The following is a 115,343-nucleotide window of genomic DNA, read 5'->3' as shown; positions in this document are numbered from 1 at the left end:
TCATCATTGGTGGTCATTAGTTTTGCTAAATCATCATTGGTGACCACATGATCCGGAACATGAAATCCGATCCCTTTTATTGTACTTTTAATCATATAGTTTTTTCTAATTTTGGTAAAGATAAAATTATTTTATACATCATATTTCAAATTAATAGTATTTTTACTTTATGCCTATTGATACAATTTACAGAGATTCGGGATGCGAATGGATAGACGTGGAAGCGCCTACTGCAGAAGACATGAAATACCTTCATGAACGCTACGAAATCAACAATCTTCTTTTGGAAGACACCCTCGATCCGAATCACTTACCTAAATACGAAGCCGACGGAAACGTAAAATTCTTTCTTTTACGTGAAAGCACCGAGCTGGAAAGGAAAAACCTCAACACCATAAGTGACATCAGTACGAAAATCGGAATTTTTCTTCTGGAAAACACGATTATAACTGTTCACAGAATGAAAACCAAAAGTATTTCGGAGACGAAAAAACAGCTTTCGGCAGGCCAGGAAAACTGTTCTCCCGATAAAGTTGCGTTAATGATCGCTTTGATCATCATGAAAAGTTTTGATGATGAAGCCATCAGTCTTTTTGAAACGATGGATAATATCGAGAACGAAATTTTCCTTAAAAATACCAATCACACGAATCAAATCCGCAGACTGTATAAACTGAAAAGAAAATCGGGCTTGAACTCAAGAGTTTTGACGATTTCTACAGATGCTATCGATAAGTTTAAGCTACTCAATTTACAAGATTCTGAAGTGGTCGATTTAAAAGATAAACACAAAGATGTAGTTGCCGATTTTGACCATCTCAACATTCAGATTACCAACTTAATTTCGATGTTTCTGGCGCTGTCTGATCAGAAAGCCAATCAGGTGATGAAAGTTTTGGCGATTTATTCGGTTTACTTTTTACCCATTACATTTATTGCCGGTTTATATGGAATGAATTTCGATAATATGCCGGAACTGCATACCAAACAGGGATATTTTTATACTTTAGGCGTGATGGGGGGCATTGTGATCTGCACGTTTATTTATGCGAGAAGAAAGCAATGGTAAAGTTTCCCGCCGATTGAGCAAATAATGCAGATTTTCGAATTATTAATCTGCAAAATCAGCTTAATCTGCGAGAGAAAATAATATTGGCTAAACGTAAAGGCGCAAGGATTTTATCAAGATAAAAATTGATTGAAAATACTTTATGATACTGAGAGAAATCGAAGTATTTTGCGTCTTAAAAAACATAAAGCTAAAGAAAACTTTGCGCCTTTGCGATTTCCAACAAAACACAAAACACCAAAAACAAAATACCAAATCATGAAATCCGAAACCCTCCAAAAAATTCTTGATGAAAATATACTTTCTCAGGAATCCAAAGAAAAGCTGAAAGCACTGCATGAAAATATTTCAAAAAGAGAGTTCTCTGATCTTCTGGATGCCGAAGGAAACCAATATGTAGAATTTGTACAGGAAGGAGGCGGAGTTTGGGGAAGTGCTTTGGTTGGTTATTTATACGGACTTGAAATTTTCGGGATCCGTTTTCTGAAAGTTGCAGGAACCAGCGCTGGAGCCATTAATACGATGTTGATAGCAGCCTGCAAAACTAAAGAAGAAGCCAAGAGCGAAGTCATTAAAGAAATATTGTTCAACTGGAATTTTGCAGATTTTATGGATGGAAAAAGCTATGTAAAAAGCACCATTCATGCGATGCTCAACAATAAAAATTTCTTTAAAATCAATTTAATTATTACCATTATTCTGACGGTTGGATTAATCAGTTTACCGTTTATCCTTTCCTCTGAAACAACAAGAGAAGCCAAGCTGTATTTTCTGATTCCGCTTGTTCCTTTAATTATTTTACTATTAATTTTAAAAAAGCTTTATCTGAATTTTCAGAAAAGCAACAGCGGGTTGAATCCCGGAAATGTTTTTGAAGACACCATGAAAAATGTACTCAATGATTTCGGAATAAAAACAGTAGCAGAACTCAATAAAAAATTTATTCAAAAGGAACATGAGCTCAATCTCAATTACCGTTACGGCAACGGAATGGAATTTTACACCAATGCCTTGAACGGAATTGAAGAAATTAAAATGAATCATCTGGAACATATTGATGAAACGCAATACAGAATTTATTTTGAAGGCATCGAAAACAACGATTATTACAAAAACAATCCGTTCTATCAGTTGAAATCTGAATATACAGTTGTCACAACCGACATCAACGCCAAAATAAAAGTACAGCTTCCCATCATGGCCAATCTTTATTGGTCTGAAGAAGAGCTGAAACACATCAGTCCGGCAGAATTTGTGCGTGCTTCGATGTCTGTTCCTTTCTTTTTTGAACCGATGCAAAAGCTCATCAACAAAGACGACGACTCTGTAAAATACGCCTGGAAATTTTGGATGAATACTTCAAAAGAAAATATTTATCCTGTCGGAATTTTTATCGATGGCGGAAGTATTTCCAATTTTCCGATCGATCTTTTTCATGTGACCGATATTTTCTATCCAAGACTTCCACTTTTTGGAGTGCAGTTAACGAGTGACTCGGCAATCAATGAAGAGAAAGGAAAAACGAGCGAACAAATCCTTAAAACACCGCTCTCCTACGCCGGAAATATTATTGAAACTTTAAAAGGTTTTAATGATAAATCTTTTCTCACTAAATATTCATTTTACAATTTGTACAGCATAAAAACAGTGAATTGCGGAACAAGCAGCTGGCTCAATTTCTTTATGAAAAGAGAAGAAAAAGAACAGCTTTTCAATGCCGGATTTATTGCTGCTCTTGATTTCCTTAATCAATTCGACTGGGCAGAATACAAACGCGAAAGAATGATGGTTGCTATGAAAGAAAAAAAGATTTTGAAGGAGGAGGATACACCGACGGTGGGGTGATTTTGGGTTGAATTTGTTTCAGTATTAACGTAGATTTGAAATTAGCAAAGTAAATAAATAATGAAACAAGAAGTAGTAGCAATTATTATTCAATTTGAAAAAATTAGATTAGATTATAAAGAAATTTACTTCAAAAATAACTTAACTGACAAAAAATTTGATGGGCAATTTATTAATCATGTTGATAAGACAATAATATTTTTAAACCTAAATCTTCAAAACTTTGCAGATAATCTACTTAATAAACAAATATTTGATAGAATACTTCCTACAGATTCAATAAATGACTATAATTCAGTACTGCAGAATTATTATACCCAAACCAAATCCTCATTCATTTACAATTTCGTATCAATAGTTGAAAATTACTTTCGCAACATTTATAGTGTAATATTTCCTAATAATAAAACTCGCCAAATTACAGTTACTAAAATTTTAAAAGATATTTTCAATTATTTTGGAATAGCCGAAAATGATGAATGGAATGCATTATCAATACTATTAAAAATTAGAAATACAATACATAATAATGGTTATTATTGCTCAAAAAATGAAATGATTAATTATAAAAGCTATATAATAACTTTCATTAATGGTCAACCTCACACTGCTGCTCACTTTGAAATTTTAACATATATTCTTGTAGATATAAAAAATTTATTTTTAATAATCCATTCGAAAATAAAAATATAACTTATTATTAATAATTAAGATTCCTCCTTCGTCGGAATGACAGATTCGGAAACAATTGTGTTTGTCATTCAGAATGAAGCGAAGCGAAATGAAGAATCTCTACGATAAATCAAAAGAGTATCTCGAGACAAGTTTGCAATAAATAGACAATCATATCTTAAAACGATTATATAATCTATTATTTTAGTTAGATTAAGCAAAAAGAATTTTCCCTATTTTCGCTCCTATTATTCTACAGTAGATGAAAAAAAAGCACCTTTTTATTATTGGAATTGTAATGATTTTTATATTTCTGTCTGTTCCGGTTATTCATATTCTTAAAACAAAATGGAAAGAGCAGGATATTAAAGCCGAAACTCCGAAAGGTTTTACCAATGATGCAAGCCAGCTGAATCTTACGGAAATTGATACTTTAATTATCGTTCCCAACAATAAAGCCGAAATTGTCAATCAATTAAAGCAGGTTGTACAATACGCCAAAGAAAAAAATCTTAAAATTTCGATTGCAGGAGCTAAACATAGCATGGGTGGACATCCGATTTACCCCAAAGGTATTCTTCTGAATATGCTTCCGTACAAACAGATGGAACTCGACGAAAAAAATAATATTTTGACGATTGGTTCGGGAGCTTTGTGGGAAGATGCGATTAATTATTTAGACAAATACGGAAAATCTGTTGCGGTGATGCAGGCTTTCAGCTCGTTTTCCATTGGTGGTTCGATGAGTGTGAACGGACATGGTTGGCAAAAAAATCTTCCACCCGTTTCTTCGAGTGTCATTTCTTTTACTTTAATGAATGATAAAGGTGAAATCATCAATTGCAGCAGAGAAGAAAATCCTGAATTATTTAAACTGGTGATTGGCGGATATGGACTTTTCGGGATCATTCTTGATGTAAAACTAAAAGTCGTTGATAATCTTGCTTTGAAATATAAATCGGTAGCAATGAATTCTGATGAATATATTTCTTATTACAAAAAATTTATTACAGACAACCCAAATGTAAATCTCGTTTTTGGAAGACTGAGAGTTTCAGACAAAAAGTTTTTAGACGAAGCTACTATCATTTATTTTGAAAAAGCTGATAAAAAAACGCTTTCACTTGCTAATCAGAAAACAAAAAATAAAGAGATCAGACGAATTGTTTTCAGAAGTACTGTGAATAGTGAATACGGAAAAAGGCTTCGCTGGGATTTGGAAACCGGAATGAATACCGTATTAAACAACACTGTTTTTACCCGCAACGAATTATTAAACGGTCATGTTTCGCTGATAGAAAATAAAGATCCGAATTCGACCGATCTTCTGCATGAATATTTTATTCCTGAAAGAAATTTTAATCACTTTATAAAAGATATAAAACCTATTTTAAAGGATTCTGAAATAGATCTATTAAATATCACCATTCGAGCTGTAGATAAAGATGAAGACAGCTACATGAACTATGCGAGAGAACATGTTTTCGGTTTTGTTTTACTGTTTAACCAAAAGAAAACGGCAAAACAGGAAAACGAAATGAAAATAGTAACCAACAAATTAGTTGATATGACCATCAAAAACGAAGGCACTTTTTACCTTCCCTACCGTCTTCATATCGATAAAGCAAAAATGAGAAAAGTCTATCCTCAATCTGATTCTTTCTTTGCGCTTAAGAGAAAATATGATCCGCAGGAGATTTTTGAAAATAAGTTTTATCTGCATTATAAATAATTCTATTTTAGCAACTAAACTTTTAACATACTAATGAATCCACAGCTCGATAATTTTTATTTAGAATTGGTAGTCACCGCCTGTCAAATGGGAAAAGGTAGAATTTGGATGCAGGGAGATCTTGAAATTAGATTTAACAGCGAAGGAAAACCTTACGCAAACAGTGATATTATAAACATTTCTGAATTTCTCGATAGTTTAGATGCTGAAGGCGATTTTGAAATATTTTCTTGTTGTTGCGGAATTCCTGAATGTAGTGGATGGAAAAGAGGAATTCAAGTAAAACATATCAATCAACAGTATATAGAATGGACAAATCTGAACAATAACAAAACATGGCTTTTTGAAAAAGAAAGTCTGCTGAAAAATTTGGAAACAGTGAATGAGGAAGTAGAAAATTATAAAGCATTTTTTAAAGAGAAGGGAATTGACTATGTTGGTTATGGATATTGATTAAAATGTAAAACTTTACAAAAAAAAGAGATCTTCAAAATAATATTTATTAACTAATTTTTTTAATATGCGTTCAAATTATGTAATTACAATGGGTAAAATTAGTGGTGTAGAGACTTTAAATGAAATTCGAACATCTTTAAGTCATTCTCAAATTGGAAATAAGTCATTTTTATACTATTTGATGATGTACCTTATAAAGCTTTCAGCATTTCTAATACCTGCTTTTATTTCTATCAGAATTCTAGGATATCTAAATATTAGTTCTTTGTGGAATATACTAAAATTAGCATTGTGTGTTTTATTATTAAGATTTATTTATTTGAAAATTATCCAGTTACTTATTGTCTTCGTAATTAAAAATAAAAAAGAATAATTCCAACTTCTAACAAACCCTTTAACTATACAACCGACCCTTTCCTCCACATCGGATCATGCTTAAAGATCGCCTCATTCACAATGCAATCTTCTGCGTGCGCACCTTGTAGAAAACCAATGCTCATTAAAAACTCATTCACGATTTCGCCACCTGTAAATTTGAAAGTTTTTTTGAACAATTTCATCCATTCTTGTAAAGTTTTGGGATGATGATGTTCCAGCCATTTTTCAAAAGACCCGAATTCTTTTTGAAGCTCTATGATCGTTTTTGCATTTTCAATGGCAGCGTTTACTTTCAATTTATTTCTGATAATTCCGGGATCACTTAATAACCTTTCACGCTCTTCTTCACCGTAAGCGGCAACTTTTTCGATATTAAAATCATCGTAAGCTTTTCTGAAACCTTCTTCTTTTTTTAAAATAGTTTCCCAGCTCAATCCTGCCTGATTGATTTCCATGATTAACCTTCCAAACAATTCATTATCATCATGAATCGGAAATCCGTAATGATTGTCGTGATATTTTTTGTGCAACTCTTTTCTGCTTTCGGGCTGCATTCTTTCGACTGCTGAACAATAACTCATTAGAATAGTCTTTCTGTTTTGGTTAAAAATTGATCTAACGCTTCTTTAATATCAATTCCGGTGCGGTCTGCCAAAACAATGAGCCACCAGATGTTTTCACCTAATTTATGCTCAAGTTCGGTCGCAGAATTCTGTTTTGACCAGGTTTTTTCTTGTGACATCACATTTCTACCCACCAATCCGGCATCGGTAAGATATGCCAAAGCATCTTGCTCCAATGTCCATTCACTACCATTTTGCTGAACTTCCAACTCGTGATATTTTTTTCTGATTTCTAAAGAACGTTCTATGATTTTATCTAAATTATTTTGATCCATCATTTTATTTTGGAAAGTAAAGGTAATGTAAACTGCTGACAAGTGTCTGTCAGCAGCACCATTTATTTCGAGAAATATTTTACAGATGATCTATAAAATCAAGATATTGGGGAACACTTTTTTCTATCCATTCGAGAGAAGGATCATGTTCCAATCCATAATAAACAAAGGGATCTTGGTAATCTGCTTTTACATATTCAAAGCTCAGTTCAAAAGGTCTTGTTAATTCTGCCATCGTGTATTTATATTTTCCGGAAGCACTAAAGCCTTCATCATCAATTCCTGTTGAAATTGCCAAAGCGATCTTTTTTCCGCCTACTTTAAATCCGCTTTTACTTCCATAAGCCCAACCGTGCAAAAGAACTTCATCCAGCCATTTTTTTAATAAAGGCGGACTGCTAAACCAATAAAACGGAAACTGAAAAATAATTTTATCATAAGCTTCAATCAATTCCTGTTCTTTTTTAACATCGATATTTTCATCAGAATAATTTTCGTACAATTGATGAACGGTATATTTTTCGGGAAACTTCTTCAATTCTTCCACCCATCTTTTATTGATCAACGACTCTTCCATTTTTGGGTGAGTAACGATTACTAATGTTTTCATATTTTTAAATTTCTTTTACAAAAATAATAGGTGTAACTTACATTTTGTACATTAGCAACCCATTGTATGGTACTATAAAAAATGTAAGTAATGACTAAAATAAAGGAAACTTCAACCAATTTTGCGAATAAAAAAGCGCTCATCGATGAATGTCCGGAGCTTTATGCCTCAAAATTAATTGGCGGACAATGGTCACTTGCCATCTGCTGTTATCTGATCAACGGAAAACTGAGATTCGGAGAACTTAGAAAGATCCTCGGAAATATTACTGAACGTATGCTTACGCTTCAGCTTCGAAGATTGGAAGAAGATAAAATTATCACAAGAACCGTTTATGCAGAAGTTCCGCCAAGAGTGGAATATGAATTAACAGAAATTGGTTATCAGCTAAAACCCGTTATCGAAGAATTAGAAAAATGGGGAATTATGCACAAGCAAAGTATTTAAATTTTAAACTTAAAACCTTTATAGAAGTTTTAAACTTCTCGTTCCGGCTTTAAACGAAAAATTTCTTTTGCATTAAAAATAATAACGGCTAAAAATATGATCGCATAAGATAGAATCTGCAACCCTCCAAGAGCCTCGTGATAAACCGCTCCTGCTAAAACAAAGGCAATAATAGGATTGATATTGAGGATCATTCCGACTTTTGATGAGGCAATTCCTGATAATGCATATAAATTCAGCAATAATGGAACAATGGTGTACATTACTGCAATGATTTCAATATAGAAATAGAATTTAAATTCTGTAGGAACCTTTCCTGAATACGACGGAAAAAAAGGCAATAAAATCAGTGCAGCCAAAATCATGTGGAAATTAAGGATCAGAAACTTATCAAACTTAGAATTTACACTCTGAATAATTAGATAACATGCATAAGTAGAACCAATTAAACTACTGTAAACCATATCAATAAGATTAGAATACGAGAGCAAAATACATCCTACTCCACTTAAAACTACCGAAATCCACTGCAATTTTGTAAGTTTTTCACGAAGAATAAAAAACGCAAGAATCGTTGTAATTATCGGACATACAAGATACGCAACAGACGTTGCTCTCACACTGATATGATTCATCACATAAATAAATGAAAACCAATTTCCGGTAAGTAAAATACTGCTTAAAACATTTAAACCTACTATTCTATATTTACTGTTCTTTGAAATACTTTTAAAATATTTTAAATTTTCTTTAAGCTTCATTCTTCTGAAAAGTACCGTTACCACAGACATAATCAATGCACAGCTGAAAACTCTGTAAAAAAGGATGTCTAAAGAAGCATACGAATGCAGCGGTCTTAAGACCATACTGAATGTTCCCCAGGTTGCGAAAGCAAAGATGGCGGCTAAGTAATATTTGAGATTCTTCAATTGAAGTAAAGGTATTTTTATTGCTTTAAAGAGAGACAAAGATAAGAATAAGGAAGCTGAGATTAATGTTTATATGATGTTTTAAAATATTTATTTACTATTAAATTCATGTATAATGGAAATATTTGTAGCACTTTAATTTTGAAAACCGTAGTTTTGTACGAATGTCAAATATAAAACTCCATATAAAGATATACAAAGCAGTTGTAATGTTGCTTGTTGTGGTGTTTTCGTTATCTCCCTGTTCATTAAAGAGAGAGGTATTAGAGGTTTTTGACATTCATCACATCGGTACTCTCAACAAAGTAAAAACAACGGCGCCATCGTTTTCTGCTTGTGAGAGTTTTAATTCTTCTTCGAAAGTTTCCGTTTCAAAATCTGATTTTAAATTTAAAGGAATTGCATTTTCAGATTTTTTACAATCGGTCAATTTAAATTTCGAAAAGCCAGCTTTTTCAAAAAAAAAATATTCCGGAAACACTTCAGGAAACAGTCCTCCAAAGTATATATTATTTAAAAGATTGAAACTGGATATGGCTTAGGATCATTTCTAAATCATTTTTCACAATCAATTTTTAAAATAAACTTTAATGACAAAAAATATGACCAATCAGCCTACTGATATGGCTGGTTTATATACATTATCAATCCGCCTTGTAATTGGCTGGACCTACTTTTCAGCTTTCTGGCGCAGACTTATTCTCGAAAACAAACTTATTCCCGATGAAGCCGGATATATCGGCGAAAAATTCAATCATTTTTTACCTAATGCTTTAGGAATAAAACCCATTATCAAATATCTGGTTACTCATCCCGATGCGTTGCAAACCTCGATGGTCAGCTTTACCATCATTGAAGCTATTGTAGGATTATTTATTATTTTGGGACTGTTCACAAGATTGATGGCTGCAGGAGTTTTTGCTTTGGCAATGGGAATTTTATTGGGTTCCGGATGGATAGGAACGACCTGTTTAGACGAATGGCAAATAGGCGTTTTAGGAATCGCTTGCGGTTTTACCCTGTTTCTTACAGGCAGCGGAACTTATTCTTTAGACCAGTATTTTAAAAATAAAGAATACCGTTTTACTCAGAAAAAATGGTTTCATTATTTAGGTTCTGGGATTTTACCGATTAGAAACCCAAAACGTTTTGTACTTGTAGGTTCACTGCTTATTTTTGGATTGACTTTATACACCAATCAATATTTTCATGGTGGTGTTTTTGGAACTCTGCATAATAAATCGGTGAAACCAAAGGTTGAAATTTCCAATATAAAAATCAATCCGTCACAGGTTAAATTTGAAGTTTACAGAACTGAAGGTGTTGATGTTTATGGCTCCTTTCTCATCGGAATCGATTTATTAAATGAAAAAGGAGAAGTAGTCCAATCAATAAATGGAGGTGAACTTTCAAAATTTTCCAAAGAAAAAATTCACAATCATTATGTGGCGAAAGTAAAGCCCGGAAAGCACAGTTTAATTATTCCTTTAGGTTCAAAAGCTGATTTAACGATTGATTTGAAAGATAATTCTTCTTCATCCGAAAAAATTTCAGTGATAAAATTAACGGATATCAGTGGCGCAGAATGGATTGCGAAAATCAAATAATTTCACCTTAATATTTTATGATATTCATCCATATTTTGAATATCATAAAATATTAATATAAAGACAATCTTTTTATTTTGTAAATTTATATTACTAATAAATTCAAAATCATCTCATGAAAAATTCAATTCTTCTCCTTATTGTACTTACATTCTTAAGTTTCGGGAACTTTGTAAAAGCCCAGAAAATATCCGACGGCGAAACTGCAGATGTCAACGGAATGAAAGTAAGCTTCAACATCCTTAATAAAGAAAGCATACAAGTTGGTGGAAAAAACTTCGACCGCTACAAAGTATCGGCTTCGGTAAAAAATACGTCAGATAAATCTTACAATATCAGACTTACCTCTTACCCGCAAATTGTAATGGACACCGGCATTGTGGAGCTCGATTGTGTAAATGCTACAGGAGCAAAACTAACATCGAAAAAGATTCAGCTAAAAATGAAAACTCAGATGATTAATGTTTCGTATTCTGCTTACGACAAATCTGGAAAGTTTGTTACCAACATCTTGCCTGTCATCGGAAGTTATTATTTTGATACAGGAGATACAATTAATGATGATGCTATTTTTATTGTTCCACAGGGTGAAAAACCTGAGGTAAGTGTAAGAAGTTTGAGATAATTTTTCAATTATTACAGCTAAAAAAACACCTCTGAAATTCAGAGGTGTTTTTTTATAATAAATTTATATTAATTATAATTCTAGGAAACTGTGTGCTACAGCAACGTCTTTAGTTCCGCTACCTTGTACTGTATCTGTTTCTGCAACTTCACCATCGATATAGATTGTTACAATAAGTTTAGAATCAGCATTCAAAAGATTAGCATTTGCTGCAAAATTTAATTGAGACTGGCTAGAATTTACAAAAAACTCACCGCTTGTCCAAAGTAAACCAGGAGAATCAAACAATTGTTCCTGTTTTGTTCCTACCTGAGTAATAATCGTTTTGAAGGTACTTACAGGAGGAGTAGGAGCTGTACCACCGTTAACTATTTTTGCTTCAAACTGTACCAAGTGATCTTGAAACTCGTTTTCGTCGTCATCATCTTTACATGAATTAAAAACAGAAGCTACTGAAAGTAATATCACTGCTAAAAATGAAAGTCTAAGTAAATTTTTTGATTTGTAAAATTGCTTCATTTCTCCAAATAGATTTTTTAATGTTTCAAATATAGGATTTTTATCAATATAAAAATAACTTTTATGAAAATTTTCCAACAAAGATTTCCAAATAATATCAAATCAATAAAAGACTCAATATGCTTTCTATGATATAAATTCTTTTGATATTTTATTATTGACCAAAGCATTTCGTATTAAAATTATTAAATAGAAATCTCAATATTATTATCTTTGCTAAATGAATTTAGATTATATCGTAAGAGAACCCGAAAATATTAGTTCAATTACCCCCATTCTTTTCATGCTTCACGGTTATGGCAGCAATGAGCAAGATCTTTTCAGTTTCAGAGAAAGCCTTCCGGCAGATTGGATTATTGTGAGTTTCAGAGCTCCAAAACCTACTCAGTTTGAAGGATATTCTTGGTTTGATATCGACTTCAACAATCCTGAACAATTTATAGATATCGATCAGGCAAAAGAGGTTCTTGAAAGTGTTCTGCAAAATATCATGGCAATTACCAACAAATATGGCCTTACTAGAAATAAAACGCATCTTTGCGGATTCAGCCAAGGTGGAATTCTGTGTTACAGTTTAGCTTTAAAATACCCTGAGCTTTTTAATTATGTTGCCTGTTTAAGTAGTTATCCTGAAGAAAAACTGCTTACTGATATTGTGAAAGATAAAAAGAAATTAGAAAATCTACGTTTCTTTGTTTCTCATGGTACGGACGACGCAATTATTCCTATGGAATGGGGAAGAAAAGCCGCAGATCTTCTGTATGATTTGAGTTGCTATTTCACATTCAGAGAATATATGAGCGGTCATGGTGTCAACCAAAAAAATTATATTGATCTGATGGAATTTTTTTCAAAATAATACATTAAAAAATCACTGCCGATTTATAAAATATTAAACATTCATACTCATGAATGTTTTTTTTGTAACATATGATATAATTCACTAATTTCAATAAATGAAATATAGGATTTTAATATCAATTTTACTTTTAAGCATTTTTATGAATGCCCAAAATAATTTTGAGATTAAAAATGTAAATAAAATAGTGATTCCGTTTAAGCTGATTAATAATTTAATCTTCATTCCTATTAACATTAATGGTGAAGAACTCACTTTTTTACTTGATACCGGAGTAACGGAAAATACTATTTTCAGTCTTGAAGACAAAGAAATAAAGCTAAGCGCGATGGAAAAAATGAAATTTTCCGGGCTTGGTGGCAACAGAAGTATTGAAGGATTTAAATCTGACCTTAATACCGGAAAAATCGTAAAAAACTTTATCAACGATTCTCTGATGGTTTACATTATTCAGGATGAGGAATTCAATATTTCTTCACACATCGGAATTCCTGTGAACGGATTTATAGGATATCATTTCTTTAAAGACTATCCTATTATTATAGATTATATATCAAAAAAAATTACTGTTTATAAAGACCGTGCTCTTTTTGAAAAGAAGATTAAAAAATTTGATGATTTCACAATTTCTATTGAGAAAAGCAAGCCTTACATTTCTGCTGATGTAGAAATGATTAACAATAAAAAAGCTTCAAAATTACTTATCGACATTGGCAATAGCGATGCAATCTGGTTGTTCCCTACTCTGATAAAAGATTTTGTCTACAACAGACCCAATATTGATGATTTTTTAGGCAGAGGTTTTAATGGTGATATTTATGGTAAAAGAAGTAGAATACATGGGTTCTTTTTAGGAGATTTTAAATTTGAAAAACCTTTAACCGCAATGCCGGATGAATTTTCTATTCAGCATCTTAATTTAGTACAAGAAAGAAAAGGCTCTGTTGGAGGAGAAATTATGCGTCGATTTACGGTAGCTTTTGATTATCCGAACGGAAAACTATATCTTAGAAAAAATAAAAATTATGATGATCCCTTTCATTTTAATATGAGCGGGCTCGATTTTAAGCAAGATGGCCTTCAATGGGAAAAAGATTATTTAACGGTTAAAACTCAAAATGAAAAATCAACAACAGGAGAAATTCAAGCTTTCAACAGTAATTTACAATACAAATTTGTTTTAAAACCTATCTTTTCGCTTGCTGGTGTACGAAAAGATTCTCCGTCATATAAAGCAGGGCTTAAAAAAGATGATACTTTAATCACCATCAACGGAAAGAAAACTTCAGAGATGACGCTAAACAAAATCATGGAAATGATGAAATCTGAAGAAGGAAAGACAATCAATATGACTGTAAACAGAAAGGGTCAAGAACTGAAATTTTCGTTTAACTTAGAAGACCCCATTCCCTATCAAGAATAATATGGAAACAAAAGAAACCACTTTAGATAAAATAAGAACCCGCCCGAGATTTAAAATGTATACGCATCTCAGCAAAGAAACGTATGCCGAAAATCTGAAAAAATATTTAGTTGAGCATAAAGACGAATTTACCGGTAATGTAAACACAGAAGTTGCGACCATTTCTGTTTTAACGAAAGACGATAATTACTGGAAACCTTGTTTAGCACTCAGAACCGAACTTGATGAAGAAATTACGGTTATAAGAGGAGTTTTCGGACCAAGTTCCGCCGTGTGGACATTTTTTATGTTTCTCTACTTCTTGTTTACCATTTCGTGGATGACTTTTTTCACCATGTATTATGTAGAAAACCAAATCAACAGCCACGAATATCCGTGGGCTTTACACGCTTCATTTTTAATGCTCATTTTAATTGCTATCACCTACACAGCAGCAAGATTCGGACAAATAAAAGCTAAGGAGGAAATGAAAAAACTCCGCAAATTTGCGGAGGAATCTACTTTAAAATTCGAAAAAATAGTTTAGTTTTCTGAAGTTTCAGTTTCCTGAAGAGCTGCTTGTGAAGCTTTTGCTGCTTTTATAGAATCTGATATTTTCTCACGATTGGTTTGCTCAAAAACCATTTTTTCAACATTAGGCTGAATCAATTTGGTCATTTCTTCAACTGAAATATTATTGGCATTAGGATCATTCAGAAGATTTCTCCAGGGCTTTCTTTTTCCCCATCCGTAATCTCCGAAAACCATTACCGGTGTACCTTTCGCTTTTGTGGTTGCCCCACCCGGATTTAAAATCCATGTATCTGCATAATTGTATAACCAAATCGCATCTTTCATCAACAATCGCAAACAAGAGTGAGACGCAGGATAACCTGGAAGGTCATACTGATGCCATCCTATTCCGTGGGTATTGTGAATATTAAAATTATAAGGAAGTTTCCATTCGCTTTTTACCGTGGAAATTGCGAGCTTCTTTTTCCAATTTGCAAACATCAAACCTCTGTCGGTCTGAGCTGCTTTTTTTCCCATACTTGTTGGTCCCCATTTTACCAAAGCTCCGTTTGAATATACTCCGTAAGCCTGAATAGGATATGAAAATATGACAAACTTTTTCACATCGCTCAATACATCAAGCTGCATTGGGAAAGGTGAATATGCCATTAAAGTGGTGTCTATTTTTGCAGGAACCACCAATGTATCAGAATTCCATTTGCTTTTGGAATCTAATCTGTTTAATGCTAAAATTGCATATCGTTCTCTTTCTGTATATTTTTTACTAAAAATCGCATACAGAGAATCTCTCAGTTTTTTATCTTTTGGGATTGCAAAAGCATTATAAAATCCGTTCTCCTGCATCATTGGCGGCGCAGATTCTTCTACCGGTTTTGTTTTGATAGAATCAGGATTGGCGGTATTTTTTGCAATTTCTTCTGAGGTAGAAGTCTGTTGCTGATTTTGATCTACAGCCTCTTCTTTTTTACAGGAAGTAAGACATAATGCAAAAAATAAAGTGTAAAATATTGATTTTTTCAAAGTTAGGTTTTTCATAAATATAATGATTCATCTCAGTCTGGTATAGACTTACAAATATCAGACCTAAATTATAAAAACCCAGGACTTTTAATTCTACAAGTCTTGATTAAATTTACAAAAATCATTTTTCATTTAGACAATAAATTATATATTTGCTAATAATTCATCACTATTTGAATTATTAAAATATAAATATTTTTAAAACAATGAAAAAAACAACGATTTATTCGCTTACTGTAGCTTTTGCTTTAATTCTAATTCTTTCATCTTTTCAAATTTCCAGAGGAAGACATATTTACAGAAATCAATGGACAATCCCTTCACAGAAGCAACTTCAGATTAAAAATTCATCAAAAGAAAATTTAAACGTGGTTTTATATAACACTTCGAAAACAGAAGATTTAAAATATATTACCTATAAAAATCAAACAAAAGTACTTCCCAAAAACGATTCTGTAGTAACAAAAATCAATTTTACAAATGAGTTATACATCGTAAACAATTCGTCTCAACAGAATTTATTTAAAATTAAAATCATCAATAACAGCGGAAAAATAAAGGCAACTGTAAAAGATAAATCGTCTAAATAACCATTCTTTACTTTACCAAAATCAAACATTACTATCAAAAGATGGTGATGTTTTTTTTTGTGATTAATCGACAAAATTTTAGAGGGCATTCAAATGATTTTCATGTTTAAAAAAGCACTTTTTAGAAAATAGTTTTGGAAGGATTATTATAATTTTCCCCATCTTTTAGACAATAAAAAAGCCAGCAGCAATAAATTGCTACTGGCTGATCATTAAGTTATGATTGATTAATACCTAAGTATTTTATCTTTTTATAAACTTAAATGTTTTTACATCATCTTTAGTGAATACCTGAATCAAGTAAACTCCCTGAACTAATGAATGAACATTAATGCTTCTTTCATTTTTAGATAATGTTTTCTCGGTAACTTTTCTACCGTCAGCTGCATAAATCGCTAATTTTATAATTTTCTCCTCTCCACTTATGTTAAGGATATCTATTACCGGATTAGGATAAATTTGCATATCTGAGTTTGGTTTGATAGCGTTACCTACACTTAAACTCGCATTGTAAGCAAGAACAGCCAATGAAGCTGTAGACTCACAAACTCCCACTGTTTGGGTTGCATAATACGTTGTGTTATTTACAATCACTGTGGTGATTGGTAAACTTCCCGTATGATTTGCCGCATCTGTAGCAGAAGCATACCATTTGATATTCTGCCCGGTAACTACTAAAGCACTTAAAGTATTTCCTAAATTAAAGCTTTGTACTGCCGCTCCAGTAGGAGCTGCTACTGCACTTGATTGAGTTACTGTCGCACTTACTGTTCCTGTACATCCGTTTGCATCAGTAATTGTTACTGTGTAAGTTCCTGCAGCTAAACCTGTACGGTCTTCTGTAGTAATTCCTCCTCCCCAGTTGAAAGTATAAGGTGCTGTTCCTCCGGTTGGAGTTAAGTTAATAGCTCCTGTAGAACCTCCGTTACATGCAATGTTTGTAACAACCGTTGTTCCTGAAACTGCTGATGCAGGTTGAGTAATTGTTACTGTTCTTGTAATTGTACATGCATTAGCATCTGTCACTGTTACCGTGTAAGTTCCTGCGGCTAATCCTGAAGCTGTTGCTGCAGTTCCACCGCTCGGTGACCATGAGTAAGTGTAAGGTGCTGTTCCTCCCGTTACAACAATACTTGCTGTTCCGTTAGATCCTCCGTTACATGAAATGTTTGTTTGAGAAGTTGTTGCACTCATTGCTGTTGGCTGAGTGATGGTTACCGTTCTCGTAATTGTACATGCATTGGCATCCGTTACTGTTACTGTGTAAGTTCCTGCGGCTAATCCTGAAGCTGTTGCTGCAGTTCCACCGCTCGGTGACCATGAATAAGTGTAAGGTGCTGTTCCTCCCGTTACAACAATACTTGCTGTTCCGTTAGTTCCTCCGTTACATGAAATGTTTGTTTGAGAAGTTGTTGCACTCATTGCTGTTGGCTGAGTGATGGTTACCGTTCTCGTAATTGTACATGCATTGGCATCCGTTACTGTTACTGTGTAAGTTCCTGCGGCTAATCCTGAAGCTGTTGCTGCAGTTCCACCGCTTGGTGACCATGAATAAGTATAAGGTGCGGTTCCTCCCGTTACAACAATACTTGCTGTTCCGTTAGTTCCTCCGTTACAAGAAATATTTGTTTGAGAAGTCGTTGCACTCATTGCTGTAGGCTGAGTGATGGTTACCGTTCTCGTAATTGTACATGCATTGGCATCCGTTACTGTTACTGTGTAAGTTCCTGCGGCTAAACCTGAAGCTGTTGCTGCAGTTCCTCCTGTTGGTGACCATGAATAAGTGTAAGGTGCTGTTCCTCCTGTTACAACAATACTTGCTGTTCCGTTAGTTCCTCCGTTACATGAAATATTCGTTTGAGAAGTTGTTGCACTCATTGCTGTTGGCTGAGTGATTGTTACCGTTCTCGTAATTGTACATGCATTGGCATCCGTTACTGTTACTGTGTAAGTTCCTGCTGATAATCCTGAAGCTGTTGCTGCAGTTCCTCCGCTCGGTGACCATGAATAAGTGTAAGGTGCGGTTCCTCCTGTTACAACAATACTTGCTGTTCCGTTAGTTCCTCCGTTACATGAAATATTCGTTTGAGAAGTTGTTGCACTCATTGCTGTTGGCTGAGTTACAGTAGCACTAACTGTTCCAGTACATCCGTTTGCATCAGTAATGGTTACTGTATACGTTCCAGCTGATAAACCTGTACGGTCTTCTGTAGTGATTCCTCCTCCCCAGTTGAAAGTATAAGGTGCTGCTCCTCCGGTTGGAGTTAAGTTAATAGCTCCTGTAGAACCTCCGTTACATGCAATATTTGTAACTACTGTTGTGCCTGAAATTGCTGTAGGTTGAGTGATGGTTACCGTTCTCGTAATGGTACATGCATTAGCATCCGTTACTGTTACTGTATAAGCTCCTGCTGATAATCCTGAAGCTGTTGCTGCAGTTCCTCCGCTCGGTGACCATGAATAAGTATAAGGTGCGGTTCCTCCTGTTACAACAATACTTGCTGTTCCGTTAGTTCCTCCGTTACATGAAATATTCGTTTGAGAAGTTGTTGCACTCATTGCTGTTGGCTGAGTTACAGTAGCACTAACTGTTCCAGTACATCCGTTTGCATCAGTAATGGTTACTGTATACGTTCCAGCTGATAAACCTGTACGGTCTTCTGTAGTGATTCCTCCTCCCCAGTTGAAAGTATAAGGTGCTGCTCCTCCTGTTGGAGTTAAGTTAATAGCTCCTGTAGAACCTCCGTTACATGCAATATTTGTAACTACTGTTGTTCCTGAAATTGCTGTAGGTTGAGTGATGGTTACCGTTCTCGTAATGGTACATGCATTAGCATCCGTTACTGTTACTGTATAAGCTCCTGCTGATAATCCTGAAGCTGTTGCTGCAGTTCCTCCGCTCGGTGACCATGAATAAGTATAAGGTGCGGTTCCTCCTGTTACAACAATACTTGCTGTTCCGTTAGTTCCTCCGTTACATGAAATGTTCGTTTGAGAAGTTGTTGCACTCATTGCTGTTGGCTGAGTTACAGTAGCACTTACTGTTCCTGTACATCCGTTTGCATCAGTAATGGTTACTGTATACGTTCCAGCTGCTAAACCTGTACGGTCTTCTGTTGTGATTCCTCCTCCCCAGTTGAAAGTATAAGGTGCTGCTCCTCCGGTTGGAGTTAAGTTAATAGCTCCTGTAGAACCTCCGTTACATGCAATGTTTGTAACAACCGTTGTTCCTGAAACTGCTGATGCAGGTTGAGTAATTGTTACTGTTCTTGTAATTGTACATGCATTAGCATCTGTCACTGTTACCGTGTAAGTTCCTGCGGCTAATCCTGAAGCTGTTGCTGCAGTTCCACCGCTCGGTGACCATGAGTAAGTGTAAGGTGCTGTTCCTCCCGTTACAACAATACTTGCTGTTCCGTTAGATCCTCCGTTACATGAAATGTTTGTTTGAGAAGTTGTTGCACTCATTGCTGTTGGCTGAGTGATGGTTACCGTTCTCGTAATTGTACATGCATTGGCATCCGTTACTGTTACTGTGTAAGTTCCTGCGGCTAATCCTGAAGCTGTTGCTGCAGTTCCACCGCTCGGTGACCATGAATAAGTGTAAGGTGCTGTTCCTCCCGTTACAACAATACTTGCTGTTCCGTTAGTTCCTCCGTTACATGAAATATTCGTTTGAGAAGTCGTTGCACTCATTGCTGTTGGCTGAGTGATGGTTACCGTTCTCGTAACTGTACATGCATTTGCATCCGTTACTGTTACTGTATAAGTTCCCGCTGATAATCCTGTTGCTGTTGCTGCAGTTCCACCGCTTGGTGACCATGAATAAGTATAAGGTGCGGTCCCTCCCGTTACAACAATACTTGCTGTTCCGTTAGTTCCTCCGTTACAAGAAATATTTGTTTGAGAAGTCGTTGCACTCATTGCTGTAGGCTGAGTGATGGTTACCGTTCTCGTAATTGTACATGCATTGGCATCCGTTACTGTTACTGTGTAAGTTCCTGCGGCTAAACCTGAAGCTGTTGCTGCAGTTCCTCCTGTTGGTGACCATGAATAAGTGTAAGGTGCTGTTCCTCCTGTTACAACAATACTTGCTGTTCCGTTAGTTCCTCCGTTACATGAAATATTCGTTTGAGAAGTTGTTGCACTCATTGCTGTTGGCTGAGTGATTGTTACCGTTCTCGTAATTGTACATGCATTGGCATCCGTTACTGTTACTGTGTAAGTTCCTGCTGATAATCCTGAAGCTGTTGCTGCAGTTCCTCCGCTCGGTGACCATGAATAAGTGTAAGGTGCGGTTCCTCCTGTTACAACAATACTTGCTGTTCCGTTAGTTCCTCCGTTACATGAAATATTCGTTTGAGAAGTTGTTGCACTCATTGCTGTTGGCTGAGTTACAGTAGCACTAACTGTTCCAGTACATCCGTTTGCATCAGTAATGGTTACTGTATACGTTCCAGCTGATAAACCTGTACGGTCTTCTGTAGTGATTCCTCCTCCCCAGTTGAAAGTATAAGGTGCTGCTCCTCCGGTTGGAGTTAAGTTAATAGCTCCTGTAGAACCTCCGTTACATGCAATATTTGTAACTACTGTTGTGCCTGAAATTGCTGTAGGTTGAGTGATGGTTACCGTTCTCGTAATGGTACATGCATTAGCATCCGTTACTGTTACTGTATAAGCTCCTGCTGATAATCCTGAAGCTGTTGCTGCAGTTCCTCCGCTCGGTGACCATGAATAAGTATAAGGTGCGGTTCCTCCTGTTACAACAATACTTGCTGTTCCGTTAGTTCCTCCGTTACATGAAATATTCGTTTGAGAAGTTGTTGCACTCATTGCTGTTGGCTGAGTTACAGTAGCACTAACTGTTCCAGTACATCCGTTTGCATCAGTAATGGTTACTGTATACGTTCCAGCTGATAAACCTGTACGGTCTTCTGTAGTGATTCCTCCTCCCCAGTTGAAAGTATAAGGTGCTGCTCCTCCTGTTGGAGTTAAGTTAATAGCTCCTGTAGAACCTCCGTTACATGCAATATTTGTAACTACTGTTGTTCCTGAAATTGCTGTAGGTTGAGTGATGGTTACCGTTCTCGTAATGGTACATGCATTAGCATCCGTTACTGTTACTGTATAAGCTCCTGCTGATAATCCTGAAGCTGTTGCTGCAGTTCCTCCGCTCGGTGACCATGAATAAGTATAAGGTGCGGTTCCTCCTGTTACAACAATACTTGCTGTTCCGTTAGTTCCTCCGTTACATGAAATGTTCGTTTGAGAAGTTGTTGCACTCATTGCTGTTGGCTGAGTTACAGTAGCACTTACTGTTCCTGTACATCCGTTTGCATCAGTAATGGTTACTGTATACGTTCCAGCTGCTAAACCTGTACGGTCTTCTGTTGTGATTCCTCCTCCCCAGTTGAAAGTATAAGGTGCTGCTCCTCCGGTTGGAGTTAAGTTAATAGCTCCAGTAGAACCTCCGTTACATGCAATATTTGTAACTACTGTTGTGCCTGAAATTGCGGTTGGCTGAGTTATCGTAGCTGTTGCTGTAGTAAAACATCCAAGGAAATCAGTAACTGTTACTGTATAAACTCCTACACCTAATCCTGTCGCTGTTGCTGCAGTTCCACCAGAAGGTGCCCAAGAATAAGTATAAGGAGGAAATCCTCCTGATGCAGTCACCGTAGCAGTACCATTGTTACCTCCATTACATGACACGTTTGTTTTAGTGGTTGTTGCAGAAATAGATGAAACCGTCAATGTTGCACTATTTGAAGTTGCCGAACCTGAAGAATTAGTTGCAACACAACGATATTGATATCCACTCATTGTTCCTGTTGCTCCTGTTATCGTTAACGTACTTGTAGTAACTCCCGAAAACGGTGCTCCGTTAGCTAAAGCAACAAAACCACTACCTGTATTTTGTTGCCATTGATAAGAAGTAGCACCAGTTGCTGTAATAGAAAATGTTGTATTTCCACCAGAGCAAATTGTTCTGTTGGGCGGGTTTCCTGTAATTACCGGATTACTACCTATAAACTGACACCCTGAATATGCCGAACCTGTAACATTGCTAAGTGACCAGTTTCCCATCGTCATCACCGCCGTACGCACCGTCGAAGAAGTAGTCGTTGGTGTTCCAGTACAATTGAATTTTCCTGATACCGCAACAATATCTCCTGATAGCGTCCCTGTATAAAGTGCACTTGTTACTCCTAGTCCGGGAGGCATTAACGATGCATTAGGCCCTCCTGACCCTCCAAAATTCCATTGAGTTGCATTTGTTCCTGATGGGTGATAAAAGTAATTGATTCCCGCAATACAATAAGCTCCACCAGCCGTAATACTTCCATTACCTCCCTGAAATGCAATAATCTGATCTCCTGCTGTGGATAATGAAAGTCCATTTGCAGATGAACCTTCAGTAAGCGTAACAGTACCATTTGGAGTTGATGTATTGGTTATTGGGTTATAAGTAGAAGCCGTAAGCCCTACAATAGACACTTCTGTCCCCATGGCAATTGCCGTGCTACTTACCCAGGTTACAGAAGATTCTGTTCCTCCAACACCCTGCCATCCAGAGCCATTATACCCTCTATCGGTAAAACTAATAATTGTTCCTGCCGAAATATTTGTAAGTAAGACAAAAGAAAATTTATCTCCAACAGGATTCTGAGCCGTATTCGCAGACGATGAGTCATAGCTAGTAAAGGCAATATCTCCTGCTACAAGGGTCGTTTGCGCATTGACCGCAAATCCTAACAATGACGCTCCTGCAATAAGGAACGTCTGTGTCAGCGTTTTGATTTTTGAATAAAAATTTTTCATATTTAATTCATTTTTAGGTTAAAGATTCACAAACCGGCTGCCTTTTTTCATACCAAAAGCAAACAGTTTGTGACCACTCATAAATCCTTCATCTGTATAGATGATATCTAATCGAAGTTGAGTTTCATTATTACATTTTACAATGAGCCCATTGTCTTCGTCCAACGACAGAATGGTTCCGGGAATATCAGATTGATGTGAGGCTTCATTAATTACTGTAGCCTCAACAACTCTTATATTCCAACCATTCCATTGTGTGTATGCTCCTTTATTCCACGGATTGCATGCTCTTGATAAAGCTTCGATAGTTTTAGCATCATACTTTTGCCAAGAAATGCAAACATCTGCTGCTGCAGGTTTTGTGAAATATTTAGCATTGTCTTCGTTTTGTTTTGTGCCTTTAGAATCATTTTTTAATAAAATTAAAAGTTCACTCAATAAATTTGCTCCCAACCATGACAAGTTGGTACAAAGTACACCGTGTGTCATATTTATCGAAAGAGGTAAAATCTTTTTCAGAATAATTGCCCCTTTATCAATTTTATTTTCAATGGCATGAACGGTAATCCCAGTTTCTTTTGCACCACTTCTTATAGATTCAAAAACAGGATCTGCGCCTCTCATTTCAGGCAATAATCCATAGTGAAAATTGTAGAATTTACCCTGATGTTTATTTAAAACTTCTGCAGATATCTTCCAGGGAAACGTCATGGTGAAAATAAATTGAGCATTTGTTTTAGTGATCAATTCTTCTAGCTGAGCAGAAAAATTTTCTTTTTTAATGATTAATAATGGTATTCCGGATTGTTTTGAAAGCATTGAACAGAAATCAATGACATCTGTATTTGCTTCCGGCACTCCTAAAGCACAAAGTCGACCTTGCGAAGCTAAAGCCTGCAAAGCCGGAATCGCCATACGATTATTGCATAAAACTACTATTTTGGATGCTGTCATTATGATTCTAAACATGCATAAGCATTGAGCCAAGAATTAGCTTCAATACTTTGAATGTATTTAATATTATTATTTAAACTTTCACGTTCAGATTCTGTTACCGAGGCGACCTCAACGTCTTTCAGAAGGCAGCTTCCCGTAGTTTCATCTTTTGAAACGGTTGCATAATAAACCGGAGCTTCGGTAAATCTGTTTTCTGGATTCATATAAACCTTTCCGCGTGGCGCATTGATTGTAATGCCATCGAAATTTTCGTTTTCAAATGCGATAAAAAGAGCAGCTTCCCATCCCAATAAGGAGAAAAGGTTGGCTTTACCTTCTTTAATACCGTTCATTATATTTACAAAAGTTTCATTTTCGGGCATTTTTAAAGTTTTAGACCAAGCTACTGCTGAGCTCCAATCACTTCCTGGATAAGACATTTTTGAAAGCCAAGCCTCATCAGATGTGAAACCTGTTCCGTATACCGAATGATTATTCACAAGATCATTTCCTGCTCTGAAAAAATCGTCTGCCATATCGCCACAAAATGTTGCAAGAACTGCAGTTTCTTTTTGCTGCTCAAGATATTCGGTAAGTGGGGCCAGAGTAAAATCTTCACGGCGCAAAGATGTAACGTGATTAAAGCCTATTGCACCGCCTTTCTCTTCAACGGCTACTGGATAGATGTAAGACGGACGATAGCCCGCATCGTAAAAAGAACATGTAAACGCAAAATTCTTATGCCCTTCTTCAATTGCCTTATGAGTGATAACCCTTGTACACAAACCTCCCTGAAGAGATATAAAATACGCATTGGAAAGCTTTCCTTGAAAAGCAGGAAAATGATATCCACTGTCTAAAACAATTAACGTTTTGCCTGAAGATTCGAAAAGTGAGTGAACAAACTCCGCCGAAATAGGATTGATGTATCCAATAATAATATCTGCGCCTTCTAAAAGAAATTGCTCGCAACGTTCATAAATTTCTTCATGTTTTGCTGCAACCCCTATTCCTGCCGATACGATTTCGTGATGACCTTCCAAGCCGATATTTTTCAAGGCTTGTTTAAAGCCATCCATCATATCAAAAGACATTGAAGGATAGATAACAGATCGTGGTAAAAGTAAAGCTATTTTCATATTTTTTAGATAAAGCCTCTAATCGAACAAACTATTAGAGGCTTTTGTATTATTAATTATGATCTTGAAGGAAAAATTCCGCTTAAACAAATGATGTAATTCATTCCTAAAAACGGTTGCTGAATACTAATTGGCTGACTTCCTCCCGTAACGCTTAAATTAAATGCAGTTGTTATTGATCTTAATGCCGTATTTGCAGGCTTGTTCGAATATAATCCTGTTACAGAGGCAAGTCTAGCATCTGTGGGAGAACCTAAATTTCCGGTATCTGAATATGCACTAATTGAAGCTGTTTCTGTACCAGAACCATGATTGTGCATAGGTAGATTAGCAGTAAGTAATGTCACCGTTGGTGTACCAGCTACTTCTCCAAGTGTCCAGCTATCAATTCCTGCTCCACTTCCAGTCCCCATAGCAGTTCTACCTGCAAAATTAGGTAACGCAAATGTGCTAACTCCATTTCCACCGTACATCGTTCCTAAAAGTGCAAAAAGTGCTTGGTTTGTATTGATTGCTAATAATTGTCCTTGGCAAAAAGCCCACGATTTTGGAGCAAAATTTCCTGCGAACATTCTTATTTCTGACATTGTTCCATCCATGATGATTAGTTTTTTAGAATTAAAAATTTACTTAATTATGGTCTGCTTGGATAAATTCCTTCACAGCATATAATGTAATTGGCTGCTAAAACAGGCTGTAGAATTTCAAAAGGAACACCACTACCCACAGTAGATAAAGCTCCCGAAGCTGTAGCCGGAGCAATATTTGTATCTGCCGGCTGAGTAGAATACGCACCCTGCAATCCTCCTAAAATAGCTCCCGAAGGCGAAGCTGAATCTCCAGCCTCAGAAGAAGCAGGAAATGCTATCGTTGCTATTGCATTATGAGTATGCATTGGCATTTGTGAAGTAGTCATTGTTACAGTTTCCGTACCTCCTGCCTGACCCAGTGTAATATTTTGTAAACCAGCTCCTTGACCTGTCCCTACAGCAACACGGCCACGTAAATCTGGCACACCAAATGTAGTTTGCCCATTACCTCCAAAAGTAGTTCCTAAGATTGTATAAAGCACATCATAAGTTGATATATTGTATAGCGTTCCATCGCAAAACATCCATCCTCTTGGAGCGAAATTTCCCGCAAACAATCGAATTTCTCCTATATAACCTTCCATAGTATTTTAGTTTTAATTATTATAAATTTTAAAAATTAAGAAATGACTCCTTATTAGCTTCTAGATGGGAAAACTCCGTACATGCAAATAATATAATTCATTCCTAGTGAAGGCTGAGTAATATTAATTGGATTGCTTCCGCCTGTAACACTCACCTGAATGTTCAGAGGAATAGATTTAGTATTAGAATCACCTGCCTCAGATGTATACATAGCACTCTTTGAAGCCAAAATATTATTTGCCGGAGTTGCAGAGTCTCCATCATCTGAAAATGCAGGAATAACAATATTTCCTCCCGCGGTATGAGTATGTGGTGGAAGATTCAAAACAGTAAGTGTTGTTTTATTTGTACCGGTCATCTCACCTAAGTCGTAGTAAGATAATCCAGGTCCCTGTCCTGCTCCTACGGCAGATCTTCCTGAAAGATTAGGCAAACCGAAAGTGACTTTTCCGTCTCCTCCATAAGTGGTTCCCAAAATAGAGAATAAAGCGGTGTTTGCTCTGATTGCGATTAATGCACCATTACAATACGACCAATCTCTAGGTGCAAAGTTTGCGGCAAAAAGGCGGATTTCTCCTATTGTTCCTTCCATAGTTATTTGTTTTTTTAAAGTGAAACAGATAAAATTTTATCTTTTAGTAAATAGATTAGATTCTTGAGATTATAAATTAAACTCATAGAGGTATAACACCCGATCGAAAATTCATCGGGGATATATGGTACAAAACATCAATTTATCATATAATTTATATGAATAAATTAAAGCGTATGGCTACGTTGCTTCTAAATTTTAGAAATTAATAATCAACGAATCGAAAGGGGAATTTTTTGTAAGATTTGTTTCATGCTAATTTAGGTTTTCGGTTAGTTTTAGTTTTTTTTAATTATTAAATATTGATTAATAATTAATCTGTTTTATTTTCATTACAACAAAATAATAATCTTAAATGTTTGAATCTTAAATGACTTTCATCTTTTATATTATTATGTTAAATAACTATTATCAAAATTAAAAATTGTAAAACATATATATCTAAGTATTTATACTGATTTTAATATATTTCTTTTGTTAAGATTATAAATTGGATCTAAGGAATAAAACCACATTCTAATAAAGTGAATCTTTGATAACCTTTCCTTAACAGGGCAAGGATATATGATGACTTCATATTTTGATTTACTTTGGCGGGTATGAGCTTTACTATGTTATTGATGGGATTAGAATGAAGACCAAACAAAAAAAAGCTTTAAAACAAATATTTTAAAGCTTTTTACACTGTAATAATTGATTAGTTCTTAAATAAAATTAGACCAAAAGGATAATTAAATTTTGGTCTAATTTAGATAAACATTATAAGTTTATTCATTTTTCAAATTCAGATGCTTTCAATATAATGATTAGAAAATAAATGAAGTTGGTCTTGCAAACATCTTTGTATCGGGATTAAGCGCTATATCTGCTGTATATTTAATTGCTCTATCGATATCAGCTTGGACAAGACTATTAAATTTCGCAAGTTCTTTCCCTTCTAATTGTTTTCTGATTTCATTGTTTATATTAGTAAAGTATTGATTTAAGCCCAAGGCATAAACCATATGAGATCCTTCCTCTATCTGATAACCAATGATATTGACATCATTAAATTGGTAAGGTACCGTAATAGAACGTGCATACTCCTTAATAAATTCCTTAGCATCTTTATTAAATAATACGGGAAATGTTTTTCGTAAAAACAAAGCTGCATGTATGGTTAGTTCATGTGCATAAACGGAAGCACATCCACTTAAGCTTGTATGTTCATGATTAACCCACATAACGATTTTAAAGATCGTATCTGCTGTAACTTTATTATAATATCTATAGTCGAAGGGTTCCCACCTGCCATCGACTTGAATATAATAATCTGTGGCTCCTTTTCTTTTCTCGATAACACGTGTTTCGTCTTCATAAGAGAATTCTATAATCATATTCTTAGAATATTGGCCACCATTAATAAAAGGAGCTAATATTTTTTGAGCTGTGGGGGTACTTATCACTAAATCAACTGCAGCTGAACGTGCTTTCGATTTGGCATCAGTGCGCAATATTTTACTAGATTTTACAATCTTCCCAGTTTCATTTTCATTTCCGTCATTGCTGTGTACGCTTTCACCTGTATTAGGGTTTATCCACGTAAAATAAGCGGCATCTTCAGGTAGCCATTGGGTATATTCTTCACTGCCTTGCCCCCACATATTGCTTTCCCAGGGGTTTTTAAAATTATTTGCCATTGGTCTTATTTTTAATTACTTTCATATTTTGTTTTCTGTCTTAATAGTTTACGTTCTATTTTTTTAAACGTCACACCTTTATTGACATTCATTTATTGGAATCAATAGAACTAAAAGTATTTTATATATCTATATCCTGAAGGTTCTGTAACAACCTTTGCACGGGATTTTAATATTTCATCCTTTACTACTCTTCCTTTGTTGCCCGATACATCTTTAAATTCTATATACATAATAATATAATCTGGATTTGAGGTATCGTCATATTGCCATCCATAAGTCTGCCGTTCAGGAAGATTCATTTCCCTGCGCCAAGTATTCACTTCATCTTCGGTTGGACCCGGAAGAGTTCTTTGATCCGCGAGTTTAGTGTAATAATCTTTCTTATATTCACTGTGCAAAAGTTCATGCATAATACCAAAGCCCAGGTTGAAAGCATCAGGACTCATATTTACAAATTTTAACCCTTTTCTAGCTTCCAAATTAATTAAAGCAAACCCATCTTTATAATTACTTTTTATAAACCCATGATGTGGTTTACTGCTAACATGATCCGCATTAACAAACTCATTACTGTCTCTATCTTTTAAAACTATTCCAAGATTTTTGGAACCTATTAACCAGCTATTGAGTTTTTCTCGTGCTTTCGTGGAGCCAATTGCCGTATCAACATAATCTATTGATAAATACTCGTCATCTTCATCTATTTTTAATTTGATTCCTGTAACCTTCTGTAATTCATTAAATATTATTGCTAATTCTTGCTCTCTTGCATTTCTGTATTTAGATATACTTCCTTCTTGATCATATATAGTGATAGCTTTAATAGGCCTATGAATACCTCCTCTATTTAATGTTTTATCGAGTTTTGAATTCTTGCTATCTCTGTCTTTAACACTTTCACCCGTATTGGGATTAACTCCCGTAAAATAAGCGGCATCTTCAGGTAACCATCGGGTAAATTCTTCACTCCCTTGTCCCCAAGTATTGCTTTCCCAAGGGTTTTTAAAATTCTTTGCCATAGTAATGAGATTTTGAAAAATCCGTTATAGTAAAATACCATAACGGATTAATGGTTATTTATACTTTTTCTGAAGCATTAGTACAGCCGCATCCTCCACTTTGTGATACATCACAACATTCTGAGAAGATTTTTTTATAGAGTTTGGCTTTTTCTAAAGAATCTGGGATTTCTCCAAGGATTTTCATAGCCTGGCTGATACGTTCTTTTTCCTGTTCCCATTGCTGAGTTTCTATATCAAGACGAGCTTTGGATTGAATTAATGAAGTTTCTATTCCTTCATTTTGTAATTGAAGATTGATATTATTTAATGATGCTGCCTCTACAGCTGAGCCTTGTAAATTTTGATTGTAACAATCTAATGCCTCACCTTGCCCTAATAATGCATCTACCACTAGAGATGGGGTACGCATAACCCTGTGAGTTACATCCAGAATGATTCCATCAACTGTTTTTTCATTATAGGTTTGTTTAAGTCCTTTACGTTTACGTACATAGTAAGTTGTTGGAGGTACAATTTCAGGATTAATACAATTTCCAAGTTTTTCCTCTACTTTTTCAATAAAGCTTGATGCGGTACCCTGAAAATCATAGATACTACACAAATAACTATATACCTGATTTTTAATTTCATTTACAGCATTCTCATCCACCAATATTTCTCTAAGCAACTCAGGAAGCTGAGCAAGTTTTACGGTTCGTTTGCTTTCCGGAAAACCATTGTAATAAACAAATGAAACATCGTGTAGATAAGTAATACTAAAGTATTCCTGCAATAACTGACGGAAAACAAAATTCAGCACACGGCTTTTATTTATATTCTCCAATTCACGAACAATAGTTTCTTCGTTTTCGTTAATACGAAGACTACTACTTTCAGAATTAACTTCAACCTGACGCATGCTGTCTGCTTTAGAAACATGATGGCTTACAGAGCCTACCAGATTGCTCACCTGTTTTTGCACACTCGAATTAAAGGTTGATCCTTCGGTATTGCTCCCTTGGCCACCACCGCCGCCGCCAATAGATAAAAAACCAAGGTTAAGACCAATACTTCCTCCAGCGTTCCATCCTCCAGTTTTTGAAGTAGTTTCCTCTTTAGATGATCCTGTTGTAAACTGAGTTTCTTTTTCTACCGTATTTTGCAGGTCATCAGCACTCGATTCACTGTAGCTGTCAAGGACGTTTTGTGCCTGTTCTTTCTTAGTCTCGTCATGCTGATAGGAACGAACAGTGATTGTTGTCTTTTCTCCCGGCAGCAAAGAAAAAGTTTTAACTGTTTGCCCGGCTCCGTAATCTCCTAGATAAGAAGCCATTTTCAGGTGCAATACCATACTCAATGTAGGCTTGGCTTCCTTCGGTCTCGGTATATATAACACTTCCGGTTTTTTTGAAAAACGTTCAACAGCTACTGGCATTAATCCCTTGGATAGCTTTTGCGCAATGAGATCATCATCAATAAATTCTGCTTTAACTACATCTTTAATATTAACAGCGGGAAGTGTACTTTTTACTTCAGCAATTTTTGTCCCGTCATTTCTTACTGCCTGCAGTTGTATAAGTTCCGGGGAAATTGCTTTTGCCTGCTGTAGTTTGTTCAGTAATGTTGTTTTGGTAATTGAGGATAATTCCGTTGCTTGAAGTTTAATATTTTTATCGAGGACAGCAAAGTTCTGAATAAGGTTATTCTCTGTTTTGATGGCTTCCTTGATACCCTGTGTATTAAGCTGTTTTATTTCATCAATCGCTGTCCAGTATGTAGATTGTGTCTGAGTGGACTGCTCTTTTTTAAATAGTTCCTTGCGGATGTTAAGTCCAACGTAACTTACGGAATTGTAAGTGGTTTGCTGGGGCAGATTATAATTGAGTATTGAAGCCTCTCCATTATCTTCAAGTTTTACAAAAGGAGATTTTGGGTTACATGATGTTTTATCCATAAAATAATTTTTTAAAGGTTAAATAATAATTTTTAAGCGCTTTTGGTAATCTTAATCTCTTAAGTGATTAATCCAAAAATATTGCATCACAGTGACAAAACTTGACGTATTATTTTTATTTGAAAAATTATTTTATCGAAAACTCATTAAAGCAAAATAAGAACAACACATAATCTAGATATTCTCGCCAAATTGACCACTAAAAATGAAGTTTGAGCACCTTAATTGGTAACAATATAACGGCTCTTTTTATTCTTCTGAGCGATTCTCTTAAGCAATATCAACGTAAAGTATTGCAATTCAATGAAATATGTTTTGTTTTTATTTAATAAGATTCTGAATCTTGAAGTTGATTATCACTTTTTTTCATTATTTCCCATTTATAACTATCGGTTATATTTCCAAGAAAAATTAGAATTTGGAGGAAAGAGCCATCGAAGCATTAGGAATAATGTTATCGTACATAGTATTTTTCAGATTAACAATATGTTATCAAAAAAATAGGGTAAATGATACTATTAATCATTTACCCTATTATGTAGACCCACAGGGATTCGAACCCCAACTGATGGTACCAAAAACCAGAGTGCTACCGTTACACCATGGGTCTGTTTTATTTTGGTGATGCAAATTTAAAGCTTTTTTCTTTATTTGCAAATCATTTTTATTTTTTTTGATTATTTCTTTTGTCATAAGATATAAGGGGATTGAGATTTCTGTACTATTTTTTAACAAAAAAATGAATTAATGTCATAGTTTAGTACATTCTAATTGTACTTTTTTATTCTAAGATATGTTTAAAAATAATATCCATATTAAGCTTTCACCCCCATCTTATTATTAAAAATGGCAAGTTGTTTCTGCGTTGTATAATAAACCATTATTTCTATTGCCAAATTATTATATTAAGATGCAGCTGGCTACTTTAGGCAATACCATCACTTATTTATGCTTCAAGAATTAAGATTACCATATCCGATATTTACATAGATTTGTAATCTGTATTCCTATATGAGAATTCTGTGTAATTAAGCCTCCAGCTATTATAGAATCTACAGTTTATTAGTTTTAACAAATCTTTTGATGCTGAATTCTGTACGTCTGCTATAGATAATAATACGTAAATAATTTAGACATTTACCCCGTGATGTTAATTTGGCTCTTTTAATGTAAAAGAGAATGAAAAGTTTGGTATTAATAGTGCAGACTTGTAGTTAAAATTAAATTTGATTTATTTTGTCTACAAGATGTTCAAGATTTGTATCGCGTTACTGATCGCTGATTGCAGAAAAAAGGAGTCTCTTATTTCCTCAAACAAGGGGTCTATTTTTTATAGAAACTCCTCTTTTTTACGAGGACATTTTTAGAATTTAAATTCAATGAAAATTCAGATTCATAAATTTTAAAATTCGGGGTCTCTTGTTTTTTTATAATTTTTAAAAGACTCCGAATTGTCCCCTTTATATTTGTGATTATACCCCAAAATTTGAAACACAACAAAAAAAAACCCTTCAAATCATAAGATTTAAAAGGTTTTGTAATAATTTACATTTCTGCTTGCGATCCGGACGGGACTCGAACCCGCGACCTCCGCCGTGACAGGGCGGCATTCTAACCAGCTGAACTACCGGATCAATTTTTTTAAAGTTAAAATTGTAAAACTTTTGCGATCCGGACGGGACTTGTTATTTTTTCAAAAAAGCCCTATCCATAAGCTTTATATTGTTCTCTTGTTTAATAGGTCACCGAATAGGTCACTTTTATAAAACAATGTAGAGAGCGTCGTTTTTACTGGTGCAAATATAGGTCATTTTTAATAATTTCCAAATAATGGGTACATTTTTTTCGTATATGTTATGCAATCACCAGATAATCAACTATTTTAATTAGTTCCCCATCTGCTGCACATTAGACGAGGTAGAAATAATCCTTTATTTTCTAGCATTCAAAACATTGTTCGCTGAAATAATGATGACCACCATCTTGTTTATTCTGCCTTTACAATTTTCTAAAATAGCAAGTCCATTGCGGTCAGTGGAGCATAATATCCAAGAGTACGCAATCATAATGGAACGTTTCTATCGTCTCTATTTCTTCACTGAAAGTGAGTGCAAATTCACAGATTAATTTCTCCAAAAGATATTCTGCAATACTTTTTTGCTAATTCTGTCTCGTCTTCAATAATAAAGATTTTCATTTTGCTACTTTAGGGGTTCAATTTTGAAGAAATTTTGAATTTTACAATACCATTAATTCATTATAAAATTATTATAGAAAAAAGACAACCGATCCAGATATTAATTATACAAGCATACGTTATCTCCTTTTATATTTTGCTCCATAAAGGAAAAGAGGTTGCGTCCCTGCATAAAATATTGCTTATAAAAATAATACAGATATGCGTACATATCTGTATTATATTATAAAGATTCAAGATCAATCTTAATAACTATTTCAACACCACGAGCAGGTTGTTGAATTTATTTTAGTAATTAAGAGATAAGCCTACGCCCCATCCCATATCACTATCATAATGTGTACGAATGCCAACATTTTTATTGATAATATATTTTAGTTCTGTCATATATTCCATATCGGTGTTGACCATAAAAGCTGCTCTCAATCTTTTTGTAATCGGAATATCTTCACGCATTAAAGAAAGACGTACAATTCCATCGTGATAGACTTCTGCCTGAAAGTTCACTAACATTGGCAAAGTGTACATAAAACCTAAACTAATGGCTCTACGTGTATCTTTTTCATTTTTCTGTCCAAATAAATTGGTTTCGTGTTCATCCATACCCATTTTACGGTAGCGCCAGTCGAAACCGATGAATGGCATAAACCATTGCATTTTACCAATATATCTTCCTAAATGAGTTTCTATCTCATAGCCGTGCATATCATTATAACCTAAACGCCATTCTGTACCTAAGCTCCATCTTGAGTTCTGAAGCATTGCATCACCATCATTCCCATTGCTCGCAAAATCATTTTGTGCCATAAAATGAGGCATATTGCTTTCTCTTTGCAACATATTATATGCTTGTTTCTTGTCAGGCAAATTTGGATTTTGATAATCGTCAACCGCAAATACCCTGTTCATTCCTGACATCATATGATAAAGGATGTGACAGTGGAAAAACCAATCTCCTTCTTCGTTTGCTAAAAACTCAATAGTGTCAGTTTCCATTGGCATTATATCTAAAACATTTTTAAGGGGAGATTTTTCACCTTTGCCATTAATAACTCTAAAATCAAAGCCGTGCAAGTGCATCGGGTGTCGCATCATTGAGTTATTATGAATGGTAATTCGTAGAATTTCTCCTTTTTTTACAGGTATTTTATCAACTTCTGAAAGTATTTTATTATCCATACTCCACACATAACGGTTCATATTTCCTGTAAGGGTAAATTTCAATTCTTTTACTGGAGCATCTTTAGGAAGTTCCGTATTGGAAGGAGATTGTAACATTGCATAATTTAGCGTTTTGATTTCTCCCAAAGCATTTGCATTGTAACGATTGGGATCATTATCCATATTCATATTGTGCTGACTATGGTCTTCTTTTGGTTTAGCATCTCCAGTAATCTCAGGATACATTACCACATTCATATCCATTTGGTTCAGGCTCATTTTCATTCCCATATCGTCCAAATCCCCATTCATTTTCATCATATCGTTCATCATTTTCATTCCCTCAAAATATTTCAATCTTGGGAGCGGCGATATTAACTGCTTGATACCATTGCCTACAAAATAGCTAGCCGATTGTGTTCGGTCTTCGGTTGTGGCTAAAAATTCATAAGCAACACCATCTTCAGGAATTGTGACAACAATATCGTACGTTTCGGACACTGCAATAATTAATCTATCGACCTCTACTGGTTCTACATCATTACCATCATTGGCTACTACAGTAATTTTACCTCCGGCGTACCGCAACCAAAAGTAAGAAGATGCCCCCCCATTTGATATTCGCAACCGCACTTTATCGCCTGCTTTCAGTGTTTTGCCATCAACTGTTTTTAAGTCGGTAGCATTATTTCCGTTGATTAATATTTTATCGTAATACACATCGCTAACATCCATTGCCAACATACGTTTCCATTCGTTAGTTACTTTTGTTTTGAAATGACCTTCTCTGATAGCTTCTGCGTAAGATTGTGTAGCATTTTTTTTGATAGCCGCCCAATCATTGGCGTTATGTAACATCCGATTAATGTTATTGGGATTGAGGTTTGTCCACTCGCTTAAAATGATGGGTACAGTAGGCAAATCATCTATTCCTTCTCTAAAAGTTTTATCATCCTCACGCTTTTTCATTACAAAACTACCATACATACCAATCTGCTCCTGCAAACCAGAATGTGAGTGATACCAGTGCGTGCCATGTTGGATAATCGGAAAACGATAGGTATAAGTATCGCCCGCCTTAATTGGTTTTTGTGTAAGCCAAGGCACACCATCCTCTTTATTGGGTAAAAAAACACCATGCCAATGCAGTGATGTACTTTCTTTTAATTGATTATGTACGACAATTTCGGCTGTATCGCCTTCTGTAAAAGTGAGTGCAGGCATAGGTATTTGACCATTTACGGCAATAGCTCTCTTTTCTTTACCTGCGTAGTTTACTAGTGTATCTGTTACATATAATTCGTATCGAACTGTTTTTGGAGATTTTGTGTTTACAATTCTTTTTACGGGTTGAGGCTTTTCTTTTGGATTTCATACCACACTTTGGGCAGTTGCCTGGTTTTGTGGCGTGGATTTCGGGATGCATCGAGCAAGTATAAGTTGCCTGTTGAACCTGTTCTTTTTTACTCATATCCATACCTTTCATATCCTGTGATTGTGCAAAGGTGTACGTTGCAACGATGAATATTATTAATGTTATCTTTTTCATTTTATTTTTTTACTTTTAAAAAACTTGCATTGATTGCAACTACGACTGTGCTAACCGTCATTAAAACCGCACCTGCGGCTGGGCTTAACAATATGCCTTGCTTGTACAAAACACCTGCTGCCAAAGGCAATGCGATTACATTGTAACCCGTAGCCCAAATTAAATTCTGTATCATTTTACGATAGGTGGCTTTGCCAAATAAAATAAGATTTACAACATCCTTAGGGTTACTGTTCACTAAAACAATACCTGCGGTTTCGGCTGCAATATCACTACCGCTGCCAACTGCTATACCAACATCTGCAATTGCCAGTGCTGGTGAATCGTTTACGCCATCACCTGTCATAGCTACGAATTCGCCATTGCTTTGCAGGTCTTTTATCTTTTCTAATTTTTGATGTGGTAATACTTCGGCAATAAAACTATCCATACCCAAAATATCGCTTACACTTTTTGCTACTTTGTTATTATCACCGGTAAGTAAAATAGATTTGATATTATTTTCTTTCAAGGTCTTTATTGCTTCGGCAGCTTCAGGACGAATTTCATCTGACAAAGCAATATAACCTGATAACTCATTATTTACGATTACGAACACAACCGTTTCTGTATCGTTGGCATTAAAGCCTTCGGGAATTGCTAAATTATTTTCTTTTAAATATCCCGGACTGACTATCAATATTTTTTCGCCTTCAACCGTTGCTTCAACTCCTTTGCCTGTTATGGCATTAAAGTTTTCCGTTTCAGGAATGGTGATCGATAGTTCTTTTGCTTTTTGCAAAATGCCTGTTGCAATAGGATGTTCTGATTTTTGTTCTAATGCAGACGCAAGGCGAATGATTTCATTTTCATTGAACTCTTTTTGCAGCGATACAATTTTTGACACTTCAAATCTTCCTACAGTTAATGTTCCTGTCTTGTCAAAAACGATAGTGGTTATTTTTCTTGAATTTTCAAACGCTGTACGATTTTTAATAAGTAAACCATTCTTAGCTGATAATGCTGTTGATTTTGCAACAACCAATGGTACTGCCAAACCCAAAGCATGAGGGCAGCAAATAACAATTACGGTTACCATCCTTTCCATTGCAAAAGCCAATGATTGCCCTGTAAGATACCAATATAAAAATGTGGCAATGCCCGTAACCAATGCTATAATGGTAAGCCATCTTGCTGCTTTGTCTGCTAATAGTTGCGTTTGTGATTTTGATTTTTGTGCATCGTCCACCAATTTAATAACCTGTGATAAGTAAGAGTCTTTTGTGGCATGGGAAACGGTAACTTTTATAGAACCGTTGCCATTGATTGCACCTGCAATTACTTTATCGCCTTTTACTTTTTGTACTGGTTTGCTTTCACCTGTAAGCATACTTTCGTTCAGATAGCTTTCGCCTTCTAATATTATTCCATCGGCTGCCACTTTTTCGCCTGGTTTTACTAAAATAATGTCGTTCTCTTTTAGTGTATCGGTTTTTACATCATGCACCATGTTAGGCATTACCATGTGTGCATCGGCTGGCATTAACTGCACCAATAATTCTAATTCTTTTGATGCACCTGCAACAGATTTCATTTCTATCCAATGCCCCAAAAGCATGATTAGTATAAGGGTTGCCAATTCCCAAAAGAAATCCATGCCCTGTAACCCAAACACAATTGCAACGCTGTAGATGTAAGCAACTGTTATGGCGAAGCCGATTAAAAACATCATGCCGGGGTTCTTTGCTTTTACTTCGTCAACCAATCCTTTTAAAAATGGAAAGCCTCCATAAAAAAACACAACGGTTGACAATGCAAAGAGTATGTATTGCGAACCTGCAAACTGCCAATCAACTTTCATAAAATGTTGTATCATGGTTGACAGCATCATGATTGGAATGGTTAGGACAAGCACTACATAAAACCGCTTTTTAAAATCGGCAATCATCATGGCATGGTGGTTATGTCCTGCCATGCCCATTGCTGGGTTTGCTCCATGCTGCATATTGCTCATTTTATGCCCTGCATGGGTTTCTTTATTTTCTGTATGTTGATGTTCCATATAAATAATTTCATTTGCAACAATCCTTTTTATGAATAAAGATTGCTTTAAAAATGCTGATTAATATTTGTTTAATTTTTCGCATTGTATTTAATTTTCTGTTGAAAGGCTGTCTGCTGTTTTGTTCATCCAATCCACGATCAATTTTTTTTGCTCCATTGAAAGCTGTGCATTTCTGTGCATTATTTTATAAGAAGCTAAAGGCATTTGTTCGTCTTTAATTTGGTTTGCTATTCCTTTCAATTTACTTATTTGCCTTCGACTACTAATACTGCCAAACTCACTAAAGTTTAATTTTTCTTTGCCATTATCAATATGCTTCTTCATCAGCCACGCAATTGGTTGAATGTTGGAATACCAAACATTATTGGTATTGTTGCTATGACAATCGTAACAGGCATTTTTTAAGATGTTTTGCACATTTGGCGGAACTGTATAAACTTTCGAAAAATCGGTTGTGTAAACCTGCCCTTTATCTACATTAAGGGCAGGTTGATAAAATTGTATTGCAATAAAAATAAACAGCACTATTGCTAACATTATCTTTAATACTCTCTTCATTTAGAACGCTTTCTTTACAGAGCCACAAGTAAGCATCTTGCTACCGTAATAAGGATTTTTTATTGTCTTAGCTTCGCTAATCCAAACAGCACCTTTACCATCATTATACATTGGGCAGAAGTCCTGATAAACTTTTTGAGTGGTGCCAAACAATACGATAAGGTCTGAAACATCTTTACTCAACATTGCTAAATGCTCTCTTTGGTGGTCTATCTTTCCCGCGTTGTCACCAATATGCTCAGCATTTTCTTTTGCACTCTCCGCAATGTCCATAAACTCTTTATGCTTGTTTGCGGCTATTGATTTCATATCTACATTGTTTATAGTTGTAAATAATTGCTTCCCTGCGTTAGCAGCTACTTTGTCATTATCTGCAACGAGTGCATTTTTTAAAACCAGATAATCTTTTACAATTGGTTCAATAGAGAAGATTTGTGTCTGCTCTTTTGAAGCAGACTTTTCCACCTTTTGAGATAGTGTATCTCTTGGAGTAACGGCAGGCGTTGTATCATTTTGTGTTGCTGTTGACAAATCTTGGGTTCTAGTTATGGCTGTGCTATCATCAGCCTGCTGGTCGCCATTTTTATTGGAAGATTGCTTGCAGGAAATTGTTGCCGCTGCAACTGTTACTAATGTAATGATTGAGAAAATTATATTTTTCATTTTAATGCTATTTAATGTTATTAAAGAAATTTTGTTGTTTACTTGTTTTCAAATTCTTTCAGCTTTCGCTTCATGAATTCGATTTCTTTTGCTTGGGTTTCCAATATGTTCTTTTGGAGCTCAATTAATTCGGGGTCGGTAAGCTTAGCTTTTTCAGACATTAATACTGCGGCTGCGTGATGCGGTATCATTCCTTTTACAAATTCCTTATCGCCCACATTTAATTGCTCTCTAATGCCAAACCATGAAAAGATACCAATCGCAAGAGAAACCACAATGACTGCCCAATTGATCTTTTTGTTTTGATACATTCCTTTCATCATCCATAATTCAATAATCAGCATTGCTGAAACCATCAGCAGCGTCATATATAAATTGTTGATGTTCGGGATAAGGTTCTGTAAGCCATCAATCATAGCATACATAATAAAATACATAGCTATAAACATTGCAACAGCCATTAAAGCAAAACGTTTGTACATTGCTAAAGAGTGGGCAGAATTATTTTTTTCGCTCTTTTGGGTATGTTGCATACCGTGTTGATTTTTCATACTGTCCATAACAATTGTTTTTTATTTGTTATTTAACAGTTTCCTGTACACTGCCACAAGTGAGCATTTGAGAACCGTAATATGGATTTTTAATAGCTTCTTCTTTGCTTAGCCAATTTGCTCCTTTACCATTATCGTACATTGGGCAATGTTGATAATAAACAGGTGTTTCTTGTTTTGAAACCTTGGCTAATTCGTACATATTAATAGCCAGTAAAGCGAAAAATTCTCTTTGTTTGGTAACATCTTTTGCTGCAGCAATTTTTTCTGCATTAGTAGTTAAATCTTTCATTACTTTCATCCAGACGGTATGTTCTTCATTGGAAAGTTTTGTCATTTCTATAGCTTTTATTGCCTTTATTAATTCAGCAGCTTTTGCAGAAGAAGTGCCTGCATCAGTTTTTACCAAGGCATCTTTCACTGAAAAATAGTTATCGAAAATAGCTTTCAGTTGTGGTTCATTTTGGGTAGTTGCCATATCTGTGGCTGGCATTTCTTTGGTGTTGTGGTTAGCGTGATCAGCTTTCATATCCATACCTGCATCTTTAGATGTGGCAATTGGCTTTAGTTCCCTGTCATACTGGCAACAACCTGATAACTTTGCATAAACATCATCAGGTGCTAAAAATTTCTCATTGTCGTACCCTGCTAAAGCAATACGTTTGAGAATCTCATCCTGATTTGTTTTTTTACTATCGTAGTCGATTGTAGCCATCTTGGTATCTTTATTCCAATTTACTGTGGCTACATTTTTTACATTTCCTGCTTTCTCGATTGTGGTTTTACACATTTCACAGTTGCCATATATTTTCACTGTTTCTGTTTTTGCATTTTTAATTTGGGCAAAACTGTTTACGGCTGATAGTAATACGGTGATTACCATCAATATTTTTGATATTGACTTCATTTTGAATTTTTTAAATTATTAAGGGATATAGAGTTTTACGAAAACTAATATTAGCTTTCGACAAGACATAACTGTGGCATACAAGCCATCTTTTTAACCTATTTTAGGCGGTTGCCAAAAGGAATGGAAGCCCGAAGAATAATAGGCTTGTTTGAAACCGAATTTTTGCGTTTTAATTTCTGCAAACTGGTTTTCTATTTTTATATCTATTAGTACAGGTAAACTTAATGAAGATGAAGAAGTGCTACATTTGCAAGAACTGTGTTTACAATTACCGTTGCAGTCGTGACCATCTTTGCATTTTTTACAGGACTTGTCCTTGCAACTGATTTGATGTTCTGCTTTTGAAGATTGATCTTTAGAGCAACTTTTTTGTTCTGTATTAGCTGTTTTTTTTGCACAGGCATAACTTATGCTTGGAATTAGAAAAAAGCCCAAACATAGTAAGATAATAAAGCTGATATGTTTACTAAAAATTTTCAACACTACAAAATTATGAATAATTATTTAAATTGCTATATTTTATTCTATTTAAGTCGTAATCTAACAGCGGAGGCGGAATATTTAATTTAGGTGATCCTTTTCAGCCCATCTAACAATTTACTATGTCTTTTTAATTATAATCTGCTTGGACTCGTAACTTGATATACACTATGTCTTACAAAATACTTTAGAAATATTATAAGATCTCATTTACCTTTTTCTGATTACAGTTGATAGATCTTTCAAATTTGCATCTTCAATTTCGTTTATTGTTACACCGAAAGAATTTTTAGTTTTAAAATCATTAGTAGAATTAGCCTTTATTAAAACACTAAAAAGAGTTCTATTCTCATCTTCTCTTTCCCTCACGTAATCCCTTTTTTCATTCGCTTTAAGCATTTGAGCCTTTTCTATTTTATACAACGTCACTAAATTCTCCTTCATTTCCGGAAGTTCTGCCAGCTTTTTATCCAATTCTGCAATTTTATCTTCAGTACTTTTGGTTTGATGTTCAATTTGAGAAACATCGATTCCTTTCTGAGCTAGATTTTCAATAACTTCCTGTACTTGAGTTTTATGAAGGTCAATTGTTTTTTGATATGATGGTAATTGGGTTGCCCAATATTCAGAATTGCCATCGCCATTTTTTGAATAGCCTTCAATTCTATTATATGAATGCTCAGCTTTGGTTACTAACTCCTGAACTTTCAAAACATCTTCGTATTTTCTCAAGACAAAAGCACTATCTGCGAGATGCTTATTTTTCTCACTTTCAATCCTTTTTTTCATTAATTCGATTTCAATGTCGGCTCTGGTTTCGGGATTGGTAATGATGGACGTTTTAAGTTCTTGTGTACTGATGTCCGAAATATCCAAAACATCGGCTCCTTTTTTCATCGCCTCCAAATATCTTGCTTGCTTCGATTGCAGTTTTTGAAGCATAAAAACATCAATACTATCATTGGTCAACATAAAATTGATTCTCACATTCTCGTTTTTATTTCCTTGCCTCCACGCTCGTCCTTCGACCTGTCGCAAAGACGTGAAATTGTACGGTAACGTTAGCATATAAATATCTGTCGTGTTTTCCTGAAGGTTCATTCCTTCCTGAATGGCCTCACTTCCGATAACCACTTTAATTTTTCCTTCATTAAAATCATTTTGAATAGCAATTCTTTGATTTTTATTGTTAGCTCCGGTAATAATGCCGATTTCTTCGGGTTTGTAACCAATTTCTGTAATGAGATATTCTTTTAATTTCGAAAATTGAGCAACCGCCAATTCAGAATAAATAATTTGTCCCGATTCCGGAATGTCTTTTTTGTTTTGCCTAATTAAATCCATCGTCTGTTTCAGCTTCGGAGAATTTTCTATAAATTCTTTTACAGAAGGCTCTTCATCATCATAATATGTTGATAAATATGGCGAAATTGCAATCAGTCGGGCATTGAGAATATGAGTAAGAATTGCCCCCTTTTCAGTTTCGCTGAAATTTTCATTGAGCAAGTCATATTGTTCTTTTGTCAGATCATTCTGCTCAATTTTATACTCTTTGTTGATTTTGTTGGGACGAATCAATTCAGGATTGTCTTCTTCTCCTTTTATATCAATGAATTCCGAAAGTAATTGTTGAAACAGCGAATTGTTTTTAAATCTCCGTACATTGGCTTTAAACTTCACATCACCTTTTGCATCAATTTCCATATCATTATCCGCTTCCATAAAGGTCTCGAAGAATGTATTCACATTGAAATATCCCGATTCTTCTAATCTTTTATTTGCTATTAAAGAAAGAATGGAATAATATTCCAAAGGCTTGTTGGTAAAAGGCGTTGCGGAAAGCAAGGTTACATTTCTTCCGTCATTTTTGTCTTGAATGTATTGCGCAGCCATCCAGGTATTAATTCCCAATTTGGAGGTCTGTTGGTTTTGACTTCTAAAATCGGAAGCAAATCTTCGGTCTTCAATTTTTACTTTTCCTACAATGTGATTGGCGTTGTGAACTTCGTCGTAAGTCAAATGGTCGAATCCAAAATCTTCCCAATCATATATTTTTCCACGCTTCATTTTTCCCTCAATCTCCTTTTCTTTCTGCAAATCAATTTGAATATCTCTCTCGGTATTGGTAACACCTTTCATTTCGCTTGTAGAGATGTAGCTGAATTTTGACGAAAGTTCTTGGGTTATTTCTGATGAAAACCCGATATTATTGAAGCCCTCATAAGTAACGATGGTAATTTCTCCGTCTTTATTATCAAATTTTGAGAGATCATAATCTTTCCCCAAATTCCCTAAAACATTGACTTTCGCATTGGGAATCGTTTCAAAAATCGTTTCCACCCATTGTTTCAAAATACTGTCATTCGGAACTACGATGATTGGTCTTTTAGCATTTCCCCTTTCCATTGCTTCGTGCATAGAAAGGGTTCCAGATAATGTTTTGCCAAAACCCACTTCGTGCGCTAAGAGCCCTACTCCTTTTGTGGTCTGTCTTCCGATCCCTGCCTTCTGGACTTCGGTCAAACGCAATTCCTGACCTTTGAAATGCAGATAGATTCTGGAAAATAATGGGAATTTAGAATAATCCGGAACGTAGATGTTATTGTAATTTCTGTTGAATTCTTTTACAAAACGATTTCTTATATCATCCGAAAGTTCCTCCCGGACAAATTTGTAAAACAAATCTTTCGCCGCAGCTTTTCGTCTTTCTCTAACTAACGCATTTCTCTCCTTATCGCTTCCTGTAACTGTTTCGTTATCTACAAAGCTTCGCACTTCCCAAGCTGAAGAACCTGCAAAGGCTTCACTTGACAAGGTGCCTACAAAATCTTTAAATTTTTCCGCAAGATTGTAATCTACAATGACCGATTCGGTACGTTTTGTAATATGATTGTATTGATCTTTTTCTGTTTGACCTAACTCAAATTTGTGTACGAACTCGTGATTCGGACTGATATAAATCTCATCTAACGATTTCGCTTTTGGTAGAACATTTTCTAATAATGCTTTTTGTTTTTCGTATTGGTTTTCTGTTCCTCCAACTGCATTTTTATCAGAAAAATCCCGCTCCAACTGTTCAAGTTTTGCGTAAATAGTTCCTTCGGTGTAATAAAAATCGTGAACCCACTTTCCATCAATGTAGTTCGCAAATTGATAATGCTTTCCACGATTATTTAATGTGCCGTCATAAGACGTATCTCTGAATGCTTCAATCTGTTCTTTGGTAATTTCAGAACTGTTTTGTAATGAAGTATTGACAATTTTATCCTGTTTGGAGAATTGATATTTTAAAACACCTTTTTTGAGTTCAGGTTTTGACTGAATTTTATACTCATTCTGATTTTTTGTATTGTGAATAGAAATTATCCTATCACTTTTTTCAACCAATTCTTTTAATTTTTCATCAGAAAACGAAGTCGACTTTGTGATTAGATCTTCGCGCAGTTTTTGATACTTGCTAATTTCAGTCGTAATTGCGGGAGATTTAAACTTGATGTCATTAAGTTTGGAAAGCACCTGGTCAATTTTTTCTTTAGCTTCTGTTACATTTACTTCATTTTCATTTTGGTTTTCAATCCTCGCGGAATCGTCGATTATTGCATTTCCTTTGGGTACAAGAACTGTATGTTCTTCCTCTAAAAACAAATCTTCAAACAGATTTCCGATCCGCTGGGTTTCTTTCCTGTTTTTAAAATGTTCAATCTTAAATAAAGCTTCATCTAAATTACCGTGAATATATTTTTCTAATCGACCAAAACGGTTAGTTTTCTCTTGGGTTTCTCCCAAAATTCTTGTTGGATTATTTTCAAAATAATTGGAAATATCCTTTGAAATATTTTTATTATTTTTTCTTAGAATGATAATATCGGTTCCGATCTGTGTTCCTGCAAAAGCTCCGTTGGGCAAACGAAAACCTTCCAAAATATTGGCGTTTTGCAATTTTTTTTGCCTGCTCAGCCAAGATGATGGCAGTACCATCGCTAAAACGCCGTCTGATTTTAAAGAATCCAAAGACCGCTTAACGAAGTAATCTTCGTATTTAGGAATTTTGTGTTCTTCTCCCAATCCTTTGTAAAGTCCCCGATGTTCACCATAGGGAGGATTACCAATGACCAAATCATATCTTTCTGAAAAATCTTTTGAGTCTTTTTTATTACCTCTGTCATCAATAAATTCAGTTTCAAACGAACGAAGATTGATGTCAGCGTCGGGATGCAGAATCTTTGCAATTTTTGCGGTGATGTCGTTGATTTCAAATCCTGTAATTTTAGAATTTACAGATAATTCGTGAGTAGCATAAATGAAATTTCCTGTTCCGACACTGGGTTCTAAAACCGAAATTTCTTTTTGAGTTTTGAAATGGTCTTTTATTAAATTACGAACCGAATCTACAATTTTATCCTGCGTATAATATTCATCTAAAATCCCTCGTCCTTCTTTTGCGGTTCCTCCACTTTGGAATTGGTTGCAGATTTCTTTTAAATCATCAGTGATGTTAAGATTTTCCTTTAAAAAGATTTTGTGGTCGTCAGAAATAAAACAAGCTGCGGAAACCACTTCTGCAACTTGTTCATTATTCAGTTTTTGCCCTTTATATTTTGAAATAAGAGCATCTAACTCTACATTATTTGTTGAATTCTCACTTACCTCGGAAAGTCCTCCATCGGTTCTTCTTCTATCGGATACAGTTCTCCCGGGTACGATTCCGCCCACGGAACGTCCTTGAGTCTCTCCAACATTATTCTGTTGTGAGTCGTCATAGGATCCTCTTCCTCTGTCCCGGTTTCCCAAATTGCTCCGCTCTGTGCCTGCAAGTCCATTTCCAGCATTGTTGCTGCCCACTGCTTGTCCGCTTCCGTAACTTCCGTTTTGCTCGGATTGGATTTTAGGGCTAAGTTCTCCAGTGTTGTGTTCAGGTGTTCCGTTTCCCACTTGCTGAGAATCGGATATTCTTCCGGATTCAATTGCATTGCTTTCATTTTCAGAAATTTTTGGTTCAACTAAATTAGTATTTTTATCTTGAAGATTAAGTTTACTCTCTAAATATTCGGTCAGGTCTTGATTCCCATTTTCAGAAATTTCATACAACGGACGAACGTCTTTGATATTTTTGCCATTAAATTCTGTAAGAATTTTCCTAGTTATTGCATTTCCTGTTCTGTCCCCGCTCAGACATAGAAACATTTTGCCATCATAATTCTGGTATCTATTGAGGAACTTTTTGCTATTTGAACCTGAATTAAGGGTTATCAGTGTTCTATTATTGACTTTCTTGTTCAATTGAAGAAGCTCCAAGAATGAAAGCATATCCTTACTGTTTGTGAAAACAATAAGTTCCTTTTTATTTCCTTCAACTACAGAAATGTCATCATTTATCTCATTAAAAAAATCTTCATCTTTCACCTTTTTCTGTTTTTTATGAAGTGGTTAAATTCAAAAATTTCTTTGGCTTGGTTGTCCCAACTCTTTCTCGATATTAATTGGAGTGTTACAAATATGTCCGTCTTTTTATTGTAAGAATCAATCCTTTCAAGCCTTCCGTTGTAGTCTTTTTCCGCATGTTTGTAAATAGAGTACGGTAAAATCGTATCCGTTGGATAAATATAAAACCGGGTGTACATCCAAGGTGAGTTGATCTCAAATCGTTTGTATTTTTTCTTAAATAAAACCGTATCACTCAGATTTTTTCTGTTTCTGTAATTGGGGATTTTTTCCTGAGAAAACAATGTCCCTCCTTTTTTCTTTTCAACCGTAAGGGGCTTTTGTTTCTTTATGATGTCTGACAGGATAATTTTGCCGGGATTTTCATTTTCAATGGTATAGCACAATGAATCTTTAATGAAATAAATTTGTTGGGTTATTTCGGGAGCATCAACATCCGGAATCCTTTCTATAATAGAGTCTCCGGAATAATTAAGGCTTGACAAATGAAAACTCTGGATTTTGTCCAGGTTTTTGGAAGCATCGAAATAGACATTCGAAACAACATCAATTCCGCCTTTGTCCGATTTAATTTTTTTGTGACAAGAATTGATCACAAAAAGAAAAAACAGGATGGGTAATACTAAAAGCTTTTTCATAGAAATAGGGTTTAAAAAAGCGGCAGCCTAATTAATTTGACTTACCGCTAGGAAATAAATGATTGGTTGTACGTCTTATCTATCGTTTAATACTTTGTTCTTTCACGTTATTTTTTTCGTGCTTGTTGTCTTGTTCCAAACCTTCTAAAGGCTTGTTGGTATTGATTCTGTTCATATCGGAATCATACAGATTCAGATTTTTGTATTGCGGATTCAGTACCGCTTTGCCTTCTACCACTTTATCGTCCAATTCAAATTTTACCTTGACGATATTTCCTTTTTCCAAAGATTTTATGGTACTTTCCTTCCATTCTGGCTTATCGAATATCAGTTTGGATTTTTCTACGATCTGAGCCGTATCAACACCATAATTTTTGTAAAAATTCTGGAAATTATAATTTCCTTTTTCAGTTTTGGGCTCGTTAAAATTCAGTTTGGCAAATGCTGGTTCTATTTTTTCTGTTTTCGGATTGTGAAATTCTATTTTAACTGTGCGTCCTTCTAAAAGGTTTATAGCTTCTTTAGCTGTAAATGTATTTACCCTGTTAACCGAAAAATTATGGGATAAAATATCTCCATTTTCTTTCGTGAGTTTAGCATTGTAAAAATTCATAAAAACGCTCCCATTTTCGATTTTATTAAATTTTAATGTAAATTCAACTTCATTTCCGGGCATCGTTTTGTCGGAACTGGTCTTAATTTCGAACTCTTTTTCGGGAGCATTAATCCCATTCTCCAAATCTTTGTGCAGTTGTTCTCCTTCTCCGAAACCAAGATATTTTAACTGAAATTTCGGATACTGAGATGGTTCATATTCGTTTTTTGTTTCCATAATGTTTGGGTTTTGATTGTTAAATTTTATATCATTCATTGTTAATATTCTGTGTCTTGAAAAAACATTTTCATCCAGATAATTTTTTAGAATTTCACCGTTATCCAATAATTCGTAGGATTCCCCATATAGCTGTTTTTCCAATAGGCCGAAAGCCAATTCGTATTTGTCATTTTTTGACAACGTATGACCATCAATAACATTTGGGATTGTGTCCATTTGTGCCTTTGTAAGAGAATAATCTCCATCTGTTGTTCCGAATTCCATTTTTTCTGAATAAGCTTTTCTTTGGTTCGCTGTGATCTGCAAGTTCTCCAGTATGAATTCGTTTTCTTTCATAAAGATCCTGTAATTGAGAATATCATTTTTTTCCTCTTCGGAAAGTTTCGGATAAAGATTATTTTGCACCGCTTTTGCTTTTAAGTCGTTTTCGACATAGCTTTTGAATTCGTTCAAACTTTTTGGAGCATCATAAAAATCTCTCATACCTGTCCATTCTTTGCTGCCATACGGTAATCTATATTCCTGCGTTTGCAGATCATAGCTGTAATACCTATGACCGCTTGGACTCTTCAGCGAGCCACTTCCATCATCGTAATCGTTCCAGGTCCAGCCGTCCGGAAGGTCAGATGCAGGGGTTAAATTTTCTTCAAAGTCTTCTTCTGAAAATAGGTCATCAAATCCAAGACTATTTTCTTCCCAGTCAAAGCTTAATGTGCTTTCTATTTGATCTTTAGTCTTTTCAATAGAGGTATTTATTTCGATGGTTGATCTATCTGTTTCCATTTCATATTTTCGGAAATGATCGGCTTGCCGTTCATCAATTTCTGAAGTTGTCATTCCTAAACTTAAGTCTGTCCTTAACTCCAATTCATTTGCCCAAGAATCTGAAAGATATATTTGCTTTGCCGCTTCATTACCAATAGGCACTTCTGTAAAAGCATGGTTATCTTGTATGATTAAGATTCTACCATCGATTTTCTGTTTATCCATAAAGCGTACTACTTCAGCTAAACTTTTAAAATTAATTTTCACGGAAGTATCAGTATCCGCATTGAAGATTGTATTTACAGTGTAGGCAGAACCTTGAACTATTTGATTTGCCGTGGATTTATAAATCTGCATAAACTTTTTCTCCCGATCAGAAAACTTCCTTTCTCCATCCCTGAAAAATTGTTCAGGCGGAGTAGTTTTCATTTCACGAACAAAATCTTTATAAGCCGTTGTTCTCGGAATTACAAGCTTCTCAAACCAAGATAATTTATCTTCCATTTTTTAGTTTTAAATTTACCTTCTAAATCTTCGTGACTTTTCTACTTCCTCTTCTTGTTCTTTGTTTTCCTCTCTCATTCTATTGGCGTCTTGATAGACATCGGGGTCATTTACATTTAGCCGAATGTCAGATTTATTCTGCTCCTGTGATTGATGCTGCTTTTTAGAAATTCCATCAACTGTTCCTATCTCTTTGGAAACGATATTCAGATCCTTAGCGATTTCTTTTGCCATTTCTGGGAACTGGTCAATTTTATCCTGTAGAAAAGATTTCAGTTTCATAAGTTCATTTTTGTAGAGGTTGGTTTCTGCTACATCTCTTTTATCTGCAATAATTGCAGTTAATTCTCTTGTGTTTTTAATGAGATCAAACTCAACCACCTTATTGGTTTCTTTGTCGAAAATGAAAGCCTTTTTTTCATAAATCAATTCTTTTTCTGATTTTGAAAGGTCTTGAATATTGGAATATTCAATATTGGCTTTACTGTTTTTGAGAATCTCATCAATACTTTTATCTCGTTCTAAAAAGATGACCTTCAGTTTGGTATTATTATCCGTAAGCTGAAAGGTCGCCCTATTCTTGTCGTTGTCTGCAACGATGGTATATCCCTTCAAAAATTTCTGAATATCATCCGCATTTAGCTTTGTAGAGAATGATAAATCTTCATTGATTATTCCGTATTTTTTTAGTTCTTCTGTGGGTAAGGTTGTGTTATTCATTGTATGTTGCTATTAAATTGTTAACTTTTATGAGGTCGTTTAAAAAATGAGAAGGATTGATATTTTGCCCAAATTCCTTTACCGAAAAATGTAAATGAGGTCCTGTGGAATTTCCGGAATTGCCACTTTTCCCAATGATAAAACCAGCTTTTACTTTTTCGCCTATCCGATAATAGATCTCTGATAAGTGCATATAGGTTGTTTCAAAACGGTTGAAATGTTTTACTTTGATGAAATTTCCACCGCCTTTAGAATCCCAACCGGTTGCCGTAACAATTCCATCTATTACGGAATAGACATTTTCATAGTTGGCTTTAAGGTCGATCCCGTTGTGCATTTTTTTGCTTCCGAAAATGGGATGCGTTCTGGTTCCGTACGATGATGTTACTGTCAATTTATTTTTAAGTGGCATTACAATTTTTGAAAAATATTCTGTTGGTTCATCTACAAAATCATAGGTCGTAACTGCAGCCTGCTTCTTTGATGTTTCTCTATGATCTTCAAGCTGATTTTGTGTGAGCTGCGTTAAAGAAGTTTTGAGTTTTTCAATGTCATTTATCCCTTCATCCTTTACACTTCCATATTCTTTAATGAGTATTTTCAGGGAATCAATTTGATTTTTCAGATCTGATTTTGTGATGATGTTTAAAACCTCTTTCCACGTTTTTTTATTCTTTTTCTGGTTTACCGGTTCGTCAATGTTAGTTTTATCTGATACTTTTGGATTTTCAGATTTTTTCGGTAATGTTGGTATAATCGTATTGAATTGCGCAGATGATAAGCTACTGTAAAACAGCACCACCAAAGTCAATGTATATTTTAGTTTTTTCATTTTATGCAGCTTTTATATTTTCATTCACAATCAATTCCACTTCTTTATTGATTTTTCTAAAGTTGGTCATCAGCACTTCTTCTTTGCGGTTATTTCCTTTTTTATCTACAAAAGAGTAATACGATGGTATTTTCACATAGTTGCTTTCTTCCTCTTGAATAGCTTTCAAATCCAAATTTATCTTACCGTTGACTGCGGACGTTTTATATTCTTCACCATCGTTTTCTTCTCCCTGTGCAATCATTCCAACCATTTCTCCTGTTTTCAGAGCCGCAATTTTTCCTGCAGGAATCATATGATCCATTTTTTCATTGATACTTGTGGTCGTCCCTTGTTGTGAAATGGATTGTGAATATAATTTCTGTTTAATTTTCCCAAATAGTTTTTCCAACCAATCGAGTGTGTTTTTGTCTCTGGCGGATCCGGAAAGAATATTTCCAACAATAGCAGAAATCGTATCAGCAACTTCTTTTTTGTAGAACTGTCTGAGCTGCGGAATTTCCTGAAGTCCAAGCATTACAGCAACTCTGTTGCTTCTTGCAGTGGCTACGATGTTATCAATTTTATGAATATAAATCGTCGGAAATTCGTCTGCGATAATTCCTCCCGGTAAATTGTGTTTGGAATTGATCAATCTTAAAGTCCTGTTTAATACCGAAGAATACAATGCAGAATTAATATCCTGTGTTCCCGGGTCTGAAGCCAGAATAATAATGGAAGGATTATCTCTGTCGGTTATCTTCAATTCCACTTCATCTCCGGAAAACACCCAAAAGCTTTCTTTAGTAGCCAATCTTGAAAGGAAAATTTTGAGTGTTCCGACCTGTCCTTCCAATTGGTCAAAAGCTTTGTTGTCATAAGCCGTCTTGAAGGGTGAAAGCAGAGAGAAAATTTCTTCATTGGTAAAAAGTGTATCGAAAATTTCTTTGTAGCTTCTATTCATAAAAGAAAGAATATGAGGCAGATCAGAATATTTTCCGTTTTCGAATGTTGCAAAAAAATAAATGCAGGATGAAAGAAAATTGATGGCAGATTGCGTAAAAAATGCTTCAGAACCACCTCCTGAACTCGAACCTCCTTTTTGTAAAGAGGACACCATTGATTCTGCCATTTCCTGCGCTTCTGCCAAAGTTTGAATGTACTTTTTATGAAACGGATTAACTCGTTTTGATTTTTCAACCTCATTCAGATTAATGACGTGGAAATTGTAATCGTAATCCGATTCTTTGCTTTTTTTCAACAAATAATGGTAGTACGCAATCTGTGCTAGATCGGGAAACTTAAAATCGTAGATGCAGAGACAAAAACCTTTTGCGATCATCTGTCTTATGGCAGGATTGATGACTCCGAAAGATTTTCCGCTGCCTGGTGTTCCGATGACCATTGTTCCTCTAAAAGGATTGATGTTCATCCAGCCTTTATTGCTTTTGTTTTTGTAACGGAACAAGTATGGGATGTTAATTGTGACGTCCGATGTTACCAATTCCTGATTTTGGTCGAAAGATTCTTCTTCAACATTCCATCGGTCTTTTCCCATTTTTTGCTGCATCAGTTTTGAAATACTGTCTGCACCCATTTGAAGAATAACTGCCCCTAAAAAAGAAAGAACAGCATAAATTACCTGATAGAGATTGAAGCCAGGAAATACTTTTGGAAGCTTCCCATTGCCTGCCTCATTTTGCCAAACCAATGAAGAGAAAATAATCAGCAATCCCAAAATCATAGGAACGACAATTTCCTTAGCAACATTAAGGTCTTTCTTTTTCTTGGCTTTTGTTCCGACAGCTACCAATCCAATAAGAATCAATGTCGCAAATTTGGCATTGATAGGTGGGTAGATAAAGCTCAGCTTTGAAAAATTTTTCAGCAAGTTGGACACTACCGGAACATCAGCATTAAGGTAAAAAAGCGAAGCACAATCGAGTGCAACCACAGCGTACACTGCTTTTTGTAGAAAGCCATAGATCTTTATTTGATGTTGTTGCTCTTGCATTAAGAATAATTTTCGAAATATTGATTCAGTAATTTGTGTTCTTCCAGTAAATTTTCGTGTAGCTCCTGTTGCCGTTCCTGCAAATTTTTATGATGTTCCTGTATTTTAACAAGTTTGGCATTCAACAGATTCAATTTATTAATGAAGTCATTTCCTCTTTTTTCGACGTTCTTAATAATGTATGAGCAGCTTGCCTCTTCAATATTTTTCAACACATTATCTTTAAACTCACTGAAATGCTTTTCCAATTTATAGATTTCAAGTTCCCTTTCTAGTTTTCTATTTTTTTGTTTTTCAAAAATTATATCTAAAACCACTAGCACAAGCATTGTAAGTAATAATGCGATATAAATATTTTTCACATTGTCAATTAAGTATTCCATAATAAAAAAATTAAAAGGTATCGGCTTTTAGAATTTCAGAATAGTTGACCTTCATTTCGATGGTTCTTCCGGAGAGTTGCTCTTCAATGAGGCGAATCATCATCACTTTACTGTTGGGGTAGGTGAATTTTTTGAAAACATAAATATTTCTGAAATTTTTTCTGAAGTGTTTTTGGGGATTGAGTTGTAAAATGGGCGTCAGATCTACACTTTGGTTGTTTGTTGCTTTATGGATTTTTTTGTCTTCTAATGAGAATTTTAAATCTTCAATATCATAGCTCAGATTAGAATTATTCTTGATGGTCATATCTAAAAAGATGTAATCACTTATCACATAGACATTGTTGAGTTGAAAGCTGAGTTTTAGATTTTTCTCTTCTCTGATTGGATTTTTCTCAGATTTTTTTTGAATAATATCCATCGCAAATTTTCTCAGTTCAAGATTAGAGAACACCATTTTATCAAATTCTACAGGCTGCATCGCTTCGGGCTGTATATGAATATTGGTAATCGTATTGAGGTTATCCTGATTTCGATAAACAACTTTGTATTGTGCAATGAAAGATTGTGCGACAACGGTAATGATCCCAATAGTATTTCCATTAAAAAAAACGGAAGGTATATTGATTTTTCCTTTCTCGTCAGAATCAGGATGATCTGTGATCTTTATCCTGGCAATGTTTGTAGCAGGCAAATCTCCAGTCAGTTTTTCTGTTGACAAATCCACGTACTGAATGGGTTCCGGCGAAATGATATGCAGGTTGATACCTTCGGTAATTTCAATCTCAGGTAAATCGGAAACAATCTGTTCTTTGGTTGCAGTTTGAGCCGTGAAAAATTGAGCTATGAATATTAAAAGGGTGTATAATAAAGTTCTCATTGTTTTATTTTTTTTGTTGGTTTTGTGAATCTTTCAATTGTTTTTCGTCGATCAAAAAGACATATGAGTTGTATTTCAGTTTTGCTTTATTTTCTTTGATCAGATTGGCGATAGATTTGGAGGTTGATGTGAACAGGCTGCTTCCGATGCTTGAGAAAAATCCTTTTCCGCCCATATCCATCTGTGTTCCTTGAACTGAGTTGCTACCCATTTCCCTCATCATATCTCTAAAAACACTTTGTGGAACGTACAATCCTTTCATCCCATCTACATCGTAAATTGATAAATTAACAGGATAGATTTCTCCTTTTGTGAATACAGAAACAATATTAAGATTGACCCGTTGCATCGAAAATCCTGAGATTTGTCCGTATAAAATAGAACCTTTGCTTATTTTTTTGTTCCCAACAAAGATGTCTTCCAATAATCGGAACCTAATCCTGCTTCCAAGAAAGCCTTTGTTGTTTTCGTCAATGACTGCTTTGATAAAGCTGTTATCTTTTTCTTTATAGAAAGCATTGAATTCACTGTTGATTCCGGATTTGCTCACATTGAATGTAAATTCCAGTGATATTGACCACCCAATTTCAATTCAAAGTGACCAGGTAATTTAGGTTTAAATTGACCACCCTTAATTTTGATAAAAACTCTTGTTTTTCATGTGTCAATTAGTATTCAAATATAATAAATAATTACTCCCTGTTAACTCCTCTCTTTTTTCTCATAGATTCCCCTTGGAGTTCCAGGCGGTGAGACTGATGGATAAGTCTGTCCAGAATAGCATCGGCAATGGTCTTTTCACCAATAATGTCATACCAGCCCTGCACCGGGATCTGCGATGTTACAATGATGGATCCGTTGTTGTGACGGTCTTCTATGATCTCCAGAAGGGTTATCCTGTTGGCACTGTCCAAAGCCTGAAGACCAAAATCATCAAGGATGATCACATCCTGTCTTTGTATTTTTGCAAGTTCGCGCAGGTATGACCCGTCTGCTTTTGCCATTTTTAGTTTGGCAAACAGCTTGGAAGTATTAAAATAATTGACCTTGAAGCCTTCGATACAGGCCTGATAGCCCAATGTGGTTCCCAGGTAACTTTTACCCACGCCTGTACTTCCTGTGATCAGGATGTTTTCATTTTTTTCTACGAACTCACATCCTGCAAGACGCATTACCAGATTACGGTCGAGATTGCGGGTGTCATCGAAGTTGACACTTTCAATACTGGACTTGTAATGGAACTTAGCATTTTTAATGCTTCGCTCTATGCGCCTGTTGTGCCTCTCATCCCATTCGGCATCGATGAGCATCGATACAAACTGGTCGAGGGTATAATGGTCTGTCCTTCCGCTTTCAATAGCGGTCTTAAAGGCATTGTGCATGCCGTAAAGCTTCATTTGCTTCATTTTGCTCACTGTCGGTTCGTTCATAACTGTTGGTATTTAATGATAATATTGTTTTCCTCTGATGTTGCCGTGATCAGGCAGTTCCTGCTCCTTTTCTTCTTTTTCCGGATCGATCATCTGATCCAGATTGTTCTCCAATATCTTCTGTACGGTCTTAAAGCTGTAGATCTTAAAATCCAATGCCCGTTTACAGGCATTTATCAATCGCTCTCTTCCTACTTTTTTTTCGAAGTTCAGGATTCCCAGGCAGCTTTTGTAGGCCTGCTCGGGATGATTCCGACTGTCGATAATTTGGAGGATATATTCTCCCACTGCAGTATCAATACTGTTTGCCCAATCGATAAAGCGGGCAGCACTCCATCCGGCCACGAACTGGTGGGTGCTGGCTAAATGTTCTGTAATGGTCGTGTAGACATAAGGCTTGTAATTGCGTCTGTGCATCGCGATCCTGTTGTATTTATAGTAGATCTCCACGGTGGAAGATGTGTATAGGATCTTGATCTTCTTCTTGATATACTGGTACGGAACACTGTAGTAGTTCTTATCCCGGCTCAACTGTACGTGCCCGTTCTGCATCACGGTTGCAAAGGATTGGTACCTGATCTCAAAACGACGCTCAGGCAGTGGGCGCAGCTGCTGCTTCTCGTCCTCTAAGAACAGCTCATACCGGGAGTAAGGACGTCCTGTGAGCTTGCGTTTGTTATGAGAGTCCAACAGATCCCAGATCTCACTATTTAGTTCATCCAGGCCGCAGGATCCCTGTTGAAGGTTGGCGTAGATCCTTCTGTACAGGATCTTTACCGCTCCCTCTACCAAGGATTTATCCCTCGGTTTGTAAGCCCTGGCAGGCAAGATGGTCGTTTCATAATGTTCAGCCAGATCGGCCAGGGTCTCATTGATGGTGGGTTCAAAACGGCTGCTTTTGATCACTGCGGATTTTAAATTATCAGGAACGATCGCTGCCGGTGTACCTTCAAAAAAGCGGATGGCATTTTCTACAGATCGTACAAAATCTTCCTTCTGCTGGCTCATAGAAGCTTCAGCATACGTGTACTGGCTTGCTCCCAGAATAGCTACAAAAAACTGAACTTCTTTAAGCTCCCCGCTTTCCTTATCAATAATGGAGAGTGTTTTTCCTGCATAATCGACATACATCTTATCACCGGATTTGTGATTCATATGCATCACCGGGTTCACACGCTTGCCCCAGATCTTGTAATGATGCCGGAACTGTGAACTCTGAAAACCATCAGGATGCAGTACAAGATATTGCTCCCACATATGATGGATAGTGATCCCTACCTTTTTGAGCTCACGTTCCATCTTGGGAAAAAAATCGTACAGGGACTGTAGTTTGGGGCTAATGGACTCCGCGGCGGTATTGGAAAACAAAAGTTCCAGCTCGGCGTCTGTCTTGGCATTGATCGCATCAGGGCTCAAGCCCAGGATCTCATATAATGAGATGTATTTTTTAACGGTATTTCTGGAAAGCGATAAATAGCTGCTTATAAATAACTTGCTCTTTCCATTGCTGTAGAATTTTATGACTTTTCTAATTTTACTCATGTCTGTTATTTTATTTGCCATAATCCGCTTTTTTTAACGAATGTATGACGCTAACATCATGAAAAAATCAAGTCGTTTTTATCTCAAATATAGCCCAGATAACAGGTGGTCATTTTGGACCGGAAAGTGGTGGTCACTTTGCTCCGAAATCAGTGGTCAATTTACTCCGAAATTAGGTGGTCAATTTGACCGTCTTTTCCAGCTATAAATAGATTGCTGTAATTCCAATCGTCGGCAAAAATACAAAACTTAAGGTATTTTCTCTTTCCGCAAAATGAAATATGAGTTTTTGAAAATATTCAGTAATTAACTTTAATGAATACCCTAAAAAAGAGCGCAGATACTTATTAACATAGAAATTAACACTAATCTGAAATAATGATGTCTTTGTATACTTTTTCTTTTCATTACCAATATAAATTCAAATTTTCACAAAATTAAGTATTGGATAAATAGATTCAAAAAAAAGCTTTATGATATTTTATCACCTAAAATCAAATTTTCTAAATATTTTTTTAGTATCAATGGATGACAATGTTGTTCATCTTTTGCACCATAGACCAATGTGATGAGATCTTGTTTTTTATTTCGATCTAGAAATTCTTTTCCAGCATCTTTTTCTTTGAGCTCGATTTCGTATTTTTCTGAAAAGCTCTTCCAAAGTTTTGGATCGTGATGAAACCACTTTCGAAGTTCAGAAGAAGGAGCAAGCTCTTTATTCCATTCTTCTATATGGGCATTTTCTCTAGAAATTCCTCGAGGCCATAACCTATCAACTAATACGCGGTATCCATCTGTGGGAGAATAAGCTTCATAGATTCTTTTAAGTTTTATTTTCATTCATTGTATTATTAATGTTAGATAGATTCTAAAAATATCATCAAATTTCTTTCTTGAGAAGGCTAATAATGTATGTCTTCAAAAGAAAGTGGACTTTTCCTTAAATAGTGTTTTCGGTTTTCAAATATAGTCGATAAAAACATTTTTTTTGCTTTTAAAGAAAAAAAAATCATATTTGGACCATTTTAGTTTTGTAATATTCTCTTTTTCTTCTTTTCAAGGTTTCAGATTTTATCTGCTGTCTTATTTTGAGGATTTCATCCGCCCTTCCAAAGTAGACATCTGCCGGGGTGAGATTCTTCAGGGATTCGTGGTAGCGCTCGTTGTTATAGCGGTTCACAAACTCCTCCAAAGCCTTTTCCAGTTCCTCCGGGCGGTAGTAATGGTGCAGTTTCACGACGTTTTTCATCGTCCGGTGATAGCGTTCAATCTTTCCCTGGGTTTGCGGATGTGCGGGTTTTCCGTGGATCTGCTTCATAGCGTGCCTGTCTTCAAGATAATTCTTCAGTTCATCGGCAACATAGCAGGAACCGTTGTCCGATAGAAGTTTCGGAACTTGTCCTTTTCTTAAACCTGCTTTCTTCACAGCTCGGTCAATGGTTCTTTGAACATCATTCACCTTCATATTTCGGCAAAGTTCCCAATGAACGATATAGCGGCTAAAATCGTCAATCACCGTGCTTAGATAGTACCAGCCCCAGTCCAGAATTTTGAAGTAGGTAAAATCCGTTTGTTCATTGTATTTTTATTTTATTTTTGAATTCACGAATCTCGACCCTCGATTTGCCACATTTCATGAACAAAATTGGTTTTATCCTTAAATTCATTCGAGGCAGAAATCAGAATGTGCGATGGAGCCGTTATCAGTCCTCTTTTCTTTAAAATACGGTAAACACTGGATTCTGAGATAAATACACCCTTCTCATCGGTGATTTTATATGCCAGTTCTCTGCTGGAGAGTTCAGGATAATTCAAAGCGGTTTCCACCACCAGATTTTTCTCTTCTTCAGGAATGCTGTTCCATTGTCTGCGCGATTTGGGAGCGTTGAAAAATCCCGCATCTCCTTTTTCCAGATACAATCTGTACCAGTTGTAAAAAGTGCTTTTGTGGATGCTCAGTTCCCGAAGCGTCCTGTTTACGCCAATCTCGCTTCTGGTAACCATGCGGATGATTTCCAGTTTCTCTTCTGCGGATAATCTCATATACTTACGGTATTTTTCCGTTATCCCAGAATTTCCAAACTTTTTTTTATGATGTCGTAACGGATAACAAGATCGGCAACCGTTTCCTTGAGTTTACGGTTTTCTTCCCGCAGAAGTGCGACTTCGTCGGAAGTGGCTTCACGGGTGGTATCTCCTGAAAGACGCTTCTTACCGGCCTCAATAAACTCTTTGTTCCATTTGTAAAAGGTGGATTCCTGTATGGCGTATTTGCGGCAGAGCTCTGCAATGGATGTTTCTGCTCTGAGTGCTTCCATCACAACAAGGATCTTTTGCTCAGCCGTGAAAACTCTTCTGGTTTTTCTGCGCATGTCTTTTAAATAATTTTCAGGGGTCACTGTTTTCTTGTTTGTCATAATAAATCAAATTTAATGGTTTTTTTGTTCAGTTTATTATGAAAACACTATCTTACTTTCTGTCTAAATCAGTACACTTTTTGCTGACGATTTACAAAAATTTTAAAAGCACCCTCAAGGTGTAAACAAATTTGATTACATTTGTAATATGAACTCATCTTTATTCAAATATAAGGGTATCCATCCGGGAATTATTATTGAGCGGGAGCTAAAAAAGCGTTCGCTCAAAAAACGTCCTTTTGCTTTGGCCATTGATGAATATCCACAAATCATCAATGACATTACAAAAGGAAAGAGAAATATTCCGGTAGCCTTGGCTTTGAAAATCGAAAAGAAGCTGCAGCTGGAAGAGGGAACGATTGTCTTTTTGCAAAGCTATTACGACATCGAAAAAGAGAAAAGCAGGGTTCAACCCTCTCCTGATCTTTCCATTCTGAGAAAATCTTTATTTTGGGATACAGACATTAACAAGATTAATTGGCAAAAACATTATAAAGCTGTTATTAATCGAATTTTTGAGCGTGGAAATGAAGCGGAAAAAGAAGAAATCGAACGTTTTTACGGAAAAAGAAAAACAGAGATTGCCTTTAGTACCGAAAAAACAAAACCAATGCAGTTGCATCAAAATAGCAATATTTGAAAAATGTTATACTACAATACCGTAAATGAGATCTTAAAAAACAGTTTGCATACTTTGATGTCTGCAACAGTTTTTGATGATTTCCGGCTGGTTGGTGGAACCGCTTTAAGTCTTCAGCTCGGGCATCGGATTTCTGTAGATATAGACCTTTTCAGTGATGTTCCTTACGGAAGTATTGATTTTGCGGGCATTGACAAATTTCTTCAAAATTATTTCCCATATATAGACCATTCTTCTGATTTAAATCCGGCAATGGGAAAATCATATTTAGTCGGGACAGACGTTAGGAATACAATAAAATTAGATGTTTATTACACCGATCCCTTTATTCAGCAACCAAAAATCGAGGATAATATTCGATTGGCAACAATACAGGAGATCATTGCAATGAAAGTAGATGTTGTGCAAAGGACCGGAAGAAAAAAGGATTTTTAGGACCTGCACGAGTTGCTTTCCAATTATGACATCGGCAAAATGCTGGAATTGCATCAAGAACGTTATCCTTACAGTCACGACAAAGAACTGATTTTGAAAAACTTCACTGATTTCGGTTTGGCAGATGAAGAGTTCGATCCGATTTGCCTTCAAGGAAAACACTGGGAATTCATTAGAGATGATATTGAAGAAACAGTTCAAAAATATCTGAAAAAATAAACATTTTTTTAAAATCATCTTTTACAAAACCACTCATTCAAATCCTTAAATCCGTGGTAAATCAAAGAACAATCCGCCACATTCTGATACTGACTTTGAATTTTAGTTTTAATAGATTTTCCATTGTCATCGTTATCGAGAAACAGAGAGATCTTATCATATTCCCTCAATTTTTCTTCGGCTTTGAAAAGCATTGCCGTAGAATTCAGAATTAGAAAATCACAGGTTGAATGAGGCGAGTTTTCTAAATTCCGAAAAGTCAGATAATCAAAAAATCTCTCGAAAATAACAATTTCATTGTTGGGATTTTGTTCGTTTTGAATGAAGATAATGTCCTTTTTACCCAAACAGATTTTGGAGTATGGATTGCGTATTTCAAAACTACCCGAATTATTCTGAAAACCGATTCCGAAATACTTTTTTTCGTTCAGTTCATAATGAATTTCCTTAACCAAATGTTTTTGTTCAAAGACTTTTCTTGATTTTAAATACTGAATTAAAGTATAATGTTCAATTTCTTTGATTTCTAAAATTTTGTAGTCGGATTGAGCTTTTACTTCTTTATCAAAAAATTCATTTCGACTGGAAAAATCGAATGTTGATAGGTATTTCAGTGCATCTGAAACGGAACATTTATTCATTTGCTGAACAATAGAAATAACATCATAGCTCTTTCCAGTTCCAAAGTCAAATGCTTTGTTTTTAACAAAATCAACCGATAAGCTAGGTATTTTTTCTTCTCTATCCAACGCAAAATAAAAAGCTGTTTTTCGGTTTTCTTTGACCGGAAAAAGGTTGAATGATTCTAAAACCGTTCGAATTCCAACTTTTTGTTTGATTTCTTCGCAATTCATTTTTTTCTTTTTAATGCAAATTTTTTATCCACAATTTCCTTTTAAATAAAAAAAGACTTTTATACACTTTTAATAAACTTTTAGTAATTCGCTGTATCGACTTTCAGTAGATGATCTCAGCCATTTTTGAAATGAGTGCAAATCCGAATTGTGAATGAGTGCGATTCCGAAAAAGAGATGAGTGCAATTCCGAATTGGATTTTTTCATTTTATCTAATTTTGACCTTTATCCACATTTTTAACAGTTGGCAGCCTTTTCCGATGGTCGGCATGAGCGCAATTCCGAAAACGGGATCATAAAAAATAAAATTTTAACATTTTTTTAACTTCAGCGAGTGCAATTCCGAATTCCGAATGAGCGCAATTCCGAAATGGGAATGAGTGCAATTCCGAATTCAGCGAATAACAGGATAGCCGTTCGGAAGCAGCGCTCCCATTTTGGTTTCCTTGTACAATTTGATTATGATTTCTTGAATTTCACTTAGAAAGGCCATTCCCTGAAATTCGGTAGACTTAATTTTCTTCAATCGGTTCAACCTGATAAACTCTGTGAAATCTTTTTCTATCAGTTCCCTGGTCTGGGCAATATTTCTGTACTGATAAGAAAACTGTTGCATCTCACTTTCCTTCAAGCCGTATCTCTTTCTGAAATAATGCAACCTTCTTGTGCTTACAGTTTGTTCCTTCATATTTTGCGATATGTTGAGGTCACTTACAGTTTTGGTAAAATAAGGACGTATGAAGATAGAATCTCCTTTGCAGCTATACGTGAAAGAAAGATTATTGTATTTATTAAAATTCATTCTTGCAGGTTTTAGGAATTTAAAACAAAAATCATTGGCAGTTTTGTAGTTCAATCCGAACTTTTTATTCAGGGTGGGTAGCTTTAAGGCTGTTCCACTTTCCGGAAGCTTGGCAAGCCAAATGGCAAAGATTATATGCTTATTATTTCTGATATTATATACCAGATTATAAAGGACATAATTGTATTCCGGATCACCATTAGTTTTTTTAACCAGAAGCTGCTGATCAAAAATGAAGTGTACCCTCTGTGATCGTAACTTGGCGTAGATATGATCCCTCCAAAGGTTTTAATTTCTTTCCCTTTGGAATTGACGGATTTGTACCAGCCCATTTTGAATTTTGCCAGAAACTCATACGCGTCTACTACCTGTTTCGTAGAGCCACTCGGAGAGATCTTGCAGTTCCTGATCTTCATAGAAGCAAATATGTTGTTATCCGTCTCAAATTCTTCATCGAAAAGCGAAAGCTGTTTCGGGCGGTCATCCGGCCGGAACTGCTCATTGCCAATAATAGAGATAATATTGAAAATGACACGGAGCGCATTGATTGGAATATCCGCAGCCTGATGGTCTTCAAAAATAAAATCGTCCACGAACTGGTTTCCAAGACGTATCTTGTCGGGAACTTTCTCGCTTTTTCCTTCAAATTTCTTACTGATAAGCCTTAGATCTTTTTCGGGAGTTGCCATACCATCTGATAATTTCACTTCTCTGTATTTTAATTTTTATCTTGAACTGGTCTTTATCCAAAGATGATCAAGGTCGTTCGATATTGGGAATTGATCGTATGGATAGATCTCTGTCAACCGTCTTGTTTTTCATAAATGGAAAAGTACCTTTCAGGGACGATTTCCAGTTGTTAACAGGTCTGCCTGAAGCATTTTTCCAATCATTCTCAACCCACGAATCATATTTATCTTTAATAGCTGAATCTAATGAGATTTCGTAACCTGCCAGGGTTTGGGCATATTCGAGAAACTCATCGAAAGAAGGTCTTTGATCGTTACTGATTGGTGGTTTTGAAACATCGCTCACCGGTGTCCCATCTTCCGGTTTGCTGATGTTATCAATATTTTGAACCAATAAATCATACAATGGCAGATCATCTGTTCTTTCAACTTCCGGAACATTGGATCCGCTTTCGAATTCAAGCTTTTCAGTTTTGTCAAATTCCGGAGGTGATATAGGATAATCCAAAACTACTCTATAGGAAGAAGGAAGCCCTTTCTTATTTTCATACCGTATCAATCCTAATATCTGTAGTTTTTCTTTTGTAGATTTGACGGTCTTTCTTGTGATTCCCAGGGCATTGCTTATTGCAACATCAGAAATGACAACATCATATCCATTGTTATTGCTCGCCAAGTTGAGCAGATATAGATAAAATGTAATAGACGTAGTATTGAGCTGCGCTTTTTGGTTGAAATCCCAAAATCTTTGTATAAGCTCCAGATAATACATTTTTACTTTTGTGCAAAAAGCTCTAATGCCTTTTGCCTATCGATAATGATGATATTCCCTTTCTGATGATAGCCTCATTCAGAATTCCTGAAGACTTTATTTCAGAAGCTTTTGAGATAGAACATCCTAGAATTTTTGCCAGTCCTTTTAAACCGTACTCATATTTGCTTTCAGATGCCAGACTTTTCGAGACTTCCAAAAATTCTTCAACGGTCAGCTTCCAGATAGGTGTTTGTGGGTCTATCCTTTTCATTGGTTGTTTTTAATCGATTGGTTAGTTATGGTCATTTTTTGTTAAGATGAGAGATCCAATTTCTTGCGGCTGCCTGCCAACTTTTCATTAGATTCTCATTAGATAATTTCCAATTTCGGGACTCATAGTAGGAATAGAACTTAATTGCTTCAGCAGAAGGCAAATTCCGGTCGTTAAAATATAATTCCACCTCATAAAAAATTGGTACATCAAAACAACTTTCTTTCTGTACTGATATTTTTTGTCCCCGTACCGCTTTTTTTTGTGAGCTTTCTACATATTCCGGATCTATGATCTGAATTAAGGTTCCCTTGTACGCATCGTAGCTAGGAGTATATATAATAAAGCCAGCATTATGTAATTCTTTGATGCACTTATGATAAGTAGCTAAGGAACGTATTTTACTTGATTCCATAATTCCTCCACGAGTAATACGAAAGGGATTCTGAAAATGGTTTAGGCTCCAGAATTGGAAAAGTGAAACGTACATACTGATATGCGAGGTATGTCGTCTCTCATCCTGTATAATACGTCCAAAGAAGCTGATGATATTCTTGCTGTTTTCCATGTGCTGATTGAAATTACTATTTGACGTCCATCAGTAGTTTCTGAATATCTTTATAGCTATAATACAATGTTCCTCCGATCTTGCTGTAGGACAAAGTGCCATTGATTCTCAGGTTTTGTAAAGTTCCTGAAGATATGTTTAGGAGTTTTTTGACCTCGGAGGTGCGGAGCCATAATTTTTGTTAAGGATTATTATCCTTGAGAAAAAATCTAATTGCTTCCAACAGTTCAGTTTTAAACTCCTGGAGATCCTCTTTGGTGATGATAGATATTCCCATAATTTTGAAATTGTTTTGTTCGACAAATTTTCAAAATCACAAGAAATATCTTTCGGTAGTTTTTCGTTACTACCGAAAGATTCTGCTTCATCTGCGATGAATAAGCATATTCAAAAAAGAAAATAATTTGAATTATATATGAAAACTAAAAAAATGTGTCAATAGCGAACGTTTTTTTTATTCTATCCGCTCTTTTTCTTAAAAAATGTATCCAAAAACAGATTAAATGTAGTGTATATATTATCTATTTTTGAAATTAAAAATGCAAGCGTGTATAAGCTCACAGCCTTCACACCAAATATGACGGGAATACCTTATGAGAAAAGCGGGGATTCCAGAACGATGGAGATCATGAAGCAGCTTTTCGATATTGGAAGTCTTTTGGAACCTGTTAGTGATATAAGCATTATTGGCAAGACTTTCGATGTTTTTGCTAAAACAGAGATTGGTTACAGAAAATGTGAAACCGATGCAAATGGGATCCTTGACGATATTTACGATACGGCACTTCATATTTGCTCACGTGGGGAAAAGGGGAAGGGAGATTTTAAAGCACTTTCAGCAGGTATCAAGCAGGTGAAAAGATTTATATTTTCTGAAAGTTATCATATTGACAGAGCCATTACCGATGCGGCAAAAGCCGCCTATTTAGCAACTGTGCTGAAGTATAAAGTAGAGAAACTTGAAAAATATCAAGGTTTGGAAAGTATAAAAGAACTGGTAATCGATCAGGAGTTTGATTCCAAGCTCAATAAACTGAAAAAGGGGAATCCGGAAGCCTTCTTTTACTGGTACCAGATCTCACTTATAAGAACAGCATAATAATCAAACTACCAGCAGTAAAGCTGTAGTTGAGCTTGAGAAAAAAGAGATTACTAAATTAGAGCAGAAAACGCCTAACATAAATAATGTATTTAATTAACAATGGTACAAAGGAGCTATACAAACAACTTTTCGAAATTGCGTATTCAGGTAGTAATAACGTCCTAAATATGATTTCTCATTTTGAAGAGGATCTTATCGGGCAGAGGCGACTATTTATCCGCGGTTTACCGAGTATTCGCTGGAATACTACAAATTTCACGCTTATATTGCAATGGGATTTATAGGTTGTTTCATGAAAATTGCAATTAAATATATGGAGATAGTTATCAATATGAGGAATCTAAGAAGTCCTTCGTTTGACCAGAGAACAGCATCCCTCACCCAAGTGGATTTTTATACACAATGTACTTCTGATTCCTAATTCAAAATTTTACTCCTTTAAAATTATACAATTGATCTCCTGAAAAATTTCAGACATTTCTTTATAATATTTATCAAAAACTAAGTCCTGTCCTTCAAAGCACGCAACGCTGAGGTAATAGAAATCACATCTACCACTTCCTGGAGTCCTGCACCTAGCAAAGCGGGTAATAAGCCAAAAGCGGCAATAAGCATCAATACGGTGCAAACTGCAATACCAATAAACACGGACTGGCGGGCAATCTTCATTGTTTCCCTAGATATGATGACAGTGTCACTTACTTTTTCCAGATTGTCTTTCAAAATCACCACATCCGCAGAATCACTGGCAGCGCTGGATCCTTTGGCTCCCATTGCAATTCCCACATCAGCAACAGTTAAAGATGGCGCATCATTAACGCCATCTCCTACCATTACAATCGGGCGAAATTCATCACTTGCATTTTTTAGGATTTTCAGTTTATCTTCCGGCAAACATCCGAAATGCACTTCCGGAATGCCTATTTCTTTAGCTATTGTTTCAGAAATATTTTGTTTATCACCGGTAATCATCATGATTTTACGAATACCCATTTTCATTAATTGAGCAATGGTCTGCCGGGCTTCCGGACGGACTTCATCGGAAAACGTTATTTCTCCGGCATATCTGCCTTCAACCGAAACAAACAAAGAGGTCTGTTCTGATTTTAGCTGAATCTGCTGATCTGTAACAAAATCCAGTTTCCCTACTTTTACCCATTGGTCGTTTACCTTTCCCTCAATGCCTTTTCCTTCAACTTCTTTTAAATCTGTTGCCAGAGGAATATTTTTGGAGCCAATATGTTTCATTACAGACACTGCCAGAACGTGAGAGGATTGCTGTTCCACGCTGGCTACCAAATCTATCAGTTCTTCTTTGGAATAAAGATTTTCAGGTATTATTTCATCAACGGCGAGATCTCCTTTGGTTAAAGTACCTGTTTTATCAAACGCAATGGCTCTCATCTTGTCCAACTTTTCGATGACTGTTCCGGACTTGATCACAACACCATTCCTGCTGGACCTGCTCATTCCTGAAATCAGGGCGATAGGTGCAGCGAGAATGAGCGGACAGGGCGAAGCCACCACTAAAACTTCGGCTATACGATTGGGATCCTTGGTAATCATATAGGAAATTCCGGCTATAAGAAACGCTACAATGGTAAATGGAAGGGCATAGCGGTCTGCCATTCTCACAAAATGTGCGGGCTCTTTTTCAGAATTATGAACCAACAGCACAAGCTGCTGATACTGGCTGTCTTTGGCGAGTTTGGATACCTGAATAAGAACCGCCCCTGAGCCGTTTACCGAACCTGACCATAGACCTTCCCCTTTCAATTTGGCAGCGGGTTTTGATTCCCCCGTAAGTGAAGACTCATCCAACAGCACATTATCGCTGAGAAGAATACCATCAACCGGCACAATTTCCTTTGGTTTTACGATGATGATATCACCGATTTTTATATCATCCACAGAAATATCAGTCAGATCATCTCCAATTTTTTTATGGGCAATTCTCGGTGTGTTATCAAGCAGTGATTTTAAATCTTTCCTGGCTTTTTTCTGGGCATAATCTTCCAGAGAATCACCGCCGGTAATCATAATGAGAATGATAAGTGCTGCCCAGTAATTTCCGACAGCCAATGTTGCGGCAATAGCAGAAATAGCCAAAATATCAACCCCGAAATTCCCGGAACGAAGCACGTCAATCATCCCTTTCAGAAGGATGACAGACATAATAATTCCGGTAGCAGTAATTAGAGTTTTTGCACAATAGGACTTCTTCAGGATAAATTCGAGAAAAAGAGCCACCAATGCGATACTGAGAACGATAATAAATTTATTAATGCTTTTCATTGATTTTTTTTTAAAAGTTTAAAGAAAGACCTACACCCAGTGTTTTACTTTGATAATAAGGATAAACAAGAACGGTATTTCCAGATTCATTTTTTGAAAATATTTTGCTTACCTTCGGAAACAACCAATAAGCGGCTTCGGTAGAGAGAATACCGATGCCGGCACCTGCCACCACGTCACCTACCCAGTGTTTGTCATTCAAGGTTCTGTAAATGCCGGTAAACAATGCAAAAGGATAACCTGCTAAGCTCAACCAAAAATGATCTTCCTGATATTCCCGAAACATAAACTGTGCAGTTGCAAAAGCAAAAGCGGTATGCCCGGAAGGAAAGGAAAGATTGTTAGAACCATCGGGACGTTCTTCTTTTACCAGATGTTTGATGGGGAGTACAACCGCACTGGAGATCAGAAGCGAGGTTCCCAGAATGATGCTCCGGTCTTTCAGGCTATGCTTCCCCTTGATTCCGGAAAAATTAAGCCCGTAAACTAAAACAGCCGGCACAAACTGGGTATAATTGTCTAGTTTTATATGGTCGGGTTTATGCTCACTGATCTCATATTGTGTCGATTTATTCAATTGCTTCAAATCATCAGAAGTTAAGCTTAGAATTCCGTAACCGATAAGAACCGAAGGAATAATGAGTTTTTTATATCCAAATTGATAGACAGATAAAGAATCTGCAACCGGCTTCTTATCCTCCTGAAAAACAGATTTTTGTACTTCACTCCATTGGAAAAAGAAAAGCATTGTCAGTAAAATGATTCTTTTCATCGTGCCGAAATTTCTTTATTAATCTGACCTTTCATCGATTTGACCCAGGTTAGGATTATTGCCTTTTGTTCAGAAGATAATTTCGCATGGGTGTGAATGAAAGTATAACTACTCAATGGCATTTCACCTGTGTTAACAGTTTTTGCAACTTCATCTAATTTGTGCAGTTTTTTATCTTTCGGATAAGGACTAAATTCATCAAAATTCAAATGTCTTTTCCCGTCATTGATATGATTTGCCAACCACCATTTTACCGGCTGGATCTTGCTGTACCAAGGATAAACGGTATTGTTGGAATGGCAGTCATAGCAACTGGTTTTTAAAATCTGCTGCACGTTGCCGGGAATGCGGTAATGTTTTTCAATAGAACTTTCAGGCAATATTGTTGAGGTATTAAGCTTCACCGTAAAAAATTGAATGCCAATAAACAAAATCAGCAATCCAGATGTTATTTTTTTAAAAAGTTTTGTTTTCATTTTTTTTATTGATTATTTAGTTCTTTCATTTTTCCGCTTTTGAATCTTTCGCTGGCAGACTGATAGTATGAAATTGTTTCATTCACGAGATCCGGATATTTACCCGGTTTTGTTTCTTTCATATTATCATTCTCCTTTTGCCAAATAAACTGATGAACCTGCTTGTGATCGTTCAGCTGTGTAAAAATATTCTGTTTCAGAATGCCCAGTGTCCTGTAATTCCCAATGAAGGCTCTTTCATCCCCAGGTTTTGTCTTATTAATATCTTTTCCGTACAATGCTGTCCGATACTGCCACCCAAAATACCCGAACAGTGTAGGCATCACATCAATCTGAGAGGTCAGTCGGTCTATTTTGTCTCTCTGGTTCATATTGTAAATAATCGCAGGAATATGATGTTTGGAAATATTAATTTCCCATTTTCCGGCACTGCTGGCACAATGATCCGCAACAATAACAAATACTGAGTTTTTAAACCATGATCTTTTTCGTGCCTCTTTAAGAAATTTGCCCAGAGCATAATCTGTATATTTCACTGCACTTTCCCGGCTTCCTTGTTTCATGTCTATTTTGCCATCCGGGAAAGTATATGGCTTGTGGTTGGATGTTGTCATCACAAACTGAAAGAAAGGCGACTTCTTATCTGCCGCATTGTCGGCAAATTTTAGAGACTGGTTATAAATATCTTCATCACAGATACCCCACGCATTTTCAAAAGTAACTTCGTTGTCGGAAATCGGGAATCGGTTGGTGTTGACGGATTCAGGAATGGGATTTCCCCGGTCTCTATCGACAATATCAAAGCCCTGTCCGCCAAAGAAGGTATTCATATTATCAAAATAGCCATCTCCGCCATAGATAAAATCCAACTGATAATTTTTAGCTTTCAGAATAGAAGCAACTGAAATCAGGTTCTGATTATCGGGTCTTCTCACAATGCTGTTACCAGGCGTGGGCGGTACAGAAAGTATCAGTGCTTCCATTCCTCTAACGGTTCGCGTTCCTGTTGCGTAAAGATTGGTAAAGAAAATACTTTCTTTAGCTAACCTGTCGTAGTTTGGAGTAAGATCTTCTTTATTACCAAAGGCTTTAAGAAAATCAGCACTTAAACTCTCTACTGTAATCAAAAAGATATTAGGGCGCCCCTGCTTCTCATTGCCCGGAACCGTTATTCTTGCTATATTCCCTAAATCAGCAGACTGATACTTTTGATTTGGCTGAAGCAGATTTTTCCGCAGTAAACTGTAAGTTTGTTTGTGCGGCAATGTGGTGTAAAAGGTTTGGTAATCCAGTTCATTAGAACGGAATGCCGCAAAAAAAGAGAAAACGCCGTTTTTAGATAATTCATTTACTGTCCTGTTGCCACTAAATTCAGCATTTTTATTGGACAGCAAAATACCACAACTGATGGCCATCAACAGAATGCTGCCAGAACAGACTATTCTCTTCCTGAAAGAAAGTTTATCAGAAAATGCCGCTTCAAATACACCTGTTTTCCACAACAAATAGAAAACAAATATTACCATAGCTAATAAAACTGTTACCAAAAGCGGTAAAGGATAAGATTCGTTAATATTTTCAATCACTTCATAGGTATAGATAAGATAATCTACCGCAATAAAATTGAATCTTGAACCAAACTCATCCCAAAAAGGAAATTCTGCCATCGCACTGAAAAATATCAGCAACAGCACAATACTAAGAATGAAACAGGTTATAATCTTATCTACCATCGTACCGATCAACCGGACCGGAATTAACAAGAGATAAAAACTATAAAAAGCAATAAAAAACAAGGCAACGGACACATCGAAAATAAAACCTGCGATAAAAACCGCCAGATTTGTAATTATATTGCCGCTAAGCTCATCAGACGAAATAATGGTAAGAACCAACCGGACCAGGAATGATAATACAAGGTATACCGTTACCGCGGAAAACAGCAGCCCATATCTGCTCATAAAGGCGGGCTTTATGAATGAACCTAAAAATTTAAAAAATCTATTCATCATCCTCGCTGGTATTTTTAAGTTTCATGAGTAAAGTATATGCATTTTTGGTCACGATTTTCTTCCCTTTAAAATCCTGAAAATTCAGAATCTGTATAAAGCCGTTTTCGGATTCGTTGGTGATAACCGGAACCATTTTGTAGGTTTGTTTTTTTACTTCAACAAAAACATAGCTTTTACCTTCAAAATCTACCACACTTTCCTCTGGGACAGCATTCGAAAAAGAAGTTTCGGTCTCGACTTCCGCATTCATATACATTCCCGGAATCAGTTCGGGATCGTATTTTTCAAAATGACAATGGACATCAGCAATTCCGTTTCCGTCCAGATCTTTGCCTGTGAGGAGAATTTCGCCATCATATTTTTTGTCCGGATTGCTATTGCTGTAAGCCACAATCCGTTGCCCTGTTTTCAGCATCGCAAGATCTTTTTCATAGACTTTGAGATTGAGATGAATATCCGAAGGATTGATGAGTTCGAACAAAACATCGGAAGGATTGACGTATTTCCCAATATTCACATTCACTTTGCTTACAAAACCATTGATGCTACTGTAAACAGGAACACTTTTACGGATATTTCCGGCAGTTACGCTTCCTGCGTTGATGTTCACCAGCTGCAGTTGCTGCGCAATGGCATTCATAATAATTTGCTGGCTGTTCATCTCCGATTGTGCCATCTGCATCACCTTATCGCTGCTTGCCTGGCTTTGGTTGAGCTTTTTTTGGCGGTTATAATCCAGCTGTGCAAAATGATATTTGGATTTTGCCATCAGGTAATCCTGCTGCAGCTGTACAAACTGAGGGTTTTCAATCACGGCAATCACTTGTCCCTTGGAAACTTTCATTCCCGGGAGTAGTCCGGTACTTTTCAGGTAACCGCCCAAAGGTGTACTTACGGAAACCAAATTCTGTGGCGGAACGTCAATTTTTCCGTTTAATTTAAGAACGGTCGAGATGGATTGCATCGAAAGTTCTGTGGTTTCTATCGGCGCATTCCGGAGTTGGGCATCGGTTAAGCTAACGGTATTTTCGTCTTTCGGTGTTCCGGTTTTTGTAGTTGTTTCCTCTTTCTGCTGGCATTGGATTGCCGAAAACACCCACAACACAACAACAATCCATATATAATTAATTTTTACTGTCTTCATTTTTATTGATTTAAAGTGAGGTATTGAAGCTCGATTGCACTTTCGTTCAGTTTCAAAAGGGCATCTGTGTAATTGCTTTTGAGGGCAAGCGTTTGGTTGATGAGCATAACAAATTCCAGATAATTGATTTCCCCATTCGAGAATTGTTTCTGAGCGGTTTCGGTAATGATTTCTGCATTTTTCAGCTCCGAAGACTCGTAACGGTTTACAATTTCCAGGTTGGTTTGATAAATTTGCCTGAGTTGCGTTGCTTTTTTATTCAAAGAAAATTCGGTATTTATCCTATCATTTTCGGCAATATTTTCCGCCATTTTAGAAGCTTCAATTCTGGCTTTTTGCCCGCCCGAAAAAATCGGAACAGAAATACCTAACATAACCGAATGAAATTGTGGCGTTGCATTGTAGATTTTATCATCTGCTCCGGTTCCTTTGAATGAATTAAGATTGTACGCCAATTGAAGCCCGGGAAGCAATCTGGACTTTTCGACTTCCGTTTGTTTTTCAGCAACCGTTTTCTGCTGTTCCAACATTTTCAGTAAAGGATGTGAAGAAACTTCTGGATTTGAAAGATTAGTTTTGGATGTTTCCAAAGGAAGATATTCAACATCAGAATTAAGCAACCACTGCAACTGCAATTGAAGCGTTTTGACTTCCTGCTGAATTTGTTTTAACTGAATATCAATCGCCGATTTCTGGTTGGACGCTGTTGCTTTTTCCAAGACGTTGCTTTCTCCGGCTTTTAAACGAAGGCTTGCCTTCTCCAAAAAATTAGAATATAATTGTAAGGCTTCATTCAGCAATTTTTCCTTTTCTTTCCAATACACCAATTGAAAATAAGTCTGGCTTACCAATTTTTTCAATTCAAATTCTTTCAGAGAAACGTTTAACTGGCTTTTTTTCCATTCTTCGGTGTACAGGTTTTTCTGTTTTTTATAGACCGTCGGAAAAGCAATGCTTTGCGAAACCCCGAATTTCATATCCTTATAGGCACTGTTGATTTGTCCGTAATCCGCGCTAACCGAGGTTTGCGGAATATCGGCAGTGGATGTTTTTATCAGTGCTTTGGCAAAATCGGAACGCAGCTTTTCGTTTTTCAGATTCCGGTTATTCTGAACCGCAAGATTAATAGCTTCATCCAGAGAAATCGTAGTTTGTGCATTGAGTTTCACACTGCCAATCATTAGGATGAATATTAAAATCGGCGTGATAGTTTTAGTTTTTGGTTTTTTCATCTTAAATCCATTTTCGATATTGATGTACAAAAGCGGCAAAACAAACAGTGTGAGAAAGGTTGCGAGGATCAGTCCGCCAATGACTACCGTTGCCAAAGGTCTTTGTACTTCTGCTCCTGCCCCGTTGCTGACTGCCATCGGGATAAAGCCGAGCGATGCCACACAAGCCGTCATCAGAACCGGGCGTAAACGGCTTTCGCCACCATCTACCACAATTCTTACGATATTTCTGATTCCTGATTTGTGAAGCCGGTTAAATTCTGAAATCAGGACAATCCCATTGAGAACCGCAACACCGAACAGGGCGATAAATCCGACTGCTGCACTGATACTGAAAGGCATTCCTCTCGCATTCAGCAGAAAAACGCCGCCAATAATGGAAAGCGGAATAGCGGTATAAATCAGCAGGCTTTCTTTGATGGATTTAAAAGCCAGAAACAGCAGCACGAAAATCAATGCTAAAGCCAGCGGAACTGCGACCATCAGCCGTTGTTTGGCATTGTTGAGATTTTCAAACGAACCACCATAGGTCATAGAATAACCTGCAGGTAATTTAATTTGTTTGTCCACTTTTTGTTGCAATTCTTCCACAATGCTTTGCACATCCCGGTTTTTGATGTTAAACCCGACCACAATTCTGCGTTGTGCATTTTCCCGCTGAATCTGGTTCGGACCTTGTACTACATCAACCTTGGCAAGCTGGTTCAAAGGAATCTGATTGCCTGCGGGCGTTGGGACAAGGAGATTTCTAATATCATTGATGTTTTTCCGGTCATTGGAATTAAGCCGAACCACCATATCAAAACGTTTTTCACCTTCGAAAACCAAACCTGTGCTTTGTCCTGCAAAAGCCGTATTGATGATACGATTGACATCCGCCACAGAAAGATGATACTGGGCAATGGCAGGGCGATTGTATTCCACCACCACTTGTGGAAGCCCGGAAACCGGCTCTATATAAAGGTTTTGCGTTCCTTTTACAGTTTCGATGATTTTACCGAGTTTATTGGCATTTTGCACCAAAGAATCCAGGTTATCACCGAAAATTTTGATGACCACATCCTGCCTTGCTCCGGTCATCAGCTCATTAAACCGCATGGCTACAGGATATTGGAAACCAACCGTAATACCGGGAACATCTTCCAGTGCTTTGGACATTTTTTCCGACAATTCAGGGAAAGTTTTGGCAGAAGTCCATTCTTTTTTGTCTTTCAGGATGACCATCATATCCGAAGCATCCATCGGCATTGGGTCGGTAGGGACTTCTCCACTTCCGATTTTGGTCACCACTTTTTCCACTTCCGGAAAACGTGTTTTCAGGATATGAGCGGCTTTTTGGGTGCTTTCAATCGTAGTCGTCAGATTACTTCCCGGCAAAACCCTTGTATCTACTGCAAAATCACCTTCTTCCAGGGACGGGATAAATTCGCCTCCCATTCTGCTCATTAAAATAATGGCCGCAATGAAAAGAACAGAGATAACGGCAAAAATCGTTTTCGGAATTTTGATGACTTTCAGCAATGTTTTTACATAAACCCCTTCAATTTTTTTCATCATCCTGTCCGAAAAGGAAGGTTTTAAGCTTCGTTTTTTCAATAAAACCGAACTCATCATCGGAATATAAGTAAGCGAAAGCAGGAACGCTCCAAGCAAAGCAAAAGCGACGGTTTCTGCCATTGGGCGAAACATTTTCCCTTCGATTCCCTGCAATGTGAGAATCGGAATATAGACTATGAAAATGATAATTTGCCCGAAAACGGCACTGTTCATCATTCTTCCGGCAGATTCTGTAACCATACCATCCATTTCGTTTGTGGGAATTTTTGCCAGATTCCTGAATTTTTTATTGAGCATCAACTGATGTAAAACCGATTCTACAATGATGACTGCTCCATCGATAATCAATCCAAAATCCAGTGCTCCCAAGCTCATCAGATTTCCACTTACGCCGAAAAGATTCATCATACAAATGGCAAAAAGCATCGCCAACGGAATAACTGATGCCACTAAAAGTCCGGCTCTGAAATTCCCAAGAAATAAAACCAGCACAAAAACAACAATTAAAGCGCCTTCCAAAAGATTCCTTTCTACGGTGCTGATGGCGTTGTTTACCATTTTGGTTCGGTCTAGGAATGGCTCAAGAACAACACCTTCGGGAAGCGTTTTCTGAATTTGAGCCACTTTGGATTTGACATCTTTGATGACCTGGCTGCTGTTAGCACCTTTCAGCATCATCACCACCGCTCCGGAAACTTCACCATTATCGTTATAGGTCATCGCACCGTAACGGGTGGCGTAACCTGTTTTTACATCTGCCACGTCACGTATAAAAAGCGGAACATCGTTATTTTTATTGGTAATGGAAATATTTTGAATGTCTTCTATATTTCCCACCAAACCTTCGCTTCGGATATACAAAACTGTTGGTCCTTTTTCGATGTAAGCTCCTCCTGTATTTTGGTTGTTGGCATTGAGTGCATCAAAAACATCGTTGATGGTAATTCCATAAGCGTTAAGTTTATCAGGGTTTACAGCAATTTCATATTGTTTGAGCTTTCCTCCGAAACTACTGACTTCGGCTACGCCTTTTACCTGAAGCAATTGCCTGCGGACAATCCAATCCTGAATGGTTCTGAGTTCTGTAATATTATATTTTTGCTCGTAGCCTTTTTTCGGGCGGACAACGTATTGGTAAATTTCGCCAAGACCTGTAGAAATAGGTCCCAATTGTGGATTCCCAATCCCTTGCGGAATTTCTGACTGTACCTGCTGCAATCGTTCTGCAACCTGTTGTCTTGCCCAATAGACATCTACGCCATCGTCAAAAACAATGGTCACAAGCGAAAGTCCAAATCGGGAAAAACTGCGGATTTCTTTCAGTCCGGCAATATTGGAATTGGCCTGCTCGATGGGGAATGTAACCAACCGTTCTATATCTGTTGCACCAAAAGACGGCGCAATGGTAATAACCTGCACCTGATTGTTGGTAATATCCGGCACGGCATCTATCGGCAACTTTGTCACCTGGTAAGAGCCTACACCAATCAAACCAAGAATCAGTAATGCTATAATGAGTTTGTTCTTTACAGAAAACTCAATGATTTTTGTAAGCATATTTAATTCTGTTAATCGTAAAAAATAATTGAATGTGATTTTATAACTGCCAATGAATTATTGACAGAAAACCCGACACCTAAAAAAATGTATAGATGCCGCTTTCCGAATTTTTTCAAAAACAGTAATATCAGATGAATGAACTCACCTGAAAAAAAATCAAAAAAGATTAACAGAATTTCGGAGGCTGCCAGACGGCATTGATGATCTCCCCGCTCAGATATGCATCATTGTATGAAGCAATTTTCCGTTTAACGACGGGTAAATTATGATTTTCAATTTCAAACCATACCGCAGAACCCGGGGTAAAAACAATGGTTAAAAAATCATTATGGCTAATAAAAGGCAATTTCTGATCCTGTTCGTAATCATCATCATGCGGATGATTTTGCAAATGATTCCCTGCATAGTGAAGCTTCAGAAAATCCAAAACAGATATATTGGAATTTTTAGCTTTATGTTCAAAAAAGTGTTCTACCAAAACGGGAAATTTCAGCAACTGGTAAAGCTCTGTTGTAGCACAGAGATATAAGGAAAGTAATATGACCACCAAACACTTTTTCACTTTACAAAGATATTAATAATCAGGTATTTTTTATTAAGTTTTTCTATTTTATAATATTTCTAAAGAAGTAAAATATATTCTTAAAAATTGTTAATTTCTTTATTCGTAGTATTGTTTCTTTAGCCATAAACTTGCCCTTACCAATAATATGAGTACCGGAACTTCCACCAGTGGGCCGATAACGCCCACAAATGCCTGTGGCGAATGAATGCCGAAAACCGCTATTGCTACGGCTATTGCCAATTCAAAATTGTTTCCTGTGGCTGTAAATGCGATGGATGCGTTTTTATCGTAAGGAACTTTAAGGGATTTATTGATAAAGAAGCTCACAAAAAACATCAGTACAAAATAGATGATTAGCGGTATGGCTACTTTTATTACATCCATTGGCAACTCTAATATTTTATCGCCTTTCAGACTGAACATTAATACTATCGTAAACAGTAAAGCATATAATGTAATGGGCGATATTCGTGGTATAAATTTCCGGTTATACCATTCTATACCTTTTGATTTTACAAGGAAGTAACGGCTTAAAAAACCTGCCAAGAATGGAATGCCTAAATATATCAATACGCTTTCGGTAACATCTTTCATTGATACGCTTACATTGAAATTGGCTAATCCTAATTTTGCAGGTAATACATTGATGAATAACCAAACCAAGAAGCTATAAGAAAGTATCTGAAAAATGCTGTTTAATGCAACTAACATAGCTGTATATTCTCTGTTAGCTTTAGCTAAATCACTCCACACGATAACCATTGCAATACACCTTGCCAAACCGATAAGAATTAAGCCTGTCATATAATCGGGTTCGCTCCGTAAAAACAAAACTGCTAAACCGAACATCAGTACCGTGCCGATAACCCAATTCAGCAATAAGGATATACCGATTACTTTTTTATCCTTAAATGCCATAGCTAATAATGAATAATCAACCTTTGCCAATGGCGGGTACATCATCAGTATTAAACCTATTGCCAACGGAATATTTGTAGTACCTGCGGATAGAGCATTTGTAATTTTTGAAATACCGGGAAAAATATATCCCAATCCTATACCTACTGCCATTGCAAGGAATATCCATAAGGTAAGGTATCTGTCTAAGAATTTTAGTTTTGGTTGCATCGGCTACATTTTAATCATTGAAAAAGCATAAAAAATTTCCGTTGCTATCTGCAAACTTCTTTCTGTATATACCTGCACCTGCTCCGGTGTATTATCTGAAATTTTAGGGTCTTCAAATGTGATAGGTATTCTTTTTTCCGCACCTGCGATAAACGGACATCCGCCATCTGCCTGAGAACAGGTCATAATGGCTGCGAATGCTGATACAGGATTGAAAGGACTATCGTATTTTTTAGAAAAGCCAATTATCGGTTGGGAATTATCACTATATTTTATGGCATACACAGGATTAGTGCCATCATTTATTTTGAAAATATTAAATCCCTGATTGGATAAAGTTTCTGCTACTTTAGGAAATAATGCCGTTTCTTCTGTTCCACCTGAATAACAATGCACATTTGGGATAGCATAGTGTTCCGCTGCTACCTGTGCCCAAACTTGCGATAAATGGCTTCTTCGAGAATTGTGGGTACAAATGAAATTGATATTTATTTCTTGTCTAATATTTACTTTTTGCTGTACAAAATCTATCAGTGGTTGTAATGTGCTTTTGCGTTCCTCACTGATATTTTGAAAAGTAGTAACATTGTTTATTGTTTCAACTAAATTCTTATACATTTTGATTGATTTATAGGGTTTAACAGCATCCCGAATTAGGTGTACAGCAAGCACCATTCAGCTCTGATAATTTTACTTTTTGTTTCTCTGTTGGAATACCACAGGCATCCTGAGCTAAACAAGCTGTTGTTTTACTTTTAAGTACGAAAGTTTTTCCGTTAAAATCCAAATCATATTTTCCGATAGTATCACTTTGGTATTCTACTTCAATTTCGGCATCTTCAATACCCAATTTTTCTTCGGACAGTTTGATGATGTTTAATAATTTGGCTGGCTTTAACCTGTGTTCAAAATCGTCAGCATTCCATAGCGGAAAGTTCACCACTTTTTCATTGCGGATTACACCGCCACAATCAATAAAATTCTTATTGATTTGCCCCACTTCGGTAACGTGGAAATGTTCCGGTACAAATGTTCCGTTGTCCAATTGAAATTCAACATTCTCTAATGCTGGTAAGATTTCTTTGATTTGTTCAAGTGTCATATTGATTTATTTTTAAAGGTTTTCACGAACCGCAAGCGGTTTTTGATAGTTTCATATTAACTGAATTTTAAGTAATTATTATATGTTATATTGCAATATAACGATGTTAAATATAAAAAAAATGCTATCCACAGCATTGAGTTATTTTTACCTCCTGATTGAAAAATGCATTAAATTCCTCTTGAATTTCGTTCCATATTTTTTCATCAATACAATAGCAAACAGATTTTCCTTCAATCGTTCCCTGAACGATACCGATGTTTTTTAATTCCTTTAGATGTTGTGAAATAGTTGCCTGTGCCAACCCCAATTCCTCAACCAAATCGTTACAGATGCAGGCATCTTGATTGATGATATATTGAAGTATAGCAATCCTTGCAGGATGTGCCAAAACCTTAAATCGAGAAGCCAGCTTATTCTGTTGGTCTGTAAATATTTCTGATTTGGTAAGTCCCATAGTTTACATTTTATTATCGCAATATTACGATAATTAATCTTAAATGACAATATTTTCTGTTTAAATCAGGGCAGCTATTCCTATACGTTCAAGGGTAAAAACCAGCGATGAAATTTCTCAACATAGTAGAGAAATTTCATCGTTATATCTACTAACAGTAGAAAAAGAAAATTGTTGAAATACAGAAAGATTAGCCCGTTCTATAGGGATTGATAAATGGAACGTGCTCTAAGAAAAGGTGATTGAGCAAATTGAAAACTGAGCTGGTTGCCGTTGAGCGGAAGATAGGTTATCCATTACTCCTGAAACTAAAGATGACCTAAAAAATATAGTATCAAAATTAAGGACAATACAACTTTGTCTTCTGGGTAGTTAAGATTTATGTAAGCCTGACTTGGACACTAAAATGATAGCAAGTCTGGGGCTTGAAGCCTGCATAAAATGTATATTTGCAATAAGAATTAGAACACAAGCACATGTCAGATATATTCTCAAACGATTTATCAAAAAAAATTTCTGTCCTATTGAATGAAGCTCGCCAAAGGGTACTTCAGACCGTAAATCATACGATGGTTGTAACTTATTTTGAGATTGGACGGATGATCATTGAAGAGGAGCAAAATGGACGAGAAAGAGCCGATTATGGAAAGCAATTGATCTCAGAATTATCTCGAAATCTGACACAGGAGCTCGGAAAGGGATTTTCAGTGACTAACCTGCAACAAATGAGGCAGTTTTATCTTGTTTATTCAAAACAGCAGACAGTGTCTGTTATTTCTGAAAAACAACAGAAACCGTCTGCTGAATTCAGATTAAGCTGGTCACATTATCTAAAATTGATGCGAATTGATGATGAGTTAGAAAGGAAATTTTATGAAATTGAAGCATTTAAGAACAATTGGAGTCTTAGGGAACTTAACAGACAGTATGATTCTGCTTTGTACACCAGGCTTGCATTAAGTCAAGATAAGAACGGAATTTTAAAGCTTGCTGAAAAAGGCCAGGTTATCGAAAAGCCACAGGACGTTGTAAAGGATCCTTACATTTTAGAGTTTATTGGACTTCCAGAGCAAAGTGTATATTGAGAAAATGAACTGGAACAGAAGCTAATCGATAAGCTAGAACATTTTTTATTAGAACTGGGAACCGGATTTACTTTTGTAGCAAGGCAAAACAGAATAAGCTTTGATGATAAACATTTTAGAATCGATCTGGTTTTTTATAACAGAATCCTCCGATGTTTTGTCTTGATCGATCTTAAAGTAGGGGAATTGAAGCACCAGGATATAGGGCAAATGCAGATGTATGTCAACTATTATGACCGAAAAGTAAAACTTGAAGATGAGAATAAAACAATCGGAATAATACTTTGTCAAAATAAGAGCGAGGCCGTGGTCGAATTCACACTTCCAGATAATAACACCCAAATCTTTGCAAGTAAATATTTAACTGTTTTACCAAGCAAGGAAACGTTAATTAAACTCATCGAAACTGAAGAGTAGAGTCAGCTTACTTTTGTAATCTATTATCTTCGTATTTTGTCCTCTCAGTTTTCAGAGAAACCAGCCATTCAAGATACATATCTTCGGGCATACTTCTGTAACCAATCTTATGGATGTGGGCATATTCCTTATTCATCAGATCATATAACTCTTTCGCTTTGGGATTGCCTAATACTGCCTGAATATCTTTTGTGTTTTGTTCCTTCATTATTCTTTGGAACAGTCTTTTGTGAGTATCCGCCTGCAAGAGTAAAGCGTTAGCTAAATAAGGATGAATCTGGATTGCTCTTTCAGCACATTTCAAAGGAAAACTTCCATCGTTGTCCGGAAAGCTCCTGTTGTAATCATTTGCCAAATCAACTAATAAAAGTGCGAGGCTTTCTTTGTTGCTGAGAGCTTTCATAAAAACACCATTTTGAATGGCATCTAAATGGATAAATCCTGAAGCCATTAACCAACTGTCCTGCGGAAATATTCCGCTTGTAAGTTCAGTATTATACCAGCCGAGTGATTTTATATTATGTTTTATATAAATATGATTTGGAGCAAGTGCGAGATTAGCATCAACACCCAATTCCTCTGCTAAAATCTTATAGAGATACGGCATCGAATTGCAGTTGCCTTTATGAGTTATGAGAAGTTTAGAGACAAATAGATTAGACTGTTCTTTGTGTCCAAATACATCTTCAAAGTCATATACAAAAGGTTTATATCTTACCGTATCATTTCCTAAGATTATTGGAGTTGCTTCACACATCACAGTATAGATGGAAGCATACTTGTTTACTTTGGCTTCGTCTTTTTCAGAATAAGTGAGCTTTCGGTTTTGCAACAAAAGATTACAAAAATTTTTGATGAACCTGATCTTATTATTGAGTTCTATGGTATCTAATTTTCCTTGGTAATATGCATTTTCAACATAAAAGACTCCTTCTTTGAAACTGTATTTCTGCTTATCGGCAAGCATATTATAAATAGTTTCATAAGCGTCAGAATAAAATTTGTTTTCTTGGGATTTTACGGACTGTCCGATTATAATTAAAAGTAATGCAAAGAGTTGTTTTATATAATATTTGGACATTATTCTACAAGGTCTAAAATTTTCCATTTTTTTTCTTCATTCTCTGAAATCCAAAATTTATTGATCTGTTCTTCTCCATTATCATATATTAATTTTTCCTCTATTAATTGCTTCTTTTCCTCTTTATTATAGATAATCCGATTAAATACACGTTCTACATTTTTGAAGTTAGGCATTCCATTGTCCTGTAAATTTTCAATAAAAGCTAATTTTAATAATTCTGCTGTTTCCTGTATTAATTTTTCCTCTACATCCTTTCCTGTTTCTAATAAGACATTTATAGCCTCCTTATAAAAATCTTTGCAAGATAAAGCTCCCTCTAAAGAATGTTCTGTATAAAAATTCTCTAATGAAATAAGAGCTCCTTCAGGTGTAGATAAATCCGGCTTAAAAAAATCATTTCCATTATCTATCCTCAAACCAAAATCTATATCAAAGTTTATTTTTTCTTCGTCAGATAAACTATCTCTATAAAACCTGATAGTATAACCGCCGATTAATCTGCCTTTTTCTACCAACATCCAATCAATTACACCATCTGCAGAAACATTCTTTTTTCCATTGTTTTCAGGTAATATCCCACTGAAAAAATTATTTTCATACTTTACGGTTTCCAGCCATACATAGATACCTTTTTCATCCTTAAATTTTACTGCATTGTAATCAAAAGATCGCTTTTCTAATTGATTTATAAAATGCCAAAGCGTATTTTTAGCTTTATACAATACGTATAAATACTCATTGCTTACTTCTATTTTTGCTTTATTATTCATACATACTATATTTTAGATACAAGTGTCATATTCTTTTGGTTTGGGTGTTGGAAACATAATCGCAGGTCTTTCTTTTTCTACGGTGGTATTATCAACTTTAGCAGAAGGAGCATTTTTAAATTTGAGATCATTAATTTTTGTATCAGGATTAGATTTAATAATATCGGACACTTTATCTTTTATATTTCTAACGCCATTCAATGCATCAGATTTCGGAACTTCTTTTAGAAGTTCCGAAATCTGATGATTGTATTTTGATCTTTGGCTTCTTTAACTATTTAATTATTTTTAAATTGTCGAGGAATAATGTGATGTTCCTGAGTTTTTGTTGTTTCTCCGGTTTTTGTAGCCACTTCTACAACGGTAGGCTTTATAGAGGAGTTTTCAAACATCGGCATTAACCGAAATAATCCCCAACAACAACTTTCAACAGCATCTTCAGTAGCCATTCCTGTTGGGTCTACATTCCGAATAGGGTTTTGAAAAGCATAACTATATGGTGACCAGCTCGGAAATTCCTCACTCAAGGGGTCAGGGCTCATCCACATTCCGTGAGTGTCGCCGATTGGCTGTGCATCAGGATCAGATAAATCAATATCCAGAACTTCTATAACTTCTGTTGTTTCGTATTGTATTTTACAGAACCAATAACCACAATAGAATCCTTATCGTGAAATTCCAGATACTTTCCTTTGCTCAAAGTAGCGACTTTCGGGTAATATCCATATTTTGCAAAAGGATTGCCTGCCAGAATATTTTTTCTTCTGCGTTCAGCTTCCTGTGGAGTTAGAGAATCTCTGGTTTTCAGAACCTCATCCATATACCGACGGCTTCGTTCCTCTTTTGTGAGCTTTACGGGATTTACCCATTCTTTCTCAGTTTTTGTCTTTTCAGTTTTCTTCTTAATCTGTGCCTGAAAAGAAACTGTCAAAAATAAACAAGTAAAAAAATAGAATTTTTTTCATAGTTATATTTTGTTATTGGTAAAATTATAAATATTCTTTCGGAATCACATAAGTTTTCGGAGCTTCTTTCTTCGGTGTAATTGTTTGCTCTTTCTGCTTCTGTAATGCTTCCTTTCTTTTTTGTGCTTCTATTGCCTGTATTCTTTCTAAAATCTCATCACTTTCCTGCTTATTTTCTGCCTTTTGCAAAGAACCGAGCCACTTTTCGTATTGCTCCGGAGGCATCTGTGCAAATCCCGACTGGTCGATATAATCAAACTGCCCGTTGATATTTCTCAGTTGTAAAACCAACTCCGGGAAATGTTTAATGTTCTGCAAATCTTCCTTATCGTGAGGATTGATTCCTACATTATTACACGCTTGTATAAACCGTTCCTGATTGAGATTGGATTCCGAAAGCACTGCTCCGATGTTATTGAGATTCAGTTGTTGAGCTTTATCCAAAATCTTTCCGACAAATTCATCATAACCGAACTTATGAATGTATCCGCTAGCCAAATCCGTATAAGTCTGGGAAAGTATTTCTTTCTTGGTCAGATTCTGCATATACATTTTATTTTCCAGGGCTTCGGATTTGATATAACCATTATTCAAAACGAAGGAATTTGCCGTGAACATTCCATTGGTAAGTTCCACGTTCAGAGTTTCACCATCATTATCTGTAAATCGGATATAAGAATGATTCGGGGACATCACCAGTGATGTCTTTTGCGAAATATTTGAAAAGAGTGAAATTTTTTGAAGCATTATCATCATCTGAAATTCCTTTTTTGTTGATTTCGGTTTGAATGATTTTTGTTGCTTTTTGAATGTAGTTCTGATAGGTATTCTGAAAATTTTTATCGTTGTTGTAAAAAGCGTTTTCAACCAAAAAAGTTGCATCAGCAATTGAATAATTGTCAGGATTGAGCTTTGACAGGCTTTCAAAAGCGGAATAGTACGCCGTTGCTCCTGCTTTATCCGATAACGAAGGTAAAAAATAAGTTTTAGCAAATTCCTTTTCCTGCTGTTGGTAGTAAATTTGATGTTGCTGCTCTTCAATTTGTGCGTTAATAACTTTTTGTGTTTGGTCTATCAATGTTTCATTTTGCTTTTGAAGAGCTATATTTCCTGATAAAGGAACATTCATTTTATTTTTAACACTGTAACTTGACATATTAACCACATCCGGCGGACTAAAAACAGTAGATGGTGTAATATTATGTGGTGTGGGCAGATTAGGAATCTGTGCAAATCCTAATTGACTAATAAATAGGCAGGTGAATAGAAAATAATTTTTTTTGCATTTCATTAGTTATTTGTTTTTTGTTGGTATAAGTTTAATAAATTTTTCAGAAATATGAAATAGTATTTCTACTTGCTTTTATAGTTATTAATAAACTTATCATTACATTCATTAAATAAAAAAAAGAGCGTGAATTGACATCACTCTCCGTTCAGGTTACTCGAATAACCCACTAAAGATATGACGCAAAACACGCCTCGCAAGGGCACATCTCATAATCATATTTCTTTAGTATTTATATTTCGAGTATTTGAACGAAGAAAATGATTTGCTTAACGTAATATTTTAATATATAAAAACTACGGATTCAACATGCGCATTTAATATTAATAGTGACTAAATAAATTGCCAAAGATTGTTTCTGTACTAATTTTATCTCCAGTTTTTCCAAAATTTCAGTGACCTGATTCTCCACTGCATTATGGATCACCAAAAATACAAAAGAGAATAATTTATTCATAGAAAACATTCACTAAAAAAACACCGCAAATAATTTTTACGGTGTTTAGTTATTTAGTATAAATAATAGCTACCCTATTGCCTTCAACTTTTCTTTTTCCTGTAGAACAATTTTCAAGGCTGACATATCTTCACTTATTTTTTTGTCCAAAATTTTAGCGTAATGCTGGGTGGTCTTGATGTTCTTATGCCCGAGCATTTTGCTGACACTTTCTATTGGTACCCCATTGGATAAGGTCACAGTTGTAGCAAAAGTATGGCGTGCGATATGATATGGTATGTAAGTTCTTTGTTAATTCCACATAGGTCTGCGATTTCTTTGAGATAAGCATTCATCTTCTGATTACTGAGAACGGGAAGGAGCTTTCCACTATTCAGGCAAGAAGGGTGGTTTCTGTATTTATCAATAATCTGCTCTGCTTGAGGCAGTACCGGGATATTGGATGTTGTTTTGGTTTTCTGACGTTTCGTATAAATCCACTTATTCCCATCTAAGCCTATGCTTACATTATCATTGGTTAATTTCTGTGTATCTATATAAGCTAAGCCAGTAAAACAACTGAACAGAAATATATACCTAACCTGTGATAATCGCTCATTTTTAAAATCTTTATTGAAAAGTTTTTCTATTTCCTCCTCATTTAAAAATACTCTGGTCACTTCATTAAAAGTGGAACTATAATTAAGGAACGGATCTCTATCAATCCAACCATTTGCAATACAGAATCTGGCGCTGATCAGTTTTCTTGGCCTTATCGGGTCTGTTATTCTTATTCTTAATCCTGTTTTAGCCGGAATTTCTCTGGTTGTTATAACAGCTGTGGCATTTATTTTTTCAGGTATCTCTGCAATAATTCTTGCATTCAATCTCAAAAAACTGAAAAACTATCCAAACAAAATCAGCAAAGAGTTGAAAGACAAAATTGAATCACTTAAAAATGAATATCATAATGAACTTAATAAATAAAACTTTTTCATAGGCATATTTATATTTTTTCTGAAGTCATGCACAATCGCCTCTTCATGGGTGATTGGTTTCCAAATCATGGCGATTTCATATATTTGTCTTTTAAAGATTAATTTATCTAACATTTCAAATGGGATTATTACAAGGTAAAGTTGCCATCATTACAGGCGCAACAAGAGGTATCGGGAAAGGTATTGCAGAAGTTTTTGCCAAAGAAGGCGCAAAAATAGCAGTCACCTACGCCGGTTCTGTAGACAAAGCAAAAGCATTAGAATCAGAATTAAGTAATATTACAGAAATCAAAGGCTATCAGTCCGATGCGTCGGATTATGATGCTGCCCAAAAGCTGGTAGAAGATGTATTGGCAGAGTTTGGGACGATTGATATTCTGGTAAACAATGCCGGGATTACCAGAGATAATCTGATGTTAAGAATGTCCAAAGACGATTGGGATACGATTATCAAAGTTAATTTGGATTCTGTTTTTAACCTGACCAAAGCGGTTATCAAGCCAATGATGAAGGCCAAATCGGGCTCAATTATCAATATGACTTCTGTAGTAGGCGTTAAAGGGAATGCCGGGCAGGCCAATTATGCGGCTTCTAAAGCTGGTGTTATTGGTTTTTCTAAGTCGATTGCATTAGAATTAGGATCCAGAAATATCCGTTGCAATGCCGTGGCACCAGGTTTTATAGAAACCGAAATGACGGCCGCCCTTGATGAGAAAACCGTACAGGGATGGAGAGATGGTATCCCGTTGAAACGTGGTGGACAGCCGGAAGACGTGGCTAATGCCTGCGTTTTCTTAGCAAGTTATATGTCTTCCTACATCACCGGCCAGGTTCTGAATGTTGACGGCGGAATGCTGACATAATAGAATTTAATATTCAATAAAAAAGACTTTTGATTTCAAAAGTCTTTTTTATTGTCTTAATGCCAGGTAAATTATTTTTACTCAATATAAATAACCTCTCGTATAGGCTTTTTTCATCCTAAGCCTAATCAGGAAAAGAAGAAATAGTGCTAATTTTGAGTTTCTATAAAATTTTGTAATGAAAGTAGCACTCTTTATCCCCTGTTATATAGATCTGATTTACCCCAAAGTCGGTATTGCCACACTTGAGCTTTTGGAGCGATTGGGCGTAGAGGTCACAGTACCTTTGCAGCAGACTTGTTGTGGACAGCCTATGGCCAATGAGGGCGATCAGAAACATTCTATAAGGACAGAAACTCAGTTTTGTGAAAATTTTAAGGATTTGAATTTTGATTATATCGTTGGGCCGGCAGGGAGTTGTGTCAAGCACGTCAAGCTCCATATGGATGCAATTCCTCAAACCGAAACTGTTACAGAAATCCGTCACAAAACCATAGAATTAGTAGAGTTTTTACACGATGTTCTCAAGATAGAAGAATTCCCTTGGGCAGATTTCCAGCATACGGTGGCTATCCATAATTCCTGCAGTTCTATCCGCGGCTTACACATTGCATCCCGTTTTGAGTGGCAGGAACCTTACTTTAATAAAACCGAAGATCTGTTAAAGAAGGTGTCAGGAGTTAAAGTAGAAACGATTGACAGGCCACAAGAATGCTGTGGCTTTGGTGGGACGTTTTGTGTAACCGATGAAGCGGTGAGTGCCAAGATGGGGCAGGACAAAGTTGCTGATTACACAAGGCATAAAGTAGAATATGTAGTTTCGCCGGATATGTCTTGCCTGATGCATCAGGAAGGCATTGCCAAAAGAGAAAAGTCAGACCTCAAATTTGTACATATTGCTCAGGTTTTGAATAACGGACCATTCTAAAAATCACAAACAATGGGAAAAGTAAACGTAGAAGATAACGCCCGCAAGTTCATCAAGCAGGATGATGTTCACGAGGCTCAACACGACAAGAATCTTTACAATACAATTATCAAGCGTGGTAAAGTATCCTCTGAGATCCCGGAATGGGAAGAGCTTAGGAATCTGGCTTCACAAATTAAGGAACATGCGCTGACGCATCTGGATCACTACATAGACCAGTTTGCAACAAAAGCAGAGGAAAACGGTATCACAGTTCATTTTGCAAAAGATGCCGATGAACACAACGCTATTGTTTTTAATATTCTGAATTCTCACGGCGCAAAGCGCATCATCAAAAGCAAATCGATGCTGCAGGAAGAATGCGGGATGACGCCTTTTCTTGAAGAAAGAGGAATTGATGTCCTGGAGACCGATCTGGGTGAACGAATCCAGCAACTATCGGACGAGCGCCCAAGTCATATTGTAATGCCTGCCATCCAAAAAACGACAGAAGATATTGCCAAACTATTTGCAGATAAAATTGGTACGGATCCCAACGATGATGATCCGCATTCTCTCGCAGAAGCAATGAGGAACAATGCCCGGCCCAAATTTTTGGTGGCAGATGCCGGGATGACAGGCGCCAATTTTGCCGTTGCCGAAACCGGTACTTTTGTAGTCTGTACTAATGAAGGTAATGCCGATCTTACTGCAAGCATTCCACCGCTTCATATTGCAAGTATTGGTATAGAAAAGATCCTGCCGAAGGTAGAAGATCTGGGTGTTTTTATCAGACTACTTTCCCGCAGTGCTTTAGGGACGCCGGCAACGCAGTATACTTCTCATTTTTCAGGCCCAAGAGAAGGATCTGAGATGCACATTGTACTCACAGATAATGGTAGGAGCAAACGATTGTCTATGGACAAATTCTGGCATTCTCTCAAATGTATCCGTTGTGGTGCCTGTATGAATACCTGCCCGGTGTACAGAAGGAGTGGCGGATTGTCTTATGGTGCTACTTATTCCGGCCCGATTGGGATTATTCTGGATCCTACTTTTGATGAAGACACCTATTCAGAATTACCTTTCCATTCATCGCTTTGCGGCTCGTGTACAGAGATTTGCCCCGTTCATATTAATATTTCGGACCAGATTATCGAGTGGCGCAAAGTGATGATGGAGAAAAAGAAAACACCTTTTGGCAGAAGGCTGGCATTTGCTGCTGCTGACAGAATGCTGGGCAGTGCAACTGCTTTTAAAATGATGGAAAAGACCACTTACAATATGCTGAATATTCTCCCAAAATCTCTATTGGAAAACAGCACGTTGGATCCTTGGGTAGAAGACCGTGAATTGCCTGACGTGAAAAAAGAAACCTTCAGAGACTGGTACAAAAAAAACCGAAAAAACAATGACTAAAGAAGAATTACTGAGTTCGGTAAGAACCAATCTTGCTAACCGCGAAAAAGTGGATTATCCCGCCATCCCGGATTATAAAAAGCCAGGGACAGATCTTAAAGCTGTTTTTGAAATTAACGCCAAAATTGCTGCCGTCGATTTTTATGATGTCGCATCGGTAGAAGAAGCGCAGGAAATTATGCGAAAAAAGCTTCCTGATGGTAAGGTCACTTGCTCTGCAACGCCTGAATGGAGAGGGAATAAAGATATACACGTGCAAAAGCCCGCGGATCTTAATGATGTGGATTTGGGTATTTTCCGTGCAGAGTTTGGTGTGGCGGAGATGGGAATGGTCTGGGTCTCCGAAAAATCTCTGGTTACCAATTCATTAGGTTATTTATCTCAACACCTCGCTGTTTTGCTGGATCCTGAAGATTTGACCGAAAATATGCATACCGCCTACAAAAGAGTAGATTTTCCACACTCACATTATGGCTGTTTTGTGATGGGGCCATCTGCAACAGCGGACATCAGCGCCGTTTTGGTACACGGTGCACAGGGCGCACGGACATTGACTTTGTTCTTTCTGAAAAAACCTGTGCCCTAAAATGACAATTAACGGAAAGCTTTACAGCAACATCCTTTTGGTTTTTGCTCTGGAATCAGAAGCCGGAAAAGAATTTGAGAGTTTTAATAAATTGTTTGTTGGTGTAGGAAAAATTAAAGCGACTTATCATCTTGTAAAAGCCATTCAAAAATCTAAGCCAGATCTCATAATCAATTTGGGAACAGCAGGAAGTACAGTTTTTGACAGAGGAACTATTGTTAACTGCAACCGTTTTATCCAGCGGGATATGGATGTAAGAGCATTGGGTTTTAAGAAATTTGAGACGCCATTTTCTGATGAACCAATTCTTTTGGAATATGGAATTAAAACAAGCCATCTCCCGAACGGGATCTGCGGTTCCGGCGACCAATTCGAAATGGAACATAATAACCCCGAATACAACGTTATTGATATGGAAGCCTTTGCACTTGCGAAAGTCGCCGAGCAGGAACAAATCGATTTTCTGTGTTTGAAATATATTTCTGATGGAGCAGACGGAAATGCTGTTGCTGATTGGACACAAGAAGTCAAAAAAGCTTCAATCGCATTAAAAAGAGAACTAGATAGTCGTTCCTTAACAAAACCCACTATTTAATTTATTTTTAAAAACAGGATTAGAAAACAGCATAATTTGTATCTTATAAAATAAGAAAATAATTTTCTGTTTCAGTAGTTTCATCATTTTCTTCATGTTCCAAGCGGTTGCAGCTAGTAATGCATTGATTTGTGGTCCCGTTTCTCCCATGAAGTAATTTTTTGCCAGCCTAAAATCGGTTTTTAAATGTCCGATGATAGGTTCTATTGCCGCTCTGGTTCTAAATTTTTTGCGCTTTGTCTGCTTTTGATAAGCGGTGTCTTTTTTTCTTGGAGTGCTTGGGATGGAGATTTTCACGCCCTTTATTTCTGATTTTCCTCTGCCACCTCTATCGTAAAGGAGTTCTTTTGGGAGCTTTTGACCACCAGTTTCCATCTGTTCCAAAAGTGGTTCTATGGTGTGACCATCGTAAGGAGTTTGCAAAAATGCTTTAATCCCGAGAATGATTTTCTTGCCTTTGTTGGCGGTGGTTATCAAACCTACCTTATTCCCAAATTCATACTGGCTATGCGCTTTTCCTTTGGCAATACATCGGGTAAAAGGCTTGTGAATGCTGTAAATTTTATCGGCATCGTTTCTTTTTTGTGTGACAACCTTGGTGTACAATGTCATTAAATCTTTATAAAATTCTTGCTGTTCTGCATTAAAATTCCGTTGCAATTCACGAATCAGTCTCATGGCGATGGTTTTGAGCTGTCTTTGAGATTTCCTTGCCGCTTTTGCCCGCTTGGGATGTTTTCCGTTGTAGGTGTTACGCACCATTTGTTTGCTGACTTTTGTGTAGCGTTGTCTTTGTTTTATGCCTTCATTTCCGGCTATTTTGTTGCAATAATCGATCACTTTTTTGCACAATTTTGCATCGGTAGGAAAAGAGGTATTATTCTCCTGAACGGTAGTATCGGACAAAACAAAATTTGAGGTGTTCGTCTTGGCATCGTGCATTCTTACGCTGTAGGCAAAGATTTTTTCGATGCCTTTTTCGCCAATTCTTTTTCGGAAATGAACAAAATTACTCGGGTCACAAGGAAATTCGTGTTCAAAGAAAACCCTGCCACAAAAATACTGCATATAAGGATTCATGATCCAGGCTTTTTCCAACGTCTCATCGCCCAAATTATACAATGTTTCAGTAGCAAACAACCCACCATAAACCGAATCGGATGGCTCGGATTGCCCACTTTGGAATACAAGGGCGAAAATTCTTTCTCAAAATAATTCCAATCTATTTTTTCTGAAAGTAGAACAAGTTCATGCTCGTGGTCAATAAAATCCACCAACATTGGGCGGAATAATTCTGGCTTCTTTTCTGGATTTTTCCCCAACATATTTGCAAGGTTTTAAAGCTCTAAGATACAAATTCTTGCAATAAAAAACAAGCTATTTTAAACCCAAAATACTAATAATCAGTAAATTATAGGTGGTTTAAGGAGAGACTAAATAACCTCTATCTCCGATTAATGTGCAATTGTTTATTTGATGCTTTATGTCTTGCAAAAAATGGATATCATGAATGCTTGCAGTAGAAATATCAAAACTTTGAAATATTCCTGAAACAGAACATATAGCGTGTAATTTGTAACCATAATAATAACTCGATTGAGAAGCGCAATATCCTTTGCTTGGAAATGAAAATTCATCTTCTTTACAGATTTTAGAGCGGTTTGCTCTTGCGTTTTTGCAAATTTCTAAAGGCATTGAATCTACAATAAAAATGCTTTCAATATCATGAAATCTTTCAACCATAATCTTTCTGATATTTTCCATATGCAAGAAGAGTTTTCTTTTCCTGCGATTATAAACACTTCTTTCTATCATTCCTTTTAGTTTTGAATTTGAAAGATATCTAAATAACTGATATTCTGAATCTAATGATAAATATTCTGCAGAAATATTTATGGCAATAAGTTCTAAATCACTCAATTTTGGTTTAATAGGTTTAAAATAAAAATTCTCATTTAAGGTTAATTTTCTTAATTCATTTAAAATAAAATCGTAAATTGCATCTAGTTTATTCATAGTGTGTTCGATTGGTAGTCAATACAATATACGATTTTTTTCGTATTATGAATAACCTTTTATAATGCACTACGAGTATTTGTTAGAAACTCAGGATCGTCAGTGGTCCTGAGTTTTTTTATTTTAAACTATAAATAGTCAAAATTCATTGATTTTTTCCTAAATTAGCCACTGTTAATAACCGAATCAAAACAGACACATGAGACAGGGACCACAGGATGTACTCGGCAATCACGGAACAAACACCATTTTTACGGTTTGGAATTTTAAGGAAGGTGCACCAATCAAAGAAGTTTTTCAGCGCATCTGTGCTTTGGTAATCAACCTTAACCATTCTGCTTATGTCCGTTTTCCGGATGATAACGCCAGCTGCATCATGGGGATTGGTTACAGTGCATGGCATTGGCTGGATTTGCCCAAACCATTACCGAAAGAGCTGGAGGAATTTGAACCTATTGTTGGAAGCCGTTATACTGCCGTTTCTACCAAAGGCGATTTGCATTTTCACCTGAAAGGATCCAACTCAAGCATCTGTTATGATATGGCAGCAGATATTGCCAAAGTACTTTCTCCGGTGGCAGATTGCGTGGAAGAAGTCCACGGATTCCGTTATTGGGATGGCCGTTCCATTCTCGGTTTTGTAGACGGAACAGAAAATCCTGAAAGCAATTTGCGCGAATATTTTGGTTTAATAGGTGATGAGGATGAGGTTTACAAAGGTGGCAGTTATCTTTTTGTCCAAAAGTATATTCATGATTTGGCGGCCTTTAAGGCACTTCCGGTAGAAGAACAGGAAAAAGTTTTTGGCCGCTACAAAGACAGCGATGTAGAAATGACGGATGACATCAAACCCCAAAATTCACATTCTGCATTGGCCAATGTGGGTGATGATTTCAAAATTATCCGCGATAACCTCCCGTTTGGTAATATGTCAACCAACGAGATGGGAACGTACTTCATTGCTTATGCAAGTACTTTCAACACGGTGAAACTGATGCTTAACAATATGTTTATTGGCAATCCTCCAGGCAATTATGACCGTTTGCTGGATTTTAGCACCGCAAAAACCGGCAGCCTGTTTTTTGTTCCGACGATGGATATGTTGGATGATTTTTCCTCTGGAGATGAAGAAACGACATCAACTGAAAATCATCCGGAAGCCGTGGATACCGTACTGCCAAAAAATGACGGCTCTTTGGGAATTGGCTCTTTAAAATAAGTAAGCTTTGGCAAAGTTAAAACGATAGAAACATCAGAGTAACGATGCCTTTATATTGATCAAATTTTACACATTATATAAAAAACTAAACGATATGAATAATTTACACCGTAAGTTGGCTCCCATTTCCGAAGGAGCGTGGGCGCAAATCGAAGAAGAAGCGGTACGCACACTCAAAAGATATCTTGCCGCAAGAAAAGTGGTAGATGTTGACGGCCCTAATGGTTTTGATCTTTCTGCCGTTGGCACTGGGCATATTCAGCCAGTTGAGTCACCGGGCGAAGGGGTACAGGCGGCTGTGCGCAAAGTAAACCCAGTGGTTGAGTTCCGGGTTCCTTTTGAACTGACACGAGAGGCGATTGATGATGTCGAACGCGGTTCCGCAGACTCAGACTGGCAGCCGTTAAAAGACGCTGCAGAGAAAATAGCTTTTGCAGAGGACCGCGCCATTTTTGAAGGTTATGCCGCGGCAGGCATTCAGGGGATTCGTGAAGGCAGCAGCAATCGTGCGCTCAAACTGCCGGCAAGCATCAAAAATTATCCCGACACAATTGCCCGTGCATTAAGTGAACTGAGGTTTGCCGGAGTCAACGGGCCTTATGTTTTGGTTCTGGGAGCTGATGCTTATACGGTGGCCAGTGGCGGGAGCGATGAAGGTTATCCAATGCTGCACCACCTGCAGGAACTGATTGATGGCGAAATTATCTGGGCACCGGCAATCAAAGGTGGTTTTGTAATCTCTACCCGTGGTGGTGATTTTAAGCTCACTCTTGGCCAGGACATTTCCATCGGTTATCTAAGCCATACTGATACTTCGGTGAAGCTCTATCTTCAGGAGAGTTTTACCTTCCAGTTTTATACTTCGGAGGCTGTCGTTGTGCTGGATCCTGCAGAGTAATTTTTTTTAATCAATCAATTGATAGAAAACTCAGGATTGTAGCAGTTCTGGGTTTTTTATTTTGACGAAACAGGTGTTGCAATTTTCATCTTGATAGGTCTGTAAGGCTAAAGATGCGTCAGATCCATCTAAGTTTTGCTGCCAAAGTACAAGCTTCTGTAGTATTGGAAACCCTCATTTTTTCAAGAATATTTTGCCTGTGGCGATTCACGTTATTAATACTGATAAAAAGAGCATCCGCAATCTCTTTACTCTTTTTCCCCAACTGGATTTACTCCGAAATTAGGTGGTCAATTTGACCGTCTTTTCAACTTCAGGATCAAATTTCGCAATAAAAAGATCAGATTCACCACCCATACTTTGAGTCTGAAATGCTCCTGTACTTGCAAAATAACCATTTGCATTTCCTAATAGATTATAAATACCTCCCAAAATATAAAGTCCGTCGGATTGTGCAACAATAGACTGTGTACCTGCATTCTGTATGAATGGATCTCCATAATAAGTCCCCCAATCTCTGGTTCCGTCAGCTACATTTAATTTTGTCACTGACATTAAAGCCTTAGTTTACTGAAAAGACCCTGGAGTTGCTAAAAGTGATTGGTTGGCATTAATGTCAGAATTAACAGCTATAGTTCCGATGGTTGAAAGTAAAACCTGTCCTGTGTAACAATTCCAAAATCGATTACAGATAATATCAGTAAATACTTTGGCTTGGAAGAAAATAAAATAAGTTCTGAACTAACTGTTCGATCAATGCCTGACAGAATAAATCCTTTAGGCTCATACCTCACAATCAATAGTAAACAAGAATGGATAGGAATGCCATTAAGGGTACATAGACGCTGCATAAGTCCAATGTTTGAAATTTCAGATAGTATCGCATATGACAACACCATGTATAAATCCACTTTAAATCCTGACAATATTAATGTCAAATTTCAAACTTCGTTTATACACTGTAAAGGAAATGTCATCGGCAGACATTTTGTGCAAGAACAGGCAGAAATAATCAAAGAATTTTTAAAAGCTGAAATAAATTTTAATAAAGATCTCCCAGATGTATTTGTTATAACGCCATGCAGTGAAATCAGCTATTCTCTTTATTCTTTTCTCTTTAAACATTTAATCAACGAAACAAAACAGTATAAAGAAGTAAGCACGAATGAAATGAGTGAATGGTTAAAAACTCATATTGGAACCGTCCTTACTTTTCAAAGAAAACAGGCAGAAGGAGTAATTTTATGTTTGGGATTAGACGAAAAATCGAAAGGTGCAGCTAATTGGGCTTCTCAAAAACCTAATTTACTAAATGTTGCAATTACTGAAGCAAAATATAGATTTATTGCGATTGGAGACTGAGATATATGGCATAACAATCTTATTTTAATCAATTAACAAAACTTCTATGACAAACAATTTCGACAAAATTAAAGAGCTTTCGGGCATAAATTCCGATCCATGGAAACTTTCTAAACAAATAAGTATATTTTCACTCCCAAAGGAGTTTCAAAATATGATTGACACTCAAAAAAGAATAAGTTCAATGTTTCCAAAAATTACACTTCCTGAAGATGTAGTTCCAAATTTTGATTTCCCAGATTATAAAAAATTGATTCCAGATTTTTCTAATAATATTTTTTATAATTCTGATGTATTCGAATCTCTAAAGGGAATCTCAAAAATCGGTGAAAAAATATCAAATAATCCAGAAGTTCAATTTGCCTTCATAACAGATTTAGAGATTTTAAATCTCAAATCAACTGAAGAATTGAATGAATTCTTAGTTGACAGTCTTGCCGATGAAACAATAACAGAAAAAGAAAATCTACTTGACAAAAACTTAATCCCTCTCTTATCTGAATTACAATTAGAAGACTTATGGTTGGGAGCCAATTACGCTTTGAATCTTCAGAAAATCCGGATAAATTAAGACATTGCTTAATTTCATTAAGAACAATCCTCGAATACCTGATTGATGATCAACTCGCACCAATTGAAAAGATCAAAAATGATGAAATGTTCAAATCTGAATTTAAAAAATATCATCAAGGAAAACAAGAAATCTATTTTGTTAAAGTATCTCGAAGTAAAAAATAGAATACTTTACGAATAAATTTGAGTATGGATTTTTGGAAGAATTTACCCGGAATGATATTCAATACATCTGTGATTGTTATTCAACACTATGCAACATACATCAACCGAATATTGGTATAACTGAAAATCAAGTAAGAAGTTTAAAAATTAAAACGGGAATTAAAATTTGGTTTCTTTGCTATTTGTATAAAATTCAAGAAAAATAACATTGTCCCTTTCAATCAAATTATACACTTTTTTTCAACAAAACAACTTTTAGCACACTCATATCTTCACTCACTTTTTTGTCTAAAATCTTAGCATAATGTTGAGTTGTTCTGATACTTTTATGACCTAGCATTTTACTTACACTCTCAATAGAAACTCCATTAGATAAAGTGATTGTGGTAGCAAAAGTATGACGCGCAATATGATAAGTTAAATCTTTTTCTACACCGCAAATATCAGCGATTTCTTTTAAGTACGCGTTCATTTTCTGATTACTTAATACAGGTAGCAATCTATTGTTGTTGATACAAATTGGGTTATTTTGATATTTTTCAATAATTTTTTCTGCCTGCGGGAGCAAAGGAATATTAGAGGTTGTTTTTGTTTTTTGGCGTTTGGTAAAAATCCACTTCTTGCCATCTAATCCAATATTAATATTTTGAGTCGTCAATTGTTGTGTATCAATGTAAGCAAGACCTGTAAAGCAACTAAACAGAAAAATATCTCTTACTTGCGATATTCTTTGGTTTTTGAAATCTTTTGTTCTAAGAATTTCAATTTCCTGCTCATTCAAGAATGATCTCGTTACTTCGGTAAATTTGGATTTGTAATTAATGAAAGGATCTTTATCTATCCAGCCATTGCCCAAACAAATTCTAACGATCTTACCAAAATTTTTGATGTATTTTACAGCCGAATTATTATTGCAAGATTTTTCTGTACGAAGAAAAAATTCAAAGTCGTTAAGAAATCCGTAATCAATTTTTATGATGTTGATATCGGTAAGATTATATTTCCATTTCAAAAATTCTTTTGTGTGGCTAATGCAGGTATTATATCTTGTTAACTTTCCTTTTGCAAATTCTTTTCCTATCAGTTTCTCCATACGGTCATTGTGATCTTGAAAAATAGGTATAAGTGTTCTGTTCAGCTCGCCTTTACCCAATAACTTATTTTTAAGAGTCTCACAAGTTACTGTTTCCTTATCTCTCATTAATCCGTGGTATGTATCGTAAACTTTCTGCTCAAATGTTTTCAAATAATAATTCAATGATCTGCATTCTTCTGAAGAGCCACTAACCTTCTGCATTGCAGAGTTCCATTTTGAAGGCTTTACTGTACGTTTTGTGCTAATCTCGGATATTTTGCCATCAATTGTAATTCGTAAATAAATAGGACACTCTCCTACAGAATTGATTTTAGCTTTTTTTACATAGAAAAGTAAATTGAATGTCTTGTTCATTTCGTTTAGCGTTTAAGATTTAAAATTAACCTTAGCAAAAACTTATCACAAGATATTCATTTGCTAAACTAGCTACTGAACAGGGTTTCTCTGAATTTTCAGTGACCTTTTTACACCTGCTTTAACAGGTCACTGAATAGGTCACTTTCAGATTGTGCTTTTTTAGTTCTCTTTGAACCGACATAAAACAAAAAAAGCTTTAAAACATATGTTTTAAAGCTTTTTGTACTACATTAATATTGTAGTTGCGATCCGGACGGGACTCGAACCCGCGACCTCCGCCGTGACAGGGCGGCATTCTAACCAGCTGAACTACCGGATCTTTTGCAATGCCTGGAAGAATTATCTTCCGTTATTGTGGTTGCAAATATATAGCTTTTTTCATTATCTGCAAACTATAATTATTAATTTTATTAGAATTAGAGATAAATTACAGAGTATCAATCGTATTATTTTTAAGAAATCATTTAATCTGATTAATTACAGACTTAAAGTTTAGACAAAATATTACATTAAAATATTATTGACAGGTTGCAATGCAGGTGGAAGATCCGTTTCACCAAGCATTTCCCGAAGATCAATCTCAATATTTCTTGAAATCTGAGTGATCGGAACATCATTGGGATTTCCTTCAAAAGGATTTTCGGTACTTTCACCGATTTGCTCCAAAACAAGGAACACCCATCCCACCAAAACAGTAAAAGGAATAGTAAGCCAAATAATATGCTCACCAAATTTCTCGATCATTTTAGAAAATTCTCCTAAAAAACCAAATGGCAGCAAGAAACACAACATATTGGTAAAATATAAATTGATGCTTGTAAACTGTCTCGGGTACGGAAAGTTTTTAATCCGCTCACATTTTCCCTGTTGATCATAAAGATCTTTCAGCTGATTTTCTAAAGCCACATAATTGTAGTCTGATATTAAGCCCTCCTCATTAAGCTTTCTCAAATGTTCTGACTGAATTGCGAGAATTTGTGTCGCTCTGTTTTTGGTCGATAAGATATAACCAAGCTCTTTTTCAGAAAGAAAAGGTTTAAGCTCTTCCGATAAATCACTCTCCCACTCCGGAACTTTGTAATATTTCAGATATTCTTTGTAGTAACTTCTTACTTTTACATTTTCCCAGCTTTTGGTTTCTCTCAACTGAAATCTTATGGCAGTAAGCCATGCAAAATGGCGGTAAATAATTTCGGTATGAAGTTCAGATTCTTTCAGTTTATCATTATTCCTTACAAAATCTTTCACCATAATTCCGAATGCACGACTGCTATTGATGATTGCTCCATAAATCTGTCTCGCTTCCCAGGTTCGGTTGTAGGTTTGTGTATTTTTAAATCCTGAAATGAAAGCGGTTGCTGTTCCCAACAACGCAATCGGAACCCAAGGAATTGCCAACCAGTTTAATTCTAAAAAATAAAAAAGAAGCGTGGGAATGATACTCAACACGAGCATTTTGTAAATTTTAGCACGCGTCCAGGGAATGAAATGCTGAAGCTTGTAATGAGAATTTGTATTCATGTTTTTCTTTAAATAAGTTAATGACCTCCTCCTGTGATTTTCAGTTCATTCAAATCGAGCTGAAGCTCGGCTTTACGGATTTCTTCATCTGAAAAAAGCTTTTCTTTTCTCATTCTGAATAATTCTTTTCTTTGAATAGCATAAATTTCTAAAAGAAGATGATGGTATTTTTTGATTTCCCGATGTTCGGTTTCCTCGCATTCTAAAGATTCTAATCGTTTATTGGCAACCTGAATATCAGATTCTAAATTAGATCTGTAAAAAGCAACCAGTTCATTGTCATTTAACTCACCTTCATATTTCTTATTGACGATTTGAAGCGCAGTATTGTCTAAAATAAGCTGAATTCCTGTTTTTTGCTCTTCTTCAGGAGCAATATTATCTATTTCTTTAAGCTTAATTAATTTAATAATAAAAGGTAAGGTCAAACCCTGAAAAACCAAAGTAATGAATATCACAACAAAGGTGATGAAAATAATAAGATTACGTTGGGGAAAAAGTGTTCCCTTATCATCCAGATAAAACGGAATTGAAAGCGCAGTCGCCAATGAAACAACTCCTCTCATCCCCGCCCAACTGATTACAACAGGACCTTTCCAACCCGGAGAAGGATCTTGTCTGGCTTTCGAACTCAACCATCTCGGAATATGGGCAATAGGAAAAACCCATAAAAATCTTAGTAAAATAATGATTAAACTTACAATTGCTCCATATTTTACGCCCTGCCAAACTGAGTAATTTCCCAAAGACTCAACAATCTGGGGAAGTTCCAATCCAATCAAAACAAAAACAACCGCATTCATTACGAAAATTAATGTTGTCCAAACTCCAAGCATATTTAATCTTGTGCTTCCTGTTTTAAAAATCTCATGAGAACGCCACGAAATAAATAATCCTCCCGTAACCACTGCCATTACTCCTGAAAAATGAAACTGCTCTGCCGCGAGAAATAAAATATAAGGCGTCATTACCGTTAAAGCTGCATCAATTGCCGGAGTTGTCGGTAAAAATCGGTGAATGACATACATAATATGCGCTCCGACTAGACCGATTACAATTCCCATTCCTGCAACAAGGAAAAACTGTCCGGTTGCTTCCTGCATTGAAAAAGTTCCGGTAATTACGGCAAGTAACGCGAATTTAAAAACAATTAACGATGAGGCATCATTTACCAAACTTTCGCCTTCCAAAATCGTCATCAATCTTTTTGGAACTCCCATTCCTTTTAAAACAGTAGCTGCTGCAACTGCATCGGGAGGTGAAATAATTCCACCCAAAAGAAATCCTAAAGCAAGCGTAAACCCAGGAATAAAAGAAGAGGTAAAGTAAGCGACAATTGTTGAAGTAAAAAACACCAAACCAAAAGCCAGTAAAGCGATTGGGCGTTTCCATTTCCAAAAATCTGTCCATGAAGTGTACCAAGCCGCTTCATATAATAATGGTGGTAAAAATATCAGAAATATGATTTCCGGATCTAACCCTACATGCGGAATTCCCGGAATAAAACTGATTCCCAAACCTGCAATAACAAGAAAAATAGGATAAGCCACTTTGATACGCTGAGCCAACATGACCAGCATAAACACAGAAAACAAAAGTCCTAAGACCAATAATATAGAATGATGCATTTTATTTTTTCAGTTTGTGTAAATAATCTGGGCGAAATTATTATTTTAAATATTAATTACCTATACACGATTATTAATTTTAATATTTATATTAAAATAAGATAGTAATGATACAAAAAAAGCAGTAAAATAAATTTCACTGCTTTAATTAAAACTTTGATCATGTTAAAAAAAGAGGCTGTCTTTTCCCAGAAGACAACCTCAAAACAAAACTAACCCTCTTCATCAATCCCTAATACTCTACTGTATTATTCTCTGTTTTTCACCAAAATCCAGTCGGCATACATTACCGACACCTGAGTTTCTGGCTCTGTCCATTTTATTTCGTACCAATATGTTCCGGTGCTTATTGGCATTCCACCAATTTTCCCGTCCCATTTATAGGTTTTATCTATATCTGAAGAATAAATCATATGACCATATCTGTTGAAGATCGAGATTTTTAAATCTTTAAGATAAGCCAATGCCGAATAATCTAAAGTATCATTTCTACCGTCTCCGTTAGGCGTAATTGCATTCACAAGATTAGGAACAGTGATCTGAGCCTGAACCGGAGCACAATCGTTGATATCTTTTACATAAAATATATTTTTACCTCGAGGAAGGTTTGTAAATACATTAGAATCTTGCCAGAAAAATCCATCATTAGAGTATTTGTAAGGAGCCGTTCCACCTTCTGCAATCACTGTTGCTGTGTTATTGCTAACATTTATTTTTTTAATTTTTGGAAGCGGAAAAGCATGTACTTTCACAAACTGCTTGGTTTTACAACCATTAAATTCTAAGATAACCCAATAATCTCCCACAGGAACATTTTGTATAGCCTGAGTTGAACTAAACCTTCGGTAGCTTTCCCAATCGCATAAATCAGTTACTTTGTAAAGTTAATTAAAAAATCAATAGAATGGCTACAAAAAAAAGAGTTTAGACGAGCTCAGAGAAAACAAAATCATCAATCAGGCAAAGCGCGAAGTGCCTGGTTTTACAGAACTTTTAAGCCGTTTTGAACGTACGGTTTCGGTGTTGGGACGCAGTCAGAGCACGTTCAATAATTACTCCAGACACGTCGCGGCGGTGTCGCTGCATTTCGGGAAAATCCCGACAGAATTGGATCCTGAGCAGATCCACGATTACCTTTTTTACCTTCAGAAAAAATCAAGATCACCCTCGCAATCGTATTTTAAACACACGGTTTACGGACTTCGGTTTCTGTTGAAATCGGAAGGTTTGAGCTACGATTATCTAAGTCTTCCGGAAATTAAAAAAGAGAAAAAACTGCCTGTTGTGCTCAGTAAACAGGAGGTTTGGCAGATGTTGTCATGCTGTAAACTTTTAAAACATAAAATCTTAATCGGGTTGCTTTACGGTTGCGGATTGCGCTGTCTGGAGGTCAGAAATCTCCGTTTATGCGATTTGGATTTTTACCGAAAACAGCTGAAAGTGGTTCAGGGAAAAGGCAAAAAAGACCGCTATTTGCCTTTGTCGGAACATTTGATTCGGGGTTTGAAAAAATATATTGAAGCGGAAAAACCGGAAGATTTTCTCTTTGGAGAACCTCGAGCAAATCGTGCAGGTGGAGAATTCGATTCAAGATATTCGCAACGTGGCGTACAATGGGCGGTGAAACAGGCTTCAAAAACGGCAAAAATATTGAAAGAAGTGAGTGTTCATACGCTTCGGCACAGTTTTGCGACGCATCTTTTGGAGGATGGGATGAACATTGTGAGCATCAAAAATCTCCTCGGCCACGAAAACATCGAAACGACCCTCGTTTACCTTCAAATCGCCCAACTTTCTACCCAAAAACTCTTCTCTCCACTGGATACTTTGTTTGAGGAATGCAGAGCGAAGTAGTTGGTTTTGAATTTGTTAAAAGCCAAAATTCAAGCTTTAAATTTAATGAAAATCAACGTTTAGAAATCTCAAAAATACAGTCTGCTCAACCTGAATCTCAACCTCGATACGAAGTCGCAGATGTGTTGAATATTTTAGGTTCAAAACTAGAAAATTTAGGATTAAATTCCTGGCAATTAAGAACTTTATTTGCGTTAAAAAAGTGCCGTACATCGGCTTTGGGCGGTCATATTGACGCTTGTGACGAATGCGGAAATATCAGCATCAGCTACAACTCCTGCCGAAACCGGCACTGCCCGAAATGTCAGGGCAAAAACCGCGAAAAATGGATTGAAAACCGGGAAACCGAACTGCTTCCAGTGCCTTATTTTCACGTGGTTTTTACCGTTCCGGAAGTGCTGAACAAAACCGCACTTCATGCTCCGAAAATGTTGTATGATATTTTATTTGAATCGGCTTGGGAAACGCTGCAAACCTTTGGTGAAAATCGAGGTTTAAAAATGGGAATGATCGCTATTTTGCATACTTGGGGACAGAATCTGAGTCTGCATCCGCATTTGCACTGCATCGTTCCGGGTGGCGGCGTGGATGAAAACGGAGTTTGGAAAAACATCAGAAGCGACGGTAATTTTTTGTTTCCTGTAAAGGCTTTGAGCAAAGTTTTCAGGGCTAAATTTTGTGAGAAGCTGAAGGTTCGGTTATCATTAAAATGTAATAAAAATCAGACGGAAAATGATGAAAATCAATTTGAAAACCGAAAAAATGAAGCAGAAACTTATGAAAAACTCAGACAAAAACTTTGGGAAAAACCTTGGGTAGTTTTCGCTAAAAAACCCTTTGGCAGCCCGAAATCTGTGGTGGAATATTTGGGAAGATATACGCACAAAATCGCGATCAGCAACCAGAGAATCAGGAAAGTTGATGCGGAAAATGTAACGTTGGAGTACAAAGATTACCGCCAAAAAGGCATCAAAAAGCAGATGGTTTTGAGCCATGAGGAGTTTATCCGCCGTTTTGCGATGCATATTTTGCCGAAAAGATTTGTGAAAATCCGCCATTACGGTTTTCTCAGCAGCACATGGAAACGAATGAAGCTAAAAAATCTGCAACAGAATTTAGGCATTCAGCCCAAAGGAAAATTTCCACCCAAAACTTTTCAGCCGAAATGTAGTTGCTGCAAAGTTGGGAATTTGGTAACGATTGCAACGTTCGATTTGCGCGGTCCGCCCCTTTGGTTTTTGGAGATGAGCCAAAACTTTGAAAAGCCAAAAATCTAGCATTTTGGGTAAGGGTATTTATGCCTAAAAGTGAAGGAAAACACGATAAAACCAAGAAAAACCATCAAATTCACCCACAAAAAAAGAGACCTTTCTGAAAGTCTCCTGTATATCTTTAAAATCCTTCGTCGGTAAACCCATAATGCTGAAAAAAGCTCCCGAAGCTTCCGTTCAACAGGGTTTTCATTGTTCGTGCTTCGCACGCAACGAAAACTTAGCTATTATTTCACGTGAATTTGATATTCTATATGCCTGAAAGTACAATTCATCTAGTAAAATCCTCAACCCATAGATAAACAGATTGTAATATGGTAGCAATAAATAGACATTTGCATCAATATTTAAATTAAAAATTATAAGAAATATGAAAAAATTATTCTTATCAGTTATTGCAGTATTTGGCGTCTATTCTTTCAGTAATGCGCAAGTCGGCAAAATTCAAAAGATAAGCTTGGGGACAGACTTTGCATTGCCATTGGGAGATTCCGGAGATACATATAGTTTTGGTTATGGAGCTTCTGCAAAGGGTGAGTTCAAACTTATGGAAAAACTAAATCTTACAGCTTCTGCAGGTTATATGCATTTTTCATTAAAAAAAGATATTCGTGACCTTCTAAAATATTTTGGTGATGATACTAAAGGTAGTGGTGCAATTCCATTAAAAGTAGGGGCTACATATTATTTTCTTCAAAAATTATATGTAGGGGCAGAGGCTGGTGCAGCTATAAGTACTGATGAAGAAGGCGGTACAGCATTTACTTATACTCCAACAGTTGGAACAAATATCCGCATTTCTGAAAAATACGGCCTTGATATAGGCTTACGTTTTGAAGGATGGTCAAGAAATGGTATTAACCAAAATTTTATAGGGCTTAGAACTGCTTTTGCTTTTAAACCTTAATTTTTCAAATTTTAATAGTTATTAAATACATTTTCTCAGGTTTATAAAGAAAGGCTTGGATTTTATAATCCAAGTCTTTCTTGTAACCGAATAGATTATTTTAATCAAATCTAAAGGAAGGATTATTTAAATATCACTAACAGGAAATCTCCTTAACCTCTGCTTTATTTTGAAGCTTATTCTTTAATATTAACATATCCTCACTCACTTTCTTATCCAGAATTTTTGCATAATGTTGAGTAGTCTTGATGCTTTTGTGACCAAGCATTTTGCTCACGCTTTCAATAGGTACGCCATTGGAGAGCGTTACTGTTGTTGCAAATGTGTGTCTGGCAATGTGAAAAGTGAGTTCTTTAGATATGTCGCACAAATCCGCAATTTCTTTAAGATAGGCATTCATTTTCTGATTACTGAGAACAGGAAGCAGTTTGCCGGAAATTGCACACATCGGATGTTTTTCATATTTCTTTATAATATCTTCGGCAATAGGGAGCAAAGGTATATGAGAAGCTATCTTTGTTTTCTGACGAGCGGTAAAAATCCATTTATTCCCATCAATTCCAGTTCCGATATTGTCTTTTGAAAGATTCCACGCATCGATGAATGAAAGCCCTGTATAGCAACTAAAAAGAAAGACATCACGAACCAAAGCAATGCGTTCTATCTTCAGTACTTTATTTTGCAAACGTGCTAGTTCTTCTTCATCCAAAAAACCTCTGTTTACCTCAACGAATTTAGAATTATATCCTAAAAAAGGATCGTGAATCATCCACTTATTAGCTAAGCATATTCTAATAATTTTACCAAAATTTTTGACATACTTAACTGCTGAATTATTAGCGCAGGATTTTTCTGTTCTCAGGAAAAACTCAAAGTCATAAATGAAAGCGTGATCTATCTCTGTAATCTCGATATCCGAAATATTAAACTTCCATTTTAGGAATTCTTTGATATGGCTCAGACAGGTTTTATATCTCGTCAAAGTTCCTTTTGCATATTCTTTTCCCAGCAATGCCTCCATTCTGCTATTATGCTCCTGAAAAATCGGAATAAGCATTCGCTTTCTTTCATCAATTCCCAACAGTATATTTTTAATAGCTTCTCCATTGACTTCTTTATCAGAATGGATGAGGTCTTTCTGAATTTCATAAATTCTGGATTTGAGTATATCCAAATAGGTATTAAGCGTTCTGGATTCTTCAGAATTGCCTTTCATCTTGTTTTGTTCGGAACTCCATTTATGAGTTTCAACAAATCTTTTGATGCTAAATTCTGTTCTTTTGCTGTCAACAGTTACACGTAAATAGATTGGAGATTTTCCTTGGGATGTTGTTTTTGCTCTTTTGATATAAAAGAGAATTGAAAGCTTTGTGTTCATAGTGGTGACTTATAGGTTAAAAATAATTGTGCTGTTTTTTACCTACAAGATGTTCAATTCGTAAACGCCCTACTGGATGGCTTTAAGAGAGATTCGGTGTCCCTTTTTTTGAAAATTCGGTGTCCTTTTTCTTTAGGGGACACCTCTTTTTTTAGTTTGATTTTTCATTTCAAAAAAAGATCCCAAAATCCAGACTAAAATTCTAAAAAATAGGTGTCCCTTTTTTCAAAAATTTTAGAGCCCCCGAATTTGACCCCTTATTTTTGAAAATAATTACCGGAATATGCAATTTTAACAAAAAGAAAAACCCTTCAAATCACAAGATTTAAAGGGTTTTGTAATAATTTGCATTTCTGCTTGCGATCCGGACGGGACTTGTTCTTATTTGAAAAACTCCCTATCCATAAGCTTTATGTCGTTCTCTTATTTTTAGGTCACCGAATAGGTCACTTTAATAAACAAAAATAGAGTGCGTCGTTTTTACTGGTGCAAAGATATGTTTTTTTTTATTTTTCACAAATAAATGTAGATCTTTTTTCTATCTCTTCCATAATCCACAGATTTTCAAATAACAAATATACCCTGCCCTAATCATTTTTCGCTTTTGATATAAATCCCCAAACCAAAAATCATTAATGAACTATCATCCTTTTTATCTTTGGTAAGTTTAGATGGTAAAATTGTATAATTTACAAAAAATAATTACCTACTACTATTAAGACGGTCAACCTTAGCACTTGGCAACCAACTGTTTCGTCTGGCTATTAAAATTTGTACACTAGGACTGTTCAATATCCACATTAATTTACTATGCGATAAAGGTTATTGTTTTTCAAGAAAAATATCCTAACAGCACATATCCTGAGATTAAATTCCGTTTCAAATTATCTAATCTTTATTTATAGTGTTTGCTATAAATGCACAGCAGTCATAAAAATAATTAGACATAGCGAAATAAAAAGTTAGATTAATCTAACTTTTTATTATATTTGAAAAAAAAACGTGAGCAAGAGATATATACCTATTATTATAATTTTCTATCTTCTTTTTCTGATCGTACAAGCTTGTGATAAACTTCAGCCTGAAGCGATAGATGAGAGTGAATTACTTGATGGCTCCATTGTGGGGTTATCATATGCTGAAAACCAACAATTTTTGCGAGGGGATATCGCCTTTAACGATGAAACCTTCACGGTCGGGAAAGGTCTTGGTCCAACCTTCGTGGCAACAAGTTGTGGAAGCTGTCATGCTGGTGATGGAAAAGGGACTCCCTTTACTACTCTTATACGTTTTGGACAGACTGACGAAACAGGAAATTTATTTTTGCTTTTAGGTGGTCCTCAATTGCAAAATAGGGCGATACCAGGTTATACTCCGGAAGCAATTCCTCCCGGAGCAACATTTTCTAAATTTACTCCGCCTGCCAATACCGGATTAGGTTTTATTGAATTGGTTTCTGATATGGATATTTTGGCAATGGCTGACCCTTGTGATACAAATAATGATGGCATCTCAGGAGTCCCCAATTATATTGATCTTCCGGCATATCAAGCACCATTCTTCTTTGCTGTAACAAAAGGAGGGAAGTATATCGGAAGATTTGGTAAAAAGGCATCCACATACAGTTTACTACAACAAACCGTTAATGCTTACAATCAAGATATGGGCATTACTTCAACTTTTAATCCTCACGATGTTTATTCAGGAATGAATGTTGATCCCGAAGTTTCTGATAAGACCATCGCAGATGTTGTATTTTATCTTCGTACATTGAAAACACCTATTCAGCGAGACGCAGAAAATAGTATCATTAAACAAGGTCAGACTATATTTTCTCAGATAAGTTGTAATAAATGTCATGTCCCGGAACTGAAAACTTCATCCTCCTCAATTTCACCATTATCCAATAAAAAGTTTTATCCGTACACAGACTTATTACTTCATGATATGGGTGCTTCTTTGGATGACAACTATACGGAAGGCACTGCGAAAACTTATGAATGGCGTACGCCTGCACTGTGGGGGTTAGGTTTATCTCCAAAATCACAAGGCGGTCAATACTTCTTAATGCATGATGGCAGGGCAAAAAGTATAGAAGAAGCAATACAGCTTCACGGGGGAGAGGCTGCAACCAGCAGAACCAATTACACTCAATTACCAGTCCAAGAAAAAGAAGCTATTATTAAATTTTTGAAATCCTTATAATTATGGACAGACTTGAATTTCTCAAAAAATGCAGTTTGGTCTGTTTAGGCTTTACTGCAATTCCTCCCATTCTTTCAGGGTGTATAAGCAATAAAATGATTTCAGGAGCGATTAAAGACGATTATATCATATTGCCTTTGGAGGATTTTATGGATACAAAATATCCTGACAAAAAATTATCCTATGTAATTATTCAAAATGAATCTCTCAAATATCCCATTTGTGTATTTCGTTTTTCGGAAACTGAGTATGAAGCATTATGGATGCAATGTACCCATCAGGGTAGCCAGTTACAAGTATTTGGAGATAAGCTACAGTGTCCTGCACATGGTAGTGAATTTTCCAACCAAGGTTTAGTACAAAACGGTCCTGCTGATCAGACCTTAAGAAAATTTCCAGTATACATAGAATCGGATTTTTTGAAAATTTCTTTAAAAAAACCGGTATGAAAAAAATTATCTATCTAATTATAATTTTAATTTTTCAGGAAGCCACAGCACAGATAGATTCTGAATTACTAAAAAGAATACCTGTAGACAGTTCTCGCTCTTTGAACATGGATGCCGTTTACAAGCGTCCCTTCTTAGGATTAGGGAAAGTGCCTGTCTCTATTGGTGGCTATGCGGAAGCCAATTGGCAGCATATCAGCACTGATGGTATATCTGATGGACATCAATTTCAATTACGTAGGATGACACTTTTTGTATCTTCTACAATTTCCTCAAAAATTAAATTTCTGAGTGAAATAGAATTAGAAGAAGGAGGTAAAGAGATTAATATTGAATTTGCTGCCATTGATGTAGAGTTTAATCCCTTGCTTAATTTGAGAGGAGGAATTATTATGAATCCAATTGGTGCTTTCAACCAAAATCATGACGGTCCGAAATGGGAGTTTACCGATCGTCCTATATCTGCTACAGAAATGTTGCCTGCTACATTCAGTAATGCTGGTTTCGGATTTTATGGAAAAATGTATAAAGCCGAGTGGATGTTCGGATACGAGGTATATCTATCAGGAAATTTTGATAATTCAATTATTGACAATAATCAAAACAAAACGTACTTACCTGCTGCCAAAAGTAATCCTGAACGTTTTGAAGAAATTAACAGCGGTGTTCCTCTTTTAACAGCAAAAATTGCCACAAGACATGAAAAAGCAGGAGAATTTGGAGTCTCTTATATGGGAGGAATCTATAATAAATTTCAGGATGAAGGTCTTCAGGTTGACGATAAAAGAAGGGTTCGGGTATTTGCATTGGATTATAATAATACACTTCCAAACCTTGGAACTTTAATTACTGCAGAATGGGCTTGGGTTAAAGTAGATGTCCCGGAAACTTATACACAACAATATGGAGACAGGCAGCATGGAGGATTTATAGACATTGTTCAGCCAATAATTAAAAGAAAAATTTTGGATTGGGAAAGAGCAACCGTTAATCTTGCATGCCGTTTAGAGTATGTAGATTGGAACGTAGGTCATTTCAGAGAAGACAACAGCAAAATTGGAGAAGATTTATGGAGTATTATGCCTGCAATCAGTTTTAGACCCAATGCACAAACTGTTTTTAGACTTAATTATAGATTTCAGAAACAGAAAGACATTTTTGCGAACCCTGCGGCAAAAACTGTAGGCTTCAGCTTTGGTATTTCAACGTATTTCTAATAATTTGCCTCCGCAGATCTTAGGATTGAGCAAAAAGTCATTCTTGAGTTAATACTCCGTGGATATTCTTTATGTTTTTGTTAAGGGACAAAAAGCAAGAAAGACTGTTTCGTAGGATTACTGGAATTAGCGAATTCAATCTAGATTTTATACATAACGACTCAATTAAATATTAATATTTGAAAATGCTCACTTATGAAGAAAGATTAAAATACGGTACATTATATTATTAAAAATATACTGAATTCCAGTATTGAAATTCAGTATTTATAAGAACTATGCTATTTACTTCTTATTCTCATCATGATGTTCTTTCTCATCGTGATGTTCTTTTTCTTGATGATGCTCGGCCTCATCGTGATGCTCCGGCTCATCTGCATGTTCAGGACCCTCGTGATGTTCCTTGTGCGGATGATGTTCTTTGTGTTCGTGATGTTCTGGATGGTCGTGTGTCTCTTTTTTTTGATCTTCGCTGTTCATAACATTTTAATTTAAAGGTGAATATTAATTTATATATGTTGTTATTTGTGAAAGGCAAATAAGATGCCAAAACAAAGCTATAATCTACTGATTTTAAATACTTTCCATTGTTTTAAACAATATTGCTTCAAACATCTAAATAATTTTAAATGTCCTTTAAAAACGTGATATGTTAAAACATTACTCTAAAAAAATATTATTTCTATCTGTCCATAGTTAACTATTGATCGTTTTAGGAAGTAGATTGATTAGTTTTTACTTTGATGATATTTAAAATGATGGTCTTTGACAGGATGAAAATATTTCTTAAATCCATATGTTATAAGAGATAGTATCAGGATACTAAAAACTATCAAATAGAATATATCTTCTGACGCAAGCCGATGCTTTCCCCTCCTGATTATTCGTCTCCTAAATCGTCTTTTAAATCCCATAATTTCTCATTTAAAAAAATAGCTGGTAATTCAAACCCAAACTTTTCTGCTGATAACTCTTCTGGAAATAAGGAGAAATCATAGATAATGTTTTTTCATTCTTACTTTTAAATAAAGTTTTGATCTTTGGATATAACCAATATGCTATCTCAGTAGAAAAAATTCCGATACCAGCACCAGACAGGACATCTGTAACCCAATGCTTATTATTGATGATTCTGTACACACTAGTAAAAATGGCAAACGGATATCCTGACAGACTGATCCAATAATTGCTGTCCCTATATTCTCTGAACATAAACTGTGCAGTTGAAAATGCGATCGCTGCATGACCTGAGGGAAATGACATATAATTTGATTGATCAGGCCGCTCCCTGCCGATCAATGATTTTGAAGGAATAACTATTGCCAATAAGATAGCTTGTGATGTTGCTAAAATGATCGTTCGATCTTTTAAGTTATGTTTCCCTCGAACACCCGCTATGTTTAAACCATAAACGAGCGCAGCTGGTACAAATAAGGTATAGTTGTCTAATTTTGAATTGTTTAATGTATGATCGTTTACCTCCCTTCTCACATCATAATCAAACTTTTTGATTTCAGGAATTGTAAAACCAATTGCACCTGCCGATATCAAGCTAACCGGAACAATAAGTTTTTTATAATCCAAAGTATCATCTCTTATTATTAAAGAATCTTGTTGAGCAGTTTTTTGCAATGACAAACTATCCTGAGCATAAATACTTAGAGAGAATTTCAGTAAAAGGATTAGTATTGAGTTTTTTTTTACATAAGTCCACATAAAAATTATATTTCTGATTTTTATTGTTCGGATCTAACATTAATAGTATTCAATTTTATATCGTAAAATTGGATGTAACTTCCCTGTTCCCATCTTTTATGGGAACTCAATCTTAATAATATGAGTGGAGGCAAATTTTCCTTAGAATTGTAATATCCTAAGGAAACAGGATACTAGAATTTGCTCTATTTTTATCTGTGATAATCTCTTTTAAAATTTCATTCTTTGAATCCTGACTGCATTGAGTATTGCAATCAAAGCAACTCCCACATCAGCAAATACAGCTTCCCACATCGTAGCCAGTCCACCAGCTCCAAGTACGAGCACGATGGCTTTTACAACAAAGGCAAGAATGATATTCTGCCAGACGATCCTTTTGGTCTTCTTTCCAATATTGATCGCCATAGGTATTTTTGATGGTTTATCATCCTGGATCACAACATCGGCAGTTTCGATGGTCGCATCGCTGCCAAGTCCACCCATTGCTATTCCAACATCACTTAATGCTACTACAGGCGCATCATTTACACCATCACCAACAAAAGCCACACTTTCATTTCTTGCTTTGATTTCTTTGACCTTGTTGACCTTATCTTCCGGAAGCAGGTCTCCAAAAGCATTGTCAATACCGATCTGCTCAGCCACATATTTTACTACAGTTGTCTTGTCACCACTTAGCATAGTCGCTTTTACATTCAAGCTATGAAGTTTTTCAACTGCTTGCTTTGCATCGTCCTTGATTCGGTCGGCAATCGTAATGAATCCTGCAAATTTTCCATCATATGCGATAGCTATCACCGTATATACGATTTTGGATGGGTCTACATCATAACCGATCTTAAATTTATCCAATAGTTTAAAATTACCCACCAGGATTTCCTTCCCATTAGCTCTCGCTTTAAGCCCATGCCCTGCAATTTCTTCAGTATCCTCTAAATTGATCGAATTGTTGATCTCTCCTACAAACTCGTGAACAGCAGTAGCCACAGGATGGGTACTTTTACTTTCAACAACATTGACCAATTGGAGAATCTCATCTTTGTCAAATCCTTCTTTAATGGTAACGTCCTGAACTTTGAAAACACCTTCTGTCATAGTTCCGGTCTTATCCATTACCACATTCTGAATCTCAGCGATCTTATCCAAAAAGTTGCTTCCTTTAAATAATATACCATTGCGGCTCGCTGCTCCGATACCTCCAAAATAGCCAAGCGGGATAGAGATCACCAATGCACACGGACAAGATATAACTAAGAAAATCAATGCTCTGTACAACCAATCTCTGAAAACATAATCATCAACAAAGAAATAAGGTACTAAGCAGATCAAAACAGCTAATGCAACCACAATTGGGGTGTAAATTCTTGCAAATTTTCTGATAAAAAGTTCAGTCGGAGCTTTTTGAGCTGTTGCATTTTGTACCAGTTCAAGGATCTTACTGAGTTTGCTATCCTCATAAGCTGTATTAACCTTAAT

General features: G+C 36.1%; 105 protein-coding genes, 3 tRNA genes and 6 pseudogenes (2 of these 114 running past the window's edge). 36 read left to right on the top strand and 78 right to left on the bottom strand.

What is annotated here, in order from left to right; all coding sequences use genetic code 11:
• Window positions 1-95, bottom strand: partial view of a 3-oxoacyl-ACP synthase III family protein gene (locus FDY99_RS16160; protein ID WP_139422834.1) — the 5' portion only. Its footprint begins 928 nt before the window's first position; 95 of the gene's 1,023 nt are visible here — the first part of the coding sequence; the start codon lies at window positions 93-95; its stop codon lies beyond the left edge, outside the window.
• A gap of 74 nt (window positions 96-169) precedes the next feature.
• On the opposite strand from FDY99_RS16160, the gene FDY99_RS16155 reads away from it, so the two are divergent.
• From FDY99_RS16155 to FDY99_RS16135, 5 genes are all read left to right on the top strand, one after another.
• The gene (locus tag FDY99_RS16155) at window positions 170-1,069 is read left to right on the top strand and encodes a magnesium transporter CorA family protein (RefSeq protein ID WP_139422832.1); all 900 of its coding nucleotides are present in this window, start codon (window positions 170-172) and stop codon (window positions 1,067-1,069) included.
• A 258-nt stretch (window positions 1,070-1,327) separates the two neighbouring features.
• Complete coding sequence (locus tag FDY99_RS16150) at window positions 1,328-2,914, top strand: patatin-like phospholipase family protein (RefSeq protein ID WP_139422830.1); 1,587 nt, start codon at window positions 1,328-1,330, stop codon at window positions 2,912-2,914.
• Between the two features lie 60 nt (window positions 2,915-2,974).
• The gene (locus FDY99_RS16145; RefSeq protein ID WP_139422828.1) at window positions 2,975-3,607 is read left to right on the top strand and encodes a hypothetical protein; all 633 of its coding nucleotides are present in this window, start codon (window positions 2,975-2,977) and stop codon (window positions 3,605-3,607) included.
• Window positions 3,608-3,848: 241 nt separating this feature from the next.
• On the top strand, window positions 3,849-5,318 hold the full coding sequence (locus tag FDY99_RS16140; protein WP_139422826.1) for an FAD-binding oxidoreductase: 1,470 nt from the start codon (window positions 3,849-3,851) through the stop codon (window positions 5,316-5,318).
• A gap of 33 nt (window positions 5,319-5,351) precedes the next feature.
• Window positions 5,352-5,771: a hypothetical protein gene (locus tag FDY99_RS16135; protein ID WP_139422824.1), complete on the top strand. Its 420-nt coding sequence runs from the start codon at window positions 5,352-5,354 to the stop codon at window positions 5,769-5,771.
• Window positions 5,772-6,172: 401 nt separating this feature from the next.
• Here FDY99_RS16135 and FDY99_RS16130 read toward each other — a convergent pair whose 3' ends face one another.
• The 3 genes from FDY99_RS16130 to FDY99_RS16120 form a co-directional block, all read right to left on the bottom strand.
• Window positions 6,173-6,733 carry a DNA-3-methyladenine glycosylase I gene (locus tag FDY99_RS16130; protein ID WP_139422822.1) on the bottom strand — a complete coding sequence of 187 codons (561 nt, stop codon included), beginning with the start codon at window positions 6,731-6,733 and terminating at the stop codon, window positions 6,173-6,175.
• On the bottom strand, window positions 6,733-7,050 hold the full coding sequence (locus FDY99_RS16125) for a nucleoside triphosphate pyrophosphohydrolase family protein (protein ID WP_139422820.1): 318 nt from the start codon (window positions 7,048-7,050) through the stop codon (window positions 6,733-6,735). Before FDY99_RS16125 ends, FDY99_RS16130 begins: the two co-directional genes overlap by 1 nt.
• Before the next feature lie 79 nt (window positions 7,051-7,129).
• Window positions 7,130-7,660, bottom strand: coding sequence for an NAD(P)H-dependent oxidoreductase (locus FDY99_RS16120; RefSeq protein WP_139422818.1), 531 nt, complete (start codon window positions 7,658-7,660; stop codon window positions 7,130-7,132).
• A gap of 90 nt (window positions 7,661-7,750) precedes the next feature.
• Here FDY99_RS16120 and FDY99_RS16115 point away from each other — a divergent pair, with 90 nt between their 5' ends.
• Window positions 7,751-8,107 carry a winged helix-turn-helix transcriptional regulator gene (locus tag FDY99_RS16115; protein ID WP_074232348.1) on the top strand — a complete coding sequence of 119 codons (357 nt, stop codon included), beginning with the start codon at window positions 7,751-7,753 and terminating at the stop codon, window positions 8,105-8,107.
• A 29-nt stretch (window positions 8,108-8,136) separates the two neighbouring features.
• Here the strand turns inward: FDY99_RS16115 and FDY99_RS16110 are convergent, their stop codons facing one another.
• Window positions 8,137-9,036, bottom strand: coding sequence for an EamA family transporter (locus FDY99_RS16110; RefSeq protein WP_139422816.1), 900 nt, complete (start codon window positions 9,034-9,036; stop codon window positions 8,137-8,139).
• A 164-nt stretch (window positions 9,037-9,200) separates the two neighbouring features.
• Here FDY99_RS16110 and FDY99_RS16105 point away from each other — a divergent pair, with 164 nt between their 5' ends.
• From FDY99_RS16105 to FDY99_RS16095, 3 genes are all read left to right on the top strand, one after another.
• Window positions 9,201-9,578 (top strand): hypothetical protein, encoded by a 378-nt coding sequence (locus tag FDY99_RS16105; RefSeq protein ID WP_139422815.1) that lies wholly within the window; start codon window positions 9,201-9,203, stop codon window positions 9,576-9,578.
• Window positions 9,579-9,626: 48 nt separating this feature from the next.
• Entirely contained in the window at window positions 9,627-10,643 is a 1,017-nt protein-coding gene (locus FDY99_RS16100) for a TQO small subunit DoxD (protein WP_228448818.1), read from the top strand.
• 115 nt (window positions 10,644-10,758) lie between these two features.
• Window positions 10,759-11,268 carry a hypothetical protein gene (locus tag FDY99_RS16095; protein WP_139422813.1) on the top strand — a complete coding sequence of 170 codons (510 nt, stop codon included), beginning with the start codon at window positions 10,759-10,761 and terminating at the stop codon, window positions 11,266-11,268.
• A gap of 72 nt (window positions 11,269-11,340) precedes the next feature.
• On the opposite strand, the gene FDY99_RS16090 is transcribed toward FDY99_RS16095, so the two are convergent.
• The gene (locus FDY99_RS16090; protein ID WP_139422811.1) at window positions 11,341-11,787 is read right to left on the bottom strand and encodes a hypothetical protein; all 447 of its coding nucleotides are present in this window, start codon (window positions 11,785-11,787) and stop codon (window positions 11,341-11,343) included.
• A 220-nt stretch (window positions 11,788-12,007) separates the two neighbouring features.
• On the opposite strand from FDY99_RS16090, the gene FDY99_RS16085 reads away from it, so the two are divergent.
• From FDY99_RS16085 to FDY99_RS16075, 3 genes are all read left to right on the top strand, one after another.
• Window positions 12,008-12,646: an alpha/beta hydrolase gene (locus FDY99_RS16085; protein ID WP_139422809.1), complete on the top strand. Its 639-nt coding sequence runs from the start codon at window positions 12,008-12,010 to the stop codon at window positions 12,644-12,646.
• 142 nt (window positions 12,647-12,788) lie between these two features.
• Complete coding sequence (locus FDY99_RS16080) at window positions 12,789-14,069, top strand: PDZ domain-containing protein (RefSeq protein ID WP_228448817.1); 1,281 nt, start codon at window positions 12,789-12,791, stop codon at window positions 14,067-14,069.
• Window position 14,070: 1 nt separating this feature from the next.
• A complete protein-coding gene (locus FDY99_RS16075) occupies window positions 14,071-14,595 on the top strand; it encodes a hypothetical protein (RefSeq protein WP_102981463.1) in 525 nt (174 codons plus the stop codon).
• On the opposite strand, the gene FDY99_RS16070 is transcribed toward FDY99_RS16075, so the two are convergent.
• Window positions 14,592-15,617 carry a L,D-transpeptidase gene (locus tag FDY99_RS16070; protein ID WP_139422806.1) on the bottom strand — a complete coding sequence of 342 codons (1,026 nt, stop codon included), beginning with the start codon at window positions 15,615-15,617 and terminating at the stop codon, window positions 14,592-14,594. The two genes, FDY99_RS16075 and FDY99_RS16070, sit on opposite strands and share 4 nt — an antisense overlap.
• A gap of 191 nt (window positions 15,618-15,808) precedes the next feature.
• Here FDY99_RS16070 and FDY99_RS16065 point away from each other — a divergent pair, with 191 nt between their 5' ends.
• Window positions 15,809-16,192 (top strand): hypothetical protein, encoded by a 384-nt coding sequence (locus FDY99_RS16065; RefSeq protein WP_139422804.1) that lies wholly within the window; start codon window positions 15,809-15,811, stop codon window positions 16,190-16,192.
• A 243-nt stretch (window positions 16,193-16,435) separates the two neighbouring features.
• Here FDY99_RS16065 and FDY99_RS16060 read toward each other — a convergent pair whose 3' ends face one another.
• From FDY99_RS16060 to FDY99_RS15910, 32 genes and pseudogenes are all read right to left on the bottom strand, one after another.
• Window positions 16,436-23,014 carry a T9SS type A sorting domain-containing protein gene (locus tag FDY99_RS16060; RefSeq protein ID WP_139422802.1) on the bottom strand — a complete coding sequence of 2,193 codons (6,579 nt, stop codon included), beginning with the start codon at window positions 23,012-23,014 and terminating at the stop codon, window positions 16,436-16,438.
• 18 nt (window positions 23,015-23,032) lie between these two features.
• Window positions 23,033-23,983, bottom strand: a complete 951-nt coding sequence (locus FDY99_RS16055) for a formyltransferase family protein (protein WP_139422800.1) — start codon at window positions 23,981-23,983, stop codon at window positions 23,033-23,035.
• Window positions 23,968-25,089 carry a type 1 periplasmic-binding domain-containing protein gene (locus FDY99_RS16050; protein WP_139422798.1) on the bottom strand — a complete coding sequence of 374 codons (1,122 nt, stop codon included), beginning with the start codon at window positions 25,087-25,089 and terminating at the stop codon, window positions 23,968-23,970. The genes FDY99_RS16055 and FDY99_RS16050 overlap by 16 nt, the downstream gene beginning before the upstream one ends.
• Before the next feature lie 56 nt (window positions 25,090-25,145).
• The gene (locus tag FDY99_RS16045; protein ID WP_139422796.1) at window positions 25,146-25,688 is read right to left on the bottom strand and encodes a phage tail protein; all 543 of its coding nucleotides are present in this window, start codon (window positions 25,686-25,688) and stop codon (window positions 25,146-25,148) included.
• A gap of 35 nt (window positions 25,689-25,723) precedes the next feature.
• On the bottom strand, window positions 25,724-26,263 hold the full coding sequence (locus tag FDY99_RS16040; protein ID WP_139422794.1) for a phage tail protein: 540 nt from the start codon (window positions 26,261-26,263) through the stop codon (window positions 25,724-25,726).
• A gap of 53 nt (window positions 26,264-26,316) precedes the next feature.
• On the bottom strand, window positions 26,317-26,856 hold the full coding sequence (locus tag FDY99_RS16035) for a phage tail protein (protein ID WP_139422792.1): 540 nt from the start codon (window positions 26,854-26,856) through the stop codon (window positions 26,317-26,319).
• A gap of 806 nt (window positions 26,857-27,662) precedes the next feature.
• The gene (locus FDY99_RS16030) at window positions 27,663-28,535 is read right to left on the bottom strand and encodes a hypothetical protein (RefSeq protein WP_139422790.1); all 873 of its coding nucleotides are present in this window, start codon (window positions 28,533-28,535) and stop codon (window positions 27,663-27,665) included.
• A gap of 110 nt (window positions 28,536-28,645) precedes the next feature.
• Complete coding sequence (locus FDY99_RS16025) at window positions 28,646-29,557, bottom strand: hypothetical protein (RefSeq protein ID WP_139422788.1); 912 nt, start codon at window positions 29,555-29,557, stop codon at window positions 28,646-28,648.
• A gap of 58 nt (window positions 29,558-29,615) precedes the next feature.
• Complete coding sequence (locus tag FDY99_RS16020; protein ID WP_139422787.1) at window positions 29,616-31,493, bottom strand: hypothetical protein; 1,878 nt, start codon at window positions 31,491-31,493, stop codon at window positions 29,616-29,618.
• 539 nt (window positions 31,494-32,032) lie between these two features.
• Window positions 32,033-32,103 (bottom strand) — tRNA-Gln (locus FDY99_RS16015).
• 950 nt (window positions 32,104-33,053) lie between these two features.
• Window positions 33,054-33,127 (bottom strand) — tRNA-Asp (locus FDY99_RS16010).
• 851 nt (window positions 33,128-33,978) lie between these two features.
• The gene (locus FDY99_RS16005; RefSeq protein WP_139422785.1) at window positions 33,979-36,189 is read right to left on the bottom strand and encodes a multicopper oxidase family protein; all 2,211 of its coding nucleotides are present in this window, start codon (window positions 36,187-36,189) and stop codon (window positions 33,979-33,981) included.
• Window positions 36,113-36,277 (bottom strand): heavy metal-binding domain-containing protein, encoded by a 165-nt coding sequence (locus FDY99_RS23400; RefSeq protein ID WP_228448949.1) that lies wholly within the window; start codon window positions 36,275-36,277, stop codon window positions 36,113-36,115. The genes FDY99_RS16005 and FDY99_RS23400 overlap by 77 nt, the downstream gene beginning before the upstream one ends.
• Window positions 36,278-36,401: 124 nt before the next feature.
• Window positions 36,402-38,441, bottom strand: coding sequence for a copper-translocating P-type ATPase (locus FDY99_RS16000; RefSeq protein ID WP_139422784.1), 2,040 nt, complete (start codon window positions 38,439-38,441; stop codon window positions 36,402-36,404).
• Between the two features lie 90 nt (window positions 38,442-38,531).
• Window positions 38,532-39,002, bottom strand: coding sequence for a heme-binding domain-containing protein (locus FDY99_RS15995; RefSeq protein WP_115621437.1), 471 nt, complete (start codon window positions 39,000-39,002; stop codon window positions 38,532-38,534).
• Window positions 39,003-39,665: a DUF3347 domain-containing protein gene (locus tag FDY99_RS15990; RefSeq protein ID WP_115621436.1), complete on the bottom strand. Its 663-nt coding sequence runs from the start codon at window positions 39,663-39,665 to the stop codon at window positions 39,003-39,005.
• Window positions 39,666-39,703: 38 nt separating this feature from the next.
• Window positions 39,704-40,225, bottom strand: a complete 522-nt coding sequence (locus FDY99_RS15985; RefSeq protein ID WP_139422782.1) for a DUF305 domain-containing protein — start codon at window positions 40,223-40,225, stop codon at window positions 39,704-39,706.
• 19 nt (window positions 40,226-40,244) lie between these two features.
• Window positions 40,245-41,123, bottom strand: coding sequence for a DUF3347 domain-containing protein (locus FDY99_RS15980; RefSeq protein ID WP_115621434.1), 879 nt, complete (start codon window positions 41,121-41,123; stop codon window positions 40,245-40,247).
• Window positions 41,124-41,347: 224 nt separating this feature from the next.
• On the bottom strand, window positions 41,348-41,530 hold the full coding sequence (locus FDY99_RS15975) for a hypothetical protein (RefSeq protein ID WP_115621433.1): 183 nt from the start codon (window positions 41,528-41,530) through the stop codon (window positions 41,348-41,350).
• A 286-nt stretch (window positions 41,531-41,816) separates the two neighbouring features.
• The gene (locus FDY99_RS15970; RefSeq protein ID WP_228448816.1) at window positions 41,817-47,009 is read right to left on the bottom strand and encodes an Eco57I restriction-modification methylase domain-containing protein; all 5,193 of its coding nucleotides are present in this window, start codon (window positions 47,007-47,009) and stop codon (window positions 41,817-41,819) included.
• Entirely contained in the window at window positions 47,006-47,686 is a 681-nt protein-coding gene (locus tag FDY99_RS15965) for a hypothetical protein (protein WP_139422781.1), read from the bottom strand. The genes FDY99_RS15970 and FDY99_RS15965 overlap by 4 nt, the downstream gene beginning before the upstream one ends.
• A gap of 79 nt (window positions 47,687-47,765) precedes the next feature.
• Window positions 47,766-49,790, bottom strand: a complete 2,025-nt coding sequence (locus tag FDY99_RS15960) for a hypothetical protein (RefSeq protein ID WP_139422779.1) — start codon at window positions 49,788-49,790, stop codon at window positions 47,766-47,768.
• A 15-nt stretch (window positions 49,791-49,805) separates the two neighbouring features.
• Window positions 49,806-50,510: a hypothetical protein gene (locus FDY99_RS15955; protein WP_139422777.1), complete on the bottom strand. Its 705-nt coding sequence runs from the start codon at window positions 50,508-50,510 to the stop codon at window positions 49,806-49,808.
• On the bottom strand, window positions 50,503-51,342 hold the full coding sequence (locus tag FDY99_RS15950; protein ID WP_139422775.1) for a M23 family metallopeptidase: 840 nt from the start codon (window positions 51,340-51,342) through the stop codon (window positions 50,503-50,505). The genes FDY99_RS15955 and FDY99_RS15950 overlap by 8 nt, the downstream gene beginning before the upstream one ends.
• A gap of 1 nt (window position 51,343) precedes the next feature.
• On the bottom strand, window positions 51,344-53,335 hold the full coding sequence (locus FDY99_RS15945) for a type IV secretion system DNA-binding domain-containing protein (protein WP_139422773.1): 1,992 nt from the start codon (window positions 53,333-53,335) through the stop codon (window positions 51,344-51,346).
• Window positions 53,335-53,718: a hypothetical protein gene (locus FDY99_RS15940; RefSeq protein WP_139422771.1), complete on the bottom strand. Its 384-nt coding sequence runs from the start codon at window positions 53,716-53,718 to the stop codon at window positions 53,335-53,337. The genes FDY99_RS15945 and FDY99_RS15940 overlap by 1 nt, the downstream gene beginning before the upstream one ends.
• A gap of 10 nt (window positions 53,719-53,728) precedes the next feature.
• Window positions 53,729-54,598 carry a DUF4138 domain-containing protein gene (locus FDY99_RS15935; RefSeq protein WP_139422770.1) on the bottom strand — a complete coding sequence of 290 codons (870 nt, stop codon included), beginning with the start codon at window positions 54,596-54,598 and terminating at the stop codon, window positions 53,729-53,731.
• 4 nt (window positions 54,599-54,602) lie between these two features.
• Entirely contained in the window at window positions 54,603-55,148 is a 546-nt protein-coding gene (traM, locus tag FDY99_RS15930; RefSeq protein ID WP_394344544.1) for a conjugative transposon protein TraM, read from the bottom strand.
• A gap of 142 nt (window positions 55,149-55,290) precedes the next feature.
• Window positions 55,291-56,028 (bottom strand): IS21-like element helper ATPase IstB, encoded by a 738-nt coding sequence (gene istB, locus FDY99_RS15925; protein WP_139422768.1) that lies wholly within the window; start codon window positions 56,026-56,028, stop codon window positions 55,291-55,293.
• Between the two features lie 12 nt (window positions 56,029-56,040).
• Entirely contained in the window at window positions 56,041-57,591 is a 1,551-nt protein-coding gene (gene istA, locus FDY99_RS15920; RefSeq protein WP_139422765.1) for an IS21 family transposase, read from the bottom strand.
• Between the two features lie 450 nt (window positions 57,592-58,041).
• Complete coding sequence (locus tag FDY99_RS15915; protein WP_139422764.1) at window positions 58,042-58,410, bottom strand: DUF488 domain-containing protein; 369 nt, start codon at window positions 58,408-58,410, stop codon at window positions 58,042-58,044.
• 169 nt (window positions 58,411-58,579) lie between these two features.
• Window positions 58,580-59,987: pseudogene (locus FDY99_RS15910) on the bottom strand (IS3 family transposase).
• 148 nt (window positions 59,988-60,135) lie between these two features.
• Between FDY99_RS15910 and FDY99_RS15905 the strand changes: the two are divergent.
• The 3 genes from FDY99_RS15905 to FDY99_RS23395 are packed head-to-tail and all read left to right on the top strand — an operon-like array spanning window position 60,136 to window position 61,281.
• Window positions 60,136-60,627 (top strand): helix-turn-helix transcriptional regulator, encoded by a 492-nt coding sequence (locus FDY99_RS15905; protein WP_139422761.1) that lies wholly within the window; start codon window positions 60,136-60,138, stop codon window positions 60,625-60,627.
• 3 nt (window positions 60,628-60,630) lie between these two features.
• Entirely contained in the window at window positions 60,631-61,062 is a 432-nt protein-coding gene (locus FDY99_RS15900; RefSeq protein ID WP_228448815.1) for a nucleotidyl transferase AbiEii/AbiGii toxin family protein, read from the top strand.
• A 39-nt stretch (window positions 61,063-61,101) separates the two neighbouring features.
• Entirely contained in the window at window positions 61,102-61,281 is a 180-nt protein-coding gene (locus FDY99_RS23395; RefSeq protein ID WP_228448814.1) for a hypothetical protein, read from the top strand.
• A gap of 14 nt (window positions 61,282-61,295) precedes the next feature.
• Here FDY99_RS23395 and FDY99_RS15895 read toward each other — a convergent pair whose 3' ends face one another.
• The 7 genes and pseudogenes from FDY99_RS15895 to FDY99_RS23715 all read right to left on the bottom strand — a co-directional run.
• Window positions 61,296-62,135: a toprim domain-containing protein gene (locus tag FDY99_RS15895; protein WP_139422759.1), complete on the bottom strand. Its 840-nt coding sequence runs from the start codon at window positions 62,133-62,135 to the stop codon at window positions 61,296-61,298.
• A gap of 395 nt (window positions 62,136-62,530) precedes the next feature.
• Window positions 62,531-62,938, bottom strand: coding sequence for an RNA-binding protein (locus FDY99_RS23390; RefSeq protein WP_228448813.1), 408 nt, complete (start codon window positions 62,936-62,938; stop codon window positions 62,531-62,533).
• A gap of 131 nt (window positions 62,939-63,069) precedes the next feature.
• The gene (locus FDY99_RS23385; RefSeq protein ID WP_228448812.1) at window positions 63,070-63,645 is read right to left on the bottom strand and encodes a hypothetical protein; all 576 of its coding nucleotides are present in this window, start codon (window positions 63,643-63,645) and stop codon (window positions 63,070-63,072) included.
• Window positions 63,646-63,694: 49 nt separating this feature from the next.
• Window positions 63,695-64,399, bottom strand: coding sequence for a hypothetical protein (locus FDY99_RS15885; protein ID WP_139422757.1), 705 nt, complete (start codon window positions 64,397-64,399; stop codon window positions 63,695-63,697).
• A gap of 2 nt (window positions 64,400-64,401) precedes the next feature.
• Window positions 64,402-64,652 (bottom strand): annotated as a pseudogene (locus tag FDY99_RS15880) (DUF3853 family protein).
• Window positions 64,653-64,683: 31 nt separating this feature from the next.
• Window positions 64,684-65,067: a hypothetical protein gene (locus FDY99_RS15875; RefSeq protein WP_228448811.1), complete on the bottom strand. Its 384-nt coding sequence runs from the start codon at window positions 65,065-65,067 to the stop codon at window positions 64,684-64,686.
• Window positions 65,068-65,236: 169 nt separating this feature from the next.
• Window positions 65,237-65,380: pseudogene (locus FDY99_RS23715) on the bottom strand (helix-turn-helix domain-containing protein); the annotation flags it as partial.
• Between the two features lie 387 nt (window positions 65,381-65,767).
• On the opposite strand from FDY99_RS23715, the gene FDY99_RS15865 reads away from it, so the two are divergent.
• Complete coding sequence (locus tag FDY99_RS15865) at window positions 65,768-66,319, top strand: hypothetical protein (protein ID WP_139422754.1); 552 nt, start codon at window positions 65,768-65,770, stop codon at window positions 66,317-66,319.
• A 504-nt stretch (window positions 66,320-66,823) separates the two neighbouring features.
• Here FDY99_RS15865 and FDY99_RS15860 read toward each other — a convergent pair.
• The 11 genes from FDY99_RS15860 to FDY99_RS15810 all read right to left on the bottom strand — a co-directional run bounded on the left by FDY99_RS15860 (window position 66,824) and on the right by FDY99_RS15810 (window position 80,622).
• Complete coding sequence (locus tag FDY99_RS15860) at window positions 66,824-68,617, bottom strand: heavy metal translocating P-type ATPase (RefSeq protein ID WP_139422752.1); 1,794 nt, start codon at window positions 68,615-68,617, stop codon at window positions 66,824-66,826.
• Window positions 68,618-68,627: 10 nt separating this feature from the next.
• Window positions 68,628-69,389 carry a phosphatase PAP2 family protein gene (locus tag FDY99_RS15855; RefSeq protein ID WP_139422750.1) on the bottom strand — a complete coding sequence of 254 codons (762 nt, stop codon included), beginning with the start codon at window positions 69,387-69,389 and terminating at the stop codon, window positions 68,628-68,630.
• Window positions 69,386-69,865 carry a heme-binding domain-containing protein gene (locus tag FDY99_RS15850; protein WP_139422749.1) on the bottom strand — a complete coding sequence of 160 codons (480 nt, stop codon included), beginning with the start codon at window positions 69,863-69,865 and terminating at the stop codon, window positions 69,386-69,388. Before FDY99_RS15850 ends, FDY99_RS15855 begins: the two co-directional genes overlap by 4 nt.
• Before the next feature lie 5 nt (window positions 69,866-69,870).
• Window positions 69,871-71,532 carry an LTA synthase family protein gene (locus FDY99_RS15845; protein ID WP_228448810.1) on the bottom strand — a complete coding sequence of 554 codons (1,662 nt, stop codon included), beginning with the start codon at window positions 71,530-71,532 and terminating at the stop codon, window positions 69,871-69,873.
• A gap of 334 nt (window positions 71,533-71,866) precedes the next feature.
• A complete protein-coding gene (locus FDY99_RS15840) occupies window positions 71,867-73,021 on the bottom strand; it encodes an efflux RND transporter periplasmic adaptor subunit (protein WP_139422745.1) in 1,155 nt (384 codons plus the stop codon).
• A 2-nt stretch (window positions 73,022-73,023) separates the two neighbouring features.
• The gene (locus tag FDY99_RS15835) at window positions 73,024-77,367 is read right to left on the bottom strand and encodes a CusA/CzcA family heavy metal efflux RND transporter (protein WP_139422743.1); all 4,344 of its coding nucleotides are present in this window, start codon (window positions 77,365-77,367) and stop codon (window positions 73,024-73,026) included.
• Between the two features lie 169 nt (window positions 77,368-77,536).
• A complete protein-coding gene (locus FDY99_RS15830) occupies window positions 77,537-77,932 on the bottom strand; it encodes a hypothetical protein (RefSeq protein ID WP_139422740.1) in 396 nt (131 codons plus the stop codon).
• A gap of 99 nt (window positions 77,933-78,031) precedes the next feature.
• The gene (gene arsB / locus FDY99_RS15825; protein WP_139422738.1) at window positions 78,032-79,063 is read right to left on the bottom strand and encodes an ACR3 family arsenite efflux transporter; all 1,032 of its coding nucleotides are present in this window, start codon (window positions 79,061-79,063) and stop codon (window positions 78,032-78,034) included.
• A gap of 3 nt (window positions 79,064-79,066) precedes the next feature.
• Window positions 79,067-79,681, bottom strand: coding sequence for an arsenate-mycothiol transferase ArsC (locus tag FDY99_RS15820; RefSeq protein WP_139422736.1), 615 nt, complete (start codon window positions 79,679-79,681; stop codon window positions 79,067-79,069).
• A gap of 19 nt (window positions 79,682-79,700) precedes the next feature.
• Complete coding sequence (locus FDY99_RS15815; RefSeq protein WP_139422735.1) at window positions 79,701-80,165, bottom strand: DUF6428 family protein; 465 nt, start codon at window positions 80,163-80,165, stop codon at window positions 79,701-79,703.
• Window positions 80,166-80,289: 124 nt separating this feature from the next.
• Window positions 80,290-80,622, bottom strand: a complete 333-nt coding sequence (locus tag FDY99_RS15810) for an ArsR/SmtB family transcription factor (protein WP_139422733.1) — start codon at window positions 80,620-80,622, stop codon at window positions 80,290-80,292.
• A 476-nt stretch (window positions 80,623-81,098) separates the two neighbouring features.
• Here FDY99_RS15810 and FDY99_RS23380 point away from each other — a divergent pair, with 476 nt between their 5' ends.
• Together FDY99_RS23380 and FDY99_RS23375 are read left to right on the top strand one after the other, a co-directional pair.
• Window positions 81,099-81,707: a DUF1016 N-terminal domain-containing protein gene (locus FDY99_RS23380; protein WP_228448809.1), complete on the top strand. Its 609-nt coding sequence runs from the start codon at window positions 81,099-81,101 to the stop codon at window positions 81,705-81,707.
• Window positions 81,708-81,716: 9 nt separating this feature from the next.
• The gene (locus FDY99_RS23375; protein ID WP_228448947.1) at window positions 81,717-82,124 is read left to right on the top strand and encodes a PDDEXK nuclease domain-containing protein; all 408 of its coding nucleotides are present in this window, start codon (window positions 81,717-81,719) and stop codon (window positions 82,122-82,124) included.
• Between the two features lie 7 nt (window positions 82,125-82,131).
• Here FDY99_RS23375 and FDY99_RS15800 read toward each other — a convergent pair whose 3' ends face one another.
• The 8 genes and pseudogenes from FDY99_RS15800 to FDY99_RS23555 all read right to left on the bottom strand — a co-directional run.
• Window positions 82,132-83,232, bottom strand: a complete 1,101-nt coding sequence (locus FDY99_RS15800; protein WP_228448808.1) for a hypothetical protein — start codon at window positions 83,230-83,232, stop codon at window positions 82,132-82,134.
• Entirely contained in the window at window positions 83,205-83,978 is a 774-nt protein-coding gene (locus FDY99_RS15795; RefSeq protein WP_139422729.1) for a DUF2314 domain-containing protein, read from the bottom strand. The genes FDY99_RS15800 and FDY99_RS15795 overlap by 28 nt, the downstream gene beginning before the upstream one ends.
• Window positions 83,979-83,990: 12 nt before the next feature.
• Complete coding sequence (locus FDY99_RS15790; RefSeq protein WP_139422728.1) at window positions 83,991-84,179, bottom strand: hypothetical protein; 189 nt, start codon at window positions 84,177-84,179, stop codon at window positions 83,991-83,993.
• Window positions 84,180-84,256: 77 nt separating this feature from the next.
• Window positions 84,257-84,520, bottom strand: a complete 264-nt coding sequence (locus FDY99_RS23230; protein WP_185148737.1) for a hypothetical protein — start codon at window positions 84,518-84,520, stop codon at window positions 84,257-84,259.
• A gap of 65 nt (window positions 84,521-84,585) precedes the next feature.
• The gene (locus FDY99_RS23225; RefSeq protein WP_185148736.1) at window positions 84,586-84,909 is read right to left on the bottom strand and encodes a hypothetical protein; all 324 of its coding nucleotides are present in this window, start codon (window positions 84,907-84,909) and stop codon (window positions 84,586-84,588) included.
• 58 nt (window positions 84,910-84,967) lie between these two features.
• On the bottom strand, window positions 84,968-85,636 hold the full coding sequence (locus FDY99_RS15780; RefSeq protein ID WP_139422726.1) for a hypothetical protein: 669 nt from the start codon (window positions 85,634-85,636) through the stop codon (window positions 84,968-84,970).
• Complete coding sequence (locus tag FDY99_RS15775; RefSeq protein WP_139422724.1) at window positions 85,599-86,234, bottom strand: hypothetical protein; 636 nt, start codon at window positions 86,232-86,234, stop codon at window positions 85,599-85,601. The genes FDY99_RS15780 and FDY99_RS15775 overlap by 38 nt, the downstream gene beginning before the upstream one ends.
• A gap of 523 nt (window positions 86,235-86,757) precedes the next feature.
• A pseudogene (locus tag FDY99_RS23555) lies at window positions 86,758-87,416 on the bottom strand (site-specific integrase); the annotation flags it as partial.
• Between FDY99_RS23555 and FDY99_RS23650 the strand changes: the two are divergent.
• The 6 genes from FDY99_RS23650 to FDY99_RS15740 all read left to right on the top strand — a co-directional run bounded on the left by FDY99_RS23650 (window position 87,391) and on the right by FDY99_RS15740 (window position 92,035).
• Window positions 87,391-87,654 (top strand): DUF308 domain-containing protein, encoded by a 264-nt coding sequence (locus FDY99_RS23650; protein ID WP_139423834.1) that lies wholly within the window; start codon window positions 87,391-87,393, stop codon window positions 87,652-87,654. The pseudogene FDY99_RS23555 and the gene FDY99_RS23650 sit on opposite strands and share 26 nt — an antisense overlap.
• A gap of 130 nt (window positions 87,655-87,784) precedes the next feature.
• Window positions 87,785-88,528, top strand: coding sequence for a 3-oxoacyl-[acyl-carrier-protein] reductase (fabG, locus tag FDY99_RS15760; RefSeq protein ID WP_139422722.1), 744 nt, complete (start codon window positions 87,785-87,787; stop codon window positions 88,526-88,528).
• Window positions 88,529-88,706: 178 nt separating this feature from the next.
• Window positions 88,707-89,456 (top strand): (Fe-S)-binding protein, encoded by a 750-nt coding sequence (locus tag FDY99_RS15755; protein ID WP_076782926.1) that lies wholly within the window; start codon window positions 88,707-88,709, stop codon window positions 89,454-89,456.
• Between the two features lie 12 nt (window positions 89,457-89,468).
• Window positions 89,469-90,854 (top strand): lactate utilization protein B, encoded by a 1,386-nt coding sequence (locus tag FDY99_RS15750; protein ID WP_139422720.1) that lies wholly within the window; start codon window positions 89,469-89,471, stop codon window positions 90,852-90,854.
• Entirely contained in the window at window positions 90,847-91,440 is a 594-nt protein-coding gene (locus FDY99_RS15745) for a LutC/YkgG family protein (protein ID WP_139422718.1), read from the top strand. The genes FDY99_RS15750 and FDY99_RS15745 overlap by 8 nt, the downstream gene beginning before the upstream one ends.
• A gap of 1 nt (window position 91,441) precedes the next feature.
• On the top strand, window positions 91,442-92,035 hold the full coding sequence (locus FDY99_RS15740; RefSeq protein WP_139422716.1) for a 5'-methylthioadenosine/S-adenosylhomocysteine nucleosidase family protein: 594 nt from the start codon (window positions 91,442-91,444) through the stop codon (window positions 92,033-92,035).
• On the opposite strand, the gene FDY99_RS15735 is transcribed toward FDY99_RS15740, so the two are convergent.
• Together FDY99_RS15735 and FDY99_RS15730 are read right to left on the bottom strand one after the other, a co-directional pair.
• Window positions 92,015-93,175 (bottom strand): IS5 family transposase, encoded by a 1,161-nt coding sequence (locus FDY99_RS15735; RefSeq protein ID WP_228448807.1) that lies wholly within the window; start codon window positions 93,173-93,175, stop codon window positions 92,015-92,017. The genes FDY99_RS15740 and FDY99_RS15735 overlap by 21 nt on opposite strands.
• Before the next feature lie 294 nt (window positions 93,176-93,469).
• A pseudogene (locus FDY99_RS15730) lies at window positions 93,470-94,051 on the bottom strand (IS982 family transposase); the annotation flags it as partial.
• A 199-nt stretch (window positions 94,052-94,250) separates the two neighbouring features.
• On the opposite strand from FDY99_RS15730, the gene FDY99_RS15725 reads away from it, so the two are divergent.
• Both FDY99_RS15725 and FDY99_RS15720 read left to right on the top strand, forming a co-directional pair.
• Window positions 94,251-95,270, top strand: a complete 1,020-nt coding sequence (locus FDY99_RS15725) for a Dyp-type peroxidase (RefSeq protein WP_139422713.1) — start codon at window positions 94,251-94,253, stop codon at window positions 95,268-95,270.
• Between the two features lie 94 nt (window positions 95,271-95,364).
• The gene (locus tag FDY99_RS15720) at window positions 95,365-96,168 is read left to right on the top strand and encodes a family 1 encapsulin nanocompartment shell protein (protein WP_076783515.1); all 804 of its coding nucleotides are present in this window, start codon (window positions 95,365-95,367) and stop codon (window positions 96,166-96,168) included.
• 118 nt (window positions 96,169-96,286) lie between these two features.
• On the opposite strand, the pseudogene FDY99_RS15715 reads toward FDY99_RS15720, so the two are convergent.
• Both FDY99_RS15715 and FDY99_RS15710 read right to left on the bottom strand, forming a co-directional pair.
• Window positions 96,287-96,430: pseudogene (locus FDY99_RS15715) on the bottom strand (response regulator transcription factor); the annotation flags it as partial.
• Window positions 96,431-96,450: 20 nt separating this feature from the next.
• On the bottom strand, window positions 96,451-96,723 hold the full coding sequence (locus FDY99_RS15710; RefSeq protein ID WP_130867984.1) for a hypothetical protein: 273 nt from the start codon (window positions 96,721-96,723) through the stop codon (window positions 96,451-96,453).
• A gap of 159 nt (window positions 96,724-96,882) precedes the next feature.
• Here FDY99_RS15710 and FDY99_RS15705 point away from each other — a divergent pair, with 159 nt between their 5' ends.
• Genes FDY99_RS15705 through FDY99_RS23710 form a run of 3 tightly spaced genes read left to right on the top strand, consistent with a single transcriptional unit; the run spans window position 96,883 to window position 98,268 of the window.
• A complete protein-coding gene (locus FDY99_RS15705; protein WP_130867983.1) occupies window positions 96,883-97,530 on the top strand; it encodes a helicase C-terminal domain-containing protein in 648 nt (215 codons plus the stop codon).
• A gap of 46 nt (window positions 97,531-97,576) precedes the next feature.
• Window positions 97,577-98,101, top strand: coding sequence for a hypothetical protein (locus tag FDY99_RS23365; protein ID WP_198417451.1), 525 nt, complete (start codon window positions 97,577-97,579; stop codon window positions 98,099-98,101).
• Window positions 98,050-98,268: a pPIWI-associating nuclease domain-containing protein gene (locus tag FDY99_RS23710; protein ID WP_198417450.1), complete on the top strand. Its 219-nt coding sequence runs from the start codon at window positions 98,050-98,052 to the stop codon at window positions 98,266-98,268. Before FDY99_RS23365 ends, FDY99_RS23710 begins: the two co-directional genes overlap by 52 nt.
• A 226-nt stretch (window positions 98,269-98,494) precedes the next feature.
• On the opposite strand, the gene FDY99_RS15695 is transcribed toward FDY99_RS23710, so the two are convergent.
• From FDY99_RS15695 to FDY99_RS15675, 5 genes are all read right to left on the bottom strand, one after another.
• The gene (locus tag FDY99_RS15695; protein WP_139422711.1) at window positions 98,495-99,718 is read right to left on the bottom strand and encodes a site-specific integrase; all 1,224 of its coding nucleotides are present in this window, start codon (window positions 99,716-99,718) and stop codon (window positions 98,495-98,497) included.
• Between the two features lie 248 nt (window positions 99,719-99,966).
• Window positions 99,967-100,040, bottom strand: a tRNA-Asp gene (locus tag FDY99_RS15690).
• A 185-nt stretch (window positions 100,041-100,225) separates the two neighbouring features.
• Window positions 100,226-101,242, bottom strand: coding sequence for a bestrophin family protein (locus tag FDY99_RS15685; RefSeq protein WP_139422709.1), 1,017 nt, complete (start codon window positions 101,240-101,242; stop codon window positions 100,226-100,228).
• Between the two features lie 17 nt (window positions 101,243-101,259).
• Complete coding sequence (locus FDY99_RS15680) at window positions 101,260-102,870, bottom strand: Na+/H+ antiporter (protein ID WP_139422707.1); 1,611 nt, start codon at window positions 102,868-102,870, stop codon at window positions 101,260-101,262.
• Between the two features lie 248 nt (window positions 102,871-103,118).
• Window positions 103,119-103,676: a T9SS type B sorting domain-containing protein gene (locus FDY99_RS15675; RefSeq protein ID WP_162304177.1), complete on the bottom strand. Its 558-nt coding sequence runs from the start codon at window positions 103,674-103,676 to the stop codon at window positions 103,119-103,121.
• Window positions 103,677-103,842: 166 nt separating this feature from the next.
• On the opposite strand from FDY99_RS15675, the gene FDY99_RS15670 reads away from it, so the two are divergent.
• The 3 genes from FDY99_RS15670 (at window position 103,843) to FDY99_RS15660 (ending at window position 106,902) form a co-directional block, all read left to right on the top strand.
• Window positions 103,843-104,724, top strand: a complete 882-nt coding sequence (locus tag FDY99_RS15670; protein WP_228448715.1) for a tyrosine-type recombinase/integrase — start codon at window positions 103,843-103,845, stop codon at window positions 104,722-104,724.
• On the top strand, window positions 104,709-106,001 hold the full coding sequence (locus FDY99_RS15665; protein WP_228423886.1) for an IS91 family transposase: 1,293 nt from the start codon (window positions 104,709-104,711) through the stop codon (window positions 105,999-106,001). The genes FDY99_RS15670 and FDY99_RS15665 overlap by 16 nt, the downstream gene beginning before the upstream one ends.
• A gap of 364 nt (window positions 106,002-106,365) precedes the next feature.
• A complete protein-coding gene (locus FDY99_RS15660; RefSeq protein WP_139422703.1) occupies window positions 106,366-106,902 on the top strand; it encodes a TonB-dependent receptor in 537 nt (178 codons plus the stop codon).
• A gap of 136 nt (window positions 106,903-107,038) precedes the next feature.
• Here FDY99_RS15660 and FDY99_RS15655 read toward each other — a convergent pair whose 3' ends face one another.
• Window positions 107,039-108,280 carry a site-specific integrase gene (locus FDY99_RS15655; protein ID WP_139422701.1) on the bottom strand — a complete coding sequence of 414 codons (1,242 nt, stop codon included), beginning with the start codon at window positions 108,278-108,280 and terminating at the stop codon, window positions 107,039-107,041.
• 1,002 nt (window positions 108,281-109,282) lie between these two features.
• Here FDY99_RS15655 and FDY99_RS15650 point away from each other — a divergent pair.
• The 3 genes from FDY99_RS15650 to FDY99_RS15640 are packed head-to-tail and all read left to right on the top strand — an operon-like array spanning window position 109,283 to window position 112,151.
• Window positions 109,283-110,485 carry a di-heme oxidoredictase family protein gene (locus tag FDY99_RS15650; RefSeq protein WP_034975902.1) on the top strand — a complete coding sequence of 401 codons (1,203 nt, stop codon included), beginning with the start codon at window positions 109,283-109,285 and terminating at the stop codon, window positions 110,483-110,485.
• 2 nt (window positions 110,486-110,487) lie between these two features.
• Window positions 110,488-110,934 carry a QcrA and Rieske domain-containing protein gene (locus tag FDY99_RS15645; protein WP_051879933.1) on the top strand — a complete coding sequence of 149 codons (447 nt, stop codon included), beginning with the start codon at window positions 110,488-110,490 and terminating at the stop codon, window positions 110,932-110,934.
• Complete coding sequence (locus tag FDY99_RS15640; RefSeq protein WP_034975904.1) at window positions 110,931-112,151, top strand: hypothetical protein; 1,221 nt, start codon at window positions 110,931-110,933, stop codon at window positions 112,149-112,151. Before FDY99_RS15645 ends, FDY99_RS15640 begins: the two co-directional genes overlap by 4 nt.
• Before the next feature lie 285 nt (window positions 112,152-112,436).
• Here the strand turns inward: FDY99_RS15640 and FDY99_RS15635 are convergent, their stop codons facing one another.
• The 3 genes from FDY99_RS15635 to FDY99_RS15625 form a co-directional block, all read right to left on the bottom strand.
• Complete coding sequence (locus FDY99_RS15635; protein WP_034975906.1) at window positions 112,437-112,631, bottom strand: hypothetical protein; 195 nt, start codon at window positions 112,629-112,631, stop codon at window positions 112,437-112,439.
• A 444-nt stretch (window positions 112,632-113,075) separates the two neighbouring features.
• Window positions 113,076-113,867, bottom strand: a complete 792-nt coding sequence (locus tag FDY99_RS15630; protein WP_034975909.1) for a phosphatase PAP2 family protein — start codon at window positions 113,865-113,867, stop codon at window positions 113,076-113,078.
• Window positions 113,868-114,077: 210 nt separating this feature from the next.
• Window positions 114,078-115,343: the 3' portion of a heavy metal translocating P-type ATPase gene (locus FDY99_RS15625; protein WP_040995614.1), read on the bottom strand. 783 nt of this gene lie beyond the right edge of the window; only the last 1,266 of its 2,049 coding nucleotides appear in the window; its start codon lies beyond the right edge, outside the window; its stop codon occupies window positions 114,078-114,080.

The organism is Chryseobacterium mulctrae, assembly GCF_006175945.1.
GTDB lineage: Bacteria > Bacteroidota > Bacteroidia > Flavobacteriales > Weeksellaceae > Chryseobacterium > Chryseobacterium mulctrae.
This window is presented reverse-complemented; position numbering and strand designations above follow the sequence as displayed.

Excerpts from the sequence above, each read along its gene's own strand:
- FDY99_RS16135 (WP_139422824.1), top strand. The coding sequence starts at position 5,352 with ATGAATCCACAGCTCGATAATTTTTATTTAGAATTGGTAGTCACCGCC.
- FDY99_RS15660 (WP_139422703.1), top strand. The coding sequence starts at position 106,366 with ATGAAAAAATTATTCTTATCAGTTATTGCAGTATTTGGCGTCTATTCT.
- arsB (WP_139422738.1), bottom strand. The coding sequence starts at position 79,063 with ATGCAACCAAAACTAAAATTCTTAGACAGATACCTTACCTTATGGATA.
- FDY99_RS15655 (WP_139422701.1), bottom strand. The coding sequence starts at position 108,280 with ATGAACACAAAGCTTTCAATTCTCTTTTATATCAAAAGAGCAAAAACA.
- FDY99_RS16115 (WP_074232348.1), top strand. The coding sequence starts at position 7,751 with ATGACTAAAATAAAGGAAACTTCAACCAATTTTGCGAATAAAAAAGCG.
- FDY99_RS15800 (WP_228448808.1), bottom strand. The coding sequence starts at position 83,232 with ATGGAAAATTTTAGACCTTGTAGAATAATGTCCAAATATTATATAAAA.
- FDY99_RS15995 (WP_115621437.1), bottom strand. The coding sequence starts at position 39,002 with ATGAAGAGAGTATTAAAGATAATGTTAGCAATAGTGCTGTTTATTTTT.
- istA (WP_139422765.1), bottom strand. The coding sequence starts at position 57,591 with ATGGCAAATAAAATAACAGACATGAGTAAAATTAGAAAAGTCATAAAA.
- FDY99_RS15885 (WP_139422757.1), bottom strand. The coding sequence starts at position 64,399 with ATGTATTATCTGGAGCTTATACAAAGATTTTGGGATTTCAACCAAAAA.
- FDY99_RS15985 (WP_139422782.1), bottom strand. The coding sequence starts at position 40,225 with ATGGACAGTATGAAAAATCAACACGGTATGCAACATACCCAAAAGAGC.
- FDY99_RS15725 (WP_139422713.1), top strand. The coding sequence starts at position 94,251 with ATGAGACAGGGACCACAGGATGTACTCGGCAATCACGGAACAAACACC.
- FDY99_RS16125 (WP_139422820.1), bottom strand. The coding sequence starts at position 7,050 with ATGGATCAAAATAATTTAGATAAAATCATAGAACGTTCTTTAGAAATC.
- FDY99_RS15810 (WP_139422733.1), bottom strand. The coding sequence starts at position 80,622 with ATGGGACTTACCAAATCAGAAATATTTACAGACCAACAGAATAAGCTG.
- FDY99_RS16025 (WP_139422788.1), bottom strand. The coding sequence starts at position 29,557 with ATGGCAAAGAATTTTAAAAACCCTTGGGAAAGCAATACTTGGGGACAA.
- FDY99_RS15755 (WP_076782926.1), top strand. The coding sequence starts at position 88,707 with ATGAAAGTAGCACTCTTTATCCCCTGTTATATAGATCTGATTTACCCC.
- FDY99_RS16000 (WP_139422784.1), bottom strand. The coding sequence starts at position 38,441 with ATGGAACATCAACATACAGAAAATAAAGAAACCCATGCAGGGCATAAA.
- FDY99_RS15960 (WP_139422779.1), bottom strand. The coding sequence starts at position 49,790 with ATGGAAGATAAATTATCTTGGTTTGAGAAGCTTGTAATTCCGAGAACA.
- FDY99_RS16150 (WP_139422830.1), top strand. The coding sequence starts at position 1,328 with ATGAAATCCGAAACCCTCCAAAAAATTCTTGATGAAAATATACTTTCT.
- FDY99_RS16095 (WP_139422813.1), top strand. The coding sequence starts at position 10,759 with ATGAAAAATTCAATTCTTCTCCTTATTGTACTTACATTCTTAAGTTTC.
- FDY99_RS15665 (WP_228423886.1), top strand. The coding sequence starts at position 104,709 with ATGCAGAGCGAAGTAGTTGGTTTTGAATTTGTTAAAAGCCAAAATTCA.
- FDY99_RS15945 (WP_139422773.1), bottom strand. The coding sequence starts at position 53,335 with ATGCAAGAGCAACAACATCAAATAAAGATCTATGGCTTTCTACAAAAA.
- FDY99_RS15905 (WP_139422761.1), top strand. The coding sequence starts at position 60,136 with ATGAACTCATCTTTATTCAAATATAAGGGTATCCATCCGGGAATTATT.
- FDY99_RS15780 (WP_139422726.1), bottom strand. The coding sequence starts at position 85,636 with ATGTCCCCGAATCATTCTTATATCCGATTTACAGATAATGATGGTGAA.
- FDY99_RS16060 (WP_139422802.1), bottom strand. The coding sequence starts at position 23,014 with ATGAAAAATTTTTATTCAAAAATCAAAACGCTGACACAGACGTTCCTT.
- FDY99_RS15975 (WP_115621433.1), bottom strand. The coding sequence starts at position 41,530 with ATGCCTGTGCAAAAAAAACAGCTAATACAGAACAAAAAAGTTGCTCTA.
- FDY99_RS16035 (WP_139422792.1), bottom strand. The coding sequence starts at position 26,856 with ATGGAAGGAACAATAGGAGAAATCCGCCTTTTTGCCGCAAACTTTGCA.
- FDY99_RS16075 (WP_102981463.1), top strand. The coding sequence starts at position 14,071 with ATGGAAACAAAAGAAACCACTTTAGATAAAATAAGAACCCGCCCGAGA.
- FDY99_RS16050 (WP_139422798.1), bottom strand. The coding sequence starts at position 25,089 with ATGAAAATAGCTTTACTTTTACCACGATCTGTTATCTATCCTTCAATG.
- FDY99_RS16090 (WP_139422811.1), bottom strand. The coding sequence starts at position 11,787 with ATGAAGCAATTTTACAAATCAAAAAATTTACTTAGACTTTCATTTTTA.
- FDY99_RS15635 (WP_034975906.1), bottom strand. The coding sequence starts at position 112,631 with ATGAACAGCGAAGATCAAAAAAAAGAGACACACGACCATCCAGAACAT.
- FDY99_RS16155 (WP_139422832.1), top strand. The coding sequence starts at position 170 with ATGCCTATTGATACAATTTACAGAGATTCGGGATGCGAATGGATAGAC.
- FDY99_RS15630 (WP_034975909.1), bottom strand. The coding sequence starts at position 113,867 with ATGTGGACTTATGTAAAAAAAAACTCAATACTAATCCTTTTACTGAAA.
- FDY99_RS15740 (WP_139422716.1), top strand. The coding sequence starts at position 91,442 with ATGACAATTAACGGAAAGCTTTACAGCAACATCCTTTTGGTTTTTGCT.
- FDY99_RS16140 (WP_139422826.1), top strand. The coding sequence starts at position 3,849 with ATGAAAAAAAAGCACCTTTTTATTATTGGAATTGTAATGATTTTTATA.
- FDY99_RS15685 (WP_139422709.1), bottom strand. The coding sequence starts at position 101,242 with ATGAATACAAATTCTCATTACAAGCTTCAGCATTTCATTCCCTGGACG.
- FDY99_RS23400 (WP_228448949.1), bottom strand. The coding sequence starts at position 36,277 with ATGCATCCCGAAATCCACGCCACAAAACCAGGCAACTGCCCAAAGTGT.
- FDY99_RS16040 (WP_139422794.1), bottom strand. The coding sequence starts at position 26,263 with ATGGAAGGTTATATAGGAGAAATTCGATTGTTTGCGGGAAATTTCGCT.
- FDY99_RS15745 (WP_139422718.1), top strand. The coding sequence starts at position 90,847 with ATGACTAAAGAAGAATTACTGAGTTCGGTAAGAACCAATCTTGCTAAC.
- FDY99_RS15900 (WP_228448815.1), top strand. The coding sequence starts at position 60,631 with ATGTTATACTACAATACCGTAAATGAGATCTTAAAAAACAGTTTGCAT.
- FDY99_RS15980 (WP_115621434.1), bottom strand. The coding sequence starts at position 41,123 with ATGAAGTCAATATCAAAAATATTGATGGTAATCACCGTATTACTATCA.
- FDY99_RS16105 (WP_139422815.1), top strand. The coding sequence starts at position 9,201 with ATGTCAAATATAAAACTCCATATAAAGATATACAAAGCAGTTGTAATG.
- FDY99_RS15840 (WP_139422745.1), bottom strand. The coding sequence starts at position 73,021 with ATGAAGACAGTAAAAATTAATTATATATGGATTGTTGTTGTGTTGTGG.
- FDY99_RS15950 (WP_139422775.1), bottom strand. The coding sequence starts at position 51,342 with ATGAAAAAACTAAAATATACATTGACTTTGGTGGTGCTGTTTTACAGT.
- FDY99_RS15965 (WP_139422781.1), bottom strand. The coding sequence starts at position 47,686 with ATGAAAAAGCTTTTAGTATTACCCATCCTGTTTTTTCTTTTTGTGATC.
- istB (WP_139422768.1), bottom strand. The coding sequence starts at position 56,028 with ATGAACGAACCGACAGTGAGCAAAATGAAGCAAATGAAGCTTTACGGC.
- FDY99_RS15955 (WP_139422777.1), bottom strand. The coding sequence starts at position 50,510 with ATGAATAACACAACCTTACCCACAGAAGAACTAAAAAAATACGGAATA.
- FDY99_RS16100 (WP_228448818.1), top strand. The coding sequence starts at position 9,627 with ATGACAAAAAATATGACCAATCAGCCTACTGATATGGCTGGTTTATAT.
- FDY99_RS15750 (WP_139422720.1), top strand. The coding sequence starts at position 89,469 with ATGGGAAAAGTAAACGTAGAAGATAACGCCCGCAAGTTCATCAAGCAG.
- FDY99_RS15850 (WP_139422749.1), bottom strand. The coding sequence starts at position 69,865 with ATGAAAACAAAACTTTTTAAAAAAATAACATCTGGATTGCTGATTTTG.
- FDY99_RS15710 (WP_130867984.1), bottom strand. The coding sequence starts at position 96,723 with ATGTCAGTGACAAAATTAAATGTAGCTGACGGAACCAGAGATTGGGGG.
- FDY99_RS16065 (WP_139422804.1), top strand. The coding sequence starts at position 15,809 with ATGAAAAAAACAACGATTTATTCGCTTACTGTAGCTTTTGCTTTAATT.
- FDY99_RS16055 (WP_139422800.1), bottom strand. The coding sequence starts at position 23,983 with ATGTTTAGAATCATAATGACAGCATCCAAAATAGTAGTTTTATGCAAT.
- FDY99_RS23395 (WP_228448814.1), top strand. The coding sequence starts at position 61,102 with ATGCTGGAATTGCATCAAGAACGTTATCCTTACAGTCACGACAAAGAA.
- FDY99_RS15645 (WP_051879933.1), top strand. The coding sequence starts at position 110,488 with ATGGACAGACTTGAATTTCTCAAAAAATGCAGTTTGGTCTGTTTAGGC.
- FDY99_RS15795 (WP_139422729.1), bottom strand. The coding sequence starts at position 83,978 with ATGAATAATAAAGCAAAAATAGAAGTAAGCAATGAGTATTTATACGTA.
- FDY99_RS15935 (WP_139422770.1), bottom strand. The coding sequence starts at position 54,598 with ATGAGAACTTTATTATACACCCTTTTAATATTCATAGCTCAATTTTTC.
- FDY99_RS16085 (WP_139422809.1), top strand. The coding sequence starts at position 12,008 with ATGAATTTAGATTATATCGTAAGAGAACCCGAAAATATTAGTTCAATT.
- FDY99_RS15940 (WP_139422771.1), bottom strand. The coding sequence starts at position 53,718 with ATGGAATACTTAATTGACAATGTGAAAAATATTTATATCGCATTATTA.
- FDY99_RS15915 (WP_139422764.1), bottom strand. The coding sequence starts at position 58,410 with ATGAAAATAAAACTTAAAAGAATCTATGAAGCTTATTCTCCCACAGAT.
- FDY99_RS23380 (WP_228448809.1), top strand. The coding sequence starts at position 81,099 with ATGTCAGATATATTCTCAAACGATTTATCAAAAAAAATTTCTGTCCTA.
- FDY99_RS15990 (WP_115621436.1), bottom strand. The coding sequence starts at position 39,665 with ATGAAAAATATAATTTTCTCAATCATTACATTAGTAACAGTTGCAGCG.
- fabG (WP_139422722.1), top strand. The coding sequence starts at position 87,785 with ATGGGATTATTACAAGGTAAAGTTGCCATCATTACAGGCGCAACAAGA.
- FDY99_RS15680 (WP_139422707.1), bottom strand. The coding sequence starts at position 102,870 with ATGCATCATTCTATATTATTGGTCTTAGGACTTTTGTTTTCTGTGTTT.
- FDY99_RS16120 (WP_139422818.1), bottom strand. The coding sequence starts at position 7,660 with ATGAAAACATTAGTAATCGTTACTCACCCAAAAATGGAAGAGTCGTTG.
- FDY99_RS15720 (WP_076783515.1), top strand. The coding sequence starts at position 95,365 with ATGAATAATTTACACCGTAAGTTGGCTCCCATTTCCGAAGGAGCGTGG.
- FDY99_RS16130 (WP_139422822.1), bottom strand. The coding sequence starts at position 6,733 with ATGAGTTATTGTTCAGCAGTCGAAAGAATGCAGCCCGAAAGCAGAAAA.
- FDY99_RS15895 (WP_139422759.1), bottom strand. The coding sequence starts at position 62,135 with ATGAATTGCGAAGAAATCAAACAAAAAGTTGGAATTCGAACGGTTTTA.
- FDY99_RS23710 (WP_198417450.1), top strand. The coding sequence starts at position 98,050 with ATGGTTGGGAGCCAATTACGCTTTGAATCTTCAGAAAATCCGGATAAA.
- FDY99_RS16145 (WP_139422828.1), top strand. The coding sequence starts at position 2,975 with ATGAAACAAGAAGTAGTAGCAATTATTATTCAATTTGAAAAAATTAGA.
- FDY99_RS16045 (WP_139422796.1), bottom strand. The coding sequence starts at position 25,688 with ATGGATGGAACAATGTCAGAAATAAGAATGTTCGCAGGAAATTTTGCT.
- FDY99_RS15855 (WP_139422750.1), bottom strand. The coding sequence starts at position 69,389 with ATGAAAAGAATCATTTTACTGACAATGCTTTTCTTTTTCCAATGGAGT.
- FDY99_RS16020 (WP_139422787.1), bottom strand. The coding sequence starts at position 31,493 with ATGGATAAAACATCATGTAACCCAAAATCTCCTTTTGTAAAACTTGAA.
- FDY99_RS15815 (WP_139422735.1), bottom strand. The coding sequence starts at position 80,165 with ATGACACTTGAACAAATCAAAGAAATCTTACCAGCATTAGAGAATGTT.
- FDY99_RS16030 (WP_139422790.1), bottom strand. The coding sequence starts at position 28,535 with ATGGCAAATAATTTTAAAAACCCCTGGGAAAGCAATATGTGGGGGCAA.
- FDY99_RS15845 (WP_228448810.1), bottom strand. The coding sequence starts at position 71,532 with ATGGCAGAATTTCCTTTTTGGGATGAGTTTGGTTCAAGATTCAATTTT.
- FDY99_RS15875 (WP_228448811.1), bottom strand. The coding sequence starts at position 65,067 with ATGGAATCAAGTAAAATACGTTCCTTAGCTACTTATCATAAGTGCATC.
- FDY99_RS15835 (WP_139422743.1), bottom strand. The coding sequence starts at position 77,367 with ATGCTTACAAAAATCATTGAGTTTTCTGTAAAGAACAAACTCATTATA.
- FDY99_RS23230 (WP_185148737.1), bottom strand. The coding sequence starts at position 84,520 with ATGAGCCCTGACCCCTTGAGTGAGGAATTTCCGAGCTGGTCACCATAT.
- FDY99_RS16080 (WP_228448817.1), top strand. The coding sequence starts at position 12,789 with ATGAATGCCCAAAATAATTTTGAGATTAAAAATGTAAATAAAATAGTG.
- FDY99_RS16070 (WP_139422806.1), bottom strand. The coding sequence starts at position 15,617 with ATGAAAAACCTAACTTTGAAAAAATCAATATTTTACACTTTATTTTTT.
- FDY99_RS15695 (WP_139422711.1), bottom strand. The coding sequence starts at position 99,718 with ATGAACAAGACATTCAATTTACTTTTCTATGTAAAAAAAGCTAAAATC.
- FDY99_RS23365 (WP_198417451.1), top strand. The coding sequence starts at position 97,577 with ATGACAAACAATTTCGACAAAATTAAAGAGCTTTCGGGCATAAATTCC.
- FDY99_RS15640 (WP_034975904.1), top strand. The coding sequence starts at position 110,931 with ATGAAAAAAATTATCTATCTAATTATAATTTTAATTTTTCAGGAAGCC.
- FDY99_RS15860 (WP_139422752.1), bottom strand. The coding sequence starts at position 68,617 with ATGAAAAGCATTAATAAATTTATTATCGTTCTCAGTATCGCATTGGTG.
- FDY99_RS23390 (WP_228448813.1), bottom strand. The coding sequence starts at position 62,938 with ATGAATTTTAATAAATACAATAATCTTTCTTTCACGTATAGCTGCAAA.
- FDY99_RS15820 (WP_139422736.1), bottom strand. The coding sequence starts at position 79,681 with ATGTATAAGAATTTAGTTGAAACAATAAACAATGTTACTACTTTTCAA.
- FDY99_RS15775 (WP_139422724.1), bottom strand. The coding sequence starts at position 86,234 with ATGAAATGCAAAAAAAATTATTTTCTATTCACCTGCCTATTTATTAGT.